Genomic DNA, 115,343 nt, shown 5'->3' with positions numbered 1-115,343 from the left:
GCTGCGCACCTCGGTGCCGGACGTGTACGCGGTCGGCGACTGCGCCTCCTTCCCTTCGGGAAGGTACGGCGAGCGACTTCTGGTCCACCACTGGGACAACGCGCTCCAGGGCCCCCGTACGGTCGCCGCGAACATCATCGGGGAGACCCCGGCGGTGTACGACCCGGTGCCCTACTTCTGGTCCGAGCAGTTCGGCCGCTTCGTCCAGTACGCCGGCCACCACGCGTCCGCCGACACCACCCTGTGGCGTGGCGATCCGACCACCCCGGCCTGGAGCGTCTGCTGGCTGCGCGAGAACCGTCTGGTGGCCCTTCTGGCCGTCGGCCGCCCCCGCGACCTGGCCCAGGGCCGCCGGATGATCGAGTCGGGCACCCCGATGAATCCCGAGCTGCTGGCGGACCCTTCCCTCCCGATGAAGGCCGCTATCGCCTAGTTCGACCCCCCGGGTCGGACCGGCCCGGCTTCCGACTGTCAGTCCGGGATGGCACGCTGTTTACGTGACCGAGATTGACGCAAAGATCGATGCTCTCGTCCCCGCCTGGCTCACGCTGCCCGACATCGCAGAGATGCTCGATGTCGAGGTGACACGCGTGCGGCAGCTGGTCAAGGACGGCCAAGTCATCGCCGTACGCCGTGGTGAGAACCGCGCGCTGCACGTCCCCGCCGCCTTCATCGACGGGGCCGAGCAGAAGGTCGTCAAGGGCCTCACGGGGACCCTGACGCTGCTGAGGGACGACGGCTTCTCCGACGAAGAGATGCTCGAGTGGCTCTTCACCCCCGACCCCAGCCTGCCCGGCACCCCCGCGCAGGCGCTCAGTGAGAATCGCGGCACGGAGGTGAAGCGCCGCGCCCAGGCGCTCGCCGTCTGACCCGCACGACCGACCGGTGTACGGGCCGCGGCGACGCGCGGGCCTGCTTGAAAAGGCCCTGTCCGCGGCCCGTACGCGACACCACCACGCAACGACAACGGGGGACACACGCATGCCCGACACCGCCGCAGCCGCCGCCCGCGCGGAACTCGCCGACGCCCGGGTCTACCTCTGCACGGACGCCCGCAGACGCCAGGGCGACCTCGCGGAGTTCCTGGACGCGGTGCTGGCCGGCGGGGTCGACATCGTGCAGCTGCGCGACAAGGGCATGGAGGCCGCCGAGGAGCTGGAGCACCTCCAGGTGTTCGCCGACGCCTGCGCCCGGCACGGCAGACTCCTCGCGGTCAACGACCGCGCGGACGTCGCCCACGCCGCCGGCGCCGACGTACTGCACCTGGGACAGGGCGACCTCCCGGTCCCCGCGGCCCGCGCGATCCTCGGCGAGGACGTGCTGATCGGGCGCTCCACGCACGCCGAGTCCGAGGCCGCCGCGGCCGCCGTCCAGGAGGGCGTCGACTACTTCTGCACCGGCCCGTGCTGGCCCACCCCCACCAAGCCCGGCCGCCACGCCCCCGGCCTCGACCTGGTCCGGTACACGGCGGCCCTGGGCACCGACCGCCCCTGGTTCGCGATAGGCGGCATCGACCTCGGCAACCTCGACGAGGTGCTCGAAGCGGGCGCCCGCCGCGTCGTCGTCGTACGGGCCATCACGGACGCCGACGACCCGGGCGTGGCGGCGGCGGAGTTCGCCAAGCGGCTGCGGCAGCACTGACGGTCGTCCGTCCGACGGCTGTCCAGGAGTCGCGCTGTTGTCCGATGGGTGGACAAGAGGGCGACAAACCGGGCAAATTCCCGGTTCCGGTTGGGTGACCGCCGCCCCCTGACTAACCTGCGGGTATGGCCTTCGGAACCGCATCCACCAGGACGGATCACGCACGCACCGTGCGGGACATGCTCGCGACCGGCAAAGGGACGTACTCCTTCGAGTTCTCCGCGCCGAAGACCCCCAAGGGCGAGCGGAACCTGTGGAGCGCGTTGCGGAGGGTCGAGGCGGTCGCCCCCGACTTCGTCTCCGTGACCTACGGCGCCGGCGGCTCGACCCGCGCGGGCACCGTCAAGGAGACCGAGCAGATCGTCGCCGACACGACGCTCACCCCGGTCGCCCACCTCACCGCGGTCAACCACTCCGTCGCCGAACTGCGCAACATCATCGGCCAGTACGCCGACGCCGGGATCCGTAACATCCTCGCCGTGCGCGGCGACCCGCCCGGCGACCCCATGGCCGACTGGGTGGCGCACCCGCAGGGACTGACGTACGCGGCCGAACTGGTCCGGCTCATCAAGGAGTCGGGCGATTTCTGCGTCGGCGTCGCCGCCTTCCCGGAGATGCACCCGCGCTCCCCGGACTGGGACACGGACGTCTCGCACTTCGTCGACAAGTGCCGGGCCGGCGCCGACTACGCGATCACGCAAATGTTCTTCGAACCCGAGTCGTACCTGCGGTTGCGCGACCGCGTCGAGGCCGCGGGCTGCGCGACCCCGGTCATCCCCGAGGTCATGCCGGTGACCAGCGTGCGGATGCTGGAGCGGTTGCCGCAGCTCAGCAACGCCGACATCCCGGACGTCCTGAAAGAGCGAATCCTCACAGCCAAAGACGATCCGGCCGCTGTACGCTCGATCGGAATCGACTTCGCCACAGAGTTCTGCGCCCGGCTGCTGGCCGAGGGAGTGCCAGGTCTGCACTTCATCACGCTCAACAACTCCACGGCGACGCTGGAAATCTACGAGAACCTGGGCCTGCACCACCCACCGCGGGCCTAGACCGGCCGCCCGGACATACGACACACTGCGTAGCGGCCACTGGGAGAGGGGCGTACATGGGCTGGACGGTCCTCTACATCGCGTTCGGCATCGTCGCACTGTGGTTGCTCGGTGAGGTGTTGCTGCAGTACAAGGCGAGGCTGCGCTGGCGGTTGCTCGCTTTCGTCGGCTTCCTGGGCGTCGTGCTCGGGGTGCTGATTCCTTCCGTCATCGTGATCGGCCTTGGCGCGGTGGCCTTCGCCGTCGGCCAGACCTACGTCACCCTGTCGTTCCGCCGCGGCTTCGAAGCCGGCTGGGCGGTCTCCGGTCGGCCCGGCGCGGGCGGCAAGAAGCGCGGCCGCGGCGAGCCCGACGAGGAGGACCCGAACCTCGCGGTCCCTGGCTTCGAAGGCGCCGAGGGCGGCTTCCAGGAGTACGGCCGCGACAGGGCCGCCTACGGCCAGGACGACGACTACGACCGCGACGACGTGTTCACCCCGAACCGCCCCGTCGACCCCACGGCCGCCGAGACCACCTCGGTCTACGAGCCGCAGCCCCTGCCGGACGACACCGGCTCCTACGGCGTCTACAGCGCCACCGCGTACGCGAACGCCACCGACCCCAACTACGCGGGTACGGACCAGGCTTACGCGGCGGCGGCCGCCGGTCAGACCCAGGACCAGGCCTACGCGGCTGCCGACCAGCAGCAGTACGGCTACGACAACTACTCGGGCTACGACCAGCAGCAGTACGGCTACGACACGACCGGGCAGCAGCAGTACGCCGCCTACTCCGACCCGTACATCGGCACCCAGACCTACGGCGGTGCCTCGTACGACACCGGCTACGACGGCCAGCAGCAGTACTCGCAACAGGGCTACACCCAGGACCAGTACGGCAACAACGGCTACGTCGGCGAGACCCCGGCCGGCGGTGTGTGGGTCCCGCAGCAGCGCAACGACGAGACCTACGGCGGCGAAATGCCGCAGGAGCAGCAGCAGTACCCGTACGACGGCAACGGCCAGAACGGACAACAGCAGCAGCCGCAGCCGGGCACCGGCTACGACGAGCAGTACCGTTTCTGAAGCCTGCTGAGAACCCTGAAGCCTACTGAGACCCTCTGAACTCCGGCCCCTCGACGATCAGTCCGGCGACCAGCGCCCCCGACATACCGGCGTGCGGGAGTCCGCCGCCGGGGTGCGACCACCCGCCGACCCGGTAGAGGCCGGGCAGGCGCGTGGTGTTCGCCGGGTGCAGGAAACGGCCCCGCCCGGCGGCGAGCGAAGGCGCGGGCACGGCTCCGAAGCGGGCGCCGGTCTCGCTCTCCGTGTCCCCGGGTGTGCGCACCTCGTGCCACAACAGGCGCTCCCGCAGCCCCGGTACGGCATGTCCGGCGGCGTCGAGCAGGAAATCCGTGTAGCGCCGGACCGTGCCCTCGTCCTCCCAGCCGGCCTCGCTCGACAGCACGGCGGACACGACCACGGACTCGTGCTCGCCGTCCGGCGTGAGCGCGGGGTCCTCGGGGCGCAGCACCGTCACCGTGGGACAGCGCGGTTCGTCGCCGCCGGGGGAGGCCAGGAAGTCCAACTCGGCCTCGCGGTCCGGGGCGTGCACGACCGTACGGTGAACGGCTCCGGCCTCGCGCGGGCCACGCAGGGCCAGCAGCAGTGTGAACCGCACCGGCAGGGGCGAGTCCGGGTCGGCCCGCACATCACCGTCCCCGTCCAGCGGACGCTCCGTCAGGTCCCGCAGCCGCGCCGGGTCCACGTCCGCGACGACATGGTCCGCGTCGACCACATTCCCGTCGGCCAGCTCAACTCCCGCAGCCCGCCCGTCCTTCTCCAGGACCCGGGTGACCTCGGCCCCGAACACGAACTCGACCCTCCGGGCCAGACACCGCTCGTACACCGCGCGCGCCAACTCCCGTATGCCGCCCCGTACATACCAGGTGCCGAAGGCGTGCTCCATGTACGGCAGCACCGCGGCGCTCGCCGGAGCGGTCCGGGGGTGGAGGCCGTAGGCGAGCGCGTGGCTCTCCAGGAGGGCCGTCAGGCGCTCGTCGCGCAGTTCCCAGGCGCCGATCTCGTCGAGTGTGCTCGCCCTGCGCGTGCGCAGCAGCTTCTTGTGCGGGACCGCCGGATACGGCTCCTGCTCGGCCAGCACCGACCAGTCGGTCCACAACGGCTCCTCCAGGAGGGGCCTGCGGGTGCGGTCCCAGGCCTCGCGGGCCCGGATCAGGAAGTCACCCCAGCGCTGCCCCGCGCCGCCGCCCAGGGCCTCGTCCAGGGCCGTGACGACACCCGCGCGAGAGGCGTTCGGCAACGACACCTCCGTGCCGTCCGCGAAGACGTGCCGGGACGACGGGTCGACCTGGACCAGCTCGACCAGGTCCTCCAGGGGCTCCTTGCCGGTCTTGATGAACAGATCGCGGTAGACCGCCGGAACGGGCAGCAGGCCGGGGCCGGTGTCGAAGGAGAAGCCGTCCCGCTCGAAGCGGCGCACCGCACCGCCGTACGTCTCCGTACGCTCGTACACCACCACCCGGTGGCCCGCGACGGCCAGCCGGGCGGCGGCCGCCATCGCGCCCATGCCGGCGCCGATCACCGCAATCCGTCCCATGCCCGCGACTTTATCGGCCGCCACTGACAGTCCGGTCACGGGCCGTCACCAAGGTGGCCGGTCCGGCGGCCCTCCCACCTGCGCGGCCAGCCGTTTCTCCTCCCGGAGCTGGGCCCGGCGGCGCAGGAACCGCCGGATCCGCGAGATCAGGAAGATCAGGACCGTGAGTCCGGCCACCAGCAGCACGGCTGCGATGATCGCCGCGGCCTGGGGATGGAACATCGCGAACGAGACGATCCCGCCGACCCCGAGATCCTCGGCGAAGCTCATGATCACGTTGCTGAACGGCTCCGGCGAGGTGTTGATCGCCATCCGCGTCCCGGCCTTGACGGTATGGCTGGCCAGCGCCGTCGAACCGCCGACCAGCCCCGCCACCACGTCGTTCAGCGAACCGTTGTGCCCGGCGAGCACCGCCCCGACCCAGGCCCCGGCGGCCGGCCGGATCAGCGTGTGCACCGAGTCCCACACGGAGTCGACGTAGGGGATCTTGTCGGCGACCGCCTCGCACAGGAACAGCACGCCCGCTGTGACGAGGACCTCAGGGCGTTGCAGCGACTCGGGGACCGCGTCGGTCACCCCGGTCGCGCCGAAGATCCCGAGCAGCAGCACCACCGCGTAGGCGTTGATGCCGCTGGCCCAGCCGCTGGTGAAGACCAGGGGGAGTACGGACACGGAGGCGATAGTAACCACTCGGCAACATGGCGTCCTGGGCATGAGTGCGTACGGCTGAGTATCCGTACCTAGGGAGTGAGATGAGTACGCGCGCGGATGGGCCGCGACCTGCGCGAACGAGAGAGTGGAGACACGGAAAGGGGCGCGGCTCCGGTACCGCCGACACGGGGCGGCGGAACGGGGCCCGCGCCCTTGGCCGCTCCTTCCGCCGGATTCTCGGCGGAAGCGAGGCACGGGGGAACCCAGGGGGACTGACCGACGGGGGTTCCAACAGGGGGAACGTACGGGGGAAGCACGAGGAAGCGCCGGTTCGAGGCGGCCCGCGGGGGACGCGGCCACAACGGACCGGCGCTTCTGTGCGTGCGCTCAGTGCCCCCCGCTCACCCGTCCCTGGAGCAGCCGGGACAGCGCCGAGTGGACGTCGTCCAGGGAGCGCTCCGGCTGGAACGACTGCCAGTCCAGGGCGGCCACCAGGACCATCCCGACCAGCGCCGCCGCCGTGAGCCGGACATCGATCTCGGGGCTGAACTCGCCGCCCGCCACGCCCGCGTGCAGCACGTCCTCGATGGCGGCGTTCACCTGCTGCCGTACCACCATGAGCGTGGACTGCCAGGCGCGGTTGGTGCGGTACAGCTCGGCCACGTACAGCTGGGTGAAGGACGGATAGCGGGCGATGAAACCGAGGCCCGCGCGGATCATCGCGTCCAGGGCGTCCACCTTGCTGCCGCCGTCCCGCTCGGTCTGCTCGGCGGCCTCCCTGAGGGAGGCGGTGAGGAGACCCACGCCGTGCCGCAGCAACTCCTCGAAGAGGACGGACTTGCTCGCGAAGTTGTAGTAGACGGTGCCTTTCGCGACCCCGGCACGCTCGGCGATCTCGTCCACCGTGGTGGCCGAGAAGCCCTGTTCGGCGATGAGAGTGACGGCTGCCTCGTAGAGCTTCTGCCGGGTGGCCTCGCGGCGCGTGCTGCCGCCCGACGGGGTGCTGCTGCTTTCCATGGCCCTGATTGTCACAGGCCCGGTCCCCGTCGCGGGCACGGGTGTCGAGGTCCCCAGGGAGGTCACAGGCTCAGCTCCGGGTGCAGCCGGTCCAGGGTCCACACCTGGCGGCGGCGCGCGGACAGCGCGGTCAGCGCGAGGGCGCCCGCGGTGAAGGCGACGAGCACCACGCACGCGTGCCACACGGGTTCCAGTCCGCCGCCCGTGATGAGCCTCCGCAGCGCCTCGACGATGTAGCTCATCGGCAGGAAGGGGTGGATCGCGTTGAAGAAGCCTGGGCTGGTCTGCACGGGGTAGGTGCCGCCCGCCGACGTCAACTGGAGCATCAGCAGGGCGAGTACGAGGATCCGGCCCGCCGCCCCGAAGCGTGCGTTCAGCCACTGGACGAGGGCCGCGAAGCACGCCGTCACCAGGAACAGGAACCCGATCGTGCCGGCCGCGTGTGTCATCTCCAGGCCGATAGCCCAGTGCAGTACGGCCATCAGGGCCACCGTCTGGAGCACCCCGACCGCGACCACCGGCAGCCAGCCCGCGAGCGCGATCCGCCAGGCCGAGGCACCGGCGGCGAGCGCGCGCCGGTTCATGGGCGCGATCAGCATGTAGGCCACCATCGCGCCCACCCACAGGGACAGCGGGATGAAGTACGGGGCGAATCCGGTGCCGTAGTTGGGCGCCTTGTGCAGGTCCTGGGAAGCCAGTTGGACCGGGTCGGCCATGACTCCGGTGCGCTGGTCGCGGTCCTGCTTGTCGTAGTCCGGGATCTGCGCCGCGCCGTCGTGCAGACCGCCGGCGAGCTTCCCGGAGCCGTCGACGAGCTTGTACAGGCCGCCGTTCAGGTCCACGGCGCCCGTCTTGAGCTTGCCGACGCCGGTGTCCAGGTCGGCGGCGCCGGTACTGGCCGTGCCGAGCCCGGTGTGCAGGGTTTTGGCGCCCGCGGCGACCTTCCCGGCACCGGCGTTCAGCTTGTTGATCCTGGCCACCGCGTCGTCGAGGTCCTCGGAGAGGCGCGGGGCGCGGTCGGCGAGCGCCTGGGCCTGCGTCTGGAGCGTGCCGAGGTTCGCGTCGAGCTTCTTCAGGTCGCCGTTCTGATCAGCGACCAGGCTGTTCACGTCGTCGGCGACCTTCGCGACGTCCGCGGCGGCCTGAGCTGCCTTCTTCAGGTCGGGACATGCATCATCCTTCAGGACGACGCTTTCGCAGCGCGCCTTGTAGACCTCGTCCAGGGTGTCCGAGGCCGCGTGCGCGCCCTTGGCGGCGACCGGAGCCGTCTTCACCAGGGTGCCCAGGTTGGCGCGGATCGTCCTGGCCGAGTCGGCGACCAACTGAGCCGTGTCCCCGATGGTCTTCTCGTTGTCCTTCAGGAAGGGCCCCACCTTGTCGGCGACCCCGTTGACCTTGTCGGCGAGGGTCTGCGTCCCCGCCGCGACCTGTTTCGAGCCGTCCGCCAGGTCGCCCGCGCCCGTGTCGAGCTTCTTCAGGCCCGTGGACAGCTTGCCGCTGCCCTTCTTGGCGTCCTTCAGGCCGTCGGCGAGGTCCTTGGAACCCTCCTCGGCCGTGCCGATGCCACTCTTGAGCTTGTCGGCGCCGTTCGCGGCCTTCACGGTCTCGCCGTGGATGTCGGAGAACGAGACGAAGATCCGGTCCAGGAAGGTCCGCGAGGCCTTGGTGGACGCGGCCGTCCGCACCTCGCTGAACACCGTCCGGGAGATCTGCCCGACGATGTAGTTGTTCGCGTCGTTCGTGCGCACCTGGAGCGCGCCCGTCTCCGGGGAGTCGCCCGCACTGGAGGCGATCCGCGCGCTGAAGTCGGCCGGCATGGTCAGCGACAGGTAGTACGTCCCGTCCTCGACGCCCTTGTCGGCCTCGGCCGCACTCACCTCGTGCCAGTCGAACGTCCTGCTCTCGCGCAGCCCCTCGGTGATGCTGTCGCCCGCGGTGAGCTTCTTCCCGTCGGCGGTCGCCCCCTTGTCGTCGTTGACGAGCGCCACCGGGATGCGGTCCAGGCGGCCGTACGGGTCCCAGAAGGACCACAGGTACAGGGCGCCGTACAGCAGCGGCAGCAGCAGGAGGGCGACGAGCGCGGCGCGCGGCAGCTTCCCCCTGCCGAAGCGCTTCAGCTCAAGCGCGGCCAGTCGTGGCGCGTGCATCGGCCTTCTCCGTCCCCTCGGTGGACACTGCCACGACTGTCGTTCCGGAATCTGCGAGGGACCTCAACAGGTCCCAGATCTCGGCCCGTTCGGCATCCGAGAGCTTGAGATCGACGTCGTCCACGCCGAGCAGTGCCGGCCGCCCGACGAGCGCCAGCGCGATGGACAGCCGCAACTCCTGCGGCCGTTCCAGATCCCGTACGGCGGTCCGGGACCCCTTGGGGAGCGCCTCGCGGTCGAGACCGGCGGCGGTCAGCGCCCGCTCGATCCGCAGCCCCGCCTCGACCGCACGCTCTGACCGAGGCCGCAGCAACCCGCGTACGGAATCCCCGAACCGCCGTTGCAGCAGCGCCCGTTCGCGCAGATGCTCGCCGACGGTCAGCGCGGGATCGAGGTCGGTGACCCCGGCGACATTGGCCACCGCACTGACCCGGCGTACGGCCGCCGACTGCTTCGGCAACGTGAACTCGCCCACGGAGGCGGTCCCTTCGGACGCCTTCATCCGCCCGGCGAGCGCGAGCAGCAGGCTCGTCCGCCCGGACCCGGACGGCCCTTCGACGGCGATCAGCGCGCCGGGCCCGGCGTCCAGGGAGATCCCCCGGTACGCCCACCCGCGCGGCCCTTTCAGCCCGAAGTCCTCGGCCGTGACACCGACCCCACCCACGGTTCCTCATCCCCTGCTGCCGGAATTTCTTTGAACTGACTGGTCAGTGCAAAAACTAACGCGAACCTTCGATCGAAGCAAAAGCGCAGGTCAGAACGGATTGTCAGTGCCATACCTCACGATGGGCACATACGGCACTACCTGACTGGGCGTGCCGTCACACGACGACAGGAGGTTCGTCATGGCCCACCCGTCCGCAGCCGCCGCCCGTCGGCGCCGCGCCGCCGGCCCTGCCCCCTCACTGACCGGCCCGGCGAGCGATGTGCACCCCGTGCTCCGCCGGGCCACGGCCCCGCCCGCCGCCCTCGACCTCCTCGCCCAGGCCCGCGCAGGACTGGACGAGGCAGCCGTCCTCGAAACGTCGAACGAGCGTTATGCGACGGCCCACCTGGCCGCCCTGCGCACCGCCGCCGCGGTACTCGCCGCGCGGGTCCAGCCGGAGCCCACCAACCGGCGCCGGGGCCGTATCCGCAGCGCCTGGGAGGTGCTCCCCGAGATCGCGCCCGAACTCACCGAGTGGAGCGCCCTGTTCGCCTCCGGCGCCCGGCGCCGCGCGCGGGCCGAGGCGGGCATCCAGGGCGCGGCGACCCGCCGGGACGCCGACGACCTCATACGCGACGTGGCGATGTTCCTGCGCCTGGTCGAGCGGATGCTAGTCCTCCAGCCGGTCCTGCCCCAACCACGCCAGGACCCGGAACGACCGGGGGACCGAGCGGGATGAGCGGCGCCTGGGCGAAGCGCCCCCAAGGGGCGCGGGGAACGGCGCGACCAGCCCCCACCGGCCCGCAGGTCCATTACTGCTCTACCCGAGGAGAGCTCAGGCGGAGTGTCGCCCCGCGAGACACATGACCAGCTACGGCACCGGAGGCAATAGGGTGGAGGGCGCCTGAAGCCTTCCCTCCACCCCTTCCGGTGCGGAGGAGGCAGCCCGTTCGCTCCGCCGTGCACAGGCGGTGCCGCGCCGAGGAGTCAACTGCCGTGTCGGACCCGAGCCGCCCCCGCGCCTCCCTCCGTACCGCCGTGGTCTGGGACGTCCTTCAGGACGCCCTCGACCGCCGGGTCAAGGCCACGGGGCGGGACGCGCTGGACGTCCTGGACACCGGAGGCGGCAGCGGCAACTTCGCGGTGCCCGTCGCCCGCCTCGGTCACCGCGTCACCGTCGTCGACCCCAGCCCGAACGCGCTGTTCGCGCTGGAGCGCCGCGCCGCCGAGGCCGGTGTCGCCGACCGCGTGCAGGGCGTCCAGGGCGACGCCCACGGCCTCTTCGACGTGGTCGAGCGCGGCGGCTACGACGCGGTGCTGTGCCACGGCGTCCTGGAGTACGTGGACGACCCCGCCGAGGGCGTCCGCACCGTGGTGGCCGCGCTGCGCCCAGAGGGCGTCCTGAGCCTGCTCGCCGCCGGGCTCGGCGGTGCCGTCCTCGCGCGCGCCCTGGCCGGTCACTTCAAGGAGGCCAAGCAGGCCCTCGACGACCCGAACGGCCGCTGGGGCGAGGGCGACCCCGTACCGCACCGTTTCACCGCCGAGCAGCTCGCCGCGTTCGTCGAGGGCGCGGGCCTCGACGTCGGCGCCGTGCACGGTGTGCGGGTCTTCGCCGATCTGGTGCCCGGTGTGCTCGTGGACACCGAGCCCGGCGCCCTGGACGCGCTGCTCAAGCTGGAGGCCGCGGTGGCCGAGCTGTCGGCGTTCCACTCCGTGGCCACGCAGCTTCATGTGCTCGGCGAGACGCGGGGGGCCGGCGAGGCGTGAGTGGCCTCCCGTGCCGGACCCCTGATCAGGGGCTCGGCCGCACATGGAGTACGCCACAGGCCCCCCGATCGCGGGCCCGGCGCCGTATGATCGAGGGAGACCGCCCGGCATGACGGGACGGCTGCTGGGGAATGGAAGCTTCAGCGAGCCGGAACGGCCATGGCGGATTCCGGTTGGTCAATTGGCGTAGAGGGGCGGGTTTCACGGGGGCGATTCCCTGCCTATCCTGAAGGGACCCCCCGGGTCGCCCCGGCGACTGCACGATGAGGAGGACTCCGTGCCGCTCTCGGAGCACGAGCAGCGAATGCTCGAGCAGATGGAGCGAGCGCTGTACGCCGAAGATCCCAAGTTCGCGACAGCGCTTGAGGGAAGCGGGCTGCGCACGTACACCCGGCGACGGGTCTACCAGGCGGTGGCCGGCTTCCTCGTAGGTATTGCGCTCCTCATGGCAGGAATGGTCGCACAGCAGATTTGGGTCAGCGTGGTGGGATTCCTCGTCATGCTGGGCTGTGCGGTACTCGCCGTGACCGGCTGGCGCAAGGCTCCCAAGCCTGGCGAACAGCCCGCCGCAGGCGCTCCGCACGCCCGCAGTCAGGGACGGCAGCGCCGCTCGGTGATGGATCGGATCGAGCAGCGCTGGCAGCGCCGCCGCGACGAGCAACAGGGCCAGTAGCCGCACCCGGCCCCTCAGACGCGAGGCGCTCCTCAGGACACGAGCGAGGGGGTGACCACCGAACCGGTGGTCACCCCCTCCCGTATGCCCTGCTGCTTTCCCGCCGTGTCCCTCAGCCCTGCTGGCCGGACGGCTTGCGCAGGGTGGTCGGCCACAGTGCCGCGGCCCGCGTCGGCACGGACGCCCACCAGGCCGACAGCGCCCACACCACCCGGACGGTCGAGCGCGGGAGGACCAGTGCGCGCAGCCGCGCGCCACGGCCGGCCGTGTCCTGGAACCCGACGATCACCCGCCGGACGTCCTTCGCGAGCCCTGCCGTCAGCTGCGGCCGGGGCGCGTAGAGAACCTGCTCCACGGCGTCCGCCACCCGGTGCACCGAAGCGGCCGCGTCCGGGTCGAGCTGCCCGAGTCGCACGATCCGGGCGCTCGCCTTGCGCGGGGTCAGCGACTCGTCCGGCGAGATCCCGAAGTCCCAGGCCGTATCGGTCAGTTCCTCCCACACCGCCAGCGTGTGGACCGCGGCCTCCGCCTCCGTACGGCCGTGTGCTCCCAGCCGTACGGATCGCATCCGGGTCCGCCACAGCATCGGCGCGAACGGGAGCGACAGCAGCAGGAGTCCGCCCAGCGACAGCGCCGCCAGCTCCAGAATCTGCCAGAAGGTCGGGCCACCGCCGCCCGCCGCGATCGCCGGGGCCACGCTCGCGCAGGCGTCCAGCTTCCGCAGCTGCGCGGTGCAGCTCTCGCTCGCCGAGGGGGCCGCGGAGGGCGCGGTGCTCGTCGAGGTCGAGGGGCGGGCCGGGTCCGGGATGTCGCTGCCGGGAGTCGTCGACTGGGTGTACGACGGGACCGAGCCGCGGTTGGGGGTCGGCTCGAAGCGGGTCCAGCCGATGCCCTCGAAGTACAGCTCGGGCCAGGCGTGGGCGTCCTTCAGGCCCACCGACACCGTGCCGTTCGCCTCCGGGGTGCCGGGCGCGAAGCCCACCGCGACCCGGGCCGGAATGCCCAGGGTGCGGGCCATCGCCGCCATCGCGAAGGAGAAGTGGACGCAGAAGCCCTGCTTCTCCTTCAGGAACTTGGCGATCGCGTTGCGGCCGGTGCCGACGTCCACCTGGGTGTCGTACTGGAAGCCGCCGGTCACCGCGAAGTAGTCCTGGAGCTTGACCGCCTGCTCGTAGTGACTGGTCGAGCCCGCGGTGACCTTGCGGGCGGTGTCGGCCACCACCGCGGGCAGTGAACTCGGCACCTTCGTGTACTGGCTCGTCAGGGCCTTGGACGGCTCCGGTGCCGTGGCCAACTGCTCCGCGGTCGGCTGCACATCGAGGCTCTTGACCTCGTACGTCACCCCGCGGGTGTTCTGCCCGTGATCGCCCACGACGGTCATGCCGACGGGCTCGTAGCGCCAACTGCCGTCGATGCTCACGCCGCTGGGCGGGTACGGCATCGGCAGCCAGTCCTGGGCGTACCAGTCGGCGGCCGAGATCCGGGTCTTGATCTCCGAACGCTTGATGTCGGCGCCGAGGCCGGTCGGGGTGGGGAACGTGCTCGGCACACCTTCGATGTGCCGCTGGGACGGCTTCCAGGTGGTGCCGTCGAAGTCGTCCAGGGACACGATCCGCAGATACATGTCCGAGATGTCGTTCGTGTTGGTGTTCAGGGACAGGACCTGGCGGTTCTCGTCCACGTTCAGGCTGTCGCGCAGCGAGACCAGCGGGTTCACCGCGGAGATCGTGCCGCCGCTCCCGGTGCCCGAGCCCACGCCGGTCCCGGCGGCGTCCAACAGGCCGCCCGAGATCGTCGGCAGCGGCAGCAGGGCGACGGCCATGGCGACCGCGCCGATCCGCCGCCCGGTGCGGACCGGGGCCAGCGGGCCCGAGGACTCCGATCCCGGTGTGGTGCGTGGCGCCCCGCCGAAGACCCGGCCCCACTGGGCGAGCCGGTCCCGGCCCTCGGACAGCAGCAGCATCAGATAGCCCGCCGCCGCGAGCAGGAACCACAGCCAGTCGGCACTGCTGTCGGAGAGTCCGGCGGCCACCGAGTACAGCGCGAGCAGCGGCAGACCGGCCGGGGCCGCGCTGCGGAAGGTGACCGCGAGCGTGTCCACCGCGAGGCCGATGATCAGGACACCGCCGATGATCATCAGCCGGATGCCGTCGTGCAGCGGTGCCGGGATCGCGTACCGGGAGACGTCGTCGGAGCCCTGTTGCAGCAGGTCGGCGAAGTGCTGGAAGGCCTGGGGGCCGGGGACGATCCCGCCGAGGGCCTGCTCGCGGGCGAAGACCAGGGTCAGCATCAGCAGCGTGACCAGGGCCTGCGCGGCGACGGTCAGCGGCCGGGCCAGCGGGACCCGCCGGGTCGCCGCGCCCACCCCGGTCTGGATCGCCAGCAGGAAGGCGGCCTGGAAGATCCAGATCGCCGGGGAGACCAGAGGGATCAGGGCGCAGGAGGCCATCAGGGTGGCGGCCCAGGCCCAGATCGCCAGTCGTGCCCGCCCGCTCATGCCCAGCCCTCCCCGAGACCCGTCGCGGTGATGCCGTTCCGCTCCCGGTCTGCCTGCTGCCACAGCTCGGTCAGGGACGCGCCGCGCGGTACGCCCACGGCGGTCCAGCCCGCGTCGCGCAGCATCCGCAGCCGCTCGTCCGGCTGGTCGCCGGGACCGGACACGTCGGTCGACTCACGCACCCAGCCGTCGTTGTCCAACACGAAGGCGAGGGCGCCCCCGCTGCGCTGCCGCATCCGGGCGACGACCGCCGCCTGTTCCTCGTCGAGGTCGCCGAAGAAGGCCACCAGCAGCCCTTCGTTTCCGCCGCGCAGGACGTCGTAGGCCCGGGACAGGCCCGAGCCGTCCGAGTGGTCGATCACCGCGAGGGTGTCCATCATCAGCCCGGCCGCGTCCGCCGACTCCTGGCTCGCGCCCGCGAACCCGTCGGCGTCCTGGCCCGGCACCGAGTTGCCGGTGTCGCTCAACAGCCGTACGGAGAAGCCCCGTTCCAGCATGTGCACCAGGACGGAGGCGGCGCCGGAGACGGCCCATTCGAAGGCCGAGTCGGGGCCCTGGCCCGCGTAGGCGATGCCCCGGGTGTCGAGGAGCACCGTGCAGCGGGCGCGCTGGGGCTGCTCCTCGCGGCGCACCATCAACTCGCCGTAGCGCGCTGTGGAGCGCCAGTGCACGCGGCGCAGATCGTCGCCGTAACGGTATCCGCGCGGGATCACGTCGTCCTCGCCCGCCAGGGCCAGCGAGCGGTTGCGGCCGTCGCCGTAACCCTTGGCCTCGCCGCTGAGGCGGACCGGAGGGAGGGCCTCCACGCGCGGGATGACCGTCAGGGTGTCGAAGGTCGAGAAGGAGCGGGTCAGTTCGCACATCCCGAAGGGGTCCGTCAGGCGCAGTTGCAGCGGGCCCAGGGGGTAGCGGCCGCGCAGGTCGGAGCGGACCCGGTAGGACACCTCGCGCCGGCCGCCCGCCTCGACCCGGTCCAGGACGAACCGGGGACGCGGGCCGAGCACGTACGGCACCCGGTCCTGGAGCATCAGCAGGCCCGTGGGCAGCCGCGAGACGTTGTCCATCCGGAGATGGACGCGGGCCTCGCTGCCGGCGGGCACGCGCGCGGGGGAGAGCCGGCGGCTGCCGGCGACCCGGTAGCGGGTGCGGTAGAGCACGGTCGCGCAGACCAGGGGCAGGACCGCCAGCAGCAGCCCGACCCGGAGCAGATCGCTCTGCCCCAGGACGTACGCGCAGACGGCGGCGGCGATGCCGGCGGCCAGGAAGGAACGCCCGCGGGTGGTCAGTCCGGCCAGGGCCGTACGCACCCCGCCCTTCTCGTCCCGCTCGGGCTCCGGGCCACCCGGCCCCCCGAAGGCCATCACAGCCTCCGGGGCGGCTGTTCGCCGTAGGACGGTGTGCCGCGGCCCATGCCGAAGCCGCTCTGCTGCGGGGGCGCCGCGGGCACGGGGGTGCTCTGCAGGATCTCCTGGACGACCTGCTCCGCCGTGCGACGGTTCAGCTGGGCCTGGGCGGTGGGCAGCAGGCGGTGCGCCAGGACGGCGACCGCGAGCGCCTGGATGTCGTCCGGCAGCGCGTACTCACGGCCGCTCAGGGCGGCGGAGGCCTTCGCCGCGCGCAGCAGGTGCAGCGTCGCGCGCGGGGAGGCGCCGAGTCTGAGGTCGGGGTGGTTGCGGGTGGCGGAGACCAGGTCCACCGCGTACCTGCGCACCGGGTCGGCGACATGGACGCCGCGGACCGCCTCGACCAGCTTGACGATGTCGTGCGCGTGGGCCACGGGCTGGAGGTCGTCCAGGGGGCTCGCCCCGCCGTGGATGTCCAGCATCTGCAACTCGGCCTCCGGGCTGGGATAGCCGATGGAGACCCGGGCCATGAAGCGGTCGCGCTGGGCCTCGGGCAGCGGATAGGTGCCCTCCATCTCGACCGGGTTCTGCGTCGCGACCACCATGAAGGGGCTGGGCAGTTCGTAGGTCTGGCCGTCGATGGTGACCTGCCGCTCCTCCATGGACTCCAGGAGTGCGGACTGGGTCTTCGGCGAGGCGCGGTTGATCTCGTCGCCGATCACGATCTGCGCGAAGATCGCGCCCGGTTTGAACTCGAAGTCCCGCTGCTGCTGGTCCCAGATGGACACACCTGTGATGTCCGAGGGCAGCAGGTCGGGCGTGAACTGGATTCGCCGCACCGAACAGTCGATCGACCGTGCCAGCGCCTTGGCCAGCATTGTCTTGCCCACACCCGGAACGTCCTCGATCAGAAGATGTCCCTCGGCGAGCAGCACGGTCAGCGAAAGCCGTACGACCTCGGGCTTGCCCTCGATCACTCCTTCCACCGAACTGCGGACTCGCTCCACAGTGGCGGTCAGATCTGTAAGGCTCGCTCGATCGTCATAGGTCGTCACCCGGCCCTCCTCGGCCCGTTCTTTCCATGGGCCGGCGCATGCGCTGCGGACCGGCCCACCCCGAAACACGGACGGCACGCGGGAAAAGTTCCGCGTGACGCCACACCCGCATTCTTGTTGCCGTTACCGGTTCGTGTCACTCGCCTGTGGACAACTGCCTTCGCTTTGTCGGGTCTTACGACCTTTTGGGCGGTCCGAGGCGTGAGTTTTTCGGGGCGGGCCGGTGCGTCAGGCGGGGTCGATCTCGCGCAGCAGACCCGACTTCACGTCGAAGACGAAGCCGCGCACATCATCAGTGTGCAGCAGGAAGGGCGAGGTGCGCACACGCTGCATGGACTGCCGTACGTCCTGCTCGACGTCCCGGAAGGCCTCCACCGCCCAGGCGGGGCGCTGGCCGACCTCCATCTCCAGGTCGTGCCGGAACTCCTCGGTGAGGGACTCCAGGCCGCAGCCGGTGTGATGGATGAGAACGACGCTGCGGGTGCCGAGCGCCCGCTGGCTGATGGTGAGGGAACGGATGACGTCGTCGGTGACCACACCGCCCGCGTTGCGGATGGTGTGGCAGTCGCCGAGCTCCAGACCGAGCGCGGCGTGCAGGTCGAGACGGGCGTCCATGCAGGCCACCACGGCCACCTGCAGAACGGGACGGGCGTCCATCCCGGGATCGGTGAAGGCGGCGGCGTACTGCGCGTTGGCCTCGACGAGGCGGTCCGTCACGGTCCCGCCGTCGGCTATGGCGCCTTCGGAGTCTGTGGGTACGGATGCGGAGGTCGTCATACCTATGACGGTACTGGTCACCGGCGGTGCGGTCTTGGTGCGGGATGGGAAAAAGAGCGTCATTGCGTCCTCTTGTGAGGTAACCCACACGGGTGGCGGGGGTGCACCCGTGTGGGTGATTCTTCCCGTTTTGAGGCTTCGCACGCACCCGGCCCCGCGACGCGCAGGCCGGTTGATTGACCGTGAGACAGCGTGGACTAAAGTTGCGCGAAGCGGGAGACGAGGCTCTCCCTGCTGGACTTTTCCCGGAGACCCCGGCGACTTTCCGGATTCTCCCCACGTGCGCGGCGCGTACGTACGGCTCGGCCTCCTCCCGCTCCCGGTCGGCTGACGCTTCCGGCGCCGGCAGGCCTCCCCTTCTCTGGGGGTCCCCAGCGAAGCGGGGAGGGCGGGGACCCGGCGGTGCGTACGGCCCGCGCCGGACCTGAGAGGGCCCCTTGAGCAACAGTCGACACGTCCCGGTGATGCTCCAGCGGTGCCTGGACCTGTTGGCACCCGCCCTGGAGCGGCCGGGAGCGGTGGTCGTCGACTGCACCCTCGGCCTCGGCGGCCACAGCGAGGCACTGCTCACCCGGTTCCCCGAGGCCCGCCTCGTCGCCCTCGACCGCGACAAGGAGGCCCTGCGCCTCTCCGGCGAGCGCCTCGCCCCCTTCGGCGACCGCGCCACCCTCGTACACGCCGTCTACGACGAACTGCCCGACGTACTCGACCGGCTCGGCATCCCGCGCGTGGAGGGCGTCCTCTTCGACCTCGGCGTCTCCTCGATGCAACTCGACGAGGCCGACCGCGGCTTCGCCTACGCCCAGGACGCCCCCCTCGACATGCGCATGGACCAGACGACCGGCATCAGCGCGGCCGAGGTCCTCAACACCTACGCGCCCGGTGAACTCGTCCGCATCCTGCGGGCGTACGGCGAGGAGAAGCAGGCCAAGCGGATCGTGTCCGCGGTCGTCCGCGAGCGCGACAAGGAGCCGTTCAGCAACAGCGCGCGGCTCGTCGAGCTGATCCGTGACTCGCTGCCCCAGGCCGCCAAGCGCACCGGCGGCAACCCGGCCAAGCGCACCTTCCAGGCGCTGCGCATCGAGGTCAACGGCGAACTGTCCGTCCTGGAGGCCGCGATTCCGGCCGCGGTGAAGTCCCTCGCCGTGGGCGGCCGGATCGCCGTCCTGTCGTACCACTCGCTCGAAGACCGCCTGGTCAAGCAGGTGTTCGCGGCCGGCGCCGCCAACACCGCGCCTCCGGGGCTGCCCGTGGTGCCCGAGCAGTACCAGCCCCGGCTCAAGCTCCTGACGCGCGGTGCCGAACTTCCCACCGAGGAAGAGGTCGCCGAGAACCGGCGAGCGGCACCCGCGCGGCTGCGGGGGGCCGAGCGCATCAGGGAGGACATCGGGTGAGTGCGTATCGCGTGTCGGTGTGGCGTCTGGAGTGCGAGTGAGTAGGAAACCCGAACTGAGGGGCAGGGCTGCCCGACTCGCGCGGCTCTTCCCGACCGGGCCCGCGCAGACAGGCGGGATCCAGGCGGCCCGTACCCCGTTCGTCCTCCTTGTCGTGCTTCTTCTCGGCGGCGGCCTCATCGGACTGCTCGTGCTGAACTCCGCGCTCAGCGAAGGGCAGTTCAAGCTGGACGACCTCCAGAAGCAGACGAAGAGCCTCACCGACGAGGAACAGGCCCTCCAGAGGGACGTCGACGCCTACTCCGCCCCCGACGCCCTCCAGCGCCGCGCACACGAGTTGGGCATGGTGCCCGGCGGGGACCCCGCCTTCCTCGACCCGAACGGCACCGTGAAGGGTGTCCCCGAGCAGGCCACCGCCGCGAAGACCGTGAGTACACCGGTGGTGCTCGCCCCCGAGGCGCTCATCAGCAGACCGAGTCCGAGCCCGACCCCCGCGCCCGGCGCGGCGGCACCTGTGGCCACCCCTACCCCGGCCCGGTCCGTACAGCCCGTGCAGTCCTCGCCCGTTCAGTCCTCCACCCCGACAACACCCGGCAGGTGACGGAAGTGTCCGACAGGGAACCGCCGCGCCGCCGAGTGCCAGGACCGGCCAGGCCCGAACGGCCCGATGCCCGGCGCCGTCCCGGGCCCGGCGCCCGCCCGGCCCGCCGCCCGGCACCGGCCCCTCCAGCGGCCCGCCCGACGGGCCCGCGCTCCCTCCGGCTCGGCAGCCCCCGCCCCCGGCTGCGCATGATCAGCCTGGCGCTGACCCTCGTACTGATCGCGTTCGTCGTACGACTGCTCCAGGTGCAGGCCGTCGACGCGAGCGCGTACGCCGCCAAGGCCGCGCAGAACCGGTACGTCGACTACGTCCTGGCCGCCGAGCGCGGCGAGATCACCGACCGCTCCGGGGTCGCCCTCGCGACCAGCGTGGACGCGTACACGATCACGGCGGACCCGACGCTGTTCACCCGCAAGCAGCTGAAGATCGACGACGGGCCCGAACAGGCGGCCGCCCTCCTCGCCCCGATCCTCGGTGTGGACCAGGCCGGGCTGGTCAAGAAGCTCAGGCCGGCGAACAAGAACCTGCGCTACGTCGTCCTCGCCAACCGGCAGACCCCGCAGGTCTGGAAGCAGATCAAGGACCTGAAGAGCGCGCTGAACACCAAGGCCTCGACCGACCCGACCACGGTCAATGTCCTGGCCGGTGTCCTCGCCGTCCCCACCACCAAGCGCGTGTACCCGAACGGTGATCTCGCCGCCGGGATACTGGGCTGGGTCAACGCCGACGGCAAGGGCGGCGGCGGGGTCGAGCAGCAACTGAATAAGGATCTGACCGGCAAGGACGGCAAGGTCCGCTACGCGCAGTCCGGCGGTGTCCAGGTGCCCACCGCGGGTTCCACCGAGACGCCGGCGGTGCCCGGTGCCGACGTCGAGCTGACGATCGACCGCGACATCCAGTGGGCCGCGCAGAACGCCATCACCGAGCAGGTCAAGAAGTCCAAGGCGGACCGCGGGTACGTGATAGTGCAGGACACCCGCACCGGCGAGATCCTCGCCATGGCCAACGCGCCCGGCTTCGACCCGAACGACCTCGCCCAGGCCAACGCGGCGTCGCTCGGCAACGCGGCCGTCCAGGACGCGTACGAGCCCGGTTCCACCGCCAAGGTCATGACGATGGCCGCCGTACTGCAGGAGAACGTGGCCACCCCGCTGACGCATGTCGTTGTGCCGAACCGGCTGCACCGCGGCGACCGGCTCTTCCAGGACGACGTGGACCACGCGACCTGGAACCTCACGCTCAACGGCGTCCTCGCCAAGTCCAGCAACATCGGCACCATCGAGGCGGCCGGCCAGCTCGGCAAGACGCAGCCGCAAGCCAACCAGGTCCTGTACTCGTATCTGCGCAAGTTCGGCATCGGCAGCTACAGCGGGCTCAACTTCCCCGGCGAGACCAAGGGCATCCTCGCGCCCGCCGCCAAGTGGTCGACCTCGCAGCAGTACACGATTCCTTTCGGCCAGGGCATGTCCCTCAACGCGCTCCAGGCGGCGTCCGTGTACTCGACGGTCGCCAACGGCGGAGTCCGCGTCGAACCCACTCTGGTGCGCGGCACGAAGGGACCCGACGGCCGCTTCACACCTGCGGCGACGCCCAAGAAGACCAGGGTCATCAGTGCGAAAACGGCGAAGACCCTCGCCCAGATGCTGGAGTCCGTGGTGGACGACGAGCAGGGCACGGGCGGTAAGGCCGCCATTCCGGGGTACCGGGTGGCGGGCAAGACCGGCACCGCCAACCGCGTCGATCCGGCCACCGGCAAGTACAAGGGCTACACCTCGTCGTTCGCCGGGTTCGCGCCCGCCGACAACCCCCGCATCACCGTCTACTGCGCGATCCAGAACGCCACCAGCGGAAGCTACTTCGGCGGTCAGATCTGCGGACCGATCTACAAGCAGGTGATGGAGTTCGCCCTCAAGACCCTCCAGGTCCCGCCCACCGGGGCGAAGGCCGCGAATCTGCCCGTGACCTTCACGCCCTGATCAGCGCAACAGCCAGGAACCGATCCGTGACCATGATCACCTCCCAGTCCGGGAACCAGGGCCAGCAGGACAGCAGGCCCCGCCCCTCACTTCGCCCCGGGGCGGGTGCGCCCGGTACGCTCACCGCCGTGCCATCCGCCGACCACTCCCAAACCCCCCAGAAGGGCGCATCCGTGACCTACCCGGGGCCGCCCAGGCCGGCGCAGCTCTCCGCCACACCCCTCGCGGAACTCGCCGACCAGCTGGGCGCCGCCGTGACTTTGACGGCAGCGCCGGTGTCGACCGCCGAGATCACGGGCATTACCCATGACTCGCGCGCCGTCCGCCCCGGCGACCTGTACGCAGCGCTGCCCGGTGCCCGTGTGCACGGCGCCGACTTCGTCACCCAGGCGGCAGGCCTCGGCGCCGTCGCCGTACTGACGGACCCGGCCGGCGCCGACCGCGCGGCCGCAACCGGCCTGCCGGTACTGGTCGTAGCCGATCCGCGCAGGCAGATGGGCGAGGTGGCGGCGACCATCTACGGCCACCCCGGCCGCGATCTGCTCCAGATCGGCATCACCGGCACCTCCGGGAAGACGACGACCGCGTACCTCGTGGAGGGCGGCCTGAAGACGGTCCGGTCCACCGGACTCATCGGCACGGTCGAGATGCGCATCGGCGACGAGCGCATCAAGTCGGAGCGCACGACACCCGAAGCCACCGATCTCCAGGCCCTGTTCGCGGTCATGCTGGAGCGCGGGGTCGACGCGGTCGCCATGGAGGTCTCCAGCCACGCGCTGGTCCTCGGTCGGGTCGACGCCTGCATCTTCGACATCGCGGTCTTCACCAACCTCAGCCCGGAACACATGGAGTTCCACTCCGGGATGGAGGACTACTTCCAGGCCAAGGCCCAGCTGTTCACGCCGCTGCGCAGCCGGCAGGGAGTGGTCAACCTCGACGACGCGTACGGCCGCAGGCTTGCCGCCGAGGCCACGGTCCCCGTGATCACCTACTCCGCCGAGGGTCACCCGGACGCCGACTGGCGCGCCGAGGACGTCGAAGTCGGCCCGATGGACTCGACGTTCACCGCCGTCGGCCCCAAGGGCGAGCTGATCACCGCCCGTTCGCCGCTCGCCGGCTCTTTCAACGTGGCCAACACCCTCGCCGCGATCGCCGCCCTGGCCACCGCGGGCCTCGACCCGCAACTCGCCGCCGACGGCATCGCCGCGGTGCCGGGCGTGCCGGGGCGCCTGGAGCGCGTGGACGCCGGGCAGCCGTATCTCGCGGTCGTCGACTACGCCCACAAGACGGACGCCGTCGAATCGGTCCTGCGCGCGCTGCGCAAGGTCACCGAGGGCAAGCTGCACGTCGTGCTCGGCTGCGGCGGCGACCGGGACAAGACCAAGCGCGAGCCGATGGGCGCCGCAGTCGCCCGGCTCGCCGACACCGCCGTACTGACCTCCGACAACCCCCGCTCCGAGGACCCCCTCGCGATCCTCGCGGCCATGCTCCAGGGGGCCGCGTCCGTGCCCGCGCACGAGCGCGGCGAGGTCCAGGTCTTCGAGGACCGGGCCGCCGCCGTCGCCGCGGCCGTCGCCCGCGCACAGCCGGGGGACACCGTGCTGGTCGCGGGCAAGGGCCACGAGCAGGGCCAGGACATCGCCGGAGTGGTCCGTCCCTTCGACGACCGCCAGGTGCTTCGCGAAGCTATCCAGAAGACCCAGGGATGAACTTGTGATCGCCCTCTCCCTCGCCGAGATCGCAGAAGTCGTCGGCGGGCAGACGCACGACATACCGGATCCGTCCGTCCAGGTCACCGGTCCGGTGGTCCGCGACTCCCGGGAAGTGGAACCCGGCAGCCTCTTCGTCGCCTTCGTCGGCGAGCACGTCGACGGCCACGACTTCGCGAACGCGGTCGTCGAGGCGGGCGCGGTGGCCCTCCTGGCGTCCCGCCCGGTCGGCGTGCCCGCGATCGTCGTGGACGACGTCCAGAGCGCCCTGGGCGCCCTCGCCCGTCATGTCGTACGACGGCTCGGCGCGACCCTCGTGGCCCTCACCGGCTCGGCGGGCAAGACCAGCACCAAGGACCTCATCGCCCAGGTGCTCGCGCGCAAGGCGCCCACAGTGTTCACGCCGGGATCGTTCAACAATGAGATCGGGCTGCCGCTGACCGCGCTGAGCGCCACCGACGAGACGAGGTTCCTCGTCCTGGAGATGGGCGCCCGCGGCATCGGCCACATCCGCTACCTCACGGATCTGACGCCCCCGCAGATCGGCCTCGTCCTGAACGTCGGCACCGCCCACATCGGCGAGTTCGGCGGCCGGGAGCAGATCGCGCAGGCAAAGGGTGAACTCGTAGAAGCGCTCCCTTCAGTTGAAGACGGCGGCGTCGCGGTCCTCAACGCGGACGATCCGCTCGTACGGGCCATGGCGTCCCGTACGAAGGCGAAGGTGATCCTTTTCGGAGAGTCCGGCGAAGCGGACGTACGGGCCGAGAACGTGCGACTCACGGACAGCGGACAGCCCTCCTTCAGGCTCCGCACACCCTCCGGTGCAAGCGACGTGACCATGCGCCTGTACGGTGAGCACCACGTGTCGAACGCGCTCGCCGCGGCCGCCGTCGCCCATGAGCTGGGCATGTCCGCAGACGAGATCGCCACCGCGCTCTCCGAGGCGGGCTCCCTCTCCCGCTGGCGGATGGAGGTCACCGAGCGACCGGACGGCGTGACCATCGTCAACGACGCCTACAACGCGAACCCCGAGTCCATGCGAGCCGCTTTGCGCGCGCTCGCGGCCATGGGCAAGGGGCGGCGGACCTGGGCGGTGCTCGGCAAGATGGCCGAGCTCGGGGACGAGGCGCTCGCCGAGCACGACGCGGTCGGACGGCTCGCTGTCCGGCTCAATGTCGGCAAGCTCGTCGCGGTCGGGGGCAGGGAAGCGTCCTGGCTGCAACTGGGCGCATATAACGAGGGTTCGTGGGGTGAGGAGTCGGTGCACGTGTCCGACGCACAGGCGGCGGTCGACCTGTTGCGCAGCGAGTTGCGCCCGGGAGACGTCGTTCTCGTGAAGGCGTCCCGGTCGGTCGGGCTCGAGAGCGTGGCGCAGGCGCTCATCGGGACCGGTGCCGAGGGTGAGGTTGCCGCCCGATGATGAAGCAGATCCTGTTCTCAGGAGTCATCGGCCTGTTCCTGACCCTGGTGGGCACCCCGCTGCTGATCAAGCTGCTGGCCCGCAAGGGCTACGGCCAGTACATCCGCGACGACGGCCCGCGCACACACGGCAGCAAGCGCGGTACGCCGACGATGGGCGGTATCGCCTTCATCTTCGCGACGGTCGCCGCGTACTTCCTGTCCAAGGTCATCACCGGTTACACGCCGACCTATTCGGGTCTGCTGGTGCTCGGTCTGATGGTGGGCATGGGCCTGGTCGGCTTCCTCGACGACTACATCAAGATCGTCAAGCGGCGTTCGCTGGGCCTGCGGGCCAAGGCGAAGATGGCCGGCCAGCTGATCGTCGGCATCAGCTTCGCGGTGCTCGCCCTGCAGTTCCAGGACGCCCGCGGGAACACCCCGGCCTCGACGAAGCTGTCGTTCATCACGGACTTCGGCTGGAAGATCGGCCCGATCCTGTTCGTGATCTGGGCGCTGTTCATGATCCTCGCGATGTCGAACGGCGTGAACCTGACGGACGGTCTGGACGGCCTCGCCACCGGCGCCTCGGTGCTGGTCTTCGGCGCCTACACCTTCATCGGTGTCTGGCAGTTCCAGGAGTCCTGCGCCAACGCGCAGACCCTGACCAACCCGAACGCCTGCTACGAGGTGCGCGATCCGCTCGACCTCGCGGTCATCGCCTCCGCGCTGATGGGTGCCTGCCTGGGCTTCCTGTGGTGGAACACCTCGCCGGCCAAGATCTTCATGGGTGACACGGGCTCACTCGCCCTCGGCGGTGTCCTCACCGGTCTGGCGATCCTCTCCCGCACGGAGCTGCTCGTCGCCATCATGGGTGGCCTCTTCGTCCTCATCACCATGTCGGTGGTCATCCAGGTCGGCTCCTTCAAGCTCACCGGCAAGCGGGTCTTCCGAATGGCCCCGCTCCAGCACCACTTCGAACTCAAGGGCTGGTCCGAAGTGCTCGTGGTGGTCCGCTTCTGGATCATCCAGGGCATCTGCGTGATCGTCGGCCTGGGCCTCTTCTACGCGGGATGGGCAGCGGAAAAGTGACCGATGGGCAGGGGCTCTCCTGGGAGGGCAAGCACGTCACCGTCGCCGGGCTCGGTGTCTCCGGGATCCCGGCGGCCAAGGTCCTGCACGGTCTCGGCGCGCTCGTCACGGTCGTCAACGACGGCGACGACGAGCGCTCCCGGGCCCAGGCCGCCGACCTGGAGGCGCTCGGCATCACCGTGCGCCTCGGCGACGGGGCGACCCTGCCCGACGGCACCGAACTGATCGTCACCACCCCTGGCTGGAAGCCCGACAAGCCGCTGTTCACGGCGGCCCGGGCGGCCGGTGTCGAGATCTGGGGCGACGTCGAACTCGCCTGGCGCCTGCGCGGCCCCGAAGCGGCCCCCTGGCTGGCCGTCACCGGCACCAACGGCAAGACCACCACCGTCCAGATGCTCGCCTCCATCCTCAAGGCGGGCGGCCTGCGCACGGCGGCGGTCGGCAACATCGGCGTCTCGGTCCTGGACGCCGTACTCGGGGACGAGCAATACGACGTCCTCGCCGTCGAACTGTCGAGCTATCAGCTGCACTGGGCGCCCTCACTGCGCGCGCACTCCGCCGCCGTTCTCAACCTGGCGCCCGATCACCTCGACTGGCACGGCTCGATGGAGGCGTACGCCGCCGACAAGGGCCGTATCTACGAAGGCAATCGGGTCGCCTGCGTCTACAACGTCGCCGACAAGGCCACCGAGGACCTGGTCCGCGAGGCCGACGTCGAGGAGGGGTGCCGGGCGATCGGGTTCACGCTGGGCAGCCCCGGGCCGTCCCAACTCGGCGTCGTGGACGGCATCCTGGTCGACCGGGCCTTCGTCGAGGACCGCCAGCGCAACGCGCAGGAACTCGCCGAGGTCTCGGACGTCAACCCGCCCGCCCCGCACAACATCGCCAACGCCCTTGCCGCCGCTGCCCTCGCGCGCGCCTTCGGGGTGCCCGCCAAGGCCGTACGGGACGGGCTGCGGGCCTTCACGCCCGACGCGCACCGCATCGCGCACGTGGCCGATGTGGACGGTGTCGCGTACATCGACGACTCCAAGGCCACCAACACCCATGCGGCGGAAGCCTCGTTGGCGGCCTACGAGTCGATCGTGTGGATCGCGGGCGGGCTCGCCAAGGGCGCCACCTTCGACGAACTCGTCGCCAAGTCGGCAAAGCGACTTCGGGGCGTGGTGCTGATCGGTGCCGATCGGGCGCTGATCGCCGAAGCCCTCGCGCGACACGCGCCGGAAGTACCCGTCGTCGACCTCGACCGGACCGACACTGGGGCGATGCTCGCGGCTGTCCAGGAGGCACAGCGGCTCGCCGCCGCCGGCGACACGGTGCTGCTCGCCCCGGCCTGCGCCTCCATGGACATGTTCGCCAACTACAACAAGCGCGGTGACGCGTTCGCCCAGGCGGTTCGCGAACTCGGCGCCTGACCGATGTGAGCGGAGGCGCTGATGCCCAGTAGCCGTACCGGCCGGCCGCCCGTGCAGCAGCGGCCCCCCAGACGTCCCACAGCCGCCAGGACCGTCCGCGACAACCCCGTACGACGGCTGTACGCCAACGCGCGCCGGGCCTGGGACCGTCCGCTGACCGCCTATTACCTGATCGCCGGCGGCAGCGTGCTGATCACCGTGCTGGGTCTGGTGATGGTCTACTCGGCCTCCCAGATCACCGCACTCCAACTCTCGCTGCCCGGCTCGTACTTCTTCCGCAAACAGTTCCTCGCGGCCTGTATCGGCGGGGTGCTGGCGCTCGCCGCCTCGCGGATGCCGGTCAAGTTGCACCGGGCGCTGGCCTATCCGATCCTCGCGGGCGCCGTCTTCATGATGGCGCTGGTGCAGTTGCCGGGGATAGGGATGTCGGTCAACGGCAACCGGAACTGGATCTCCCTCGGCGGTTCCTTCCAGATCCAGCCCAGCGAGTTCGGCAAGCTGGCCCTCGTCCTGTGGGGCGCCGACCTGCTCGCCCGCAAGCAGGACAAGGCGATGCTGTCCCAGTGGAAGCACATGCTGGTGCCGCTGGTGCCGGTCGCGTTCATGCTGCTCGGGCTGATCATGCTCGGCGGCGACATGGGTACGGCGATCATCCTCACCGCGATCCTGTTCGGCCTGCTGTGGCTGGCCGGTGCGCCGACCCGGCTCTTCGCCGGCGTGCTGTCGATCGCGGGCGTCATCGGTGTGATCCTCATCAAGACCAGCCCCAACCGGATGGCCCGGCTCGCCTGCATCGGCGCCACCGAGCCCAAGACCGGGGTCGCCGACTGCTGGCAGGCCGTGCACGGGATCTACGCGCTCGCATCCGGTGGGATCTTCGGCTCCGGGCTCGGTGCGAGTGTGGAGAAATGGGGTCAACTCCCCGAAGCCCACACCGACTTCATCTTCGCCGTCACCGGTGAGGAACTGGGCCTGGCGGGCACGCTGTCGGTACTCGCCCTCTTCGCGGCTCTAGGCTATGCGGGTATCCGCGTGGCCGGACGCACGGAGGACCCCTTCGTGAGGTATGCCGCGGGAGGCGTGACCACCTGGATCATCGCTCAGGCAGTGATCAACATCGGTGCGGTGCTCGGCCTGCTGCCGATCGCCGGCGTCCCGCTCCCGCTGTTCTCCTACGGGGGTTCCGCCCTGTTGCCGACCATGTTCGCCATCGGGTTGCTGATCGCCTTCGCGCGCGACGACCCCGCTGCGCGGGCGGCGCTTGCGATGCGGCAACCCCGCTTTGGTAGAAAGCGTGGGGGCAGGGGACCCGGTTCCGGCCGGAGTCCCCGGAGATGGAACACGATGCGACGGCGTGCCTCGGCGGCGCGTTCGTCCGGAGAGCGGTGAATTTCGGTGCATGTCGTACTCGCCGGTGGGGGGACCGCCGGCCACATCGAGCCCGCGCTCGCCCTCGCGGACGCCCTGCGCAGGCAGGACCCCACCGTGGGGATCACGGCCCTGGGCACGGAACGCGGCCTTGAGACCCGCCTCGTACCCGAGCGGGGCTACGAACTCGCGCTGATCCCCGCCGTACCGCTGCCGCGCAGGCCCACCCCGGAACTGATCACCGTGCCGGGCCGGTTGCGCGGCACCATCAAGGCCGCCGAGCAGATCCTGGAGCGCACCAAGGCGGACTGTGTCGTCGGCTTCGGCGGCTATGTGGCACTGCCCGGCTATCTCGCGGCCAAGCGCCTCGGGGTGCCGATCGTGATCCACGAGGCCAACGCCCGCCCCGGCCTTGCCAACAAGATCGGCTCGCGGTACGCGGCCCGGGTCGCCGTCTCCACCCCGGACAGCAAGCTGCGCGACGCCCGCTACATCGGCATCCCGCTGCGCCGCTCGATCGCCACCCTGGACCGCGCGGCCGTACGGCCCCAGGCCCGGGCCGCGTTCGGCCTCGACCCGAACCTGCCGACGCTGCTGGTCTCCGGCGGCTCGCAGGGCGCCCGCCACCTCAACGAGGTGATCGAGCGGGTCGCGCCCTACCTCCAACAGGCCGGAATCCAGATCCTGCACGCGGTCGGCCCGAAGAACGAACTGCCGCAGGTGCACCAGATGCCGGGGATGCCCCCCTACATCCCGGTACCGTACGTGGACCGGATGGACCTCGCGTACGCCGCGGCCGACATGATGCTCTGCCGCGCGGGCGCGATGACCGTCGCCGAACTCTCCGCCGTCGGACTCCCGGCCGCCTACGTCCCGCTGCCCATCGGCAACGGCGAACAGCGGCTGAACGCCCAGCCGGTGGTCAAGGCCGGCGGCGGACTCCTGGTCGACGACGCGGAACTGACGCCCGAGTGGATCCAGGGCAACGTCCTGCCCGTGCTCGCCGACCCGCACCGGCTGTACGAGATGTCGCGCGCGGCAAGCGAGTTCGGCCGCCGGGACGCCGACGACCTGCTCGTCGGCATGGTGTACGAGGCGATCGCCTCGCGGCACCGCTAGCCATATGTGAGAGAGGCAGGGGATCGTGGCCGGACCGACGACCGCCGAACGCGGTGAACGCCAACAGGAGTCGTCCGGCCCGCCCCTTGTCCGGCGATTGGGGCCCCGGCGCCTTCGTCTGATTGTCGTACTCGCCCTCGCCGCAGCCCTGTTGGGCACCGCCGCGGTCTGGCTGCTCTACGGCTCACAGTGGCTGCGGGTGGAGAAGGTGTCGGTCTCCGGGACGAAGGTCCTGACGCCCGAGCAGGTGCGCGAAGCCGCCGGTGTACCGGTCGGCGGACCGCTGATTTCCGTCGACACCGATGCGATCGAGGCCCGACTCCGCAGGAAATTGCCCCGAATTGACACCGTTGACGTAGTCCGTTCCTGGCCTCATGGAATCGGGCTGAAAGTGACCGAACGCATCCCGGTTCTGGTGGTGAAAAAGGGCGGAAACTTCGTCGAAGTGGACGACGAGGGCGTGCGATTCGCGACCGTTTCCACGCCGCCGAAGTCCGTCCCCACCCTCGAATTGACGCTCTCCCAAACGGGTTCGTCCGCGGCCGGCCTGCGCCGCTTCGACGAGGACCGGCTCGTGCGCGAGGCGGTGAAGGTCGCGGGTGACATTCCGGCCGCGGTCGCGCGGGACACCCAGGTCGTCAAGGTCCGTTCCTACGACGACATCTCGCTGGAGTTGAGCGGCGGCCGGACGGTGTCTTGGGGAAGTGGCGACAAGGGCGCGGCGAAGGCGCGTACGCTCACCGCTCTCATGAAAGCAGCTTCCGGCGCCCGGTACTTCGATGTAAGTGTTCCCACCGCCCCTGCGTCAGCCGGGAGTTGACGCACATTCGCGCAGGCCAGCACCCTGGTTGGGCAGCGCTACGGCTGATCACATAGGGTGAAAAGAAAAACGGGAGGTTCGGCGTGTTCGTTGAACGTGCGCCACTTGTCGACTTAGTGTCCTGTTCAGAAGACTTCAAGGAACGGACACACTGGTAACCCTAAACTTCAACGTTAGGGTTCGGGTCGGCGCTACGGACCGTCCCATTCGGCATCCGTCGTCGGATCGTGGAACACCGCGATCGGCGACACGTAACTCGAGGCGAGAGGCCTTCGACGTGGCAGCACCGCAGAACTACCTCGCAGTCATCAAGGTCATCGGTGTCGGCGGCGGTGGTGTCAATGCCATCAACCGGATGATCGAGGTCGGCCTCAAGGGCGTCGAGTTCATCGCCATCAACACCGACGCGCAGGCGCTGTTGATGAGCGACGCCGACGTCAAACTCGACGTCGGCCGCGAACTCACCCGCGGACTCGGCGCCGGCGCCAATCCGGCCGTCGGCCGCAAGGCCGCCGAGGATCACCGTGAGGAGATCGAGGAGGTCCTCAAGGGGGCCGACATGGTCTTCGTGACGGCCGGCGAGGGCGGCGGCACCGGCACCGGCGGCGCGCCCGTCGTGGCCAACATCGCGCGCTCCCTGGGAGCCCTCACGATCGGCGTGGTCACCCGCCCGTTCACCTTCGAGGGGCGGCGCCGGGCCAACCAGGCGGAGGACGGCATCGCCGAACTCCGCGAAGAGGTCGACACCCTCATCGTCATCCCGAACGACCGGCTGCTGTCCATCTCGGACCGCCAGGTCTCGGTCCTCGACGCCTTCAAGTCGGCGGACCAGGTCCTGCTCTCCGGTGTCCAGGGCATCACCGACCTCATCACCACGCCCGGGCTGATCAACCTCGACTTCGCCGACGTCAAGTCCGTGATGTCCGAGGCCGGTTCGGCCCTCATGGGCATCGGCTCGGCCCGCGGCGACGACCGCGCGGTGGCGGCGGCGGAGATGGCGATCTCCTCGCCCCTCCTCGAAGCCTCCATCGACGGCGCCCGCGGCGTCCTGCTCTCCATCTCCGGCGGCTCCGACCTCGGCCTGTTCGAGATCAACGAAGCGGCCCAACTGGTCAGCGAGGCGGCCCACCCCGAGGCCAACATCATCTTCGGCGCGGTCATCGACGACGCCCTCGGCGACGAGGTCCGGGTCACCGTGATCGCGGCCGGCTTCGACGGCGGCCAGCCGCCGACCCGCCGCGAGTCCACCATGGGCTCGACCTCGGCCCGCCGCGACGAGCCGACTCCGGTACGGCAGGAGAGCCGTCCGTCCTTCGGCTCGCTGGGCAGCGTCAAGCCGAAGGAGGAGCCGGAGCCCGCGCCGGAGCCCGTCGCCGACCTCCCGGTCTCGCCGCCGGTCCCGCCGTCGCGGACCTACTCGGACAGCGCCGCCGAGGAGCTGGACGTACCGGACTTCCTGAAGTGATAGGACAGCTCGACACCGTGAGCGGCGCGCACTTCGCCTTCACCGACAGGTGGGGCGGGGTGAGCGCCGTTCCGTACGAGGAGCTCAACCTCGGCGGAGCGGTCGGCGACGACGCCGACGCGGTCCGTACCAATCGCGAACTGGCCGCCAAGTCACTGGACTTGGACCCGGCCCTGGTGGTCTGGATGAACCAGGTGCACGGCGCGGACGTGGCGGTCGTCGACGGGCCCTGGGGCTCCTCGGACATCCCCTCCGTCGACGCGCTCGTCACCGCGCGGCGCGGCCTCGCCCTCGCCGTGCTGACCGCCGACTGCACGCCGGTCCTGCTCGCCGACCCGGTCGCCGGGATCGCGGGCGCGGCCCACGCCGGGCGCCCGGGCATGGTGGCGGGGGTCGTCCCCGCCGTCGTACGGGCCATGACGGAACTCGGCGCCGATCCCGCGCGGATCGTCGCCCGCACCGGACCCGCCGTCTGCGGCCGGTGCTACGAAGTGCCCGCGGACATGCGCGCCGACGTCGCCGCCGTGGAACCCGCGGCGTACGCCGAGACGAGTTGGGGCACTCCCGCGGTCGACGTGACCGCCGGAGCGCACGCGCAGCTCGACCGGCTCGGAGTGCGCGACCGGGAGCAGTCGCCGGTGTGCACCCGTGAATCGGGCGACCACTTCTCGTACCGCCGTGACCGCACGACCGGGCGGCTGGCGAGCTATGTCTGGCTGGACTGATCGGGCATGACGGACCGTGAGCAAGAAATCGCCGTGAATCTGGCGCGAGTCGAGGAACGCATCGCGGCCGCCTGTGCGGCGGCCGGGCGGAAGCGCGAAGAGGTGACCCTGATCGTGGTCACCAAGACCTATCCGGCGAGCGACGTAAGAACGTTGGCCGAACTCGGTGTGCGTCATGTCGCCGAGAACCGGGACCAGGACGCCGCCCCGAAGGCGGCGGAATGCGCTGATCTGCCGCTGAGTTGGCACTTCGTCGGTCAGTTGCAGACCAACAAGGTGCGATCCGTGGTCGGTTACGCCGATGTCGTGCAGTCCGTCGACCGTTCCCGGCTCGTCACCGCGCTGTCGAAGGAGGCCGAGCGGTCCGGGCGCGAACTGGGCTGTCTCATCCAGGTCGCGCTCGACGCGGGAGTGAGCGGGCGGGGCGAGCGAGGCGGCGTAGGACCGGGCGGGATCGGGGAGTTGGCCGATCTCGTCGCCGGGTCCCCGGGGCTGCGGCTCGACGGTCTGATGACCGTCGCTCCGCTCACCGGGGAGTACGCGGGACGCCAACTGGAGGCGTTCGGGCGGTTGATGGATTTGTCGACTGACCTGCGCCGAGCCCATCCTGCTGCGAACATGGTGTCGGCAGGGATGAGTGCGGACCTCGAACAGGCCGTGGCAGCCGGAGCGACACATGTGCGCGTCGGTACCTCGGTACTCGGCGTGCGCCCCAGGCTCGGGTAACGTCGCCAGGAAGTCGGACCACAGCAGAAAATATGGTCAATGCCGCCGAAGGCGGGCGTAACGACCTCGTGGATCGCGGGCACTTGGCAGTCGTCAGCCGATCCACCACAGAGCGGAGGACTCAGAGCATGGCCGGCGCGATGCGCAAGATGGCGGTCTACCTCGGCCTCGTGGAGGACGATGGGTACGACGGCCGGGGTTTCGACCCCGATGACGACTTCGAACCCGAACTGGACCCGGAGCCCGAGCGGGACCGTCGACGGCACGAGCCGTCGCACCAGTCACACAGCCCGCATCAGTCTCAAAGGGACGAACCGGTACGAGTGGTGCAGCCTCCGGCCCCTCGCGAACCGGTGTCCCATTCCGCTTCACTGGGTGCGGAATCAGGGCGTCCGGCGCGTATCGCGCCCGTGGCATCCATCACACAAGAACGCCAGTCCCTGGAGAAGAACGCACCGGTGATCATGCCCAAGGTCGTGTCGGAACGAGAGCCTTACCGGATCACCACACTTCACCCCCGGACCTACAACGAGGCCCGTACCATCGGGGAACACTTCCGTGAAGGCACCCCGGTGATCATGAATCTGACTGAGATGGATGACACAGACGCGAAGCGACTTGTCGACTTTGCGGCCGGTTTGGTGTTTGGTCTTCACGGCAGCATCGAGCGGGTGACGCAGAAGGTGTTCCTGTTGTCGCCTGCTAACGTCGATGTCACGGCGGAGGACAAGGCCCGCATCGCAGAGGGCGGGTTCTTCAATCAGAGCTGAGACAGACAGCCGCTAGGAAGCACGGAACAGGGGAGAGGGAAAGACAGACCATGAGCGTGTTCGCGCAGGTGATCTACATCGCGCTGATGGTGTTCCTCATCGTGCTCATCTTCCGGTTGGTCATGGACTACGTCTTCCAGTTCGCCCGCTCATGGCAACCCGGCAAGGCGATGGTGGTCGTTCTGGAGGCCGCCTACACTGTCACCGATCCACCGTTGAAGCTTCTACGGCGGTTCATTCCGCCGTTGCGTCTCGGGGGCGTGGCGCTCGACCTGTCCTTCTTCGTCCTGATGATCATCGTCTACATCTTGATCTCTATCGTGGGCAATCTCGCGAGGTGACAGTGGACGATACGGTCTTGCCGACTGCCGATGACTACGTTGAGGTGAAGAGATGCCGTTGACCCCCGAGGACGTGCGGAACAAGCAGTTCACGACCGTCCGCCTCCGAGAAGGCTATGACGAGGACGAGGTCGATGCCTTCCTCGACGAGGTCGAAGCCGAACTGACCCGCCTGCTGCGGGAGAACGAGGACCTGCGCGCCAAGCTGGCCGCAGCCACGCGTGCCGCCGCGCAGAACCAGCAGAACATGCGCAAGCCCCCCGAACAGGACCAGCAGCAGGGCGGCATGCAGCAGCAGGGGATGCCCCCGCAGGGCATGCCCCAGCAAGGCATGCGCGGTCCGGGCGGCCCGGTGCCCGCCGGCATATCGGGCCCGCCGCAGCAGCAGATGGGTGGCCCCATGGGCGGCCCGCCCCAGCTGCCGAGCGGTGCCCCGCAGCTGCCGCCCGGCCCCGGCGGCCAGGGTGGTCCGCAGGGCCAGGGTCCGATGGGGCCGGGCCCCATGGGCCAGGGTCCGATGCAGGGCCAGATGGGCCAGGGCCCGATGCAGGGTCAGATGCAGCAGATGGGCCAGGGCCCGATGCAGGGTCAGATGGGCGGCCAGCCCCCCATGCAGCAGCAGATGGGCATGGGCGGACCGATGGGCGGCGGCATGCCGCAGCAGGGCCCCGGTGGCGACAGCGCCGCCCGTGTCCTCTCGCTGGCCCAGCAGACCGCCGACCAGGCGATCGCCGAGGCCCGTTCCGAGGCCAACAAGATCGTCGGCGAGGCGCGTTCGCGTGCCGAGGGTCTCGAGCGTGACGCCCGTGCCAAGGCCGACGCCCTGGAGCGGGACGCGCAGGAGAAGCACCGCGTCGCGATGGGCTCCCTGGAGTCCGCCCGCGCCACGCTGGAGCGCAAGGTCGAGGATCTGCGCGGCTTCGAGCGCGAGTACCGCACGCGTCTGAAGTCCTACCTGGAGTCCCAGCTGCGTCAGTTGGAGACCCAGGCCGACGACTCGCTGGCCCCGCCGCGTGCTCCGGCCGCCGCGTCGCTTCCGCCGTCCCCGGCGCCCTCGATGGCCCCGGCCGGCGCGAGCGCCCCGTCGTACGGCGGCCCGCAGGGCATGGGTGGCATGGGAGGCCCGGCTCCGGCCGGTCCGTCCTACGGCGGTCAGCAGCAGATGTCCCCGGCGATGACCCAGCCGATGGCTCCGGTACGGCCGCAGGGCCCGTCGCCGATGGGCCAGGCCCCCTCGCCGATGCGCGGCTTCCTGATCGACGAGGACGACAACTGACAGCCTCTGGTACGCCTTAGGCGTCGGCAGCGTTCAAAAGGGCGGGGCCCCGGATTTCGATCCGGGGCCCCGCCCTTTTGGCGTGCCGGGTGACTGACGGACATGAGAAAGGCCCGGCCTCCCCGCACAGGGAGGCCGGGCCCTTTCTCGCGCCGGTGGTGGTTACACCTTGTGCAGGCGGAACACCAGGGACAGGCCCTCGTCCGTGAACGGGGCGCCGTAGCTGTCGTCCGCCTCGCCCTGGGCGAAGTCCGTGGCGAGGACCTCGTCGGCGATCAGGGCTGCGTGCTCGGACAGGGCCGAGATGACCTCCGGGTCGGTCGACGTCCAGCGCAGGGCGATCCGGTCGGCCACGTCCAGGCCGCTGTTCTTGCGGGACTCCTGGATCAGCCGGATCGCGTCACGGGCCAGGCCCGCCTGTCGCAGCTCCTCCGTGATCTCCAGGTCGAGGGCGACCGTCGCACCCGAGTCGGAGGCCACGGACCAGCCCTCGCGCGGGGTCTCTGTGATGATCACCTCATCCGGAGCCAGCGTGATGGTCTCGCCGTCCACCTCCACGGACGCCGTGCCTTCGCGCAGGGCGAGGGACAGGGCCGCCGCGTCCGCGTTCGCCACGGCCTTCGCGACATCCTGGACGCGCTTGCCGAACCGCTTGCCCAGGGCGCGGAAGTTGGCCTTCGCCGTGGTGTCGACCAGCGAGCCGCCGACCTCGCTCAGCGAGGCGAGCCCCTCGACGTTCAGCTCCTCCGTGATCTGCGCGTGCAGCTCGCGGTCCAGGGCGGCGAAGCCCGTCGCCGCGATCAGCGCGCGGGACAGCGGCTGGCGCGTCTTGACGCCCGACTCCGCGCGCGTGGCCCGGCCCAGCTCCACCAGGCGCCGGACGAGGACCATCTGCTTGGACAGCTCGGGGTCGATGACGGACAGGTCCGCCTCCGGCCATGACGACAGGTGGACCGACTCGGGGGCGCCCGGGGTCACCGGGACGACGAGGTCCTGCCAGACCCGCTCGGTGATGAACGGGGTCAGCGGGGCCATCAGTTGGGTCACCGTCTCGACGACCTCGTGCAGGGTGCGCAGCGCGGCCTTGTCGCCCTGCCAGAAGCGGCGACGGGAGCGGCGGACGTACCAGTTGGACAGGTCGTCGACGAACGCCGACAGGAGCTTGCCGGCGCGCTGGGTGTCGTAGGACTCCAGAGCCTGTGTCACCTGGTCGGTGAGCGCGTGGAGTTCGGACAGCAGCCAGCGGTCCAGGACCGGCCGGTCGGCCGGGGCCGGGTCCGCCGCGCTCGGCGCCCAGTCGGACGTGCGCGCGTACAGCGCCTGGAAGGCGACCGTGTTCCAGTACGTCAGGAGGGTCTTGCGGACGACCTCCTGGATCGTGCCGTGGCCCACGCGTCGTGCCGCCCACGGGGAACCGCCGGCCGCCATGAACCACCGCACCGCGTCCGCGCCGTGACGGTCCATCAGCGGGATCGGGTCCAGGGTGTTGCCCAGGTGCTTGGACATCTTGCGGCCGTCCTCGGCGAGGATGTGGCCGAGACAGACCACGTTCTCGTACGACGACTTGTCGAAGACCAGGGTGCCGACGGCCATCAGCGTGTAGAACCAGCCGCGGGTCTGGTCGATGGCCTCGCTGATGAACTGTGCCGGGTAGCGGGACTCGAAGAGTTCCTTGTTCTTGTGCGGGTAGCCCCACTGCGCGAACGGCATCGAACCCGAGTCGTACCAGGCGTCGATGACCTCGGGCACGCGCGTGGCGCTCTCGCCGCACTGGGGGCAGGCGAAGGTGACCGCGTCGATGAACGGGCGGTGCGGGTCCAGGCCCGACTGGTCGGTGCCGGTCAGCTCGGTCAGCTCCGCGCGGGAGCCGACTACCGTGAGGTGGTTGTCCTCGCAGCGCCAGATCGGCAGCGGGGTGCCCCAGTAGCGGCTGCGGGACAGCGCCCAGTCGATGTTGTTGTTCAGCCAGTCGCCGTACCGGCCGTGCTTGACGGTGTCCGGGAACCAGTTGGTGTTCTCGTTCTCCTGGAGGAGGCGGTCCTTGACCGCCGTGGTGCGGATGTACCAGGAGGGCTGCGCGTAATACAGGAGCGCGGTGTGGCAGCGCCAGCAGTGCGGGTAACTGTGCTCGTACGGCACGTGCTTGAAGAGCAGCCCGCGGTCCTTGAGGTCCTCGGTGAGCTTTTCGTCGGCCTTCTTGAAGAAGACACCGCCTACCAGCGGGACGTCCTCGGCGAAGGTGCCGTTCGGACGGACCGGGTTCACGACCGGCAGGCCGTACGCGCGGCAGACCTTGAGGTCCTCCTCGCCGAAAGCGGGGGACTGGTGGACCAGACCCGTGCCGTCCTCGGTCGTCACGTACTCCGCGTTCACCACGTAGTGGGCGGGCTCCGGGAACTCCACGAGCTCGAACGGACGTTGATACGTCCAGCGCTCCATCTCGGTGCCGGTGAAGGTCTCACCGGTGGTCTCCCAGCCCTCGCCGAGCGCCTTGGTGAACAGCGGCTCGGCGACGACGAGTTGCTCCTCGCCGTTCGTCGCGACGACGTAGGTGACCTCGGGGTGGGCGGCGACGGCCGTGTTGGACACCAGTGTCCAGGGGGTCGTCGTCCACACCAGGAGTGCGGCGCGGCCGGCCAGCGGACCGGAGGTGAGCGGGAAACGGACGTACACGGAGGGGTCGACGACGGTCTCGTAGCCCTGCGCCAGCTCGTGGTCCGAGAGGCCCGTCTGGTCGCGCGGGCACCAGGGCGCGACGCGGTAGTCCTGGACCAGGAGACCCTTGTTGAAGATCTCCTTGAGCGACCACCAGACCGACTCGATGTACTCGGGGTCCATCGTGCGGTACGGGTCCTCGAGGTCCGTCCAGTACCCCATGCGGGTCGTGAGCGCCTCGAAGGCGTCGGTGTGCCGGGTCACGGACTCGCGGCACTTGGCGTTGAACTCGGCGATGCCGTACGCCTCGATGTCCTGCTTGTCGGTGAAGCCCAGTTCCTTCTCGACCGCCAGCTCCACCGGGAGGCCGTGGCAGTCCCAGCCGGCCTTGCGGCCCACGTGGTAGCCGCGCATGGTCCGGAAGCGGGGGAAGACGTCCTTGAAGACGCGCGCCTCGATGTGGTGGGCGCCCGGCATGCCGTTGGCCGTGGGCGGGCCCTCGTAGAACACCCACTCGGGGCGTCCCTCGGACTGGTCCAGGGTCTTGGCGAAGATCTTCTGCTCGCGCCAGAAGTCGAGCACGGCGTGCTCGAGCGCGGGCAGGTCGACCTGGGCGGGCACCTGGCGGTACGTCGGCGTTGTCATCAGCGAGCTTCCTCCGGCGGACTTTCTGCCTTCCGTCCGGAGGGACGAGAGCTACGACTTTCCGTACGCCGTGTGCGGCGCGCTCCCGCGGTACCACCCTCCTTGGCTCCCCGGTGCATCCAGCGCACCAGTGAGCCCCCTCATTGGGGTCGCGATACCGGGTCTACTCGCCGCGTCCGATCGGCTGCGGCTTTCTTCCGGCGGCTCCGGGGTGATCTTCACGTCGCGCTCGCCCCCGGGCTTCCACCGTCCCCGGGTCGCTCTGGGCTGCTTACGCCGCTACTCGTCCCCATCCATGCTTCTCGCTCCGCCCAGTGTACGGGGCCGCACGGACAGCGGCCGACCGGTTTTGCGGAGGCCTCGGCCGGATGCTTGTCGGCCTGCCGCACGACTCGAATGGCGCTGAACGTGTGTTCGGATTCCCGGTGTGGATTCGGGACGCCGGGCTCGGCGGATTACCCGGCGGGGAGCTGGGCACAACGCATGAAGGCTCGCCGCGCGAGGCCAGGGGGGTGGACGAATCGGGCGGCGTGCCCCGTTGCCGCGGGACTCAAGTCGATTTATCGTCCCAGCACGATTCGCGTGCGTGATCACAAAATGTGAAGGGGCCGCGGCCATGGTGGCGAAGAAGACCGCCGTACAGCAGTCGGCGTCCAAGTCCACGAGTGCCGGTGCCTCCGGCGGTGGGACCAAGGACGTGGGGGGGAAGAAGAGCGCGGTCAAGAAGACCGCGGCGAGGAAGACCGCCGTGAAGAAGGCGACCGAGGAGGGGCCCGAGAGACCGGTGGCCGCCAAGAAGGCGGTGGCCGGGAAGAGCGCCGCGAAGGCGGCGCCGCCGACAGGGAAAACGACGGCTACGAAGGCCACGGCTACGAAGACGGTGGCTACGAAAGCCGCGCCGACCAAGAAAGCGGCAGTGAAGAAAGCGGCCGTGAAGAAAAACGCCGTCCCTAAGAGCACGACGGCGAAGAGCAGCCCCACGAAGACGACGACCACGAAGACGACGAAGAGCACGACCGGTACGAAGAAGAGCGCGGCCAAGAAGGCGAAGGCGGGCGCGGCGCAGGCCGCGGAGCAGACGGGAGCCACGACGGTGGTTGCGAAGAAGACTTCTGGTACGGCCACGGCGGCGAAGAGGGCGGTTCCCAAGGCACGGGTCGCGGCTGTGCCCGGCGAGCTCGCGGTGCGCCCTGGTGAGGACCCCTGGACGCCGGAGGAGGTCGAGGAGGCCCGTACCGAGCTGCTGTCCGAGGCGGAACGGCTGCGCGAGGAGATCACCTCCACCGAGCAGGCCCTCGCCGGTCTGATGCGGGACTCCGGGGACGGTGCCGGCGACGACCAGGCCGACACCGGCACCAAGAACATCACGCGCGAGAGCGAGATGGCGCTGGCCGCCAACGCGCGCGAGATGCTGATCCAGACCGAGCGCGCCCTGGGGAAGCTGGACGCGGGCACGTACGGCCTGTGCGAGAACTGCGGCAACCCGATCGGCAAGGCCCGTATGCAGGCCTTCCCGCGGGCCACCCTGTGCGTCGAGTGCAAGCAGAAGCAGGAGCGCCGGTACTGAACGCGAGTACTGAACGCCGGTACTGAGGGTGCCGAGAGGTGTGCCGTACCCTCTTCCTCAGTCAGGCACCTAGGTTCGAGGGACTCACGTGGCAGAGGCGGAGCGCATCATCGGTACGCCGGATACCCCAGAGGCGGCGGGGGCCGAGCCGGAGCAGGGCGAGGGCGCGCGCCCCAGGGGCAGGCGCCGGATCGCCGTGCTGTTCGTGGTGGCCGCCTTCGCGTACACCCTCGACCTGGTCAGCAAGCTGCTCGTGGTGGCCAAGCTGGAGCACCACGCGCCGATCGAGGTCTTCGGGGACTGGCTGGAGTTCCACGCGATCCGCAACCCCGGCGCGGCCTTCGGGTTCGGCGCGGCCTTCACGGTCATCTTCACGATGATCGCGGCCGCCGTGATCGTGGTCATCGCGCGACTGGCGCGCAAGCTCTACAGCCTGCCGTGGGCCATCGCGCTCGGGCTGCTGCTGGGCGGCGCCCTCGGCAACCTCACCGACCGGATCTTCCGCTCGCCCGGCATCTTCCAGGGCGAGGTCGTCGACTTCATCGCGCCCAAGGGCTTCGCCGTCTTCAACCTCGCCGACTCGGCGATCGTGTGCGGCGGCATCCTGATCGTGCTGCTCTCCTTCCGCGGCCTCGACCCGGACGGCACCGTCCACAAGGACTGAGCAACGGTTCACGGGGGCTGGGCCCGCAGGCTCAGGTAAGGCGGTGTCGGACCCGTCCGGCATACTCGACCGAGTGAGCACAGTTCCCGAGATCCGAAACCTGCCCGTGCCCGACGGCCTGGAGGGTGAGCGCGTCGACGCCGCCATCTCCCGCATGTTCGGCTTCTCCCGTACGAAGGCCGCCGAGCTGGCCGCGGCGGGGAAGGTCACGGTCGACGGCTCGGTGGTCGGGAAGTCCGAGCGCGTGCACGGCGGGGCCTGGCTGGAAGTTGAGATGCCGCAGGCGCCCGCGCCCGTGCAGATCGTCGCCGAGCCGGTCGAGGGCATGGAGATCGTCTACGACGACGATGACGTCATCGTGATCGTCAAGCCGGTCGGCGTCGCCGCCCACCCCAGTCCCGGCTGGACCGGGACGACCGTCATCGGCGGGCTGGCCGCCGCCGGGTACCGCATCTCGACGTCCGGTGCCGCCGAGCGCCAGGGCATCGTGCACCGCCTCGACGTCGGCACCTCCGGCCTGATGGTGGTCGCCAAGTCGGAGCGCGCGTACACCTCGCTCAAGCGCCAGTTCAAGGAGCGCACGGTCGACAAGCGTTACCACACGCTGGTCCAGGGCCACCCCGACCCGACCAGCGGCACCATCGACGCCCCCATCGGCCGCCACCCGAACCACGACTACAAGTGGGCGGTCACCGCCGAGGGCAAGCCGTCGGTCACGCACTACGACCTCATCGAGGCGTTCCGCGCGGCCTCCCTGCTCGACGTGAAGCTGGAGACCGGCCGTACCCACCAGATCCGCGTGCACATGGCCGCCCACCGCCACCCGTGCGTCGGCGACCTGACCTACGGCGCCGACCCGACGCTCTCCAAGCGGCTGCGCCTGACCCGTCAGTGGCTGCATGCCGTCCGGCTCGGCTTCGAGCACCCCGCCGACGGCCAGTGGGTCGAGTTCGAGAGCACGTACCCGGACGACCTCCGGCAGGCCCTGGACCTGGTGCGTGAGGAGACGTACGCATGAGCCCGACGTCGTACGTCGTGCGGGTCGCCGATGACCCGGCCGACCGTGAGGCCTGCTTCGCGGTGCGCAAGGAGGTCTTCGTCGCCGAGCAGGGCGTGGCCCAGGAGATCGAGTACGACGACTACGACGCCGTAGCGACGCATGTGCTCGCCGTGCGCGAGGACGGGACGCCGCTGGGCACCGGGCGGTTGCTGTACGGCGAGGCGGCTGCCGCGAAGACCGATGGTGACCTGACCGTGGGGTCCCTGGGGCGGCTGGCTGTCACCAAGGAGGCGCGTGGGCTCGGGGTCGGGGTCGCGTTGGTGCGGGCGATCGAGGACGCGGCACGCGCGCGGGGGCTGGCCGCCGTAGACCTGCATGCGCAGACGCACGCGCTCGGGTTCTACGAACGGCTCGGCTATGAGGCGTACGGCCCGGAGTTCGCGGACGCCGGCATTCCGCACCGGGCGATGCGGCGCGCCCTGTAACCGACGGGCGTCGAAAAAGCTGGTGGGGCGGGTGGCGTGGCAGGCTGGGGCGTCCGCTGTGTGAACGTCGAGATCCCGCCGGAGCCCTGACCGTGGATCAATTGGCCCTGCTTTTCGTCCTGTTGCTCGGGGCCGTGGTGAGTGTCCCGCTCGGGGACCGGCTCGGTCTGCCGTCGCCGGTGTTGATGACGCTCCTGGGGATGGCCCTCGCGGTCGCCGACTTCGTGCCGAACGTGAACGTCCCGCCCGACCTGATCCTGCCCCTGCTGCTGCCACCGCTGCTGTACGCGGCCGTACGGCGCACCTCCTGGCGGCAGTTCACGGCCAACATCCGGCCCATCTTCCTGCTGGCCGTGGCGCTGGTCTTCGTCACCACTCTGGCCGTGGCCGCCGTCGCGAGCGCGATCGTGCCGGGGCTGCCGATCGCCGCCGCTGTGGCACTCGGCGCGCTCGTGGCGCCGCCCGACCCGGTCGCCGCGACCGCCGTCGCTGGTCAACTCGGGCTGCCGCGGCGGCTGGTGTCGATCCTGGAAGGCGAGGGCCTCTTCAACGACGTGACGGCCATCGTGCTGTACCACGTGGCGATCGCCGCGGCCGTCAGCGGTTCCTTCGACTTCTGGCGCGCCGGGCTCGACTTCGTGCTGTCCGCCGTCGTCGCCGTAGCCGTGGGACTGGCTCTGGGGTGGGCCGCGAACAAGCTGATGTCGGCTCTCGACGACGCCACCCTGCAGATCGGCCTGACGCTCCTGGTGCCGTATGCCTCGTACGTCCTGGCCGACGAACTGCACGGTTCCGGTGTGCTCGCCGTGCTCACCACCGCGCTGTTCCTCGCCGAGTACGCGCTCGGCGCCGACGACGTCCTGACCCGGCTCGCCGGGGCGACGGTGTGGGACGTGGTGGACACCCTGGTCACCGGAGTGGCCTTCGGACTCATCGGGCTCGAACTGCACAACGCGATCCGTACGGCGTCCGGGCGGTGGGGCGAGATGCTCGGCTGGGCTGCCGCGATCGTGGGCGTCGTCGTGGTCGTACGGCTGGCGTGGCTGCTGCCGGCGACCTGGCTGACGAAACGGCTGCACGCCAAGCGGGACTACGACGAGGAGATCCCGACGTCCTGGCGGGAGACCCTGATCATGTGGTGGGCGGGGATGCGCGGGGTGGCCTCCGTCGCCCTGGCGCTGGCGATTCCGCTGACCATGGACGACGGGTCGGCGTTCCCGGACCGGGACGAGATCGTGTTCATCGCGTTCGGGGTGATCATGGCGACGCTGGTGATCCAGGGGCTCACCTTGCCGTGGCTGGTGAAGCGGCTCGGGGTGCGGGCCGACACCGACAGCGAGAAGGCGTTCGAGAAGGAGCTGGCGGTGCGGGCGGCGAAGGCCGCGAAGCGGCGGCTGCGGGAGATCGAGGATGTCGAGGAGTTGCCGGAGGAGGTGTCCGAGCAGTTGCTGCGGCGGGCGTTCGACATCGGGGTGCGGATCTCTCCCGAGGTGGGGGACGGGGAGCGGCGGGAGGCGTACGAGAAGAGGGTGAAGCGGGTGAAGCGGATGCGGCGGATCCAGGGGGAGATGATGAGCGCGGCTCGGCATGAGGTGCTGGCTGCGCGGAGCGAACCCGGGGCGGATCCGGAGATCGTGGACCGGGTGCTGCGGCATCTGGACGTCCGTAGCTTGAGGTGAGATCTCCCACCCACGCACCGCCCGTTTACTGTCGGCTGGAGGGTGGGCGTTTGCCGTGGGGGCCGAGCGCCGTCGGCGGCCGCGGGTCGAATTCCCTCGTGTTCGCCCTCGCCTTCTTTGTAGGCTCGGCTCATGGCTCGTAACGTCGTAATCAGCGGTGGTGGTACGGGAATTGGGCTCGCTGCGGCGCACGCCTTCGCGGCCGGCGGGGACCGGGTGTTGCTGCTCGGGCGACGCCGTGAGGTGCTGGAGAAGGCCGGGGTGCCCGGGGCGTTGACGTACGCCGGGGATCTGAGTGAGCCCGAAGTGGTGCGGGGCGTGGGGCGGTTCGTCGCCGAGGAGTTCGGCACCGTGGATGTGCTGGTGCACAGCGCGGGTGGCAACGGGACGTTGGAGCCGGCGAGCGGCAGCGGCGATGCGCTGGACGCCGTGGCGCACAACTGGACCGTCAACTTCCGGATCAACACGCTGAGCGCCGCGCTTCTCACCGAGGCCCTGAAGTCGCGGCTCGCGGAGCCGGGCGGGCGGGTGCTGTTCGTCAGTTCCGTCGCCGCGTACCGGGGGTCGGGGAGCGGGGCGTACGGCGCGGCCAAGGCCGCGTTGCATCCGTACGCCCATGATCTGGCCCGGGATCTCGGGCCGCGCGGCATCACCGTGAACGTGGTCGCGCCCGGGTACATCGAGGACACGGAGTTCTTCGGGCCGGAGATCGCGGAGGCTCGGCGTGAGCGGATGATCCGGGACACGTTGACGGGGCGGGCGGGTACGCCCGGGGATGTTGCCGGGACCCTGCATTGGCTCGCCTCGCCGGCAGCTGGGCATGTCACCTCGCAGGTGATTCAGGTCAATGGCGGGGCTGAGCGGGGGCGTTGAGGGGCGCGGAGTTGCCGGAAGGGCCGGAGTCGGTGGCGTCGTGGTACGAGGCAGGGGGTGGTGGGGCAGGTTGTCGGTCGGCTGCGGCGCCGTCTCGGCTGGTCGCGCAGTTCCCCGCGCCCCTGAAAGACGGGGGTGTTGCCGGCGGAGCCAACTCGAGCGTTAAAGCCGGCTGCCCCCAACTCCCCAGGGGCGCGGGGAACTGCGCGACCAGCCCCCACCGGGCCCGAGGCGACCACGCACCGATCCCCGATCCGTCACCCGCGCCCCGCCCCCGGCGGCTCATGAGCCGGGCGGGCCGCACCCCCGTTCGGGGACGTGTCCTCGCCCGGCATCGGTGCCGCGTCCGCCGTGTTGACGCGGGGGAGGGCGTACGGGTGCTCCACGTACAGCCAGCGGATCATCTGTTCGCGGACCGTGACCCGTACCGTCCAGATGTCGTCGGCGTCCTTCGCCGTCACCAGGGCCCGGACCTCCATGGTGTTCGGGGTGGTGTCGGTGACGACGAGGCCGTAGCTGCGGCCGTCCCAGGCCGGGCACGCGCGCAGGATCTCGCGGAGCTGCTCGCGCATCGCGTCCACGGGGGCCGAGTGGTCGACCTGGAAGTAGACGATGCCGGTCATCTGAGGGGTGCCGCGCGACCAGTTCTCGAACGGCTTGGACGTGAAGTACGACACCGGCATGGTGATCCGGCGCTCGTCCCAGGTCCGTACCGTGAGGAAGGTCAGGGTGATCTCCTCGATCGTGCCCCACTCGCCGTCCACGACGACCGTGTCGCCGATGCGGACCATGTCGCCGAAGGCGATCTGCAGTCCCGCGAAGAGGTTGGCGAGAGTGGACTGCGCCGCCACACCGGCGACGATGCCGAGGACGCCCGCCGAGGCCAGCAGGGAGGCGCCGGCCGCGCGCATCGCGGGGAACGTGAGCAGCATCGCCGCGACCGCGACCACGCCGACGATCGCGGCGACCACACGCGTGATCAGCGTCACCTGGGTCCGGACCCGGCGGACCCGGGCCGCGTCGCGGGAGGCGCGGGCGTAGCGCGTGTACGACGACTCCACGATCGCGGCGGCGACCCGGATCATCAGCCACGCGGTGGCGCCGATCAGCACCAGGGTGAGGGTCTGGCCGATGCCGATCCGGTGTTCCTCAAGGAGTTGCGCCTGGTCGTAGGAGCCTCTGAGGAAGGCCGCGCAGAGCAGTAGTTGGTAGGGGACACGGCCTCGGCGCAGCAGGCCCCACAGTGTGGTGTCGTCGTGCCGGGCGTCCGCCTTGCGCAGCAGCAGGTCGGTGACCCAGCCGATGAGCAGCGTGAGGACGACGGAGCCGCCGATGACGATCAGCGGGCGCAGTACGTTCTCCATGTGTCCGACCGTACTGGCACGATGGCTTCATGAACATCATGCTCTTCCACTCGACGTACGGTCTCCGGCCGGCGGTGCGCGACGCCGCCGAGCGGCTGCGCGCGGCGGGCCACGAGGTGTGGACGCCGGACCTCTTCGAGGGGCATACGTTCGAGACGGTCGAGGAAGGCATGGCCTTCAACGACGGGATCGGCAAGGACGAGCTGCTGAAGCGGGCCGTGCTGGCCGCCGCCCCCTATTCGGAACGCGGACTCGTCTACGCCGGGTTCTCGCTCGGCGCCTCCGTCGCCCAGACGCTCGCCCTCGGCGACGAGAAGGCCCTCGGGCTGCTCCTCCTGCACGGCACCTCGGACATCGCGGCCAACGCCTCCGTCGACGACCTGCCGGTCCAGCTGCATGTCGCCGAGCCGGACCAGTTCGAGACGGACGACTGGCTCAGCTCCTGGTATCTCCAGATGGGCAAGGCGGGTGCGGATGTGGAGATCTACCGGTACGCCGGAGCCGGCCATCTGTACACCGACCCCGGCCTCCCGGACTACGACGAGGAGGCCGCCGAGGCCACCTGGCGGGTGGCGCTCGGCTTCCTGGAGACCCTCTAGAGACCTACGGACCTACACCGGGTCGTACGTCCGTTCCACTTTCTGGGTGCCGCTGCGCGTGCGGTACGACCGCTCCCAGGACGCGGTCGCGGTGGGCGAGGTGCGGTCGGACAGGACGTAGTAGTCCATCTGCGCCCGGTCGGCGGTGATGTCCAGGACGCCGTAGCCGTGGCGGTCCGTGTCGACCCAGTGGACGTGCCGGTTGGCGAGCTGGATGAGCGGGGCGGCGAGCGCGGAGACCGTGCCCTCGGGCACCTTGACTATGTCGTCGAGGTTGTCGGAGGTCACCGAGGTGATCACGAACTCCGTTGCCGCGGACGGAGAGAGCGGGTACGTTCCGGCGTCTACCGGCACGTCGTTGGCCCAGGACATGTGGATGTCGCCGGTGAGGAAGACCGTGTTGCCGATCGCGTTCGACCGCAGATGGGCGAGGAGTTCACGGCGGTCGTCGGTGTAGCCGTCCCACTGGTCGGTGTTGACGCCGATGCCGTCCTGCGGCAGGTCCAGCAGCTTGGCGAGCGGCTTGAGGAGGTCGGCGGTGAGTGAGCCGATGACGAACGGCGCGATCATCACCGAGTTGCCGACAAGGCGCCACTTGGTGTCCGAGGCCTTCAACCCGGCCTTCAGCCAGTCGAGTTGGGCGCGTCCCGTGATCGTACGGTCCGGGTCGTCGACCGCACCGCTGCCCGAACTCGCCTGCTGCGAGCGGAAGGAGCGCAGGTCGAGGAGGGAGAGGTCCGCCAGTTTGCCGAAGCGGAGGCGGCGGTAGGTGGTGCCTTCGATCGCGGGACGGACTGGCATCCACTCGAAGTACGCCTGTTTCGCGGCTGCTTGGCGTGCCGTCCAGGTGCCTTCGGCGCCCTCGGTGTGGTTGACCGCGCCGCCCGACCAGGCGTTGTCCGCGAACTCGTGGTCGTCCCAGATCGCGACGACCGGCGCCTTGGAGTGCAGGGCCTGGAGGTCCGGGTCGGTCTTGTACTTGCCGTGCCGGGTGCGGTAGTCGGCGAGCGTGATGATCTCGTTCAGGGGCGCGTGCGGTCGTACGACCGTGCCGCGCGTCCCGTACTCGCCGGACTTGTACTCGTAGATGTAGTCCCCGAGATGCAGCCAGGCGTCGAGGTCGTTCCGGGCCGCGAGATGGCGGTACGAGGAGAAGTAGCCCGCCTCCCAGTTGGCGCAGGTGACGACGCCGAAGCGCAGGCCGGACACGTTCGCGTCCGCCGCCGGCGCGGTGCGGGTGCGCGCCGCCGGGGAGTTGGTGCCGCCGGCCGAGAAGCGGAAGTAGTAGGCGGTGGCCGGGGCCAGGCCGCGGATGTCGGCCTTGACGGTGTGGTCGGAGTCGGCGGTCGCGGTGAGGGAGCCCTTGGCGACGATGTTGGTGAACGCCTTGTCGGTGGCTACGGTCCAGCTCACCTCGGTGTCCGGGCCGAGCCCGGAACCCGGGACCGCCTCGGCGGTGGGCGTCACCCGGGTCCACAGCAGGATGCCGTCCGGCAGTGGGTCCCCGGAGGCGACGCCGTGCAGGAAGGCGGGGGTGTCGGTGGCTGCCCCGGCGGGCAGCGCGGCGATCAGCGGGCCGGCCAGGACGGCGGTGGCGGCCGCGGCCTTGACGACCGTACGGCGGCGCGGGGAGGGCGAGTTGGCGCCCTCGGGTGCTCTGTATCGACTGGTCACGAGCGATCAGGTTACTGATCGGTATTAACGGGAGCGGGCGAACTCGTAAAAGTTCGCCCGCTCTTCCACCAGCCGTTGGTTCAGCCCTTCAGGGCCGCGTCCACCACCCTGGTGAAGTCGGCCACCGTCATGGGCGGGTTGCCCGAGGTGTCGGCCGTGAGCATCTTGCCGTTCATGACGAAGCTCGGGGTGCCGGTCACGCCGTCCTTGTTGTTGTCGAAGGTCTTCGACATGGCCATCGCCCAGGCGTCGTAGGTGCCCTTCTTGACGGCGGTCTGGAACTTCGTGTTGTTCTTCAGCGCGGAGACGGTGTTGGCGACCTTGATGAGGTAGCTGTCGTCCTTGAACTTGTCGGTCGTCTCGTCGGGGTGGTACTTCGTCGAGTAGAGCGCGGTCTTGTACTCGAGGAACGCGGTGGGGCTGACGTTCAGCGCGGCGCCCAGGGCGCTCAGGGCGTTCTTCGAGCCCTCGCCGTTGTCCTTGTTGTCGATGAACGTGCCACCGATGTACTGGATCTTGAACTTGCCGTCGTCGATGTCCTTCACGACGGTCGAGCCGACGGTCTGCTCGAACTGGGCGCAGACGGGGCAGCGCGGGTCCTCGTACTCCTTGAGGGTCTTCTTCGCGCTGGCCTTGCCGATGACGACCGTCGTGCCCTTGGTGCCCGAGGTGTTGGCCGGGGCCGTGACCTTGGCGTCCTTCAGGCCCTCCCAGTAGCTGGGCTTGTTGTTCTGCACGACGGCGTAACCTATGCCGCCGGCTATCGCCAGGACGCCGACGACCGAACCGGCCACGATGATCTGCCGCTTGACCTTGGCGCGCTTGGCCTCGCGCTCGCGCTCGGCGCGCAGCCGCTCACGGGCCGCCGTCTTCGCCGCCGCGCTGTTCCGCTTGCTCATGTTGGTGATCTCCATATGGGACGCGTACACGTCGTACGCGGAATACGTGTGGGGGACTGATGTGTGCTCAGGTACCTGTGGGGCGTTCAGACCGCGAGGAGGACCGAGCACGGCGGTCCACGCCGTCCCAGGGAGTGCACCAGCAGCCGCTCACGGACGGTGGCCGTGCGGCGCGTGGTGCGCGGCAGCCGGCGTACGGCCGAGGTGCGTCGGCCGGTCACGGCGGCGACGGCGAGGAGCAGGGGCCGGAAGCCCACCGCCGTGGCCGCGCGCAGCAGTTCGGTCAGCGCGCGCTCGCCGCGGCGCAGATAGGCGGCGGCCAGCAGCCCGACGCCGATGTGCGCGCCGAGCAGCAGCCAGGCGGCGGTGGCGTCGGTGTGCGCGAGCAGCGCCGCCGCCTGATGGGGATCGTTGGTCATCCGGGCCAGCGGGCTGCCCACGCTGCCGCCGCTGCACAGCACGTCCAGGCCGACCGCGCGCAGCGGTCCGGCGACCGGGCCGCCCGCCCGGCCGTAGCAGGCGTGCTGGCCGGTGGTGAACACCGTGTCGGCGGCCAGTTCCAGCGGGATCAGCAGCGCGGCGATCCGGCCGAAGCCGCGTTCGCGGCCCGCCAGCGCGTACGCGAGGACGAACACGGTGGCCGCGATGACGGCCACCGTGCCGAACGGAAGGGGGACCCGGGACAGCAGCACGTGCGACGCGGTGCTGAGCGTCACGACCAGTGCCGTGAACAGTGCCGCGCGTACGGCCCTGAGCTGGATCCCGGATATGTCCATAGCGGAGGTGAGTCTGTCATGTGCTCCGGTAAGGGACCCCTAAAGGGTTCCTGTGAGCGTACGGATGGTTACAGACCCGGAATCCGGCCGTTGCGGAACAGGTCGACGAAGATCTGGTGGTCGGCACGCGCGCGTGCGCCGTAGTCGTGCGCGAAGTCGACGAGCACGCCCGCGAAGCCGTCCTCGTCGGCCGCGATCGCCGCGTCGATGGCCCGCTCGGTGGAGAACGGCACCAGGGACTCCCCGGACTGGTCGTCGGCCGCCGCGTGCATGGTGGCCGTGGCCCGCCCGAGGTCGGCGACCACGGCGGCGATCTCCTCCGTGTCGTCGATGTCGCTCCAGTCCAGGTCCACCGCGTACGGCGACACCTCGGCGACCAGCTGCCCCGAACCGTCCAGCTCGGTCCAGCCCAGCCACGGGTCCGCGTGCGCCTGGAGGGCCCTCTGCGAGATCACCGTGCGGTGACCCTCGTGCTGGAAGTAGTCCCGGATCGCCGGATCCGTGATGTGCCGGGAGACGGCCGGCGTCTGGGCCTGCTTGATGTAGATCACCACATCGTTCTCCAGGGCGTCGCTGTTGCCCTCGAGAAGGATGTTGTACGACGGCAGCCCGGCCGAGCCGATGCCGATCCCGCGGCGGCCGACGACGTCCTTCACGCGGTACGAGTCGGGGCGGTCCAGGGAGGACTCCGGGAGCGTCTCCAGGTAGCCGTCGAAGGCCGCGAGGACCTTGTACCGGGTGGCCGCGTCCAGCTCGATGGAGCCGCCGCCCGAAGCGAACCGGCGCTCGTAGTCGCGGATCTCCGTCATCGAGTCCAGCAGCTCGAAGCGGGTCAGCGAGCGGGCGGTGCGCAGCGCGCCCAGCAGCGGCCCGTCGGCGGTGTCCAGGGTGAACGGGGGCACCTCGTCGCTCTTCGCGCCCGTCGCCAGCGCGTGCACCCGCTCGCGGTACGCGCCCGCGTAGATCTTCACCAGCTCGGTGATCTGCTCGTCACTGAGCGCCTTCGCGTACCCGAGGAGCGCGACGGAGCCGGCGAAGCGCTTCAGGTCCCACGTGAACGGGCCGACGTACGCCTCGTCGAAGTCGTTGACGTTGAAGACCAGGCGGCCGTTCGAGTCCATGTACGTGCCGAAGTTCTCGGCGTGCAGGTCGCCGTGGATCCACACGCGCGAGGTGCGGTCGTCCAGGTACGGGCCGCCCCGCTTCTCCGCGTCGAGGTCGTGGTAGAAGAGCGCCGCCGTGCCCCGGTAGAAGGCGAAGGCGGAGGCCGCCATCTTCCGGAACTTCACGCGGAACGCGGCCGGGTCGGCGGCCAGGAGCTCGCCGAAGGCGGTGTCGAAGACGGCAAGGATCTCCTCGCCGCGGTGCTCGTCGTTGAGCTGCGGAACCGACATCGCTCTGTGCCTCCTGGTACGGGTGGTGCATGACATGTGACGGGGTCTGTCGTCACCTTCCAACGCTCGAAGGTACGTGGGAGTGCCCGCCCTGTGTCAGTGGTGAGGCATAGGATTCGGTCTCGTCCCCCCAGACCGTCCGCTGCTCTTCGTCGATCGTTTCCCCTGCCATCCCTGGAGGCCACGCCGTGTCAAAGCCGCCGTTCACGCACCTGCACGTCCACACCCAGTACTCGCTTCTGGACGGTGCCGCGCGGCTCAAGGACATGTTCAACGCGTGCAACGAGATGGGCATGACCCATATCGCGATGTCCGACCACGGCAACCTCCACGGTACCTACGACTTCTTCCATACGGCGACGAAGGCCGGGGTCACGCCGATCATCGGCATCGAGGCGTACGTCGCCCCCGAGTCGCGGCGCAACAAGCGCAAGATCCAGTGGGGCCAGCCGCACCAGAAGCGCGACGACGTGTCCGGTTCCGGCGGTTACACCCACAAGACGATCTGGGCGGCGAACAAGACGGGCCTGCACAACCTCTTCAAGCTGTCCTCGGACGCGTACGCCGAGGGCTGGCTGCAGAAGTGGCCGCGCATGGACAAGGAGACCATCTCCCAGTGGTCCGAGGGGCTCATCGCCTCCACCGGCTGCCCCTCGGGCGAGCTGCAGACCCGGCTGCGCCTGGGCCAGGAGGAAGAGGCCCTGAAGGCGGCGGCCGAGTACCAGGACATCTTCGGCAAGGACCGCTACTTCCTGGAGCTGATGGACCACGGCATCGAGATCGAGCGCCGAGTCCGTGACGGCCTTCTCGACATCGGCCGCAAGCTCGGCATCCCGCCCCTGGTGACGAACGACTCGCACTACACGTACGCGCACGAGGCGACCGCCCACGACGCCCTGCTGTGCATCCAGACCGGCAAGAACCTCTCCGACCCGGACCGCTTCCGGTTCGACGGCACCGGCTACTACCTGAAGTCCACCGACGAGATGTACGCCGTGGACTCCTCGGACGCCTGGCAGGAGGGCTGCCGCAACACCCTCCTGGTCGCCGAACAGATCGACACCACCGGCATGTTCGAGGCGAAGAACCTCATGCCGAAGTTCGACATCCCCGAGGGGTACACCGAGGTCACCTGGTTCAAGGAGGAGGTGCGCCTCGGCATGGAGCGCCGCTTCCCGGGCGGCGTCCCCGACGACCGGCAGAAGCAGGTCGAGTACGAGCTGGACGTCATCATCCAGATGGGCTTCCCGGGCTACTTCCTTGTCGTCGCCGACTTCATCATGTGGGCGAAGAACAACGGCATCGCGGTGGGCCCGGGCCGTGGTTCCGCGGCCGGTTCGATCGTCGCGTACGCCATGGGCATCACCGACCTCGACCCGATCCCGCACGGCCTGATCTTCGAGCGGTTCCTCAACCCCGAGCGCGTCTCCATGCCCGACGTCGACATCGACTTCGACGAGCGTCGGCGCGTCGAGGTGATCAGGTACGTGACGGAGAAGTACGGCGCCGACAAGGTCGCCATGATCGGCACCTACGGCAAGATCAAGGCCAAGAACGCCATCAAGGACTCCGCGCGCGTGCTGGGCTATCCGTACGCGATGGGCGACCGCCTCACCAAGGCGATGCCCGCCGACGTCCTCGGCAAGGGCATCGACCTCTCCGGCATCACCGACCCCAAGCACCCGCGCTACGGCGAGGCGGGCGAGATCCGCGGGATGTACGAGAACGAGCCGGACGTCAAGAAGGTCATCGACACCGCCAAGGGCGTCGAGGGCCTGGTCCGGCAGATGGGCGTGCACGCCGCCGGCGTCATCATGTCCAGCGAGCCCATCGTCGACCACGCCCCGATCTGGGTGCGGCACACGGACGGCGTGACCATCACACAGTGGGACTACCCGCAGTGCGAGTCGCTCGGCCTGATCAAGATGGACTTCCTGGGGCTGCGCAACCTCACGATCATGGACGACGCCGTGAAGATGGTGAAGTCCAACAAGGGCATCGACCTGGAGATGCTCGCCCTCCCGCTGGACGACCCCAAGACGTACGAACTGCTGTGCCGCGGCGACACGTTGGGCGTGTTCCAGTTCGACGGCGGCCCGATGCGTTCGCTGCTGCGCCAGATGCAGCCCGACAACTTCGAGGACATCTCCGCCGTCTCGGCCCTGTACCGCCCCGGCCCGATGGGCATGAACTCGCACATCAACTACGCCGAGCGCAAGAACAAGCGCCAGGAGATCACCCCGATCCACAAGGAGCTGGAGGAGCCCCTCGAAGAGGTCCTCGCGGTCACCTACGGCCTGATCGTCTACCAGGAGCAGGTGCAGAAGGCCGCGCAGATCGTCGCCGGATACTCGCTCGGCGAGGCCGACATCCTGCGCCGCGTGATGGGCAAGAAGAAGCCCGAGGAACTGGCGAAGAACTTCACCATCTACCAGGCGGGCGCCCGGAAGAACGGCTACAGCGACGAGGCGATCCAGGGCCTGTGGGACGTCCTGGTCCCCTTCGCCGGCTACGCGTTCAACAAGGCGCACTCCGCCGCGTACGGCCTGGTCTCGTACTGGACCGCCTACCTCAAGGCCAACTACCCGGCCGAGTACATGGCGGCGCTGCTCACCTCGGTCAAGGACGACAAGGACAAGTCCGCGATCTACCTGAACGAGTGCCGGCGCATGAAGATCAAGGTGCTCCCGCCGAACGTCAACGAGTCGGTGCACAACTTCGCCGCCCAGGGCGACGACGTGATCCTCTTCGGCCTGGAGGCCGTGCGCAACGTCGGCACGAACGTGGTCGACTCGATCATCAGGTCCCGCAAGGCGAAGGGGAAGTACGGCTCCTTCCCCGACTACCTGGACAAGGTCGAGGCCGCGGCCTGCAACAAGCGCACCACCGAATCCCTCATCAAGGCAGGGGCGTTCGACACCCTGGGGCACACCCGCAAGGGCCTCACCGCGCACTTCGAGCCGATGATCGACAACGTGGTGGCGGTCAAGCGCAAGGAGGCCGAGGGGCAGTTCGACCTCTTCGGGGGCATGGGCGAGGAGGACACCAGCGAGCCGGGCTTCGGACTCGACGTGGAGTTCACCACCGACGAGTGGGAGAAGACCTATCTCCTCGCCCAGGAGCGGGAGATGCTCGGCCTGTATGTCTCCGACCACCCGCTCTTCGGCCTGGAGCACGTGCTGTCCGACAAGGCCGACGCGGGCATCGCCCAGCTCACCGGAGGTGAGCACGCGGACGGCGCGGTCGTCACCATCGGCGGCATCATCTCGGGCCTCCAGCGCAAGATGACCAAGCAGGGCAACGCCTGGGCGATCGCCACCGTCGAGGACCTCGCGGGCTCCATCGAGTGCATGTTCTTCCCGGCGACCTACCAGCTCATCTCGACCCAACTCGTCGAGGACACCATCGTGTTCGTCAAGGGTCGCCTGGACAAGAGGGAAGACGTGCCCCGCCTTGTCGCGATGGAGATGCAGGTCCCGGACGTGTCGAACGCGGGCACCAACGCGCCCGTGATCCTCACCATCCCGGCGACCAGGGTCACCCCGCCGATGGTGAGCAGGCTCGGTGAGATCCTCAGTCACCACCGGGGCGACAGCGAGGTCCGCATCAAGCTCCAGGGCCCGACCAAGACCACGATCCTGCGCCTGGACAAGCACCGGGTGAAGCCCGACCCGGCCCTGTTCGGCGACTTGAAGGTGCTGCTCGGCCCGGCCTGCCTGGCCGGCTGAGCGACAGGCGACAGGCAACAGACGTGACCGAGGGGCGCATCCGTCGACGGATGCGCCCCTCGGTGTTCAACACGCCTTAGAGCGGGCCTCAGTTGTGGCCGAAGCGCTTCTCCCGGCCCTTGCGGGCCATGTCGCTCGGAGTCGCCTGGGATATGCGCTGTTCGGCCTGGTCCTGCATCGAGGACGACTTGGCCTGCTCCTCGGCGCGCTCGGACTGCGGCTGCTTACGGTCACGGTGCTTGTTCTTGGCCATGGTGATCTGCCTCCTGAGGGGGATCTAGGGGCCAGGGCCGCGACCAGATTCACATAGGCTGACGAAGAACGCATTTCGGATAATTACCGTGTGTGACATGGTTGATGCGAGAGAGAAGCCCCGAAACGCCACGCCGAAGATCGAGTTCGGGCCGTTAACCCCTGTGCGGTCGGGCAGACTCGAAGCAAGCCCGAAGTGAACCGACCGGGAAGAGGGTGAGTCGCGTGGACCGCTGCATCGTCCTGGTGGACGCCGGGTATCTGCTGGGGGCGGCGGCCAGTCTCCTCGCCGGAGAGCCCTCGCGTTCCCGGATCACCGTCGATCACGCCGCCCTCATCCAGGGACTGCGCGAGCGCGCCGAGTCCGACACGGAGCGGCCCCTGCTCCGCATCTACTGGTTCGACGGCGCCCCCGACCGCGTCCCGCAGCCCGAGCACCGCAGGCTGCGCGTGATGCCCCGCGTGACCGTCCGCCTCGGCGCCCTGACCCGCAGCGACGGCCGCTGGGCGCAGAAGGGCGTCGACGCCGCCATGCACGCCGAGCTGACCGAGCTGGCCCGCAACCGCGCCTGCTCCGACGTCGTGCTCGTCACCGGCGACGGGGACCTGCTGCCCGGCATGATGGCCGCCAAGGAGCACGGCGTCGCCGTACACCTGTGGGCCGTACAGGCCGCGGACGGGGACTACAACCAGTCCGAGGACCTGGTCGCCGAGGCCGATGAGCGGCGGGTGCTCGACCGGACGTGGATCACCAAGGCCGTACGGGCGAAGGACCTCGGCGGGGTGTGTGCGCCGCCGCCCGTGCCGCGGCCGGAGATCGCCGCGATCCTGTCCGCGCCGCTGCCGGAGTCCGCGCCGACGGCGGCGCCCGAGCGGGGCGCCGAGGAGAGCGAGCACGCGGCGGCCGAGGCCGGCTCGGAGAACGGCACACAGGAGCGGGTGCCCGCGGTCAGGGGCGTGCCCACCCCGAAGGACCTGGCGAGCCTGAAGGCCCCGGGTGCCGCCCAGCCCGCGCCGCATCCCGCGAGCGCGACCCTGCGCTGGTCCTCCGACAAGGGCTGGGTCGACCGGCCGGGCGGCGCCACCGAGTCGCCCGAGGTCGCCTCGATGCCGACGCTGGCGCAACTGACCACCGCCGAGCAGCGCTGGGCCGACCGCGAGGAGGACATCACCACGGTCGGCGGCGACCCCTTCGAGGTGGGGCAGGTCTTCGCCCGCCGGTGGATGGGCCGGCTCGGCGACCAGGGCAGCCACCTGCAGAAGCTGTCCGGGATGTATCCGCGCGTCCCGCACCGCATCGACGGCGAACTGCTGCGCTACGCCGCCCGCTTCGGACTCCTCGCCCACAAGGACGACCAGATCGACGAGCACGACCGGTACGCGATCCGGGCCGGGTTCTGGCGCGAGATCGACGTCCGGACGGCGGCCGAGCACGCCCCTGCCGGAGAGTGACGCTCTTTACCGGCGTATTTGTCGTTATGGACCAACCCGAGGGCGGGCGGGGCTCCGCGACCCCGTACCCTCGTCCCTTGTGAGTACGCGCGCGGGACAGGCACTTCGACACGGTGGGGATGTCGTGTGTGCGGTGCGCGGACTCGGCAAGACCTATCCGGCGGTGCGCGGACGGCGCGGTGCGCCGGGCACCCCCGAGGTACGGGCCACCGACGACGTGACCCTCGACATCCGCCAGGGCGAGATCTTCGGGCTGCTCGGGCCGAACGGCGCCGGCAAGTCCACCCTCGTACGCCAGCTGACCGGGCTGATGCGGCCCGACGCCGGCAGCGTCGAGATCCTCGGCCACGACATCGTGCGCCACCCGGAGCGGGCCGCGCGGATCCTCGCCTACCTCGGCCAGGAGTCCTCCGCGCTCGACGAACTCACCGTGTCGCTCGCCGCCGAGACCACCGCCCGGCTGCGCGGCCTGGACCTGCGCGACGCACGGGCCGAACGGGACGCCGTACTGGACGAGCTGGGTCTTACGGCCCTCGCCGGCCGGCCGCTCAAGAAGCTGTCCGGCGGGCAGCGGCGGCTGGCGTGTGTCGCCGCCGCGCTGGTCGGGGAGCGGCCGCTGCTGGTGCTCGACGAGCCGACCACCGGGATGGACCCGGTCGCGCGTAGGGCCGTGTGGTCCGCCGTCGACCGGCGCCGGGCCGAGCGCGGGACCACCGTCCTGCTCGTCACCCACAACGTCATCGAGGCCGAGACCGTCCTCGACCGGGTCGCCGTCCTCGACCAGGGCAAGGTCATCGCCTGCGACACCCCCGCCGGGCTCAAGGAACAGGTCGCCGGAGAAGTACGGGTCGAGCTGGTGTGGCGGGAGAAGCCGCCGCTGGACGTCCCCGAGGTCGCCGCGCTGCGCGACCGGGCTGTGGAGTCCGGGCGCCGCTGGACACTGCGGCTGGCCCCCGAGGAGGCCCGGGTGGCCGTCGCCACGGTGACCGGCGGGGCCGCGTTCGCCGCCCTGGACGACTTCACCCTGGCCACGCCCAGCCTGGAGGACGTGTATCTGGCACTGGGCGGGAACGCGCGGAGCGCGCAGGGGCTGGTGAAAGCATGAGTACACGGGCCGCCGTATCCGTATGGGACAGAGCGATCGCCGTTGTGTCCGTATGGGACAGGGCGACTGCCGACGTCGAGAGGAGCAGCGCGACGTGACTGTCGTATCCGCCGATGTTCTGCCGAGTGGTCCCCTGGCCGTGCCGGAGGCCGCCGGGACGGGCGCTGCCGAGCTGGGGCCGAAGGCGCGGCTGTGGCCCTCCATGGCCGCCGTGTACCGGGCACAGCTGTCCCGGGCGCGGGTCGCGCGGATTCCGCTGCTGTTCGTGGCGACCTTCCAGTCGGTCGGCATCCTGATCATGATGCGCGGGGTCGTCGACGGCGGGAGCCACGACGCCCAGTTCGTCGTCGCCGGTTCGTCCGTGCTCGTCGTCGCCTACGTCGGGCTGAACCTGCTCGCGCAGTACTTCGGGCAGCTGCGCGGCAGCGGCGGGCTCGACCACTACGCCACCCTGCCGGTGCCGCCCGCGGCCGTGGTGCTGGGCGCCGCGGGCGCGTACGCCTCCTTCACCGTGCCGGGGACCGTGCTGACCGCCCTCTTCGGGTGTGTGCTGTTCGGGCTGCCGATGGGGAACATCTGGATCCTGGCGGCGGTGGTCCCGCTCGCCGGGGCCGCGCTCGCCGGGCTGGGCGCGGCTCTCGGGCTGCTTGCGCCTCGCCCTGAACTCGCCACGCTGCTCGGGCAGTTGGGCATGTCCGGGGCTTTGTTGTTGGGTGTGCTGCCGGCTGATCGGATGCCGGACGCGGTGCGGTTCCTGCGGGACCTGGTGCCCTCGACGTACGGCGTGGAGGCCTTCGCGCAGACGTTCGGGGCGCATCCGGACTGGGCGCTCGTCCTCGGTGACCTCGCCGTATGCGCCGGAGTCGGCGTCGTTTCGCTGACCGTCGCCGCCTGGGCCTACCGTCGGGCTGCCGTCCGGTGACGCGCCGCACAGCCGGGCCTGGCACGATGTCAACGTGACCGCACCGCTGACTCCGCCTCCGCCGCCGCGTGACCAGTCCCCGCACGATCCGTGGCAGCCCCCGGGTGACCCGGGCACCTCGGGTGCCGGTTATCCCCCGTACGCCCCGCAGGACGCGTCGTACGGGGCGGACGGCCCCGGATGGAAGACCGAAGCGATCGAGGCCGTCGTCGTCACGGTCGGCCTCGCGCTCACCGGGGTGCTGCTCGGACTGCTGTGGTGGTGGCTGGCGCCGCATGTGCCGCTGGTCGGGGACGTGGTCGACAAGAGCTGGGTCGTCTACCTCAAGGACTCCGAGGGTGAGCAGGCCGTGGGGGTGGACGGAACGTTCACTCTGCTCGCGGTGGCTTTCGGGGTGCTCAGCGCGGTCGCCGTGTTCCTGTTGCGGCGGCGTGGGGGAGTGCCGCTCGTCGTCGCGGTGACCGTGGGTGGGCTGCTCGCCTCGTTGCTCGCCTGGCGGCTGGGGATGTGGCTCGGGCCCACGAAGGATGTGCTCGCGCACGCGAAGTCCGTGGGTAAGGGGGTTACGTTCTCGGCGCCGCTGAAGTTGGGGGCGAAGGGGGCGTTGATGGTGTGGTCCGTTGCCGCGCTGGTTGTGCATCTTGGGCTGACGGCGCTGTTCGGGCCTCGGGATCCGGAGCCGGTGTATGTGCCGCAGGGGCCGGTTCCTCAGGACGGGTACGGGGCGCCGCTGTCGTAGGGGCTCCGGTGTGTGGGGGTGTGTGGTGGGTGCGGCGAGGAGATTTTTTCGCCCCCGCCGCCCCTACCCGTCCCATCCCCAGGGGCTGCCGCCCCTTCGGCCCCGCCCGGGGGCTGCGCCCCCAGACCCCCTTCGGCCTGAACGGCCTCGTCCTCAAACGCCGGACGGGCTGAGTGATACGGGCCGGCGTCGAGAAGTGACGTCCCCTCCGGGGGGCGGGGGGCGGGATGGATGGCCTCGTTCTCGGACGCCGGACGGGCTGAGTGGTGCCGACCGGCGTCGAGAAGTGGCGCCCCCTCGGGTGGGTGGGGGTTCGGGACGGCCTGGCTCGTCCTCGGACGCCGGACGGGCCGAGTGATGCGGGCCGGCGCCGAGAAGTGACTGAACTACGTCTACGCCGGCCGGTGTCCATGGTTCGAGCGGCGTTTCTTGATGCGCCACTTTCGTTTCCTGGTTTTCTTCGACATGCCCCTTGTGCTTAACCGAGGACGGAGGCGCCGTCGAGGGGTCACGCACGTCCGATGGGGGCCAGTACCGCTTCCGTGAGGGTCGTCAGATCCTTGGGGGAGAGTTCCACCTCCAGGCCTCGGCGGCCCGCCGAGACGCAGATCGTGGGGTGGGCGGAGGCCGAGTCGTCGAGGACCGTGCGGAGCTTCTTGCGTTGGCCGAGGGGGGAGATGCCGCCGCGGACGTAGCCCGTGGTGCGTTCGGCGAGGGTCGGGTCGGCCATCGTGGCGCGTTTGCCGCCCAGCGCTGAGGCCAGGGCCTTCAGGTCGAGTTGGCCTGCTACCGGGACCACCGCCACTGTCAACGCGCCGTCCACGTCCGCCACCAGGGTTTTGAAGACGCGGTCCGGTGAGACGCCCATCGCTTCGGCCGCCTCCTCGCCGTAGGACGGGTGGGAGGGATCGTGGTCGTAGGAATGGATCTCGTACGGCACTCCCGCGGCCGTCAGGGCCACGGTCGCGGGGGTGCCGCCCGACTGGGGGTGCTTCTGCTGTTGCTTCGGCTTCTTCGCCATCAAAAGAACTCCGGCCTCAGTTCAGGCTTGTCGGGCCTCGGGTCAGCTCCGACGCGGGCAGGGACGGCAGGTTACGGATGATGGCCGTCTCGGAGCGAAGGAGTTTCAGTTCGTCGCGGAGGCGGGAAGCCGTGTCGGGGGCTTGGAGAAGGCGTTGTTTTGTTGCCGTGTCCAGCATCATTGCCGCGGCGACCAGGTAGGAGACGACCGCCGGTTCGTCGGGGAGTTCGGCCTCGCCGGTCGACAGGGTGCGCTCCCGGGCACCGGCGAGGCGCTTCTGGTACTGGCGGAACGCGCGTAGCACGCCCTCCGCGAGCGCGCCGGCCTCGTCGCCCTTCTCCTCGGGCAGTTCCTCCAGCTCGGCCGTCAGGAACGGGCCCGAGGCGTCCACGGAGAGCAGCCGCATCCGGGTCGTGCCCGTCGCCAGCACCTCGAAGGTGCCGTCGGCGCGCTCCCGGATGGTCGCCGCGTCGGCGACGCAGCCCACGGAGTGGAAGGCCTTGAGCGGGTCGGGGCCGAAGCCGGCCGTAGGCCCGCGTTCGGGCACGGCCGTCTGGTCGGGCATGCCCGGGGCGGTCGACGCCACCTCGTGGCCGTCGCGGATGGCCACGACGGCGAATCGGCGCGATTCCTCCTCAGGGGTCTTGAGCAGATCGCGCATCATGGCGCGATAGCGCTCCTCGAAAATGTTCAGAGGAAGCACGAGCCCCGGGAACAGAACCGAGTTCAGGGGGAAGAGGGGCAGCCGGACGGTGGTCACGGCGCAAAAGCCTAATGGTCGCCGGAGCGGGCACGTCCGCCGTGCTCACTCCGTGGATACCCGGGTGCGTCCTCGAAGGCCCACGGTTGTCGTGGAATCGCCGCGAGACCGGGTGGAATCGGGCCGCCCAGCGGCAGCTCCGAGGCCACCGCGAGCCGTACTCCGTCGCGCACTTCCAGGAACTGGCCCAGGGGATCGTCCGAGAGCCGGTCCCAGGGGAAGGACGTGGCGTACGGGCCGATCAGACGGAGTTGGTCGAGCGCGTCCGTCCAGCGTTCGAGGCGGACGAGGACGTAGGTCAGGAGGTTGCGGACCTCGGCGGGCCAGGGGTCGGCCGCCGCGTACGTGGCCGACAGGGCGATCGCGAGGTCGGCCGCCGCGTCCAGCCGGGCGCGGGGCACCGTGGGGCCGCAGCCGTCGGTCAGACAGGCGAAGGCTGCCCGCACGGGCAGTGCCTGGACGAGCGAGCCGGGCAGGGCGTCCTGCGCGGCCGGTTCGGCGAAGTCGAAGCCCTCGCGGTGCGAGCAGCGGGCGGTGTGGGGCGTGTTCCCCCACTGGGCGCAGCAGGGCGCCGACAGGTACTGGAGGGCCGCCACATGGCAGCCGTAGTGGTGCGGGGAGCGGCGGACCGCCTCGCCCCACAGCCGCTCGAACTCGGCGTGCCCGGCGTTCGTCCCCCGCGCGTGATCGAGGGCGATGCGCCAGGGCACCGGGTCGCGCGGCTCGGCCTGCGCCGCCACCGCGATCAGCGGGCCCAGGTCGCGCAGCAGCTCGGCGCGGGCCGGCGACTCCCAGCAACGGTCCACCGCCAGCTGGACCTCGACCAGCAGCGCGTCCGGGTCCTCCGGGGCGGCGGCGCACCAGTTGTCCAGCCACTCGGGGCGGCTGCGGGCGAACGCGGCGAGCCGGAGCGCGTAGCGGTCGCGGTCCTCCCACGCGGCGCCGGCGCGGGTCGTGGCCAGCAGCTCGGCCGCGGGCCCGTACTCGCCGCGCCCCGCCGCGACCAGCGCGGGACCGAGCCGGTCGTCGGGCGCGTCGAGGAGAACCTCGTCGTCGGCCGGCAGCCCGGCGGCGAGCCGCGAGGTGTTCCTTGCCATCCGGGCGGTGCGGATGAACGCGCGCAGCAGAGCCATGGTGTCGACCATTGAAAGACCGTCGATCCGGAGTGCGCCAGACCGATTGAGCACCCGGCTGAAAGTTGTACGCGCCTCGGTCAAGGGCGGGTAAAAGGTGACTATTGCTCATCTGTTCGAGTGCTGTGCACCTGGTCTCCCTCAGCCGCGTCTGAGCAGCCTCGTGGCCCCCGCCGCCACCGTCGTCGCCAGGATCCAGCCCAGCATGATCAGCGCCACGGACAGCCACTGCCAGCCGCCGTGCAGCTGCCACTGACCCGCCTGCCCCAGGTCGATCACCGGCAGCAGCAGATCCAGGGCGAACAGGGCGGGGCTCCACGGCGGATGCCCGTTGCTGTTCACCGGCGCGTGGTCGGCGTGCGCGAAGGCCAGCGAACTCGCCGCCCACAGCACCGCCATCCATACGGCGGCCCGGCCCGGCCGGTACCCGTAGGCGACCGTCCAGTCCTGCACGAACCCCCACACCTTGGCCGCGACCGGCAGACTCTCCCGGCGCCGGCGCTGCTTGGCGAGCAGCACCTCCCGCGCGTCCACGTCCTCACCGGCGTTGCGCAGCACGGTCGCGAGCCGCTCGTACGGCTCCGGGTTGTACTCGGGGGTCGCGGCGGCCACCCAGCCGAGGCGCGCGTCCAGCGGGAACGGGCCCTGCGGTACGAGGTTCTCGTACCCGAAGCCGCCCATGTGGAGGTTGCCGGGACCCGGCCAACTGTCCGCCCGGTCGATCAGGTTGACGACCCGCGCCCCCGACAGCACCACCTTGCCGCGCTGCGGTCTCTCCCCGAGGAAGCGCAGCTCGGGTGTCTGCACCCGCAGCAGCGACAGTTCCTGCTCGTCGGTGAAGGTGAACCGGGCCCGCTCCAGGTCCACCGCGTCCCCGAACCGTCCGTCGTCCAGGCGAACCCCGCCCTGGCACTCGAAGCGCTGGATGCGGGTCCCGCGCGCGGGTGTCGTGCCGCTGCGCCAGGGGCCGCCGACGCCCGCCGGGGTGAGGTACAGGGTGCGGCCGACGGTCAGCTGCGGGGCGTTCAGGGCGAGCCGGGTGTACGGGTTCGCCAGCCGGGCGCCGCGCAGGCTCAGCGAGACGCCTACCTTGGCGCTGCGCAGGCTCAACTCCCCGTGCGATTCGAGGAGTTCGGCCTGGAGATCCTGCCCGACGGTCATCCCGTCCGCGGCGATGGAACGGCCCGTGCGGTCCCGGTAGACGATCGCCTGGTTGAGCAGCAGATCGGTGCCGATGTGCGCGTCGGTGAGCCGCAGGCCGTTGTGGAAGCGGCAGCGCGGCAGATGCAGATCACCCTCCGTGTGCACCCGCGCCGCCTCCAGCCGCGGCACCGAGCAGTTCACCAGCCGTACGGTCTGGAAGCGGGCCTCCGGCAGCAGGATCTCGTGCTCGAACCGGCAGTTCTTCAGCTCGACGTACGGCGCTACGGTGCCGCCCGCGAGGTCCAGGGTGCCGGTGATGCGCAGCCCCGTGAGCTTCAGGGAGGCCACCCGGCCCGACAGCGGGGGCGGGCCGTCCAGGAGGAGCCGGCAGACGATGCGGGCCCGCACGGTCCGCGCGTCGCCCCATGGATACCCGCCGTGCGGATCGTCGACGACGGTGTCGCCGCTGCTCAGGTCGTACACACTGCCGTTGCGGAAGGCCTGCCACATGCCCAGCTCGGCGGCGGTCGCGTCGTCCGGCACATCCCCGGGGAGGCCGGCACCCTCGGTCACTGCTCTTTCATCCCTCTCAACTACTCACGGGTATCGCACAGCTGTTCATGCCCGCTGAGTGACCCCCGGAACACTAGACGTGAAGGGGATCTTCCGGGTTCCGGCCACGTTCTGTATCAGCCATTGATATGCGCGAGCAGCGCCCGATGACCGTCTGCGAGAATTGCTCCTGTGATCTCCCGAATCGATCTGCGCGGCGACGCCCTCCCCGATGGGCCCGCCCTGCGCGACCTGCTGCCCCGAGCCGACTTCGACGTCTCGGCCGCCCTCGAGAAGGTGCGTCCGATCTGCGAGGCCGTGCATCATCGGGGCGACGCGGCGCTGATCGACTTCGCCGAGAAGTTCGACGGCGTACGGCTGACTTCGGTACGGGTCCCGGCGCAGGCGATCGCTGACGCGCTGGAGCAGCTCCCCCCGGACGTGCGCGCGGCCCTGGAGGAGTCCATCCGGCGCGCCCGGCTCGTCCACCGCGAGCAGCGCCGTACGACCCACACCACGCAGGTCGTGCCGGGCGGTTCCGTCACCGAGAAGTGGGTGCCCGTCGACCGGGTGGGGCTCTACGCGCCCGGCGGTCGGTCGGTCTACCCGTCCTCCGTGATCATGAACGTCGTCCCGGCCCAGGAGGCCGGCGTCCCGTCGATCGCGCTCGCCTCGCCCGCGCAGGCCGAGTTCGACGGCCTGCCGCACCCGACGATCCTCGCCGCGTGCGCGCTGCTCGGCGTCGACGAGGTGTACGCCGCCGGTGGCGCGACCGCCGTCGCGATGTTCGCCTACGGCACGGAGTCCTGCGCCCCCGCCGACATGGTCACCGGGCCCGGCAACATCTGGGTCGCCGCCGCCAAGCGCTACTTCACCGGGAAGATCGGCATCGACACCGAGGCCGGCCCGACCGAGATCGCGGTCCTCGCGGACGACAGCGCCGACCCGGTGCACGTCGCCGCCGACCTGATCAGCCAGGCCGAGCACGACCCGCTCGCCGCGGCCGTCCTGGTCACGGACTCCGTGACGCTCGCGGACGCCGTCGAGAAGGAACTGGAACCCCAGGTCGCGGCCACCAAGCACATCGAGGACCGGATCGTCCCGGCCCTGAACGGCAGGCAGTCCGCGATCGTCCTCGTCGACGGCATCGACGAGGGCCTGCGGGTCGTGGACGCGTACGGCGCCGAGCACCTGGAGATCCAGACGGTCGACGCGGCCACCGTGGCCGACCGGGTGCGCAACGCGGGCGCGATCTTCGTCGGACCCTGGGCGCCCGTCTCCCTCGGCGACTACGCGGCCGGCTCCAACCACGTGCTACCGACCGGCGGTTGCGCCTGCCACTCCTCCGGCCTTTCCGTGCAGTCGTTCCTCCGGGGCATCCACATCGTCGACTACACCCGCGACGCCCTCGCCGACGTGGCGCATCACGTGGTGACGCTGGCGGAGGCGGAGGACCTGCCCGCGCACGGCGCGGCGGTCAAGGCAAGGTTCGGTTGGAAGGTGCCCGGCAAGTGAGCTTCGGAATCGACGATCTTCCCGTACGGGACGAGCTGCGCGGCAAGTCCCCATACGGCGCGCCCCAGTTGGACGTCCCCGTACGGCTGAACACCAACGAGAACCCCTACCCGCTGCCCGAGGCCCTGGTCGAGCGCATCGCCGAGCGCGTCCGCGAGGCCGCCCGCGACCTCAACCGCTACCCGGACCGGGACGCGGTCGAGCTGCGCACCGAGCTGGCCAACTACCTGACGAAGACCGGCAATTACCGGGTCGGCGTCGAGAACGTGTGGGCGGCCAACGGCTCGAACGAGGTCATCCAGCAACTGCTCCAGACCTTCGGCGGTCCCGGCCGTACGGCGATCGGCTTCGAGCCGTCGTACTCGATGCACGCGCTCATCGCGCGCGGCACGGGGACCGGTTGGATCTCCGGGCCGCGCAACGAGGACTTCACCATCGATCTCGCCGCCGCCGAGCGGTGGATCGCCGAGAACAAGCCCGACGTCGTGTTCATCACGACCCCCAACAACCCCACGGGCAACGCGGTTCCGCCCGAGACGGTCCTCGCGCTGTACGAGGCGGCCCAGGCCGCCAAGCCGTCGATGGTGATCGTCGACGAGGCGTACATCGAGTTCAGCCACGGCGACTCGCTGCTGCCGCTGCTCGAAGATCGGCCGAATCTCGTCGTCTCCCGGACCATGTCGAAGGCGTTCGGCGCCGCGGGCCTCCGCCTCGGCTACCTCGCCGCGCACCCGGCGGTCGTGGACGCCGTCCAACTCGTACGGCTGCCTTACCACTTGTCGGCCGTCACCCAGGCGACCGCGCTGGCCGCCCTGGAGCACACCGACACACTGCTCGGGTACGTGGAGCAGCTGAAGTCCGAACGGGACCGGCTGGTGGGCGAGTTGCGGGCGATCGGCTACGAAGTCGTCGAGTCCGACGCGAACTTCGTGCAGTTCGGACGGTTCGCGGATTCCCACACCGCCTGGCAGGCGATCCTCGACCGGGGCGTCCTGATCCGCGACAACGGCATCCCGGGATGGCTGCGGGTGTCCGCCGGGACCCCCGAAGAGAACGACGCGTTCCTCGACGCGGTCCGTGAACTGAAGAAGGAGCAGAGCGCATGAACCGCGTAGGACGTGTGGAGCGGACGACCAAGGAGACGTCGGTCCTCGTCGAGATCGATCTCGACGGCCATGGCAAGGTCGACGTGTCGACAGGGGTCGGCTTCTACGACCACATGCTGGACCAGCTCGGCCGGCACGGTCTGTTCGACCTCACCGTGAAGACCGAGGGTGACCTGCACATCGACTCGCACCACACCATCGAGGACACCGCCCTCGCGCTCGGCGCCGCCTTCAAGCAGGCGCTCGGCGACAAGGTGGGGATTTATCGATTCGGGAACTGCACTGTTCCGCTCGACGAGTCCCTCGCCCAGGTGACCGTCGACCTGTCCGGCCGCCCGTACCTCGTGCACACCGAGCCCGAGAACATGGCGCCGATGATCGGCGAGTACGACACCACGATGACCCGGCACATCCTGGAGTCCTTCGTCGCCCAGGCCCAGATCGCGCTGCACGTGCACGTGCCGTACGGGCGCAACGCGCACCACATCGTGGAGTGCCAGTTCAAGGCCCTCGCCCGCGCCCTGCGGTACGCCTCCGAGCGCGACCCGCGTGCGGCCGGCATCCTCCCCTCCACGAAGGGCGCGCTGTGACCGGCCTCTCCAGCCTCCTGATCGTCGTCGGACTCTTCCTCCTCGGCGGGGTCTACTCCTTCGTCAAGCAGAAGATGCCGGCGAGCCTGATCGTGCTGGTCTCCATCGGCGCGGCGATGTGTCTGGTCGCGGGGGTCATGCGATTGGCGGTGTGGAATTGAGTGCGTCCACGAACGCGTCGAAGAAGGTGGTCGTCTTCGACTACGGCTTCGGGAACGTCCGTTCCGCCGAGCGTGCCCTCGCGCGCACCGGCGCCCAGGTCGAGATAACGCGTGACTACGACAAGGCCATGAACGCGGACGGGCTGCTGGTGCCGGGCGTCGGCGCCTTCGCCGCCTGCATGCAGGGCCTGAAGGAAGCGCGCGGCGACTGGATCGTCGGCCGGCGGCTGGCCGGCGGGCGCCCGGTGATGGGCATCTGCGTGGGCATGCAGATCCTGTTCGCGCGGGGCATCGAGCACGGCGTCGAGACCGAGGGCCTGGACGAGTGGCCCGGCTCGGTCGAGCCGTTGCAGGCCGAGATCGTGCCCCACATGGGCTGGAACACCGTGGACACCCCGGCGGGCTCCCAGCTCTTCGCGGGACTCGACGCGGACGCGCGCTTCTACTTCGTGCACTCCTACGCCGTCCACGACTGGTCCCTCGAAGTCGTGAACCCGGCGATGCGCGCCCCCCTGGTGACCTGGTCGACGCACGGCAAGCCCTTCGTGGCAGCCGTGGAGAACGGCGCCCTGTGGGCCACACAGTTCCACCCCGAGAAGTCCGGCGACGCCGGAGCGCAGTTGTTGAACAATTGGATCGGAACCCTCTGATGCCTTCGAAGCTCGAACTCCTCCCCGCCGTGGACGTCCGCGACGGCCAGGCCGTCCGCCTGGTGCACGGCGAGTCCGGGACCGAGACCTCCTACGGCTCCCCCCTGGAGGCCGCCCTCGCCTGGCAGAGCTCCGGCGCCGAGTGGCTGCACCTCGTCGACCTGGACGCCGCGTTCGGCACCGGCGACAACCGCAAGCTCATCGCCGAGGTCGCCGGCGCCATGGACATCAAGGTCGAGCTGTCCGGCGGCATCCGCGACGACGACACCCTCGCCGCCGCCCTCGCCACCGGCTGCACCCGGGTGAATCTCGGCACCGCCGCGCTGGAGACCCCGGAGTGGGTCGCCAAGGTCATCGCCGAGCACGGCGACAAGATCGCGGTCGGCCTCGACGTACGCGGCACGACCCTGCGCGGACGCGGCTGGACCCGTGACGGCGGCGACCTCTACGAGACGCTGGACCGCCTCAACTCCGAGGGCTGCGCCCGGTACGTGGTCACCGACATCGCCAAGGACGGCACCCTCCAGGGCCCCAACCTGGAGCTGCTGCGCAACGTCTGCGCGGCGACCGACCGCCCGGTCGTGGCCTCCGGCGGGGTCTCCTCCCTGGACGACCTGCGGGCCATCTCCGAGCTGGTAGCCCTCGGTGTCGAGGGCTCCATCGTCGGGAAGGCCCTGTACGCGAAGGCGTTCACTCTGGAAGAGGCCTTGGAGGCGGTGGCCCGGTGACCGAGCTACGACGCGTGTCGACCGGCGCGCCCTGGGAGGACGCCTTCGGCTACTCCCGCGCGGTGGAGCTGCCCAACGGCCTGGTGCTGGTCTCCGGGTGCACGTCGATAGTGGACGGCGAGATCGCCGGGGGCGGTCCCTACGAGCAGACGGTCAACGCGTTCAACGTCGCGTTCTCCGCGCTGGACCAACTGGGCCTCGGCCCCGCCGATGTGGTGCGCACCCGTATGTACATCACCCACGCCCGGGACGTCGACGACGTGGGCCGCGCACACAAGGAGCTGTTCGACGCGATCCGGCCCGCCGCATCCATGATCATCGTGTCCGGCTTCGTCGACCCGAGCCTGGTCGTCGAGGTCGAGGTGGAGGCGTACCGGACGGAAGCGCGTGGCGAGGAGGGCTCGTCATGACCCTCGCCGTACGCGTGATCCCTTGCCTGGACGTGGACAACGGCCGGGTCGTCAAGGGCGTCAACTTCCAGAACCTGCGCGACGCGGGCGACCCCGTCGAGATGGCCAAGGTCTACGACGCCGAGGGCGCCGACGAGTTGACCTTCCTGGACATCACCGCGTCCTCCGGCAACCGCGAGACGACGTACGACGTGGTCCGCCGCACCGCCGAGCAGGTCTTCATCCCGCTCACCGTCGGCGGCGGCGTCCGCACGGCCGAGGACGTGAACAAGCTGCTGCGCGCGGGCGCGGACAAGGTCGGCGTCAACACGGCGGCGATCGCGCGCCCCGAGCTGATCCGGGAGATCGCGGAGCGGTTCGGGCGACAGGTGCTGGTGCTGTCGGTGGACGCGCGTCGTACGGAGTCCGGTTCCTTCGAGGTCACCACCCACGGCGGCCGCAAGGGCACCGGCATCGACGCCGTCGAATGGGCGCACCGGGCCGCCGAGTTGGGGGCGGGGGAGATCCTGCTCAACTCGATGGACGCGGACGGCACGAAGGACGGCTACGACCTGGAGATGATCGCGGCGGTCCGCAAACACGTGACCGTACCGGTCATCGCCTCCGGCGGCGCGGGCAAGCTCGCGGACTTCCCGCCGGCCGTGGCCGCCGGTGCGGACGCGGTGCTGGCCGCCTCCGTCTTCCACTTCGGCGATCTGCGGATCGGTGAGGTCAAGCAGGCGCTGAGGGAAGCGGGGCACCCGGTTCGGTGATCCCCTGAGAGGTGTTGTAAGCCCCGGCTGCCTGGTGGTCGGGGCTTACTTGCGGGGAGATGCGAAAGGGAAGTTGCGCAAAATATGTTGCGCAACTTTCCTTTCGTATCTAGCGTGGGGTGCGTGACCTCGAAAGAGACCCGTGCCATCACCGATCTGGGGACGCTCAAGGCGTTCGCGCACCCGCTGCGCCTCAAGCTGTACCGGGCGTTGTACGTGGCCCGCACCGCCACCGCCTCGCAACTCGCCGACCAGGTCGACGAGGCTGTCTCGCTGGTCAGCTACCACCTGCGCAAGCTCGCCGAGCACGGGCTGATCGAGGAGGCCGAGCAGCAGAGCGGTGACGGCCGGGAGCGCTGGTGGCAGCCCGCCGCGGAGGGTCTGACCGTGCGGCACGAGGACATGAAGGACGCCCCGGAGAAGCTCGCCGCCCAGGGCGTGCTCACGCGGACCCTGCTGGAGCAACGCGTCGACCTCTACCGGCGCCACCTCGACGAGTCCGAGTCCTGGAGCGACGAGTGGCGCTCGGCCGGTTTCGAGAGCGAGTACCTCCCACGACTCACGGCGCCCGAACTCGCCGAACTGCAGCACGAGTTGGACACCCTGATCAAGAAGTACCAGGTCAGGGGGCGGGCCGCCGAGCAGGCGGGCGACACCCAGGGCCGGGAGAACGTCGCGATCCACCTGTACGGCTTCCCGTTCCGCGTCTGAGCCCCGGAGAGGACGAACTCCCGTGACCACCGCGCTCATAACTCCCCGCACAGCCACCGCCGGACCCGCTCACCGCGACCCCAACGTCCTGCGCTGGCTCGCGGCCTACGCGTCCTCGATGGTGGGCGACAGCGTGTACTACATCGCCCTGTCCTGGGCGGCCGTACAGCACGGCTCACCCGCGCAGGCCGGTGCCGTGATGGCGGTGAGTGCCGTGCCGAGTGCCCTGTTGATGCTGGGCGGGGGAGTGATCGCCGACCGGTTCGGGCCGCGCAGGGTCGTCATCGGGAGTGACGCGGTGCGCTGCGTGGCGGTGCTGGCGGTGGCCGCGCTGCTGTTCCTGACGAGCCCGGGGCTGTGGCCGCTGGCGTTGCTCGCGGTGGTGTTCGGCACCGTGGACGCCGTGTTCATGCCGGCCGTGGGCGCCCTCCCCGCGCGCGTGACGACCCGCGACCAACTCGCGCGCGTGCAGGGCATGCGGGGGCTCGCGATCCGCTTCGCCAACGTCGTCGGCGGTCCGCTCGGCGGCCTCGGTGTCGCGGTCGGCGGCGCGGCGGCGGCGTTCGGACTCGCCGGGCTGCTGATCGCGGTGTCGGTGCCGTTGCTGATCTCCGTACGGATGCGGGAACTGCCCGCCGACGACAAGGCCGACGCCCGTCCGACAACCCCGCTCGGCGACCTTCGGGCCGGCCTGCGCTACATCCGGGGCCACCGCGTCCTCGCCCCCCTGATGCTGGCCATCGCGCTCGGCGACCTCGGCTTCGTCGGCCCGCTCAACGTGGGACTGACGCTGCTCGCCCACGAACGCGGCTGGGGCGCCTCCGGCATGGGATGGGTGCTCTCCGGCTTCGGCGTCGGCGCCGGGGCGGCGGCCCTGCTGCTGACCGTCCGGGGCCGACTGCCGTACGCCGGGCAGGTCGCTGGCTACGCGATCATCGCCGGTTCCGTCGCCATAGGCGCCCTCGCCCAGGTCCCGAGCGTCCTCGCGGCCGTCGGCGTCGCCCTGCTCATCGGGCTGCTCGCCGGTCTCAGCGGCGCCATGTGCGGAGCTCTGCTGCAGACCCAGTCCGACCCCGCCTACCTGGGCCGCGTCACCGCCGTCTCCAGCCTGGTCAGCCTCGGCTTCGCCCCGCTCAGCATGCCGCTGTCGGCCGCGGCGATCGGGGCGTGGGGCACGGGCCCGGTGTTCGTGGCCAGCGCGGTGGTCTGCGGTCTCGGCGGGGTGATCGCGCTGTGCGTCCGCGACCTGCGGCGCGCCGAACTCCCCAACTGACCCGGCCTGTTCACCACTGCGGGCTCAGATCCCCAGTTGCTTGGCCTCCTGGAGCTTGGCGATCGCGTTCTCGTCGCCGTCCAGTTCCACCTTGGCCACGCTCTGGCGGCCGTGGGCGAACATCAGCAGCTCCGAGGGCTCGCCGGTGACCGTCACTACCGGTGCGCCCTTGTGGGCGACCGCCGTCTGGCCGTCGGGGCGGCGCAGCACCAGGCCGGTCGGCGCGGTGCGGCCCATCAGGCGGGCCATGCGCTCCAGGCGGGACCACAGGGCGTCCTGGAACACCGGGTCCAGCTCGCGGGGGGTCCACTCCGGCTGCGCACGCCGTACGTCCTCCGTGTGGACGTAGAACTCGACCGTGTTGGACGCCTCGTCGAGCTGCTTGAGCTGGAACGGGGAGAAGCGCGGCGGGCCCGTACGGATCAGCTGGATCAGCTCCTCGTACGGCTTCGCCGCGAACTCCGTCATCACCCGCTCCAGGCGCGGCGCGAGCTGCTTGATCATGATGCCGCCGGCGGCGTCGGCGCGGCGCTCCCGCACCACCACGTGCGCGGCGAGGTCACGGGTCTGCCAGCCCTCGCAGAGGGTCGGGGCGTCGGGCCCCGTCGTCTCCAGGAGGTCGGCGAGAAGAAGTCGTTCACGCTTGGCGAAGGTCGACATACCGTCAGCCTACGACCGCCCGTCCCCTCCGCACAGTGGACGCCTGGCCAGTCCGCACAGTGGACGTCTGCCGGGACTGTCAGTGGGGCGCGGCACAATGGCCCCATGACCAGCACGCCCCAGCCCAGCAGCCTCGATCCCGAGATCGCCGCCCGCCTCAAGCGAAGCGCCGACGGGCTCGTCCCCGCCATCGCCCAGCAGTACGACACCGGTGAGGTGCTGATGCTCGGCTGGATGGACGACGAGGCGCTGCATCGGACGCTGACGACCGGCCGCTGCACCTACTGGTCCCGCAGCCGTCGGGAGTACTGGGTGAAGGGCGACACCTCCGGCCACTTCCAGCACGTCAAGTCGGTCGCCCTGGACTGCGACGCGGACACGGTCCTCGTGAAGGTCGACCAGGTCGGCGCCGCCTGCCACACCGGCGCCTGCACCTGCTTCGACGCCGACGTGCTTCTCAAAGAGGACTTCAACGAAGACCTCAAAGAAGGCCTTCTTAAAGAAGGTGCTGATTCCAGCACCGCCGCCTCGGATCAGTAGGGTCAGCCGCCATGGACCTCGAGACGTTCCGCAAGCTGGCCACCGACCGTCGCGTCATTCCGGTCACCCGCAAGCTCCTCGCCGACGGCGACACCCCGGTCGCGCTCTACCGCAAGCTCGCCGCGGAGCGCCCCGGCACCTTCCTCCTGGAGTCCGCGGAGAACGGCCGCTCCTGGTCCCGGTATTCGTTCGTGGGCGTGCGAAGCGCTGCCACCCTCACAGCCCGTGAGGGCCAGGCCCACTGGCTCGGCACCCCGCCCGTCGGCGTCCCGGTCGACGGCGACCCGCTCGCCGCCCTGCGGGCCACCATCGAGACCCTGCACACCCCCCACCAGGAGGGCCTGCCGCCCTTCACCGGCGGCATGGTCGGCTATCTCGGCTACGACATCGTCCGCCGCCTGGAGAAGATCGGCCCGGGGGAGCGGGACGACCTCAAGCTCCCCGAGCTGACCATGCTCCTCACCAGCGACCTCGCCGTGATGGACCACTGGGAGGGCTCGGTCCTGCTGATCGCCAACGCGATCAACCACAACGACCTCGACACCGGTGTCGACGAGGCGTACGCGGACGCGGTGGCCCGCCTCGACGCCATGGAGGCGGACCTCTCCCGCGCGGTGGCCCAGCCGCCCGCCCAGCTCCCGCCCTCCGAGCTTCCGGAGTACACCGCGCTGTGGGGCGGCCCCGACTTCAAGGAGGCCGTCGAGGACATCAAGGAGCGCATCCGCGCGGGCGAGGCCTTCCAGGTCGTCCCCTCCCAGCGCTTCGAAACACCGTGCACGGCAAGCGCGTTGGACGTGTACCGGGTGCTCCGGGCGACCAACCCGTCCCCGTACATGTACCTGTTCCGCTTCGACGGGTTCGACGTCGTCGGCTCGTCCCCCGAGGCTCTCGTCAAGGTCGAGGACGGCCGCGCGATGGTCCACCCCATCGCCGGCACCCGGCACCGCGGGGCCACCCCGCAGGAGGACCAGGCTCTCGCCGACGAACTCCTCGCCGACCCGAAGGAACGCGCCGAGCACCTCATGCTGGTCGACCTCGGGCGTAACGATTTGGGACGTGTCTGCGAGCCCGGCTCGGTCGAGGTCGTCGACTTCATGTCCGTCGAGCGGTACTCGCACGTGATGCACATCGTCTCGACGGTCACCGGCCGCGTGGCCCCGGGCCGTACCGCCTTCGACGTCCTGACGGCCTGCTTCCCCGCCGGCACCCTCTCCGGCGCGCCCAAGCCCCGCGCGATGCAGATCATCGACGAACTCGAGCCGTCCAGGCGGGGGTTGTACGGCGGCTGCGTCGGCTACCTCGACTTCGCGGGCGACTCCGACACCGCCATCGCCATCCGTACGGCCCTCCTCCGCGACGGCACCGCCTACGTCCAGGCGGGCGCCGGCATCGTCGCCGACTCGGACCCCGAGATGGAGGACCAGGAGTGCCGCAACAAGGCCGCGGCGGTGCTCCGCGCGGTGCACACGGCGAACCGGCTCGGGCAATAGGACGAGGGTCATATGAACCCCGGGTGACGGTTCGCCCGGGGTTGGAGCGATAGTGGACTACGTGACTGCTGCTGTTCCACACCCCCGTTCCGAAGGCGAAGGCCCCGCGCGCGCCGGCCGCCGCAGCCTCGCCGTGGCCCTGCTGAGCGGTGCGCTCGGCGCGGCCGTGGCGCTGCTGGCCACCCGTCAGCGCTGGTCGATGGGGACCGCGACGGTGGCCGGCGACGCGTTCCCGCTGAGCGTCAAGGGCAGCGACGTCACGGGCGTGCCCGCGGCGCTCGCCATAGTGGGCCTCGCCGCGCTCGTCGCCGTCTTCGCCGTCCGCAGGACGGGCCGCTTCGCGGTCTCCGCCCTCCTCGCGCTCTCCGGCGCGGGCATCGTCGCCGCGGCCCTCCTCGGTGCCACCGACAGCTCTGCCCTCGACGACAAGGCCGCGCAGGCCTCCGGCGACACCTCGTCCGTCGTGCACGCCTTCGACCACACCGCCTGGCCCTACGTCGCCGCGGTCGGCGGCGGCCTGATCCTGCTGGCCGGCCTGCTCGCCCTGCTCTACGGCCGCCGCTGGCCCGCCATGTCCGGGCGCTACGAACGCAACGGCACGCCTCGCCCCCGGCGGGCCCCTGTGGTCGACCCCGACCGGCCCGAGGACATCTGGAAGGCGTTGGACCGGGGCGAGGACCCCACGGGGGCGTAAGCGCACCGCTGGGAGAGCAGGCGATGCGCCGGGCCGTCGGTTGGGTGCGGCATCGTCGTGGCTGGGCGCGCCCACGCGGCGGAGCCGCAGATTGACACAGCCCCGCGCCCCTTTGGGGCGCTCCCGAACCGCAGCGGACACGGGGCCACCCCGAAGCACCGCATCCGCGCGCGTGCGGAACAATGAACCGCGAGCGTCTGCTCACACACGCACACAGCAACGAGGAGCACGTCATGGCGGGCAACAGCCACGGTCACACTTTGGCCGCCTGGACCGGTACAACCATCGTCTTCATCGGGTTCTTGGTCGCGGGCGCCTTCATGGTGATGGCGCAGCCGATCGGCTTCTGGGCCGGTATGGCGATCGCGGTCGCCGGCGGCGTCGTCGGCTGGGTCATGAGCGCGATGGGAATGGGCATGCCCAAGGACCGTCCCCAGGACCTGACCGAGCTGCTCGGCAAGACGGCGCACGCCGACAGCTGAACCGCGGCTGTCGGCCACCACTTCGTGGAGGGGCGGCCCTGGTGCACCGGCACCGGGGGCCGCCCCTCACGCGCGCGTGCCGCACGAAAGGCCCAGGGGGCACAATGCGAGACGTGAACGCCGACAGCCAGAGCATGCCGAAGACGCACGCCCCCGGTACCGCCTCCGTGCTGAACCGCGTCGCCGTGCCCGCCGGAGTCCTCGCGGCCGTCGCCGGAGCCTTCGCCTACGTCGGCACGGTCGACCCGAACCAGCCCGGCCACTACCCCGTCTGCCCCCTGTACCGCCTCACCGGCCTGTACTGCCCCGGCTGCGGCGGCCTGCGCAGCGCGCACGAGTTCATCCACGGCGACTTCCTCGCCGCACTCCAGGACAACGCGATCGCCGTAGTGGGCTATCTGGCCTTCACGGTCGTATGGACCGTCTGGGTGGTCCGTGCGGCGCGCGGCCGGCCGGCCCGGATCGAACTCGGACGGGTCCAGCTGTGGAGTCTGGGCGCGTTGGTGCTGGTCTTCACGGTTGTCCGGAACCTGCCGTTCGGTGGCTGGCTACATCCTTGATCAATCGACGGATGTCCAGGTAGTGGGACCGGCGTCAACCGGATGCGAGGGCTACGCCTTCCTCCGGATACCATCGAGGCTAGATGTGACCATGGCTTTTCCACCGTCCGGAAGGGGGCCGCTCGCGTGAGTGTGCTCGACGAGATCATCGACGGAGTCCGTGCCGACCTGGCGGAACGGCAGGCGCGCGTCAGCCTCGACGAGCTCAAGGAGCGCGCGGCGAAGGCTCCCGCGGCGAAGGACGGGGTCGCCGCACTACGCGGCGACGGCGTCAAGGTCATCTGCGAGGTCAAGCGCTCCAGCCCCTCCAAGGGCGCGCTGGCCGCGATCGCCGACCCGGCGGGCCTCGCCGCGGACTACGAGGCGGGCGGCGCGGCCGTCATCTCCGTCCTCACCGAACAGCGCCGCTTCGGCGGCTCCCTGGCCGACCTGGAGGCCGTCCGCGCCCGCGTGGACATCCCGGTCCTCCGCAAGGACTTCATCGTCACGTCGTACCAGCTCTGGGAGGCCCGTGCCTACGGCGCCGACCTCGCCCTGCTGATCGTCGCGGCCCTGGACCAGCCCGCTCTGGAGTCCCTCATCGAGCGCGCCGAGTCGATCGGTCTCACGCCGATCGTCGAGGTCCACGACGAGGACGAGGTCGACCGCGCGGTCGACGCCGGCGCCAAGATCATCGGCGTCAACGCCCGCAACCTCAAGACCCTCGAGGTCGACCGCGGCACCTTCGAGCGCGTCGCCCCCGAGATCCCCGCCCACATCGTCAAGATCGCCGAGTCCGGCGTCCGCGGCCCCCACGACCTCATCGCCTACGCCAACGCCGGCGCCGACGCGGTCCTGGTGGGCGAGTCCCTGGTCACCGGCCGCGACCCCAAGTCGGCGGTGTCGGACCTGGTGGCAGCGGGCGAACACCCGGCACTGCGACACGGCCGCAGCTGATCACCCGCTAAGCTGACACCGATGACCCTCACCCTGACCCCCATGGACCGGCACGCCCGCCTCGCGCGCGGCTGCCGTCCGAGGGGTTGCCGTGCGCCCGCGAGGCGAGTTCACGGCCGTCGGGTGCGTTACGTCATCGGAGACGAACCTGGGCAAGTAAATGGGCGTCGATGGCAGCGCGCCCCATAGGGGCGCGGGGAACTGCGCGACCAGCCACATCCGGCCGGCACTCAACAGATAATCCCTGCCCCCACGGCGATTAGGCATTTCCCAAACTCACCGTGAGGTTTCCGCATGCCCAGCGAGTTCTTCATCCCAGACCCCGACGGTCAAATCCCCACCGCCGAGGGCTACTTCGGCGCATTCGGCGGCAAGTTCATCCCGGAGGCCCTCGTCGCCGCCGTGGACGAGGTAGCCGTCGAGTACGACAAGGCCAAGCACGACCCGGAGTTCGCCCGCGAGTTGGACGACCTCCTCGTCAACTACACCGGCAGGCCAAGCGCGTTCACAGAGATCCCCCGTTTCGCCGCGGAAGCGGGCAACGCTCGGATCTTCCTCAAGCGCGAGGACCTGAACCACACCGGCTCCCACAAGATCAACAACGTCCTCGGCCAGGCCCTGCTCACCAAGCGCATGGGCAAGACCAGGGTCATCGCCGAGACCGGCGCCGGCCAGCACGGCGTGGCGACGGCCACCGCCTGCGCGCTCTTCGGCCTCGAATGCACCATCTACATGGGCGAGATCGACACCCAGCGCCAGGCGCTGAACGTGGCCCGGATGCGCATGCTCGGCGCCGAGGTCATCGCCGTGAAGTCCGGCAGCCGCACGCTCAAGGACGCGATCAACGAGGCGTTCCGCGACTGGGTGGCCAACGTCGACCGCACGCACTACCTCTTCGGTACGGTCGCCGGCCCGCACCCCTTCCCCGCCATGGTCCGCGACTTCCACCGCGTGATCGGCGTCGAGGCCCGCCGCCAGATCCTGGAGCGCGCCGGCCGCCTCCCCGACGCGGCCATCGCCTGCGTCGGCGGCGGCTCGAACGCCATCGGCCTGTTCCACGCCTTCATCCCGGACGCCGACGTACGCCTCATCGGCTGCGAACCGGCAGGCCACGGAGTCGAGACGGGCGAGCACGCGGCGACCCTCACCGCGGGCGAGCCCGGCATCCTGCACGGTTCGCGGTCCTACGTCCTCCAGGACGAGGAGGGCCAGATCACCGAGCCGTACTCGATCTCGGCCGGACTGGACTACCCCGGCATCGGCCCCGAGCACTCCTACCTCAAGGACAGCGGTCGCGGCGAGTACCGCGCGATCACCGACGACGCGGCGATGCAGGCCCTGCGCCTGCTGTCGCGCACCGAGGGCATCATCCCGGCCATCGAGAGCGCCCACGCGCTCGCCGGTGCGCTGGAGGTCGGCAGGGAGCTGGGCAAGGACGGGCTGATCGTCGTCAACCTGTCCGGGCGCGGCGACAAGGACATGGACACGGCCGCGCGTTACTTCGGCCTGTACGACAACGGGACCGACGCCACCGTCGCGGCCAACGCGGCCGACACCGCCGAGATCGAGGGGGACGCCAAGTGAGCGGGAACATTCAGCTGCTGTCCGACACCCTCGCCGCCGCCAAGGCCGAGGGACGCGCCGCGCTCATCGCCTACCTCCCGGCCGGGTTCCCGACCGTCGACGGCGGCATCGAGGCCATCAAGGCCGCGTTCGACGGCGGCGCCGACATCGTCGAGGTGGGCCTGCCGCACAGCGACCCCGTGCTCGACGGTCCCGTCATCCAGACCGCCGACGACATCGCCCTGCGCGGCGGCGTCAAGATCGCGGACGTCATGCGCACGGTCCGCGAGACCCACGCGGCGACCGGCAAGCCCGTACTCGTCATGACGTACTGGAACCCGATCGACCGCTACGGCGTCGAGCGCTTCACCGCCGAGCTGGCCGAGGCGGGCGGCGCCGGGTGCATCCTGCCCGACCTGCCCGTGCAGGAGGCGGGGCTGTGGAGGGAGCACGCCGAGAAGCACGGGCTCGCCACGGTCTTCGTGGTCGCGCCCAGCAGCAAGGACGCCCGCCTCGCCGAGATCACCAAGGTCGGCACCGGCTTCGTCTACGCCGCCTCGCTCATGGGCGTCACCGGCACCCGTGAGTCGGTGGGCGCGCAGGCGCAGGACCTCGTCGAGCGCACCCGGGCCACCACCGACACACCCGTGTGCGTCGGCCTCGGTGTCTCCGACGCCCGGCAGGCAGCCGAGGTGGCCCGCTTCGCGGACGGCGTGATCGTCGGCTCGGCCTTCGTCAAGCGGATGCTGGACGCGCCGGACGACGCGGCCGGCGTCGAGGCGGTCCGCGTACTCGCGGCCGACCTCGCGAAGGGCGTGCGCGGACAGGCGTAGCGCAACGGCGTAAAGGAACAACCGTCCCTCGTATGGGTGGACCTGGGACCGGGGAGGCGCGCTGCGCCTCCCCGGTTCGTTCTGCGGGGTGTGAGCGAGAAGAACCGTGACGGAAAGCGCACCGCCCGCGAGCGGCTGGCGGTCGAGCGTGAGAAGCAGAAGTCCGCGGAGAGGCGGCGGCGCACGCTGATCGTGGCCGCAAGCGTCGTCTGCGTGCTGGGACTGGCGTCGGTGATCGGCGTCCTCGCCGCGAACCACGGCAAGGACGACAGCGGCAGCAGCAAGGCGGGCCCGGTCGTGGCGCCCTCCGGGGCGACCGGCAAGGACAGCCTGGCGATCCAGGTCGGCAAGGACAGCGCCAAGCCGACGCTCACGGTGTGGGAGGACTTCCGCTGCCCGGCCTGCCAGGCCTTCGAGACGGCGTACCGCCCGACGCTCCACGAGCTGACGGACTCCGGGCAGCTGAAGGTGCAGTACCACCTGGTCACGCTCATCGACGGCAACCTCGGCGGCAGCGGCTCCAAGCGCGCGGCGAACGCGGCGGCCTGCGCCCAGGACGCCGGGAAGTTCCGCGACTTCCACGACGTGCTGTACGAGAACCAGCCCAAGGAGACGAACGACGCCTACTCCAGCAACGCCAAGCTGATCGAGCTGGCGGGCAAGGTGAGCGGCCTCGACACGCCCGCCTTCCAGAAGTGCGTCAACAGCGGTACGCACGACAGCTGGGTCCTGAAGTCCGCCGCGGCCTTCCAGGCCGGTGGATTCACCGGCACCCCGACCGTGCTCTTCGACGGCAAGAACATCTACGCGGACCAGACGATGACCCCGGCGAAGCTGAAGCAGCTGGTCCAGGCGGCGAACAAGGGGTAAGTGGCGGGCCGGTTTTCACACCGGCCCGTTATGGAGCCGTAGCCGGGCCGCTTGCCGCGGTCGCGGTCCGGCACGGTAGCGTCGACCCTGCCATGGAAACCATTGCCTACATTCCCAGCCCGTCGCACGGGGTCATCCACCTCGGCCCCATTCCGCTGCGCGGCTACGCGTTCTGCATCATCATCGGCGTCTTCGTCGCCGTCTGGCTCGGCAACAAACGCTGGGTCGCCCGCGGCGGCAAGGTCGGGACGGTGGCCGACATCGCTGTCTGGGCCGTGCCGTTCGGCCTCGTCGGTGGTCGCCTGTACCACGTGATCACGGACTACGAGCTGTACTTCAGCGAGGGCCGTGACTGGGTCGACGCCTTCAAGGTGTGGCAGGGCGGCCTCGGCATCTGGGGCGCGATCGCCCTCGGTGCGGTGGGCGCGTGGATCGGCTGCCGCCGCCGTGGCATCCCGCTGCCGGCCTGGGCCGACGCCCTCGCCCCCGGCATCGCCTTCGCCCAGGCCATCGGCCGCTGGGGCAACTGGTTCAACCAGGAGCTGTACGGCCGCGAGACGCACCTCCCCTGGGCACTGCACATCACGTCCTCGACGGACGGCCGCGTACCGGGCTACTACCAGCCGACGTTCCTGTACGAGTCCCTGTGGTGCGTCGGCGTCGGCTTCCTCGTCATCTGGGCCGACCGCCGCTTCAAGCTGGGCCACGGCCGCGCGTTCGCGCTGTACGTCGCCGCGTACTGCGTGGGCCGCGGCTGGATCGAGTACATGCGCGTCGACGACGCCCACCACATCCTCGGCCTGCGGTTGAACGACTGGACCGCGATGATCGTCTTCATCCTCGCGGTGACGTACTTCGTGATCTCGGCGAAGAAGCGCCCCGGCCGCGAAGAGGTCGTCGAACCGGAGACGGACGCGGATGCCCCCGCCGGTGAGACCGACGGTGACAGCGAGCCGGTGGAGAAGGAAGAGCCGGAGTCCGACGCCCCGGAGGCGAAGGAAGACGCCGACGCCACGGAAGAAGCAGAAGAAGTAGACCTCAAGAAAGACGAGGCCGAGTCGGCGAAGAAGAGCTGACGGCCGGTTCTACGACGATGAGGGCGCCCCGTGTGACACGGGGCGCCCTCATCGTGTTCAGGTGCGGCGCGCCAGCGCGAGCGTTCTCTGCGCCGCCGCCACCACCGCCGCGTCGATGAACTGGCCGTTCGGGAGAGCCTGAGCGCCCTCCTCCTGTGTCGCCGCCTTGACGACGGTCTCGGCCTGCTCGATCTCCTGCCCGGTCGGCAGGAAGGCGCTCTCGATGACCGGGAGTTGACGGGGATGGATCGCCGCGCGCCCGAGGAACCCGAGAGCGCGGCCGTGCGCACAGGAGGCCGCCAGTCCCTCCAGGTCGCGGATGTCCGGGTGGACGGACTGGGGCGGCGGAGCCAGATCCGCCGCACGGGCGGCGACGATCACCCGGGAGCGGGACCAGTCGAGGCCCGCGTCGTCGCGTACGCCAAGGTCGGCCCGCAGGTCCGCCTCGCCGAGCGCGATGCCGTGCAGGGAGGGGTGGGCGACGGCGATCGCGAAGGCCCGCTCGATGCCGAGTGCTGTCTCCAGGAGGGCGTACAGGGGAAGGGAGTTGTGCCTTTCCGCTACGGCTACGACCTCCTCGGCGGATGTCACCTTCGGGAGCCGTAGGCCGGAGACGCCTGGGAGGGGCGCGAGGGTGCGGAGATCGTCGGCCGCCCAGGGGGTGTCCAGGGCGTTCACGCGGACGTGGACGTTGAGTTGGGGCTCCGCGAGAAGCTCCGCCGTGGCCGCGCGGGCGTAGGCCTTGCGGTCCGGGGCGACCGCGTCCTCCAGGTCCACGACGACCACGTCGGCGCCGGCGGCGAGGGCCTTGGCGACGATCGGGGGGCGGTCGCCGGGGACGTAGAGCCAGGTCAGGGGGAAGGGGGTCACAGGGCGCCCTCCCGGCGGAGTGTCGTCAACTCGGTTTCTGTCAGGCCGAGTTCGGTCAGGACCGTGTCCGTGTCGGCGCCGTGGGGGCGGCCGGGCCAGTGGATGGCGCCGGGGGTGGCGGAGAGGCGGAAGAGGACGTTCTGCATGCGGAGGGGGCCGAGTTCGGGGTCGTCGACGGTGGTGATCGTGTCGAGGGCCTGGTACTGCGGGTCCGTCATGACGTCCCGTACGTCCTGGATGGGGGCGACCGCCGCCTCCGCCTTCTCGAAGGCGGCCAGGACCTCCGTGCGGGTGCGCTGCGCGATCCAGTCGCCGACCGCCGCGTCGAGGATGTCGGCGTGCCGGGCCCGGTCCGCGCCCGTCGCGAACCAGGGTTCCTCGATCAGTTCCGGGCGGCCGACCAGACGCATCACGCGCTCGGCGATCGACTGGGCCGAGGTGGAGACGGCGACCCAACTCCCGTCCGCCGTGCGGTAGGTGTTGCGCGGGGCGTTGTTCTGGGAGCGGTTGCCGGTGCGCGGCTGGACGTGGCCGAGCTGGTCGTACCAGAGGGGTTGCGGGCCGAGGGCGGTGAGGATGGGTTCGATGATCGCCATGTCCACCACCTGGCCTTCGCCCGTGCGGTCGCGGGCCGCCAGTGCCGTCATCACCGCGTACGCCGTCGCCAGGCCCGCGATCGAGTCGGCGAGGCCGAACGGCGGGAGGGTCGGGGGCGCGTCCGGTTCGCCGGTGATCGCGGCGAAGCCGCTCATCGCCTCGGCGAGGGTGCCGAAGCCGGGGCGATGGGCGTAGGGCCCGAACTGGCCGAAGGCGGTGACCCGGGCGAGCACCAACTTCGGGTTGGCGGCGGAGAGTTCGTTCCAGCCGAGGTCCCATTTCTCCAGGGTGCCGGGGCGGAAGTTCTCGATGATCACGTCGGCGGTGGCGGCGAGACGGAGAAGCGTGGCGCGCCCGCCCGGTTTCGACAGGTCGAGGGTGATCGTGCGCTTGTTGCGGCCGAGCAGCTTCCACCACAGGCCGACACCGTTCTTCGACGGGCCGTGGCCCCGGGACGGGTCGGGCTTGGTCGGGTGCTCGACCTTGATGACCTCGGCGCCGAAGTCGCCGAGCATGGTGGCGGCCAGGGGTCCGGCGAAGAGCGTCGCGAGGTCGAGAACGCGCAGGCCGGAGAGGGGAGTTGTGGTCGTCTCGGTCATGAGGCGTACTGCTTGTCGATCTCCGCGCGGAACGGCATCGACGCCGTCGCCCCGGGCCGCTGCACGGACAGGGCCGCAGCCGCTGCCGCCCATCCCAGCGCGTCCCGCATCGGGCGGCCCTCGGCGAGCGCCACCGCCAGCGCTCCGACGAAGGTGTCGCCCGCGCCCGTCGAGTCCACGGCGGTCACTTGGGGCGCGGGGACGAGGAACGGCTCGGCGCCCCGGGCCGCGTACAGGCTGCCCGCCGCGCCCAGGGTGACGATCACCTCGGGCACCTGGTCGAGCAGGGCCGCCGCTGCCTCGCGCGGGTCGGTGCGGCCGGTGAGGGCGGTGGCCTCGTGTTCGTTGGGGACCAACAGGTCTACGGCGGCGAGGAGTTCGGGGGGCAGTGGCTGGGCGGGTGCGGGGGTGAGGATCGTACGGACGCCGTGGCGGCGGGCCGCCTCCGCGCCCGCGATCACCGCAGCGAGGGGGATCTCCAGCTGGAGGAGCAGGGCGTCGGCCGTGGCGATCGTGGCCTCGTCGCCTGGGGCGAGGTGGTCGACGGTGCCGTTCGCGGCGGGGATCACCACGATCGCGTTGCCGCCCTCGTCGTCCACGACGATGTGCGCGGTGCCCGACGGGCCCTCGACGGTGCGCAGATGGTCGGTGTCGACGCCCGAGTGCTCGAACGTGGACCGGAGTTGGGCGCCATAGGTGTCGTTGCCGACCGCGCTGATGATGGTGACGTCGGCGCCCGCGTGGGCCGCGGCGATCGCCTGGTTGGCGCCCTTGCCGCCGGGGATCGTACGGAACTCCCGTCCCGTCACGGTCTCTCCGCGCTGCGGGGCCTTCTCGACGTAGGCGACGAGGTCCATGTTCGTGCTGCCGAGCACGGCGATGAGGGTCATGGGCGGGCGGTCTCCTGATGGGTGAGCCGGGCGAGGGCGTGGAAGCCGATGCCGTTGAAGTCGCCTACGGAGGTGGCGAGTCGGTTCTTGAGGGGGGTCGTCCAGCGGTCGGGGAGGGCGGTGTCCGAGAGGAGGGCGGCGATGCTCCCGACCGTTGCGCCGTTGGAGTCGGTGTCCCAACCGCCGGACACCGCACGGCAGATGGAGCCGGTGAAGTCGCCGTCCGCGTGGGTGAGGGCGGCGGCGATCAGGGCGGTGTTGGGGATCGCGTGGACCCAGTGGTGGGCGGGGGAGTAGGTGGCGTGGAGTTCGTCCACGACGGTGTCGAAGTCCCGGTGTTTTCTGGCCAGTTGGAGGGCGTGCCGGATCGCCTTGGCGAGACGGGAGCGGGGCGGGACGACCGACAGTCCGGTGCGCAGGCAGGTGTGGATGTCGTGGGTGCCGGTGGTCGCGGTGGCGATGACGGCCGCCGTGAACATGGCCGCGTAGACGCCGTTCGCGGTGTGGGTGAGGGTGGCGTCGCGGTGCGCCTGTTGGGCTGCGGCTGCCGGGTTTCCGGGGTTGGTCCAGCCGTGCACGTCGGCGCGGATCAGGGCGCCGATCCATTCGCGGAACGGGTTGCGGTGACGGGCTGTTCGCGGGGGTTCGAGGCCGGAGAGCAGGTTGCGGTAGGCGATGCGTTCGGCGGTGAAGGTGCGGCCCGCGGGGAGTTCGTCGAGCCAGAGCTTCGCCACGTCCGCGGTGGTGAAGTCCCTGCCGTGGCGTTGTAGCAACAGGAGGTTCAGCAAGGGGTAGTTGAGGTCGTCGTCCTCGGGCATGCCGTCGATGTTCTCGGCGAGGGAGGTGGGGGCGGAGCGGCGGTTCCAGGGGTGGGCGGCGAGGAGTTCGGCGGGGACGCCACGGGCGGTGAAGTAGGTGTTCAGGGGCCAGTTGCCGGTGGCCCGGGCGAGTTGGCGGATGCGGTCGAGGGGGAGTTTCTCGACCGGTTTGCCGAGGAGGCAGCCGACGGCCCGGCCCAGCCAGGCGGCCTGGAAGCGGGCGGGACGGGGCGGGGAAGTGGCTGGGGAAGTGGCTTGTGCGGTGGGCCAGTTGGGGCACAGGGCGCGGATCTTCGGCAGATCCGTCGGCTCCTGGTCCGCCAATGTGCTGGGCAGGTCGGCCAGTTCGTCCAGCAGGTCCTCGGCGAGCAACCGGAGGTAGCGGGTGGGGGGTTGAGGTGATGCGCCTGCCCGTGCCGGTGCCTCGGCACCGCCCGCCGCCCGCCAGCGCGCCGCGATCGCCGACGGCTCGCGTCCGTCCTGGGCGGCCTGGCGCAGTTCGTGGCCGAGCAGGTCCTCCGGCTGGACCCAGGTCAGTCGGAGCACCGCAGCCCTCCGATCTCGGTGAACGCCGCCTCGTGGGCACGGCGTCGGCGGACGTCCTGTGCGAAGACCTCCTGAGCAACTTGAACGAGCGTGGTCGCCGGTTCCCAGAGGTCCAGGCGGCTGGCCTCGGCCACCGTCTTCGACCAGTCCTGCGGGACCGGGGAACCCAGGGCGCCGGCCACCGCGCCCGCCATCGTCGCGATTGAGTCGCAGTCCCGGCCGTAGTTCACCGAACCCAGCACCGCGTGGCGGTAGTCGCCGCCGGAGACCACCAACATGCCGAGTGCGACGGGGAGTTCCTCGATCGCCTTGGTGCGGGAAGGGCGGCGGGCGTCGAGGGAGGGGGCGCGGTAGTCGGGGCCCACCGTGTCGTACGGTGCGACCGCCTCCCGCAGGGGAACCAGCGCCGACTCGAAGTCCGAGTAGCGGGAGGCGACTTCGCAGGCCTTCTCGATGGCGGTGCGGGTGCCGTCCTTCGCCAGGGCGAGGCAGGCGGCCACGACCGAGTCCGGGGTGGCGCCCGGTACGCAGGCTGCCGACACCGCCGCCGCGAAGACGCCGGCCGCCTCACGGCCGTACGACGACTGGTGGGCGCCCGCGATGTCCAGGGCCTCGGCGTAAGCGCCCGCCGGATGGGCCGCGTTGACCAGGCCGACCGGGGCCATGTACATCGCGGCACCGCAGTTGACGATGTTGCCCACGCCGGCCTCGCGGGGGTCGATGTGGCCGTAGTGGAGCCGGGTCGCCAGCCATTTCTCGGCGAGGAAGATGCGCTGGAGGGGGATGGCCTCGGCCTCCAACTCCGGGATCCAGCGCGGGTTTTGCATCAGGTCGGGGACGAGGTGGTCGGCGACGGAGTATGCGTCTAGGTGGTCGCGAACCTGGGCGTAGACCCGTACGAGAGCGTGGGTCATCAAGGTGTCGTCGGTGACGTGGCCGTCGCCCTTGTGGTACGGGGCGATGGGGCGGGCGGTGCGCCAGGCTTCGCCGTTCCAGGGGCCGACGATGCCGTGGACGCGGCCGGCGTGGCGTTCGAGGATCTGGTCGGGGGAGTAGCCCTCGACGGGGCCGCCGAGGGCGTCGCCCACCGCGGCGCCGACGAGGGCTCCGGTGATTCTCTCCTCAAGGCTGCTTTCTTGGTTTTTGGCTTGTTTGGGTTCTTTGGCTTCTTTCGGTGGCATGCACCGAATCATCCTCCTGGTGGGGGCGGTTGTGTGGCTTCCAGGAGTTCGGCGAGTTCTACGAGATCGGTGCCGGTGAGGCGGGGGAGTGCGCAGCCGGAGAGGGTGCGGCAGGCGTCCCGCCACGCGGCGGGGATGGCTCCTCCGCCGCTGAGGGCGCCGGTGAGGGCGCCTGCCAGGGCCGGTGCGGAGTCGGCGACGCGGGAGAGGCAGGCGGCGGCCGGGACCGCTTCGGCGATACGGCCTCGTGCGGCGGTGGCGAGGGCCAGGGCGACGGGGACGGTTTCGGCGGCGGCGATGCCGTAGCTGTAGACGTGGTCGACGATCTGGTGTTCCAGGAGGGGGATCAGGGCGAAGGCGTTGTCGCTGTCCTGGGCCAACTTCAGTGCGTGGCGGGCGTTGCGGCCGATCTCTGTGGCTTCGGGGAGTTCGGCGAGGGCGGCTGCCACGCAATCGTCTACGTTCGCGCCGACCAGGGCGAGTGCGAGGGCTGCCGCCATGGCTCTGGCGCCGTGGACTCCGTCGCCGTCCTGGGTGTAGTGGGCGTCGAACTCGGCGAGGGCGGCGGCGCGTTGGGGGTCGCCGGGGTGCGCCACCGCCAGTACGCAGGCTCTTACGCAGGCCGCGTCGTCGAAGTAGTGGGGGTTGTCGTGGCCGGTGGCGGGTGGGCGGAGGCCGGCGGCGAGGTTGCCGAGGCCTGCGCGGACGGAGATGCGGGCGCGGAGGGGGAGTACGGCGGATTCGACCTCCGGGGCGCGGTCCGCTGCGGCGGCGACCTCGCTGGCGATGGCGTTCCAGGTGAGGTCGATCGCGGCGCGGGTTCTGCGTTCTCTGCTGAGGTCGCCGAGGACTGTGTCGTCGCCGGCTCTCAGTACGGCTTCTGCGGCGAACGCTGCCCATTCGGCGTCGTCGGAGGGGCCGAGGCGTAGGGGCTCGGGGGGTTGGTTCAGGGCGATGGGGACGGGGAGTGTCGTGGTCGCGTTCTGTTCGGCGAAGGTGTCGAGTTCGCGGGTGAGGCGGCGGGTCCACTCCGGCATCCTGGCGGCGCGGTGCCTTGCGGCGGGCCAACCGGCGGCGTCCCCTGCGGCGAGCCCGAGGAGCAGCCCCTCAACGCGACGCGCCTCGGCTCCGCCATCGGCCTTTGTTTTCCCACCCGCACCGCCCGTGCGGGTTTCGTTGTCGGGTGCGGGTGGCCCCTGTGGGGCGGATTCGCCGTCGGCGGCTGCGAGGTTGAAGGGGGTGGGAGGCAGCGGGTGGAGTCGGGAGGTGGGTGCGGGTGGCCCTTGTGGGGTGGGTTCGCCATCGGCGGGTGTGGGGTCGATTGGGGTGGGGTGTGGCGGGTTGAGTGGGGAAGTGGGTGCGGGTGGCCCCTGCGGGGTGGGTTCGCCGTCGGCGGCGGTGGGGTTGAGTGGGGTGGGGGGCAGCGGGTGGAGCCGAGAGTCGGGTGCGGGTGGCCCCTGTGGGGCGAATTCGCCGTCGGCGGCGGTGGAGTCGTGCGGCGTGGGGTGCGGTGGGCGGAGTCCTGAGCTGGATGCCCGTGGCCCCTGCACGGCCGACTCGCCCTCGGCCCTCGCTGTGACGCCGAGCCGCGTCTCGTGACCCGCGTGGGCTTCCTCGTCGCGGTGATTCACGGCTGCACCTCGTCCTCGTCCGCCGCCAGCACGTACTCCCGCTGATCCGGCCGCGAGGCACCGGCACCCCACTTGCCGCCCTCCCCCGGAATCAGCAACTCCGCGATGTCCAGGACGTGGTGGCCCGCCATCGCCGGTAGGCAGCTGCCGCGTGCCGGGCCGATTGCCGATGCCCAGTCGGAGGGGATCGACGACGCGCCCCGGGTCGCGCCGGCCAGGGCGCCCGCCACCGCCGCCGTCGTGTCCGCGTCCCGCCCCATGTTGACCGCCGTGAGGACCGACTCCACGAAGTCGCCGTCCGCCGCCGCGTACGCGCCGAAGGCGAGGGCGACGGCTTCGGGGGCCAGGTCGGTCCAGGGATAGCCGCCGATGACCACCGCGGAGCGGACCGCTCGTTCGCCTCGGTGGGCGACCGCCACGGCTCGGCGGAGGGAGCGGGCCGTCCAGGAGTCGTCGGGGACCACGGCCAGGGCTGATGCCACTACCGCGATCGTCGGCGCTCCCGCCATCGCCGCCGCCACGCCCGCCGCGACCGCCTGGCCGCCGTAGATGCCCTCGCCGTCGTGGCTCACCGAACCGTCGATCGCCACCAGACGGGCCGCTTCCGCCGGGCGGCCCGCCGCGAAGACGCCGAAGGGGGCCGCGCGCATGGCCAGGCCGTCGCTCCAGGCGTGGCGGTGTTGCGCCGAAATCGGGGCTGCCAGTCCCCTTCTGAGGTTTTCCAGCGTGCCGCGTTCACTGAAACCCGCGCCCCGGAACGGGCCCTCGTCGCGGTCCGCGATCCACTCGTGCCAGGCCGCCTCCACGTGGGTCGGCGTGAGCGCCGAGCCGTGGCGGGCCAGGAGCAGGCCGGAGAAGATCGCGTACTCCGTGTCGTCCGTGCCCGCGGGGTTCTCCGCCACGTATCCGGTGATGCGGCCCCAACGGGCGCGGATCTCCGAGGGCTTCATGTTTTCCGCCGGTGCGCCCAGGGCGTCCCCTACTGCCAGGCCGAGCAGCGCGCCGCGTGCTCGTTCGCGGAGTTCGGTGGCGTTCTTGGGCGCCGGGACCGGGGGAATGCAGGCGATCGATGCCATACGCGGCCTCTCCTACGGGGTTCCCTCAGGGCGCCTCAGGGCGCGGAACCCTTTGCGGATGTCTCCCACGGGAGGCCTTCGGCAGAGCCTGACGGAGTGCAGCATCACCCGGTCGACATCTGATCATGATCCATCACGGATGAGCGTTCGAGGGTAAAGCCGCAGGTTAGCCCAGCCTTTCCTTGCTGGTGGGTGCGAAATGAAAAGCGTATGTTCAGTGTTGTCAAAGAGTAGAACCTGTCCAAAGTTAGCCTTACCTTAGGCGCTTGTCAGCCTCCTGGGGGATCACCGCATGGCCATCATCGAGACCGAGGCGACGCTCCACGAGGCGCACCGCGACAACCACACCCACCGTGATGTGAACGGCGGTTGGCTGCGCCCCGCGGTGTTCGGTGCGATGGACGGTCTCGTCTCCAACCTCGCCCTGATGACCGGTGTCGTGGGCGGTGCCGTGAGTCATCAGACCGTCGTCATCACCGGGCTGGCCGGTCTCGCCGCCGGTGCCTTCTCCATGGCGGCCGGCGAGTACACCTCCGTCGCCTCCCAGCGCGAGCTGGTCGAGGCCGAGCTGGACGTCGAACGGCGGGAGCTGCGCAAGCACCCCGAGGACGAGGAAGAAGAACTCGCCTCGCTCTACGCCGCCCGCGGTGTCGACGCCGAACTCGCCCGTGAAGTCGCCCGGCAGCTTTCGCGCGATCCCGAGCAGGCTCTGGAGATACATGCCCGGGAGGAGCTGGGCATCGATCCCGGTGATCTGCCCTCGCCGCTCGTCGCCGCCGTGTCGTCCTTCGGGTCGTTCGCGCTGGGTGCGCTGCTTCCCGTACTGCCGTTCCTGCTCGGGGTGACCGCGCTGTGGCCGACGCTGCTGCTCGCCGTTGTCGGGCTGTTCGGCTGCGGTGCCGTGGTGGCCCGCGTGACCGCGCGGACCTGGTGGTTCAGCGGGCTGCGGCAGCTCGCGCTGGGGGGTGCGGCGGCCGGTGTGACGTACGCCCTGGGCGCCTTGTTCGGAACGGTCGTAGGATAGCTCGACGCGCACTTATGCGTTGAGCCGCATAAGTAGCCGTTACTCGCTGGTTTCGAACGCTTAACCACTGGGCATGAGCCGTAAGCGCTGTGGGCAATGACGCTCGCGGCGCACCCGCGGGATGGGCGACGACGCTCCCTCTGCCCTGGACCGACGGACATCGATCTGTCCGCTTTGGTCCCCTTAACCTTCACCGCTGGTGCGGTGCTCCGCCGCGACCCAGCGGCGTCCGCATGTTGGAACGGAGTATCCGGTTCCCGAGAACCGTTCCATCATGTAACCTGCACGAAATTTTGCGCTAACTCGCAGAGGGCCAACGTCGTCCCTATGCCCATGCATATGCCACGACGACGACGGGAGAGCCGATGCGTACGCCGCGCCAGCCGTCCCAGCAGCCCACGAATGGCCAGAAGTGGTCCTTCATGGATGCTCGCCCTGCCGCGCAGGGTATGTACGACCCCCGCAACGAGCACGACGCCTGTGGCGTCGGCTTCGTGGCCACCCTCACCGGCGAGGCGAGCCACGCGCTGGTCGACCAGGCGCTCACGGTGCTGCGCAACCTGGAGCACCGCGGTGCGACCGGTGCCGAGCCCGACTCGGGCGACGGCGCGGGCATCCTGTCCCAGGTCCCGGACGCCTTCTTCCGTGAGGTGGCCGGATTCGATCTGCCCGCCGCCGGTGGATACGCGGCCGGCATCGCCTTCCTGCCCCCGGACGGCGCGGACGCGACCGTCTCACAGATCGAGACGATCGCCGCCGAAGAGGGCCTCACGGTTCTGGGCTGGCGCGAGGTTCCGACCGCCCCCGAACTCCTCGGCGCCACGGCCCGCTCCACCATGCCGCTGTTCCGTCAGGTCTTCGTGAGCGACGGCGAGACCCAGGGCATCGACCTCGACCGCAAGGCCTTCGCGCTGCGCAAGCGCGCCGAGCGCGAGGCCGGCGTCTACTTCCCGTCGCTGTCCGCGCGGACCATCGTCTACAAGGGCATGCTCACCACCGGTCAGCTGGAGCCCTTCTTCCCGGACCTGTCCGACCGCCGCTTCGCCTCCGCGATCGCGCTCGTGCACTCCCGGTTCTCCACGAACACCTTCCCGTCGTGGCCGCTCGCCCACCCGTACCGCTTCGTCGCGCACAACGGCGAGATCAACACGGTCAAGGGCAACCGCAACTGGATGGCCGCCCGCGAGTCGCAGATCGCCTCCGACCTGTTCGGCGACCAGGACAAGATCGACCGGATCTTCCCGATCTGCACGCCCGAGGCCTCCGACTCCGCGTCCTTCGACGAGGTGCTGGAACTGCTCCACCTCGGTGGCCGGTCGCTGCCGCACTCCGTGCTGATGATGATCCCGGAGGCGTGGGAGAACCACGACTCCATGGACCCGGCCCGCCGCGCCTTCTACCAGTTCCACGCCACGATGATGGAACCCTGGGACGGCCCGGCCTGCGTCACCTTCACCGACGGCACCCAGGTCGGCGCGGTCCTCGACCGCAACGGCCTGCGCCCCGGCCGGTACTGGGTCACCGACGAGGGCCTCGTCGTCCTCGGCTCCGAGGTCGGCGTCCTCGACATCGACCCCGCGAAGGTCGTCCGCAAGGGCCGCCTGCAGCCCGGTCGCATGTTCCTCGTGGACACCGCCGAGCACCGCATCATCGAGGACGACGAGATCAAGGCCGGCCTCGCCGCCGAGAAGCCGTACGCCGACTGGCTCGAAGCCGGTGAGATCGAGCTGTCCGACCTGCCCGAGCGTGAGCACATCGTGCACACGCACGCCTCGGTCACCCGCCGCCAGCAGACCTTCGGCTACACCGAGGAAGAGCTGCGCGTCATCCTCGCGCCGATGGCCAAGGCCGGTGCCGAGCCGATCGGTTCGATGGGCACCGACTCGCCGATCGCCGCGCTCTCCGCGCGCCCCCGGCTGCTCTTCGACTACTTCACCCAGCTGTTCGCGCAGGTCACCAACCCGCCGCTGGACGCGATCAGGGAAGAGCTCGTGACCTCCCTGCGCTCGTCCCTCGGCCCCGCGAGCAACCTGCTGGAGCCGACGGCCGCGTCCTGTCGTAGCGTCACCCTGCCCTTCCCGGTGATCGACAACGACGAGCTGGCCAAGCTCATCCACATCAACGCCGACGGCGACATGCCCGGCATGAAGGCCGCGACCCTCTCCGGCCTGTACCGGGTCTCCGGCGGCGGCGACGCCCTCGCCGCGCGCCTCGCGGAGATCTGCACCGAGGCCGACGCGGCCATCGAGAACGGCGCCCGGCTGATCGTCCTCTCGGACCGGCACTCCGACGCCGAGCACGCGCCGATCCCGTCGCTGCTGCTCACCGCCGCCGTCCACCACCACCTCATCCGCACCAAGCAGCGCACCCAGGTGGGCCTGCTGGTCGAGGCCGGTGACGTCCGCGAGGTCCACCACGTCGCCCTGCTCATCGGCTTCGGCGCCGCGGCCGTGAACCCGTACCTGGCGATGGAGTCCGTCGAGGACCTCGTCCGCGCGGGCACGTTCCTCACCGACATCGAGGCCGAGCAGGCCATCCGCAACCTGATCTACGCGCTCGGCAAGGGCGTCCTCAAGGTCATGTCCAAGATGGGCATCTCGACGGTCGCCTCCTACCGGGGCGCCCAGGTCTTCGAAGCGGTCGGCCTCGACGAGCAGTTCGTCAACAGCTACTTCAGCGGTACGGCCACCAAGATCGGCGGCGTCGGCATCGACGTCATCGCCAAGGAGGTCGCCGCCCGGCACGCGAAGGCGTACCCCGCGAGCGGCATCGCGCCCGCGCACCGCGCCCTCGACATAGGCGGCGAGTACCAGTGGCGCCGCGAGGGCGAGCCGCACCTGTTCGACCCGGAGACGGTCTTCCGCCTCCAGCACTCGACGCGCACCAACCGCTACGACATCTTCAAGAAGTACACGGACCGCGTGAACGAGCAGTCCGAGCGGCTGATGACGCTGCGCGGGCTCTTCGGCTTCAAGGCGGACCGCCCGTCGATCTCCATCGACGAGGTCGAGCCCGTCTCCGAGATCGTCAAGCGTTTCTCCACCGGCGCCATGTCGTACGGCTCCATCTCCCTGGAGGCGCACGAGACCCTCGCCATCGCCATGAACCAGCTGGGCGCCAAGTCCAACACCGGTGAGGGCGGCGAGGACGCGGACCGGCTCTACGACCCGGCCCGGCGCAGCGCCATCAAGCAGGTCGCCTCCGGCCGCTTCGGCGTCACCTCCGAGTACCTGGTCAACGCGGACGACATCCAGATCAAGATGGCCCAGGGCGCCAAGCCCGGCGAGGGCGGCCAGCTGCCCGGCCACAAGGTCTACCCCTGGGTCGCGAAGACGCGTCACTCGACCCCCGGCGTCGGGCTCATCTCGCCGCCGCCGCACCACGACATCTACTCCATCGAGGACCTCGCCCAGCTGATCCACGACCTGAAGAACGCGAACCCGCAGGCGCGGATCCACGTGAAGCTGGTCTCGGAGGTCGGCGTCGGCACGGTCGCCGCGGGTGTGTCGAAGGCGCACGCGGACGTCGTGCTCATCTCCGGCCACGACGGCGGTACGGGCGCGTCCCCGCTCACGTCCCTCAAGCACGCAGGTGGACCTTGGGAGTTGGGCCTCGCCGAGACCCAGCAGACGCTCCTTTTGAATGGCCTGCGCGACCGGATCGTCGTGCAGACCGACGGCCAGCTGAAGACCGGCCGTGACGTTGTCATCGCCGCGCTGCTCGGCGCAGAGGAGTTCGGTTTCGCGACCGCGCCGCTCGTCGTCTCCGGCTGCGTCATGATGCGCGTCTGCCACCTCGACACCTGCCCGGTCGGCATCGCCACGCAGAACCCGGTGCTGCGCGACCGGTTCGCCGGCAAGGCCGAATACGTCGTGAACTTCTTCCAGTTCATCGCCGAAGAGGTCCGCGAGATCCTCGCCGAGCTGGGCTTCCGCACCATCGAGGAAGCCGTCGGCAAGGCCGGAACGCTCGACGTCGAGCGGGCCGTGGACCACTGGAAGGCGCAGGGCCTCGACCTCGCCCCCCTCTTCTACGTCCCCGAACTCCCGGACGGCGCAGCCCTCCACCAGGTCATCCAGCAGGACCACGGCCTGGAGAAGGCGCTCGACAACGAGCTGATCAAGCTCGCCGCCGACGCCCTCGCCGCGTCCAGCGCCACCGACGCCCAGCCGGTGCGCGCCCAGGTCGCGATCCGCAACATCAACCGCACGGTCGGCACCATGCTCGGCCACGAGGTGACGAAGAAGTTCGGCGGGGCGGGTCTGCCCGACGACACCATCGACATCACCTTCACCGGTTCCGCGGGCCAGTCCTTCGGCGCCTTCCTCCCGCGCGGTGTCACGCTGCGCCTGGAGGGTGACGCCAACGACTATGTCGGCAAGGGCCTTTCGGGCGGCCGGGTGATCGTCCGACCCGACCGGGGCGCCGACCACCTCGCCGAGTTCTCCACCATCGCGGGCAACACCATCGCCTACGGCGCGACCGGCGGCGAGCTGTTCCTGCGCGGCCGTACGGGCGAGCGGTTCTGTGTCCGCAACTCCGGTGCCACGGTGGTCTCCGAGGGTGTGGGCGACCACGGCTGCGAGTACATGACCGGTGGCCGGGCGGTCGTGCTCGGCGAGACCGGCCGCAACTTCGCGGCGGGCATGTCCGGCGGCATCGCCTACGTCATCGACCTGAACCCCGACAACGTCAACGTCGGAAACGCGGGCGCCGTCGAGGAGTTGGACGAGGACGACAAGCAGTGGCTGCACGACGTGGTGCGCCGCCACGCCGAGGAGACCGCTTCCACGGTCGCCGAGAAGCTGCTCGCCGAGTGGGCCGTCTCCGTGGACCGCTTCAGCAAGATCATCCCCAGTGCGTACAAGGCAGTGCTCGCCGCCAAGGACGCCGCCGAGCGAGCGGGTCTCTCCGAGACCGAGATCACCGAGAAGATGATGGAGGCGGCGATCAATGGCTGACCCGAAGGGCTTTCTGAACCACGGGCGCGAGGTCGCCAAGTCCCGTCCCGTGGACGTCCGTCTGAAGGACTGGAACGAGGTCTACGTCCCCGGTTCGCTGCTGCCGATCATCGGCAAGCAGGCGAGCCGGTGCATGGACTGCGGTATCCCGTTCTGCCACAACGGCTGTCCGCTGGGGAACCTGATCCCCGAGTGGAACGACTACGCCTACCGCGAGGACTGGACCGCCGCGTCGGAGCGTCTGCACGCGACGAACAACTTCCCTGAATTCACTGGGCGGTTGTGCCCCGCGCCGTGCGAGGCTGCCTGTGTGCTGGGCATCAACCAGCCGCCTGTCACCATCAAGAACGTCGAGGTCTCCATCATCGACAAGGCGTGGGAGACGGGCGATGTCGCCCCGCAGGCTCCCGAGCGCCTCTCCGGCAAGACCGTCGCGGTCATCGGCTCGGGCCCGGCGGGCCTGGCCGCCGCCCAGCAGCTCACGCGGGCGGGTCACACGGTCGCGGTGTACGAGCGCGCGGACCGCATCGGCGGCCTCCTGCGTTATGGCATCCCCGAGTTCAAGATGGAGAAGCGGCACATCAACCGCCGTATCGAGCAGATGCGCGCGGAGGGCACCCGTTTCCGCACCGGCATCGAGATCGGCGTCGACCTCAAGGCCACCGACCTGCGCAAGCGCTACGACGCGGTCGTCATCGCCGCCGGTGCCACCACTGCCCGTGATCTCCCCGTCCCCGGGCGGGAGTTGAAGGGCGTGTACCAGGCGATGGAGTACCTGCCCCTCTCCAACAAGGTCCAGGAGGGTGACTACGTCACCGCCCCGATCTCGGCCGAGGGCAAGCACGTCGTCGTGATCGGCGGCGGCGACACCGGCGCGGACTGTGTCGGTACGGCGAACCGTCAAGGGGCCGCCTCCGTCACGCAGTTGGAGATCATGCCTCGCCCGGGCGACGAGCGGAACGCGGTCGCGCAGCCCTGGCCGACCTTCCCGATGCTCTACAAGGTGACGTCCGCGCACGAGGAGGGCGGTGAGCGGGTCTACTCCGTCAACACCACCCACTTCGAGGGCGACGAGGACGGCAACGTCCAGTGGCTGCACCTCGTCGAGGTCGCGTTCGTCGACGGCAAGCTGACCCAGAAGCCGGGCACGGAGCGCAAGATCCCGGCCCAACTGGTCACGCTGGCCATGGGGTTCACGGGAACGGACCGCGAGAACGGCTTGGTCGACCAGTTCGCCCTGGACCTGGACGAGCGCGGCAACATCGCCCGCGACGCCGACTTCCAGACCAACGTCCCCGGCGTCTTCGTCGCCGGTGACGCGGGCCGCGGCCAGTCCCTCATCGTCTGGGCGATCGCAGAGGGCCGCTCGGCGGCGCGTGGCGTCGACCGCTTCCTGACGGGCGCCAGCGAGTTGCCGGCGCCGATCCGTCCGACGGACCGGGCGTTGATGGTCTGAGAGTTCACGGGCCTGACGGCTCGTCAAAGACGTCCCGCACAAAGGCGTGCGGTACACGAGACGGCGCCTGCCTAGTCCCCGACCGGACCGGCAGGCGCCGCCGCATGTTCACGGCACTTTGTACGTCTCCCCGTACACCTTCCACACCAACGGCGTCCGCAGACTGAGGTTCCCCTCCTCCAGGAACTTCCGCTGGGCCGTGTCGATGCGGGAGGTGTCGATCCCGGGGTGCTTGGCCCGCATCGTGGCGCGGCGGACGTCGAGGAAGGCGCTCAAGTAGGCCTTCTCGTCGCCGCCTTGGGCAGGGGGCGCGACTCGCTGCATCGCGCGCTCCCGGATGCCGTAGAAGCCGTCCGTGCCCGGGCCGTGGAAGACCATCGCGTCGTAGTAGATGAACTGGCCGAGCGGGCCCAGGCCGTCGCGCCGGGCGGTGCTGACCGCCGGGTCGAGGTAGATGCGGTCGCGTTCCGCGTCCTGTGCCGCCTGGAAGGCGGGGACCTTCGCCTCGGCGCGCCAGGCGGCCTTGAAGCCGGGGTCCAGGCCCTGGTGGGAGTCCGTGCCGTCGACCTTGCGCAGGGCGGGGAGGTAGCGGGCGAGGCCGTTGTCGGGGTGGGCGGCGGTGTAGCTCTCGACGAGGACGAGCAGGTCGTGGGTGCCGGTGCAGAAGCCGATGATGCCCGCGGTGTAGCCCTGGCCGTCGCCGATGTCCTGGATGTAGCCGTACGCGCTGCGCCAGTTGAGCGTCGAGTTCTCGGCGCTGGCCACCAGTTCCTGCGCGAGGTTCTTCATGGCCGGCGCGGCCAGGCCCACGGCTGCTCTCCGCTGCGTCGCGGCCGACGGGGGTCCGGGCCGCGGGTCGTCGTGGGCGGTGGGTGTGGAGCCGTAGGCCGTCGCGGCGAGGACGACGGGTACGGCGGCGAGGATCAGGACGCCGACGCGTTTCATGGGGCCCAGCCTAGGGGCGGTTACGTCCCTTATTCCGGGGGTTGGGGGGACATTGGGACTGCCGGACCTGCGTGGCGTAATCTCGATGCTTTCGCCGTGATCCGAAGGGAGCCCCTGTGGCCGCGATCTCGCTCAGCAAGGTCGAGGAGACCGCGCCCGCACTGGTCAGCCTCTACAAAAGTGCCGGGGTCTCCCTCCGCAAGCACGGGCTGGACGGGCAGCGGGCGGCCGTCTATCTCGTGGTCGACTACTCGGGCTCCATGAAGCCGTACTACAAGGACGGCAGCGTGCAGGCGCTGGCGGACCGGGTGTTGGGGCTGTCGGCGCACCTGGACGACGACGGGACGGTGCCGGTGGTCTTCTTCTCGACGGACATCGACACCGTCACGGACATCACCCTTGACAGCCATCAGGGGCGGATCGAGCGGATCGTGTCCGGGCTCGGGCACATGGGGCAGACCAGCTACCACGTGGCTATGGACGCCGTCATCGACCACTACCTCGACAGCGGCGCGAAGGATCCGGCCTTCGTCGTCTTCCAGACCGACGGCGGCCCGAGCAACAAGGCCGCCGCGGAACGGTACTTGTGCAAGGCGGCGAGGCTTCCGCTGTTCTGGCAGTTCATCGGATTCGGCAACGCGCGGAGCAAGCACTTCGAATTCCTGCGCAGGCTGGACGAGTTGGCTGTGCCGCAGAAGAGGGTGATCGACAACGCCGGTTTCTTCCCAGCCGGTTCGAACCCCCGGAAGATGTCGGACGACGATCTGTACGACCGGATGATGGGCGAGTTCCCGCAGTGGCTTGCGGCGGCTCGGAAGCAGGGGATCGTCCGATGACCCGGTTCCTGCCCGCCTCGGCGCGAACTGCCGTGCCCTGGAAGAACGGTGGCGGGGTGACCCGCGAGATCGCCGCCTGGCCCGAGGACGCGGACATGGACGACTTCGCGTGGCGGGTGAGTCTTGCCGAGGTCGGGGCGGACGGGCCGTTCTCAGCCTTTCCCGACGTCGACCGGACCCTGACCCTCGTCGAGGGCGCCGGCATGGACCTCACCGTCGGCGGCGCACGGCAGCTCGTCAACACCCGTTACATTCCACGGGACTTCAGGGGTGACGTACCGACCGACTGCCGGCTGCTGGACGGCCCCGTCGTCAACCTCAACGTCATGTGGCGCAGGGGCGCGGGCGCTACGGCCCCCACGGTGGCCGTCGTCCGCGGGCGGCTGCGGGTGTGCGCGGGCGCCCTGGTGGTGGCGCTCGACGGGACCGCCGAGGTGGCCGGGCTGACTCTGGAGCCTTACGACGCCGTGCGGTTGGGCGGCGAGGAGGCGATGCTGCACGCGCGAGGCCGTACCGCCGTGATCGGGCTGTCATTGCCCGCTGACGCACCGTTGGCTTAGCCGGGGCCCCGTGACACCCTGTGGGGTGATCCGACGGGGAGGGCGGCGAACGTATGGACGGCGCACGATCGGTGAACGGAGCGGGCGGCGGGCGGCCGAGTGAACCCGGCAAGGGGGAGAAGCTCGCCGACTGGGCGGACGGACGGCTCGGGCTGTACGCGCTGGCCAAGGCCAATATGCGCAAGGTCTTCCCGGACCACTGGTCCTTCATGCTGGGCGAGATCTGCCTCTACAGCTTCATCATCCTGATCCTCACCGGCGTCTATCTCACCCTGTTCTTCGAACCGAGCGGTGTCGAGGTCATCTACCACGGCTCGTACACGCCGTTGAACGGCATCCCGATGACCCGCGCGTTCGAGTCCACGCTCGACATCAGCTTCGACGTGCGCGGCGGGCTGCTGATCCGGCAGATCCACCACTGGGCGGCCGTTGTCTTCATCGCCGGGATGCTCGTCCACATGATGCGGGTGTTCTTCACCGGCGCCTACCGCAAGCCGCGCGAGCTCAACTGGGTGTTCGGCTGGACCCTGTTGTTCCTCGGCATCATCACCGGACTCACCGGCTACTCGCTCCCCGACGACCTGCTGTCCGGCACCGGCATCCGCTTCGCGGACGGCGCGATCCTCTCCGTGCCGATCGTCGGGACGTACATGTCGATGTTCCTGTTCGGCGGGGAGTTCCCGGGCCACGACATCATCTCGCGGCTCTTCCCCGTCCATGTCCTGCTGCTTCCGGGGATCATGCTGGGCCTGGTGGTCGCGCATCTGATCCTGGTCTTCTACCACAAGCACACGCAGTACCCCGGGCCCGGACGGGACCAGAAGAGCGTGGTCGGCATGCCCTTCCTGCCCGTCTACATGGCCAAGGCGGGCGGCTTCTTCTTCCTCGTCTTCGGGGTGCTCGCCATCATGGGCGGGATCGCCAGCATCAACCCCGTGTGGGCCTTCGGACCGTACCGGCCCGACCTGGTGACGACCGGCGCACAGCCCGACTGGTATCTCGGCTTCTCCGAGGGACTGATCCGCGTGATGCCGGGATGGGAGATCAACGCCTGGGGCCACACACTGGAGTTGGGCGTCTTCATCCCCTTCACGCTCTTCCCGCTGATCCTCGCCGCCATCGGCGCCTACCCCTTCATCGAGGCGTGGATCACCGGCGACAAACGCGAACACCACATCCTGGACCGGCCGCGCAACATGCCCGTGCGCACGGGACTTGGGGTGGCCTGGCTGAGTCTGTACGGCGTCCTGCTCATCGGCGGTGGCAACGACGTCGTGGCCACCCATCTCAACCTGTCGATCAACGCGATCACTTGGTTCGTGCGGATCTCGTTCTTCGTGATGCCGATCGTCGCCTTCCTCGTCACCAAACGCGTCTGCATGGGGCTCCAACGGCGGGATCGGGACACCGTGCTGCACGGCCGCGAGTCGGGCCTCATCAAGATGCTGCCGCACGGCGAGTACGTCGAGGTCCACGAACCCCTCACCCAGGACCAGTTGTTCCGCCTCACCCAGCACGAGCAGGAACCGCCCTACGAGATCGGACCGCTCGTCGACACGAACGGCGTGGAACGGCAGGTCAAGGGCGGACAGCGGGTGCGGGCCCGGCTCGCCAAGGCGATGTTCGGACCCGAGACGCGGATCGCGAAGCCGACGGCGGAGGAGTACCGGGAACTCACGAGCGGCGATCACCACCACTGAGCCCGTTGAGATCGTTGAGGCCGTCGAGTCCCTTGAGCACGGCGGCCCGGCACTCACCCGGGTCGCCCCAACTCGCCCGCAGGGCCCGGGCCTTGGTCAGCCACAGCGACAGGTCGTACTCCGCCGTGTAACCCATCGCGCCGTGCAACTGAAGCGCCGTACGCGCCGTCCCGTACGCCGCCTCGCACGCCGTGACCTTCGCGGCGGCCACGTCCGCCTCCGTCATGGTGAGCGCGGCGCCGAAGAGCAGCGGGCGCGCGAACTCCAACGCGATCTTCGCATCGGCCAGTTGATGCTTCACAGCCTGGAACGAGCCTATGGGGACACCGAATTGGGTCCGCTGCTTCACGTAGGCGACGGTCCGGTCGAGGAGTGCGAGGCCGACACCGAGGGCTTGGGCGGCGGTGGCGAGGCGGGCCCAGGTGAGGGCGTGGGCCACGGGCGGGTCCGGGGTGAGGAGTTCGCCGCCCGGGAGGAGGTGGGTGAGGCGGCGCGCAGGGTCCAGTGACGTGCGCACCGGCCCGTGCCCGGGGGCCAGCCGCAGACCGTCGGCGTCCCAGGTCAGGCGGGTCGTCGCCACATCACCGTCCAGTGCGTACGACCCCGCCGGCGCCGCCGTGGCCATCGCCTCGCCCGATGCCAGCGCGGGCAACAGCCGTTTGGCGGGCCCGGGTTCGGTCAGCAGCGCCGCCGCCACGACCGTCTCCACCAGCGGCCCCGGTACCGCGTGCCGCCCCAACTTCACGAACGCCACCGCGAGTTCGACCGGGTGCGCACCCAGCCCCTCGTACGCCTCCGGCACCGCCAGCGCGAACACCCCCGCCCCCGCGACACGGCGCCACAGCGCGCGCCCGCTCGCATGGTCGCCGCGACTCCAGGACCGTACGACCGACGGGGTGTCCGCGGCCGTCAGCATCGCGTTCAACGAGTCGGCGAACGCCCGCTGTTCGGGGTCGAGCAGGAAGCGCATCAGCGGCGGCCCTTCGGCAGGCCGAGCAGGCGCTCGGCGATGATGTCGCGTTGGATCTCGTTCGTACCGGCATAGATGGGGCCCGCTAGGGAGAAGACGTAACCCTCGGCCCAGTCGGTGTCCGTCAACTCGCCCTCCTCGCCGAGTAGTTCGAGGGCCGTCTCGTGCAGGGCGATGTCGTACTCGGACCAGAAGACCTTGTTGAGGCTGGACTCCGGGCCGATGGACTCGCCGTCGAGGAAACGGGAGGCGTTGGCGTAGGTGAAGAGCTGGTAGGCGCGGGCGCCGATCACGGCGTCCGCCACCCGGTCGCGCAGTGCGTCCGAACTGCCCTGCGTCCGCCAGAGGTTGAGGAGGCGGTCGGCGGACGCGAGGAAACGGCCGGGGGAGCGGAGGGTGAGCCCGCGTTCGTTGCCCGCTGTCGACATGGCGACCCGCCAGCCCTGCCCCGGCTCCCCGATCACGTCCTCGTCGGGCACGAACACCTCGTCCAGGAACAGCTCCGCGAAGGCCGGCTTGCCGTCGAGGCGGCCGATCGGGCGGACCGTGACGCCGGGCGCGCGCAGGTCGAACATCAGGTAGGTCAGGCCCTGATGGGGCTTCGGGGTGTCCAACTCGCTGCGGAACAGGCCGAACGCACGGTCCGCGAAGGCCGCCCGCGACGACCAAGTCTTCTGGCCGCTCAACAGCCAGCCCCCACCCGTGCGCACCGCCCGCGAGGTCAGCGACGCCAGGTCCGAACCCGCCTCCGGCTCCGACCACGCCTGCGCCCACACCACCTCACCGGTCGCCATCGACGGCAGCACACGCGCGCGTTGCTCCCGTGTGCCGTGGTCGAAGAGGGTCGGGGCGAGCAGGTTGATGCCGTTCTGACCGACCCGGCCCGGTGCGCCCGCCGCGTAGTACTCCTCCTCGAAGACCAGCCACCGCACGATGTCCACGCCCCGGCCGCCGTACTCCTGTGGCCAGGACACCACCGACCAGCGGTCCGCGGCGAGTTGGGCCTCCCAGGCGCGGTGCGCGGCGAAGCCCTCCTCGGTCTCCAGGGAGGGGAGGGGCGCGGCCGGCACGTGTGCGTGCAGCCAGGCGCGGGCCTCGGCGCGGAACGCCTCCTCGGCGGGAGTGAAGTCCAGGTCCATCGACCGCCCATCCTTCCCTAACAAGTGTTTGGTAGGTTAGCGTGGCCGTATGACAGGCGTCGAGAGTCCGGCATACGTCCCCGGGCACGGGCTGCTGAAGGGGCGCACCGCCGTCGTCACCGCCGCCGCCGGCGCGGGCATCGGTGGGGCCACCGCGCGCCGCTTCCTCCAAGAGGGCGCCCGCGTGCTGATCAGCGACGCGCACGCACGGCGACTCAAGGAGTACGAGGCCGAGCTGGCCGGGGAGTTCGGCGCGGGCGCGATCACCGCGCTGCCTTGCGATGTCACCGACGAGGCGCAGGTGCAGGCCCTGTTCGACGCGGCCGTCGCGGCGCACGGGCGGCTCGACGTCGTCGTCAACAACGCGGGCCTGGGCGGCACTTCGGACCTCGTCGACATGACCGACGAGCAGTGGTCGAAGGTGCTGGACGTGACCCTGAACGGCACCTTCCGCTGCACCCGGGCCGCGCTGCGCGCGATGCGCGGGACCGGCGGCGGCGTGATCGTCAACAACGCCTCCGTCGTCGGCTGGCGCGCCCAGGCCGGACAGGCGCACTACGCGGCGGCCAAGGCGGGCGTGATGGCACTGACCCGGTGTGCGGCGATCGAGGCCGCCGAGTACGGAGTGCGGGTGAACGCGGTCTCGCCGAGCCTCGCCATGCACCCGCACCTGGTGAAGGTGACGACCCCCGAACTCCTGGCGGAACTCACCGCACGCGAGGCCTTCGGGCGGTACGCGGAGCCCTGGGAGGTGGCCAACGTGATCGTGTTCCTGGCCTCGGACTACTCCTCGTACATGACGGGCGAGACCGTCTCCGTGAGCAGTCAGCATGCGTAGCGGGACCGGGGGTCGGGCCTGTGGCAGGACAATGGTCCCGTGCCGACCAAGAAGAAACCCCCGGTGACCGCCGCGCCGGCCCGCCGTCGTGAACTCCTCGACACGGCGGCCGAGGTCTTCGCCGAGCAGGGCTACAACGCCACCACCGTACGGAAGATCGCGGACCACGCGGGCATGCTCGCGGGCAGCCTCTACTACCACTTCGACTCCAAGGAATCGATGCTGGAGGAGATCCTGCGGACCTTCCTCGACGAACTCTGGGGCGGCTACGACACCGTCCTGGAGGCCGAGTTGAGTCCGCGCGAGACGCTCGAGGCCCTGGTCACCGAGTCGTTCCGGGAGATCGACCGGCACCGCGCCGCCGTCGCGATCTACCAGAAGGAGAGCAAGCACCTGGTCGCGCAGGAGCGGTTCGCGTTCCTCGCCGAGTCGCAGCGCAAGTTCGAGAAGGCGTGGCTGTCCACGCTGGAGCGCGGGGTCGCCGCCCAGGTCTTCCGGGCCGACCTCGACGTCCGGCTCACCTACCGGTTCGTGCGGGACACGGTGTGGGTCGCCGCGTCCTGGTACCGGCCGGGCGGACAGCACAGCGCGGAGGAGATCGCCCGGCAGTACCTGTCGATGGTCCTTGACGGGATCGCCGTACGCGCATAACTCATGGGTTTGTATGGGGAGTTGACATGGCCGAGGCCTACATCGTCGAAGCGGTCCGTACGCCCGTCGGGCGGCGCGGGGGAGGGCTGAGCGGGGTGCATCCGGCCGACCTCGGGGCGCATGTGCTGAAGGCGTTGATCGCGCGCTCGGGGATCGATCCCGCCGCCGTGGAGGACGTCGTCTTCGGGTGCCTGGACGCGGTCGGTCCGCAGGCCGGGGACATCGCGCGGACCGCCTGGCTGGCGGCCGGACTCCCCGAGGAAGTGCCGGGCGTGACCGTGGACCGGCAGTGCGGGTCCTCGCAACAGGCCGTGCACTTCGCGGCGCAGGGCGTGCTGTCCGGCACCCAGGACCTGGTCGTCGCCGGTGGCGTCCAGAACATGTCGCTGATCCCCATCGCCTTCGCCTCCCGCCAGGCCGCCGAACCGCTCGGCCTCACGGACGGCCCCTTCGCGGGTAGCGAGGGCTGGCGGGCGCGCTACGGGACACAGCCCGTCAACCAGTTCGCCGGCGCCGAGATGATCGCCGCGAAGTGGGGGATCACCAGGCAGGACCAGGAGGAGTTCGCCCTCCGCTCGCACCGGCGGGCCCTGCGCGCGATCGACGAGGGCCGCTTCGAGCGGGAGACGGTGGCCTACGGCGCGGTCGGCGTCGACGAGGGCCCGCGCCGGGACACCTCACTGGAGAAGATGGCCGGCCTGAAACCGGTCGTCGACGGCGGCACCATCACCGCCGCCTGCTCCTCCCAGGTCTCCGACGGCGCGGCGGCGATGCTGCTGGCCTCGGAACGGGCGGTGCGGGAACACGGGTTGACGCCCCGCGCCCGCGTCCATCACCTCTCCGTCCGCGGCGAGGACCCGATCCGCATGCTCTCGGCCCCCATCCCGGCCACCGCCCACGCCCTGAAGAAGACCGGCCTGTCCATCGACGCCATCGACCTCGTCGAGATCAACGAGGCCTTCGCCCCCGTCGTCCTCGCCTGGCTGAAGGAGACGGGCGCCGACCCCGAGAAGGTCAACGTCAACGGCGGCGCCATCGCGCTGGGCCACCCCCTCGGCGCGACCGGCGTCAAGCTCATGACGACCCTCCTGCACGAACTGGAGCGCACCGGCGGCCGGTTCGGCCTCCAGACCATGTGCGAGGGCGGCGGCCAGGCCAACGTGACGATCATCGAACGGCTCTGATCACCCAGGGCAGTTCAAGGGCGGGTCAGGAGTCCGACCGAACCAGCGCCCACAGCACCTCGTCGGCCTCCTTCATCACCCGTGCCACCAACTCCGCGCACGACGGCAGGTCGTCGATCACGCCGGCGACCTGCCCGGAGGCCATCACCCCGAGATCCGTCCGCCCGTCCACCATCGACGCCTTGAGCAGCATCGGCGTGTTCGCGGCGAGCAGGACCTGGCTCCAGGTCAGCTCCTTGCCGTGCTTCATGGCGAGGCCGTCGCGGATCATCCGCCGCCAGGTCAGCCCGGACAGGCGGCGGAAACCCGCGGCCCGGCGTATCGCCTGGAACAGGGTCCTCGTACGGCCGGAGTGCTCCAGGGTCTCGACCAGTTCCGTACGGAGCATGCGGTGCGGCAGGCCGTCGACCGCCCGCGTGACCGTGACGTCCTTGACCGTCGCCGCCAGATAGGCCGCCTTCACCGCGTCCGGGACCGTCGAGTCCGAGGTGAGGAGGAAACGGGTGCCCATGGCGACCCCCGCCGCGCCGTAGGCCAGCGCCGCGACCAGCCCCCGCCCGTCGAAGAAGCCGCCCGCCGCCACGACCGGTATGTCCACCGCGTCCACGACCTGGGGCAACAACACCGTCGTCGCTACCTCCCCGGTGTGGCCGCCGCCCTCCCCGCCCTGCACGATCACCGCGTCCGCGCCCCACGCGGCGACCTTCTCCGCGTGCCGCCGAGCCCCGATCGACGGGATCACGACCACGCCCGCCTCCTTCAGCTCGGCGATCAGCTCGGCGGACGGCGCGAGCGCGAAGGACGCGACCCGTACGCCCTCCTCGATCATGATCCGCACCCGGTCGCCGGCGTCCGCCGCGTCCGCGCGCAGATTCACCCCGAACGGCGCGTGCGTACGGGACTTGACCTCGCGGACAGCGTCCCGGAGCCGGTCGGTGGTCATGGTCGCGGAGGCCAGGATGCCCAGCGCGCCCGCGTTCGCCGTGGCCGACACCAGACGGGGGCCCGCCACCCAGCCCATTCCCGTCTGCACGATCGGATGCCGCACCCCGACCAGCCTGGTCAGCGCGGTCTCCATCAGACAGCCACCTCCCTGCGACGGGTGTCGGCCGGGTCGATGACCTCGCGGATCAACCGCAGCTCCTCCGGGGTGGGTTCGCGCGTCGGCGGAACCTCGTCCGGCACGGTCAGCTCGAAGCCGGTCGCCTCCCTGACCTGTTCCACCGTGACCCCCGGATGCAGCGAGGCCAGTCGCATCGAGCGGTCGGGGGTCGCGAAGTCGAAGACACCGAGGTCCGAGACGACCCGGGGGACACGGTGGAAGAGGGCCGTCCCCGGGTGCTCGGCGACCCGGTCGTACCCCACCCCGCACACCATGTCGACCTTCTCCACGAACACCCGCCGGGAGTGCCGCGGTATCCAGTAACTCGTCGGATTGTTCAGGGTGTTGATCGGCGCCCCGCGCACCCCGAGCAACTGCCGCTTCGGCCGCGCCCAGTCACCGATGCACGAGATGTTCTGGTTGCCGTACCGGTCGATCTGGCTCGCGCCCATCATCACGTGCCGCCGCCCGCCGGACACCAGGGCGAGATGTTGCCGGTACGGCAACCAGCCCTCCGGTGTCCCGTCCGGACGGACGATCATCGCCTCGCCGTCGGTCAGCAACAGGTCGGGCGCGAAGGTGAGCCGGGCCAGCCGCGCGCCGACGGACGGGATCAGGCCCATCGGGCTGGCCAGGATCTCACCGGCATCACGCCAGGCCTCGGCACAGGCGATCACGCAGTACTCGGAGCGCAGTACATCCGAGCGGGTTACGTCCGTGGGCGGTACGTCCATCACCCTTGCTCCTCCTGCCAGTTGCGCACCGCCGACCGGTAGGCCGCTTCGTCACCGGCGAGGAAGCGCTCCGAGAACTCCGCCCAGGGTGTCGCCGCGTACAGCCGCTGGAAGTCCTCGTCCCTGCCGTAGTCGGGAGCGCACGACGTGAAGTGGGCGCCGCCGGGAGCCTCGACGACCCCGGTCACGCTCAGCCGCTTGACGAGCAGGGACTGCACAGGCGCCTCCTTCGTCAACTCGGCCGTGTCCACGATCCGTTCGCAGGAGACATAGGCCGCGTCCGCCGCCTCGCAGAACAGGTCGTCGAAGTACGGGTCCGGGCCCAGATACTGCCCGTTGCCCAGCCGGTCGGCCCGGTTGACGTGCACCAGAGCCGCGTCCAGCCGCAGCGCGGGCATCGCCACGAACGTCTCCCCGTCGTCGTACGGCGAACTGACCGTCCGCAGACCGGGGTTGACCCGCATCACGTCCGAACCGATCCCCGCGCGCACCGGCAGGAACGGCAGCCGGTTCGCCGCGGCGCGCAGACCCCACATGAACATGCCCTCGTCCACCTCCGTCAGCTCGAACGCCCCACGTTCGCGAGCCGCCCGGTAGTGCGGTTCGAGCGGGACGGAATCGAGGGTGACGAAGGGTGCCACCAGCTTGCGGACCCGGCCGGCGGCCGCCAGCATCCCGACGTCCGGGCCGCCGTACGAGACCAGGGTGAGATCGGTGATGTCGCTCCGCAGCAGCGCCCTGACCAGGGACAACGGCTTGCGTCGGGAACCCCAGCCGCCGATGCCGAGGGTCATGCCGCTCGCCAGCCGGGAGACGACCTCATCGGCGGTCATCGTCTTGTCGGTCACCTACGCCCCCTCTCCTGCCGTGGTTCCGACTCTCCTGCGGTGTTTCCGAACGTGTCCCGGACCCGGTCGGCCACCCCGCTGACGCTCGCCTCGAAGGTGAAGCCCTGCTCGAAGCGGTAACTGCGGCGGACGTCGACGGGGTCGATGCCGTTGATCGCGGACTTGGCGAGCCGGATCAGCTCACCGTCCTTGGCGGCTATCTCCGCCGCCAACTCCAGGGCGGCGGGCAGCAGTTCCGCGCGCGGTACGACCCGCCACACCGAGCCGTGCGCGTGCAGCTCGGCCGCCGTCGCCGTACGCGAGGTGTAGTACAGGGCGCGCATCAGGTGCTGGGGGACCAGCCGGGCCAGATGCGTGGCGGCGCCCAGTGCGCCCCGGTCCAGCTCGGGCAGCCCGAAGGTGGCGTCCTCGCTCGCCACGATCACGTCCGCGTTCCCCACCAGTCCGATGCCCCCGCCCAGACAGAATCCCTGCACGGCCGCGACCACCGGCACCTCGCATTCGTACACCGCCGCGAACGCCTCGAAACAGCCCCTGTTCACCCCGACCAGGGCAGACTGCCCGCGCGCCTGTATCTCCTTGATGTCCACACCCGCGTTGAAACCCCGCCCCTCGGCCGCCAGCACGACACAGCGCACCTCGGGGTCGTGCCCGGCCGCGCGCACGGCGTCGGCCAGCGCGAACCAGCCGTCCACCGGCAGCGCGTTCACCGGCGGGTAGTCGACCGTGACGACGGCTACGCCATTTTTTTCGGGCCCCTTTTTCGGGGAGGAGGTGGAGACACCCATGGACGCATCAGCTACCTTTCCACCAAACATTTGTTAGGTGTGAGGCTTCGAAGCTAGCAGCCGGAGAATCCGAGCGGGAGGGCCTGTGGATAACCGCATTGTGGGTAACTCGCACGACCGGCCGCTGAACGGTCGGACCGTCCTCGTCACCGGCGGCACCCGAGGCATCGGCGCCGGTATCGCGCGCGCCTTCGTCGAGGCCGGTGCCGATGTGCTGACCTGCGCGCGCAGACCGCCCGAAGAGCCGGTCGAGGGAACCGAGTTCAGCCCCCTCGACCTGCGCGACCCGGACGCCGTAAGGGAGTTCTTCGCGGCCCTGCCCCGGCTCGACGTGCTGGTCAACAACGCGGGCGGCGCACCGTACCGCCCGCTGATCGACGCGGAAGCCGAACGCCACGCGCGGATCATCGAGTTGAACCTCCTCGCACCCCTCACCGCCTCCCTCGCCGCGTACGAGCACCTCAAGCGGGCCAAGGGCTCGGTCGTGATGATCGGCAGCGTCAGCGGCAGCCGCCCGTCGCCCGGTTCGGCGGCGTACGGGGCGGCCAAGGCGGGACTTGAGAACCTGGCCCGTTCGATGGCGGTGGAATGGGCGCCGGACATCCGCGTCAACACCCTCGTCGTCGGCATGGTCCGCACGGAGCTGTCCCACCTCCACTACGGCGGCGAGGACGCCATCGCGGCCGTCTCCCGAACGGTCCCGCTCGGCCGGCTCGCCGACCCCTCCGACGTGGGCGCGGCAGCGGTCTTCCTGGCCTCCCCTTCCGCCGCCTACATCAGCGGAGCGAGCCTCCTGGTTCACGGAGGCGGGGAGCGGCCCGCGTTCCTGGATGCGGCAACTGCCAACAAGGAGAGGTCAGTTGAAGGGTGACGGAGATGACTGAAGGGTGACGGAGATGAGAGGAGACGTGCAATGACACGTGAGACGAGCGGTATCTGCGATGGCCGGGTCGTCGTCGTCACCGGCGCGGGCCGGGGTCTCGGTCGCGCCCACGCCCTGGCCTTCGCCGCCGAGGGCGCCCGGGTCGTCGTCAACGACCTCGGCGTCGGCCTCGACGGCACCCCGGACCCCGACAGCCCCGCCGCGCAGGTCGTCGCCGAGATCCGCGCGGCGGGCGGCGAGGCGGTCGCCCACGGCGGCGACATCGCCACCGGCGCGGGTGCCGCGTCCCTCGTCTCGACCGCCCTGGAGACCTACGGCCGCCTCGACACCCTTGTCAACAACGCGGGTTACCTGCGCGACCGCATGCTGGTCAACCTCGACGAGGACGACTGGGACGCGGTGATGCGCGTCCACCTCAAGGGTCACTTCCTGCCCCTGAAGCACGCGGCGGCGCACTGGCGCGCCGAATCCAAAGCAGGCCGCACCCCGGTCGCCCGGATCATCAACACCAGCAGCGGAGCAGGCCTGTTGGGCTCCGTCGGCCAGGGCAACTACAGCGCCGCCAAGGCCGGCATCGTCGCCCTCACCCTGGTCGCGTCCGCCGAACTCGCCCGCTACGGCGTCCAGGTCAACGCGATCGCCCCGGCGGCACGGACCCGCATGACAGAACACACCTTCGCGGAGACCATGGCCGCGCCCGACGCCGGGTTCGACACGATGGCCCCGGAGAACGTCTCGCCGTTGGTGGTGTGGCTGGGGTCTGCTGCGAGTGCCGGGGTTACGGGGCGGGTTTTCGAGGCGGAGGGTGGGCGGATCACGGTGATGGAGGGGTGGCGGGCGGGGCCGAGTGCGGACAAGGGGGCGCGGTGGGGTGCGGGGGAGGCGGGGGAGGCTGTGCTGAAGCTGTTGGCGGAGGCGGGGGTGCCGGGGGCGGTGTACGGGGCGTAGGCGGGAGGGCTGTACGTCCGCTTCTCGGCGGGACCGAGCCTGCCTTGGGAGGGCTCGACTTCTGGGCCCACCGAGTCTGCCTTTGGAGGGCCCAACTTCTGGGCCCACCGAGTCTGCTTCGGAGGGGCTCACTTCCCGGCCCACCGAGTCTGCTTTTGAGGGTCCACTTTTCGGCGGACCGAGACGGGTGGTGGGTGGGCATAGGTCGGGGGGCTGGGGGCGGAGCCCCCAGGGACGCCCGCATCGACACCGGTCACCTGAAAACACACCTCGAGGCACACCTCAAGACACACCTACGTGTCGCACTCCAACACCGTCCGGCACAAAGAACACCGCGCCCGTACACGCCCCCGCACCGGCACCCTGATCCGCTGATGACAGGTGGGGCAAGGGAACGACACCCGCAAGCTGCCACCCCCGTCCCCGCTGAAGGCATACGGCACCCCGGACTGAGAACCGGGCCCGGGAGCATGCCGCCGGTCATGCGCGTAGCGCCTCCGCCCAGCCCACCCCGCCGCAGTCAACGGAGGCTGCTGCTCGTCACGCCGGGCCTGCGCCATCCCCTTCACGTACGCCGTGTAGGCCTGCGGACTGGTGAACCACACGGAGGGATCCTCGCCGAAGACCAGGGCCCGCTTGGCGAGGACGTACCCGAACTCCTCCGGCGTGAGATACCCGAGCTTCTGCGAGGACGCCGAGTCCTCCCGGTACGCGTCGAGCAGCAACCACCCCGCCCCCAGATACGTCGCCGCCGTGTCCGTGAGGATCTCGTTCTCGCGGGTGCCGGGGAAGGACAGGTCGAGGCGGTGCAGATAGACGTGCATCACCTCGTGCGCGAGAGCCGCGCCGATGTCCCGGCGATGGGTGCGGAACCGGTCGTTCAACTCCACGAAGTACTCGGGCCCGGCGGCCAGTTCGACGTTCGCCGCATGCGTCATCTCACGGAAACTGACGATCAGCCGGGCGTCCGGGAGCCGATAGTGCCGGACCATCTCGCGGGCCACCCGCTGCGCCCCCAGATGCAGGTCGTCCGTGTCGGCGAAGGCCACGTCGACGGGGGCCACGCTGGTCGCGAACGTCTGGACGGTGTCGTAGGACAACCGCTTGTAGAGCGCGGTGATGGCGTCCCGCACCGTGTCCAGGTGTGGGTAGCCGTGCTCGACCGGTCCGTCGTCCGCCACGTCCGTAACCCCCAAAGACGCCCTGAACCCGCATCCACTCTATGCCGATGCGCCCGGATGCATGCCCCCTATATTTCCCTGACAGATCGCGGCCGAGAAGGCTATGCTCCCCGCGATGACGACGACGATGGCTCACTCCGTTCACAGATCGGGGGTCCCGTCCGCGCAAGGTGAGTGCTGATGCTCCCTCACCCCGCGAACGGGAATTCCCGGCTTTCCTTCTGGCCGCGCGTGCGCGAGTTCGCCGTGCCGCCCTCCATGATCGAGACCGCTACGGCCCGCCGCCGCGTCGGCGACTGGGCGGGCGCCTGCGCCGCCGCAGGGGTCGACATCGATCTCGACCTACGGTCCGTCGCGCGCGCCCATGGCCGGGAACCGGCCGCCCGGCTGCGCGCCGATCTCCGCCGACTCGCCCCTGACCTGCTGCGTTGGCATCTGCCGAGGATCGCCCCCGACGGACTGCTGCGCCCGGGACTGACCCTCACCCTGGCCCGCTACGGGGACGATGCCCCGCGCCCGCTCCACCTGGTGGTCCGGACGCCACCGGCCTGGGCGGACGGCGGCCAGCGGATCAGCCTCGCGCTGTGGGACGGCACCCACCGCGAGGCCGTGGCCCGCAGGCATCCGCATCCCCGGCCGAGCCGACGGTTCCGCCTCGACCTGCACCGACACCTGTGGGACGCGGGGAGGAGCGGTGAGCTGCGGACCAGGTCCGGGGCCGACCGGCCACCCCGCGACGCACCTTCACCGACCCCGGCTCCGCTGGACACGGTGCCCGAGGCGTGGAACTGCGCCGTCGACCGGTGGGCGGACGAGGCGGCGATCCTGCTCCGCGCCGAGGGACGCACGGCCGGTCCCGTCACCGTACGGTTCGGTTCCCGGCACCGGTTCACGCTCGCGCGGGATCCGGTCGAGGACACCCTGCGTATCGCACCGGCATCGACGGACGGCAGCACCGCCGCCCTGCCGGTCCTGCCCGACGCGGCGACCTGGGTCCTGCCCGACCTGGAACTGCTCCGCACCGGCGCGATCGAGGCCGACCGGCTGCATCCGCTGGTCGCCGCCGCACTGGTACCGGACCGGCCCCGGCCGGACAGTCCCGCGCGGAATCCGGACCGGGCGGCAGGACAACCGCACCTCGTCGACTGCCGGGGCGCCCTGCACCGGATCGGTCTGGTGGACGGCGTACTGGCACCCCTGGACCACGATCCGGCCGAGATCCGTCGCGAGGAACTGCTGGTCGCGCTGACCGGCACCCCACTGCCCTGCCTCCAGGCCATCGACGACGCCCACCGCCGCCCGGACTGCCTCACCGGCGTCCGTGAACGCCTCGTCCACGGAGACACCGCCGGCGCGCTGGCCGTCGTAGAGGGACTGCTCGGTCCCGACGCGGTGCTGCGCGGCGGCGCACTGCGGGACGAACTCGAGGCGGCGGCGCAACGACGGCTCACATACGGCCTGTTCAGGGCGGGCCTGGCCGGCCCAGGCCCTCGATCCGGTCACTTCTTCCCAGGACTTCCGCGCCCCCAAAAAGTCCGCCCCCGCCGCACCATCGGCCGCTGACCGCACGGGGACTTGGCCCCTGCCCGCACCATCGACCGCTGACCGCAAGGGACTTCGCTCCTGCCCGCACGATCGGCCGCTGACCGC

Annotated in this window: 105 protein-coding genes (1 of these 105 cut by a window edge); 69 read left to right on the top strand and 36 right to left on the bottom strand. The window is 70.4% G+C overall.

Annotated features, from left to right (window positions below; genetic code table 11):
* The 5 genes from OO70_RS24535 to OO70_RS24515 form a co-directional block, all read left to right on the top strand.
* Positions 1–433: the 3' portion of an NAD(P)/FAD-dependent oxidoreductase gene (locus OO70_RS24535; protein ID WP_043675442.1), read on the top strand. The gene continues 797 nt to the left of window position 1, outside the view; 433 of the gene's 1,230 nt are visible here — the last part of the coding sequence; its start codon lies beyond the left edge, outside the window; its stop codon occupies positions 431–433.
* 64 nt (positions 434–497) lie between these two features.
* Positions 498–869 (top strand): Rv2175c family DNA-binding protein, encoded by a 372-nt coding sequence (locus tag OO70_RS24530; RefSeq protein ID WP_043675439.1) that lies wholly within the window; start codon positions 498–500, stop codon positions 867–869.
* A 112-nt stretch (positions 870–981) separates the two neighbouring features.
* A complete protein-coding gene (gene thiE, locus OO70_RS24525; protein ID WP_043675437.1) occupies positions 982–1,641 on the top strand; it encodes a thiamine phosphate synthase in 660 nt (219 codons plus the stop codon).
* A gap of 125 nt (positions 1,642–1,766) precedes the next feature.
* Entirely contained in the window at positions 1,767–2,690 is a 924-nt protein-coding gene (metF, locus tag OO70_RS24520; RefSeq protein ID WP_043675434.1) for a methylenetetrahydrofolate reductase [NAD(P)H], read from the top strand.
* A gap of 56 nt (positions 2,691–2,746) precedes the next feature.
* A complete protein-coding gene (locus OO70_RS24515; protein WP_043675431.1) occupies positions 2,747–3,754 on the top strand; it encodes an SCO2102 family sporulation regulator in 1,008 nt (335 codons plus the stop codon).
* A 22-nt stretch (positions 3,755–3,776) separates the two neighbouring features.
* Here the strand turns inward: OO70_RS24515 and OO70_RS24510 are convergent, their stop codons facing one another.
* The 5 genes from OO70_RS24510 to OO70_RS24490 form a co-directional block, all read right to left on the bottom strand.
* A complete protein-coding gene (locus OO70_RS24510) occupies positions 3,777–5,288 on the bottom strand; it encodes a phytoene desaturase family protein (RefSeq protein WP_199827394.1) in 1,512 nt (503 codons plus the stop codon).
* 45 nt (positions 5,289–5,333) lie between these two features.
* Positions 5,334–5,960, bottom strand: a complete 627-nt coding sequence (locus OO70_RS24505; RefSeq protein WP_043675425.1) for a DUF4126 domain-containing protein — start codon at positions 5,958–5,960, stop codon at positions 5,334–5,336.
* A gap of 366 nt (positions 5,961–6,326) precedes the next feature.
* Entirely contained in the window at positions 6,327–6,956 is a 630-nt protein-coding gene (locus OO70_RS24500) for a TetR/AcrR family transcriptional regulator (RefSeq protein WP_043675422.1), read from the bottom strand.
* 62 nt (positions 6,957–7,018) lie between these two features.
* Positions 7,019–9,103: a YhgE/Pip domain-containing protein gene (locus OO70_RS24495; RefSeq protein WP_043675419.1), complete on the bottom strand. Its 2,085-nt coding sequence runs from the start codon at positions 9,101–9,103 to the stop codon at positions 7,019–7,021.
* Entirely contained in the window at positions 9,075–9,767 is a 693-nt protein-coding gene (locus OO70_RS24490; protein ID WP_043675415.1) for an ABC transporter ATP-binding protein, read from the bottom strand. Before OO70_RS24490 ends, OO70_RS24495 begins: the two co-directional genes overlap by 29 nt.
* A gap of 181 nt (positions 9,768–9,948) precedes the next feature.
* Here OO70_RS24490 and OO70_RS24485 point away from each other — a divergent pair, with 181 nt between their 5' ends.
* From OO70_RS24485 to OO70_RS24475, 3 genes are all read left to right on the top strand, one after another.
* The gene (locus OO70_RS24485) at positions 9,949–10,488 is read left to right on the top strand and encodes an SAV_6107 family HEPN domain-containing protein (RefSeq protein ID WP_043675413.1); all 540 of its coding nucleotides are present in this window, start codon (positions 9,949–9,951) and stop codon (positions 10,486–10,488) included.
* Between the two features lie 257 nt (positions 10,489–10,745).
* A complete protein-coding gene (locus tag OO70_RS24480; protein WP_043675412.1) occupies positions 10,746–11,516 on the top strand; it encodes a methyltransferase in 771 nt (256 codons plus the stop codon).
* A 277-nt stretch (positions 11,517–11,793) separates the two neighbouring features.
* Positions 11,794–12,189, top strand: coding sequence for a DUF3040 domain-containing protein (locus tag OO70_RS24475; RefSeq protein WP_043675411.1), 396 nt, complete (start codon positions 11,794–11,796; stop codon positions 12,187–12,189).
* A gap of 112 nt (positions 12,190–12,301) precedes the next feature.
* On the opposite strand, the gene OO70_RS24470 is transcribed toward OO70_RS24475, so the two are convergent.
* The 4 genes from OO70_RS24470 to OO70_RS24455 form a co-directional block, all read right to left on the bottom strand.
* Positions 12,302–14,686, bottom strand: a complete 2,385-nt coding sequence (locus OO70_RS24470; protein ID WP_043675409.1) for a transglutaminase TgpA family protein — start codon at positions 14,684–14,686, stop codon at positions 12,302–12,304.
* Positions 14,683–16,047 (bottom strand): DUF58 domain-containing protein, encoded by a 1,365-nt coding sequence (locus OO70_RS24465; RefSeq protein ID WP_043675406.1) that lies wholly within the window; start codon positions 16,045–16,047, stop codon positions 14,683–14,685. Before OO70_RS24465 ends, OO70_RS24470 begins: the two co-directional genes overlap by 4 nt.
* Entirely contained in the window at positions 16,047–17,084 is a 1,038-nt protein-coding gene (locus tag OO70_RS24460) for an AAA family ATPase (RefSeq protein WP_043675402.1), read from the bottom strand. The genes OO70_RS24465 and OO70_RS24460 overlap by 1 nt, the downstream gene beginning before the upstream one ends.
* 228 nt (positions 17,085–17,312) lie before the next feature.
* A complete protein-coding gene (locus OO70_RS24455) occupies positions 17,313–17,861 on the bottom strand; it encodes a beta-class carbonic anhydrase (RefSeq protein WP_043675617.1) in 549 nt (182 codons plus the stop codon).
* Between the two features lie 437 nt (positions 17,862–18,298).
* Between OO70_RS24455 and rsmH the strand changes: the two genes are divergently transcribed.
* The 16 genes from rsmH (at position 18,299) to OO70_RS24375 (ending at position 36,056) form a co-directional block, all read left to right on the top strand.
* Positions 18,299–19,255 carry a 16S rRNA (cytosine(1402)-N(4))-methyltransferase RsmH gene (gene rsmH / locus OO70_RS24450; RefSeq protein WP_078651538.1) on the top strand — a complete coding sequence of 319 codons (957 nt, stop codon included), beginning with the start codon at positions 18,299–18,301 and terminating at the stop codon, positions 19,253–19,255.
* Between the two features lie 37 nt (positions 19,256–19,292).
* Positions 19,293–19,856, top strand: a complete 564-nt coding sequence (locus OO70_RS24445; RefSeq protein ID WP_043675395.1) for an FtsB/FtsL family cell division protein — start codon at positions 19,293–19,295, stop codon at positions 19,854–19,856.
* 5 nt (positions 19,857–19,861) lie between these two features.
* Positions 19,862–21,832 carry a peptidoglycan D,D-transpeptidase FtsI family protein gene (locus OO70_RS24440; RefSeq protein WP_324604871.1) on the top strand — a complete coding sequence of 657 codons (1,971 nt, stop codon included), beginning with the start codon at positions 19,862–19,864 and terminating at the stop codon, positions 21,830–21,832.
* Positions 21,833–22,005: 173 nt separating this feature from the next.
* The gene (locus OO70_RS24435) at positions 22,006–23,541 is read left to right on the top strand and encodes a UDP-N-acetylmuramoyl-L-alanyl-D-glutamate--2,6-diaminopimelate ligase (RefSeq protein WP_043675614.1); all 1,536 of its coding nucleotides are present in this window, start codon (positions 22,006–22,008) and stop codon (positions 23,539–23,541) included.
* Positions 23,542–23,545: 4 nt separating this feature from the next.
* Entirely contained in the window at positions 23,546–24,961 is a 1,416-nt protein-coding gene (locus tag OO70_RS24430; RefSeq protein ID WP_043675391.1) for a UDP-N-acetylmuramoyl-tripeptide--D-alanyl-D-alanine ligase, read from the top strand.
* Positions 24,958–26,031: a phospho-N-acetylmuramoyl-pentapeptide-transferase gene (gene mraY, locus OO70_RS24425; protein ID WP_078651537.1), complete on the top strand. Its 1,074-nt coding sequence runs from the start codon at positions 24,958–24,960 to the stop codon at positions 26,029–26,031. Before OO70_RS24430 ends, mraY begins: the two co-directional genes overlap by 4 nt.
* A complete protein-coding gene (murD, locus tag OO70_RS24420) occupies positions 26,013–27,446 on the top strand; it encodes a UDP-N-acetylmuramoyl-L-alanine--D-glutamate ligase (RefSeq protein WP_051741552.1) in 1,434 nt (477 codons plus the stop codon). The genes mraY and murD overlap by 19 nt, the downstream gene beginning before the upstream one ends.
* Before the next feature lie 21 nt (positions 27,447–27,467).
* Positions 27,468–28,835 (top strand): putative lipid II flippase FtsW, encoded by a 1,368-nt coding sequence (gene ftsW / locus OO70_RS24415; protein ID WP_043675386.1) that lies wholly within the window; start codon positions 27,468–27,470, stop codon positions 28,833–28,835.
* Between the two features lie 6 nt (positions 28,836–28,841).
* Positions 28,842–29,933 carry an undecaprenyldiphospho-muramoylpentapeptide beta-N-acetylglucosaminyltransferase gene (gene murG, locus OO70_RS24410; protein WP_043675383.1) on the top strand — a complete coding sequence of 364 codons (1,092 nt, stop codon included), beginning with the start codon at positions 28,842–28,844 and terminating at the stop codon, positions 29,931–29,933.
* 25 nt (positions 29,934–29,958) lie between these two features.
* Positions 29,959–30,753 carry a cell division protein FtsQ/DivIB gene (locus OO70_RS24405; RefSeq protein WP_043675380.1) on the top strand — a complete coding sequence of 265 codons (795 nt, stop codon included), beginning with the start codon at positions 29,959–29,961 and terminating at the stop codon, positions 30,751–30,753.
* 277 nt (positions 30,754–31,030) lie between these two features.
* Complete coding sequence (ftsZ, locus tag OO70_RS24400; protein WP_043675378.1) at positions 31,031–32,218, top strand: cell division protein FtsZ; 1,188 nt, start codon at positions 31,031–31,033, stop codon at positions 32,216–32,218.
* Complete coding sequence (gene pgeF, locus OO70_RS24395; protein WP_043675376.1) at positions 32,215–32,943, top strand: peptidoglycan editing factor PgeF; 729 nt, start codon at positions 32,215–32,217, stop codon at positions 32,941–32,943. Before ftsZ ends, pgeF begins: the two co-directional genes overlap by 4 nt.
* A 6-nt stretch (positions 32,944–32,949) precedes the next feature.
* Positions 32,950–33,669, top strand: coding sequence for a YggS family pyridoxal phosphate-dependent enzyme (locus OO70_RS24390; protein ID WP_043675374.1), 720 nt, complete (start codon positions 32,950–32,952; stop codon positions 33,667–33,669).
* 128 nt (positions 33,670–33,797) lie between these two features.
* On the top strand, positions 33,798–34,439 hold the full coding sequence (locus OO70_RS24385; RefSeq protein ID WP_019062317.1) for a cell division protein SepF: 642 nt from the start codon (positions 33,798–33,800) through the stop codon (positions 34,437–34,439).
* 50 nt (positions 34,440–34,489) lie between these two features.
* Positions 34,490–34,780 carry a YggT family protein gene (locus OO70_RS24380; RefSeq protein WP_019062316.1) on the top strand — a complete coding sequence of 97 codons (291 nt, stop codon included), beginning with the start codon at positions 34,490–34,492 and terminating at the stop codon, positions 34,778–34,780.
* Between the two features lie 52 nt (positions 34,781–34,832).
* Positions 34,833–36,056: a DivIVA domain-containing protein gene (locus OO70_RS24375; RefSeq protein ID WP_043675372.1), complete on the top strand. Its 1,224-nt coding sequence runs from the start codon at positions 34,833–34,835 to the stop codon at positions 36,054–36,056.
* Between the two features lie 162 nt (positions 36,057–36,218).
* Here OO70_RS24375 and ileS read toward each other — a convergent pair whose 3' ends face one another.
* Positions 36,219–39,356: an isoleucine--tRNA ligase gene (gene ileS / locus OO70_RS24370; RefSeq protein ID WP_043675369.1), complete on the bottom strand. Its 3,138-nt coding sequence runs from the start codon at positions 39,354–39,356 to the stop codon at positions 36,219–36,221.
* Positions 39,357–39,972: 616 nt separating this feature from the next.
* Here ileS and OO70_RS24365 point away from each other — a divergent pair.
* The 6 genes from OO70_RS24365 to OO70_RS24340 all read left to right on the top strand — a co-directional run bounded on the left by OO70_RS24365 (position 39,973) and on the right by OO70_RS24340 (position 45,624).
* Positions 39,973–40,923: a TraR/DksA family transcriptional regulator gene (locus OO70_RS24365; RefSeq protein WP_051741550.1), complete on the top strand. Its 951-nt coding sequence runs from the start codon at positions 39,973–39,975 to the stop codon at positions 40,921–40,923.
* Positions 40,924–41,011: 88 nt separating this feature from the next.
* Positions 41,012–41,587, top strand: a complete 576-nt coding sequence (gene lspA, locus OO70_RS24360) for a signal peptidase II (RefSeq protein ID WP_043675366.1) — start codon at positions 41,012–41,014, stop codon at positions 41,585–41,587.
* A 73-nt stretch (positions 41,588–41,660) separates the two neighbouring features.
* The gene (locus tag OO70_RS24355; protein WP_043675606.1) at positions 41,661–42,605 is read left to right on the top strand and encodes an RluA family pseudouridine synthase; all 945 of its coding nucleotides are present in this window, start codon (positions 41,661–41,663) and stop codon (positions 42,603–42,605) included.
* Complete coding sequence (locus OO70_RS24350; RefSeq protein ID WP_043675363.1) at positions 42,602–43,072, top strand: GNAT family N-acetyltransferase; 471 nt, start codon at positions 42,602–42,604, stop codon at positions 43,070–43,072. The genes OO70_RS24355 and OO70_RS24350 overlap by 4 nt, the downstream gene beginning before the upstream one ends.
* A 92-nt stretch (positions 43,073–43,164) precedes the next feature.
* Positions 43,165–44,751: a Na+/H+ antiporter gene (locus tag OO70_RS24345; RefSeq protein WP_043675360.1), complete on the top strand. Its 1,587-nt coding sequence runs from the start codon at positions 43,165–43,167 to the stop codon at positions 44,749–44,751.
* Between the two features lie 132 nt (positions 44,752–44,883).
* The gene (locus tag OO70_RS24340; RefSeq protein ID WP_043675357.1) at positions 44,884–45,624 is read left to right on the top strand and encodes an SDR family NAD(P)-dependent oxidoreductase; all 741 of its coding nucleotides are present in this window, start codon (positions 44,884–44,886) and stop codon (positions 45,622–45,624) included.
* A gap of 257 nt (positions 45,625–45,881) precedes the next feature.
* On the opposite strand, the gene OO70_RS24335 is transcribed toward OO70_RS24340, so the two are convergent.
* The gene (locus OO70_RS24335) at positions 45,882–46,988 is read right to left on the bottom strand and encodes a mechanosensitive ion channel family protein (protein WP_043675354.1); all 1,107 of its coding nucleotides are present in this window, start codon (positions 46,986–46,988) and stop codon (positions 45,882–45,884) included.
* A 29-nt stretch (positions 46,989–47,017) separates the two neighbouring features.
* Here OO70_RS24335 and OO70_RS24330 point away from each other — a divergent pair, with 29 nt between their 5' ends.
* A complete protein-coding gene (locus OO70_RS24330; RefSeq protein ID WP_043675351.1) occupies positions 47,018–47,587 on the top strand; it encodes a dienelactone hydrolase family protein in 570 nt (189 codons plus the stop codon).
* Between the two features lie 12 nt (positions 47,588–47,599).
* On the opposite strand, the gene OO70_RS24325 is transcribed toward OO70_RS24330, so the two are convergent.
* The 4 genes from OO70_RS24325 to OO70_RS24310 all read right to left on the bottom strand — a co-directional run bounded on the left by OO70_RS24325 (position 47,600) and on the right by OO70_RS24310 (position 52,330).
* The gene (locus OO70_RS24325; protein WP_043675349.1) at positions 47,600–49,261 is read right to left on the bottom strand and encodes an alkaline phosphatase D family protein; all 1,662 of its coding nucleotides are present in this window, start codon (positions 49,259–49,261) and stop codon (positions 47,600–47,602) included.
* 80 nt (positions 49,262–49,341) lie between these two features.
* Positions 49,342–50,160, bottom strand: a complete 819-nt coding sequence (locus OO70_RS24320; RefSeq protein WP_043675604.1) for a DsbA family protein — start codon at positions 50,158–50,160, stop codon at positions 49,342–49,344.
* 86 nt (positions 50,161–50,246) lie between these two features.
* Positions 50,247–50,936 carry a hypothetical protein gene (locus OO70_RS24315; RefSeq protein WP_043675346.1) on the bottom strand — a complete coding sequence of 230 codons (690 nt, stop codon included), beginning with the start codon at positions 50,934–50,936 and terminating at the stop codon, positions 50,247–50,249.
* A gap of 68 nt (positions 50,937–51,004) precedes the next feature.
* Positions 51,005–52,330, bottom strand: coding sequence for a DUF2252 domain-containing protein (locus tag OO70_RS24310; RefSeq protein WP_043675343.1), 1,326 nt, complete (start codon positions 52,328–52,330; stop codon positions 51,005–51,007).
* A 188-nt stretch (positions 52,331–52,518) separates the two neighbouring features.
* Here OO70_RS24310 and dnaE point away from each other — a divergent pair, with 188 nt between their 5' ends.
* Complete coding sequence (dnaE, locus tag OO70_RS24305) at positions 52,519–56,058, top strand: DNA polymerase III subunit alpha (RefSeq protein WP_043675340.1); 3,540 nt, start codon at positions 52,519–52,521, stop codon at positions 56,056–56,058.
* Positions 56,059–56,146: 88 nt separating this feature from the next.
* Here dnaE and OO70_RS55425 read toward each other — a convergent pair whose 3' ends face one another.
* The gene (locus tag OO70_RS55425) at positions 56,147–56,311 is read right to left on the bottom strand and encodes a hypothetical protein (protein ID WP_199827393.1); all 165 of its coding nucleotides are present in this window, start codon (positions 56,309–56,311) and stop codon (positions 56,147–56,149) included.
* Between the two features lie 224 nt (positions 56,312–56,535).
* On the opposite strand from OO70_RS55425, the gene OO70_RS24300 reads away from it, so the two are divergent.
* The 4 genes from OO70_RS24300 (at position 56,536) to OO70_RS24285 (ending at position 60,528) form a co-directional block, all read left to right on the top strand.
* Complete coding sequence (locus OO70_RS24300; protein WP_043675337.1) at positions 56,536–57,762, top strand: NYN domain-containing protein; 1,227 nt, start codon at positions 56,536–56,538, stop codon at positions 57,760–57,762.
* A 124-nt stretch (positions 57,763–57,886) separates the two neighbouring features.
* Entirely contained in the window at positions 57,887–58,867 is a 981-nt protein-coding gene (locus tag OO70_RS24295) for an ABC transporter ATP-binding protein (RefSeq protein WP_043675334.1), read from the top strand.
* 94 nt (positions 58,868–58,961) lie between these two features.
* On the top strand, positions 58,962–59,789 hold the full coding sequence (locus OO70_RS24290) for an ABC transporter permease (RefSeq protein WP_043675331.1): 828 nt from the start codon (positions 58,962–58,964) through the stop codon (positions 59,787–59,789).
* Positions 59,790–59,823: 34 nt separating this feature from the next.
* The gene (locus OO70_RS24285) at positions 59,824–60,528 is read left to right on the top strand and encodes a DUF2567 domain-containing protein (protein WP_043675328.1); all 705 of its coding nucleotides are present in this window, start codon (positions 59,824–59,826) and stop codon (positions 60,526–60,528) included.
* Positions 60,529–61,036: 508 nt separating this feature from the next.
* Here the strand turns inward: OO70_RS24285 and ybaK are convergent.
* From ybaK to OO70_RS24265, 4 genes are all read right to left on the bottom strand, one after another.
* The gene (ybaK, locus tag OO70_RS24280; RefSeq protein WP_043675325.1) at positions 61,037–61,549 is read right to left on the bottom strand and encodes a Cys-tRNA(Pro) deacylase; all 513 of its coding nucleotides are present in this window, start codon (positions 61,547–61,549) and stop codon (positions 61,037–61,039) included.
* A gap of 16 nt (positions 61,550–61,565) precedes the next feature.
* On the bottom strand, positions 61,566–62,309 hold the full coding sequence (locus OO70_RS24275; protein WP_043675322.1) for an LON peptidase substrate-binding domain-containing protein: 744 nt from the start codon (positions 62,307–62,309) through the stop codon (positions 61,566–61,568).
* An 11-nt stretch (positions 62,310–62,320) separates the two neighbouring features.
* A complete protein-coding gene (locus tag OO70_RS24270; protein WP_051741548.1) occupies positions 62,321–63,454 on the bottom strand; it encodes a hypothetical protein in 1,134 nt (377 codons plus the stop codon).
* A 129-nt stretch (positions 63,455–63,583) separates the two neighbouring features.
* Positions 63,584–65,158, bottom strand: coding sequence for a hypothetical protein (locus OO70_RS24265; RefSeq protein WP_043675317.1), 1,575 nt, complete (start codon positions 65,156–65,158; stop codon positions 63,584–63,586).
* Positions 65,159–65,329: 171 nt separating this feature from the next.
* On the opposite strand from OO70_RS24265, the gene hisD reads away from it, so the two are divergent.
* The 10 genes from hisD (at position 65,330) to OO70_RS24215 (ending at position 73,033) form a co-directional block, all read left to right on the top strand.
* A complete protein-coding gene (hisD, locus tag OO70_RS24260; RefSeq protein WP_043675314.1) occupies positions 65,330–66,652 on the top strand; it encodes a histidinol dehydrogenase in 1,323 nt (440 codons plus the stop codon).
* On the top strand, positions 66,649–67,758 hold the full coding sequence (locus tag OO70_RS24255) for a histidinol-phosphate transaminase (RefSeq protein WP_043675311.1): 1,110 nt from the start codon (positions 66,649–66,651) through the stop codon (positions 67,756–67,758). Before hisD ends, OO70_RS24255 begins: the two co-directional genes overlap by 4 nt.
* Positions 67,755–68,348 (top strand): imidazoleglycerol-phosphate dehydratase HisB, encoded by a 594-nt coding sequence (hisB, locus tag OO70_RS24250; RefSeq protein WP_043675308.1) that lies wholly within the window; start codon positions 67,755–67,757, stop codon positions 68,346–68,348. Before OO70_RS24255 ends, hisB begins: the two co-directional genes overlap by 4 nt.
* Positions 68,345–68,509: a hypothetical protein gene (locus OO70_RS55420; protein ID WP_043675305.1), complete on the top strand. Its 165-nt coding sequence runs from the start codon at positions 68,345–68,347 to the stop codon at positions 68,507–68,509. The genes hisB and OO70_RS55420 overlap by 4 nt, the downstream gene beginning before the upstream one ends.
* Complete coding sequence (gene hisH / locus OO70_RS24240; RefSeq protein WP_043675302.1) at positions 68,500–69,159, top strand: imidazole glycerol phosphate synthase subunit HisH; 660 nt, start codon at positions 68,500–68,502, stop codon at positions 69,157–69,159. The genes OO70_RS55420 and hisH overlap by 10 nt, the downstream gene beginning before the upstream one ends.
* Positions 69,159–69,887 (top strand): bifunctional 1-(5-phosphoribosyl)-5-((5-phosphoribosylamino)methylideneamino)imidazole-4-carboxamide isomerase/phosphoribosylanthranilate isomerase PriA, encoded by a 729-nt coding sequence (gene priA, locus OO70_RS24235; RefSeq protein ID WP_043675299.1) that lies wholly within the window; start codon positions 69,159–69,161, stop codon positions 69,885–69,887. The genes hisH and priA overlap by 1 nt, the downstream gene beginning before the upstream one ends.
* Entirely contained in the window at positions 69,884–70,297 is a 414-nt protein-coding gene (locus OO70_RS24230; protein ID WP_043675296.1) for a RidA family protein, read from the top strand. Before priA ends, OO70_RS24230 begins: the two co-directional genes overlap by 4 nt.
* Positions 70,294–71,049 carry an imidazole glycerol phosphate synthase subunit HisF gene (gene hisF, locus OO70_RS24225; protein ID WP_043675294.1) on the top strand — a complete coding sequence of 252 codons (756 nt, stop codon included), beginning with the start codon at positions 70,294–70,296 and terminating at the stop codon, positions 71,047–71,049. Before OO70_RS24230 ends, hisF begins: the two co-directional genes overlap by 4 nt.
* 123 nt (positions 71,050–71,172) lie before the next feature.
* On the top strand, positions 71,173–71,760 hold the full coding sequence (locus OO70_RS24220; RefSeq protein WP_043675291.1) for an ArsR/SmtB family transcription factor: 588 nt from the start codon (positions 71,173–71,175) through the stop codon (positions 71,758–71,760).
* Positions 71,761–71,782: 22 nt separating this feature from the next.
* Positions 71,783–73,033, top strand: coding sequence for an MFS transporter (locus OO70_RS24215; protein ID WP_043675288.1), 1,251 nt, complete (start codon positions 71,783–71,785; stop codon positions 73,031–73,033).
* Positions 73,034–73,057: 24 nt separating this feature from the next.
* Here OO70_RS24215 and OO70_RS24210 read toward each other — a convergent pair whose 3' ends face one another.
* Positions 73,058–73,693 (bottom strand): TIGR03085 family metal-binding protein, encoded by a 636-nt coding sequence (locus OO70_RS24210; RefSeq protein ID WP_043675285.1) that lies wholly within the window; start codon positions 73,691–73,693, stop codon positions 73,058–73,060.
* Positions 73,694–73,798: 105 nt separating this feature from the next.
* Here OO70_RS24210 and hisI point away from each other — a divergent pair, with 105 nt between their 5' ends.
* From hisI to lgt, 11 genes are all read left to right on the top strand, one after another.
* Entirely contained in the window at positions 73,799–74,233 is a 435-nt protein-coding gene (gene hisI, locus OO70_RS24205) for a phosphoribosyl-AMP cyclohydrolase (RefSeq protein ID WP_043675282.1), read from the top strand.
* 11 nt (positions 74,234–74,244) lie between these two features.
* Positions 74,245–75,723, top strand: coding sequence for an anthranilate synthase component I (locus OO70_RS24200; protein ID WP_043675279.1), 1,479 nt, complete (start codon positions 74,245–74,247; stop codon positions 75,721–75,723).
* Between the two features lie 52 nt (positions 75,724–75,775).
* Positions 75,776–76,417, top strand: a complete 642-nt coding sequence (locus OO70_RS24195; RefSeq protein WP_043675276.1) for a TIGR02234 family membrane protein — start codon at positions 75,776–75,778, stop codon at positions 76,415–76,417.
* A gap of 233 nt (positions 76,418–76,650) precedes the next feature.
* Positions 76,651–76,899: an HGxxPAAW family protein gene (locus OO70_RS24190; protein WP_043675599.1), complete on the top strand. Its 249-nt coding sequence runs from the start codon at positions 76,651–76,653 to the stop codon at positions 76,897–76,899.
* A gap of 104 nt (positions 76,900–77,003) precedes the next feature.
* Complete coding sequence (locus tag OO70_RS24185; RefSeq protein WP_043675273.1) at positions 77,004–77,459, top strand: DUF2752 domain-containing protein; 456 nt, start codon at positions 77,004–77,006, stop codon at positions 77,457–77,459.
* Positions 77,460–77,585: 126 nt separating this feature from the next.
* Positions 77,586–78,395 (top strand): indole-3-glycerol phosphate synthase TrpC, encoded by an 810-nt coding sequence (gene trpC, locus OO70_RS24180; RefSeq protein ID WP_019062275.1) that lies wholly within the window; start codon positions 77,586–77,588, stop codon positions 78,393–78,395.
* A gap of 21 nt (positions 78,396–78,416) precedes the next feature.
* A complete protein-coding gene (gene trpM / locus OO70_RS57080; protein ID WP_106971753.1) occupies positions 78,417–78,584 on the top strand; it encodes a tryptophan biosynthesis modulator TrpM in 168 nt (55 codons plus the stop codon).
* A gap of 105 nt (positions 78,585–78,689) precedes the next feature.
* Complete coding sequence (gene trpB, locus OO70_RS24175; protein WP_043675268.1) at positions 78,690–79,979, top strand: tryptophan synthase subunit beta; 1,290 nt, start codon at positions 78,690–78,692, stop codon at positions 79,977–79,979.
* The gene (gene trpA, locus OO70_RS24170) at positions 79,976–80,791 is read left to right on the top strand and encodes a tryptophan synthase subunit alpha (RefSeq protein ID WP_043675265.1); all 816 of its coding nucleotides are present in this window, start codon (positions 79,976–79,978) and stop codon (positions 80,789–80,791) included. The genes trpB and trpA overlap by 4 nt, the downstream gene beginning before the upstream one ends.
* Positions 80,792–80,881: 90 nt before the next feature.
* Positions 80,882–81,661, top strand: a complete 780-nt coding sequence (locus OO70_RS24165; protein ID WP_043675263.1) for a DsbA family protein — start codon at positions 80,882–80,884, stop codon at positions 81,659–81,661.
* Positions 81,662–81,753: 92 nt separating this feature from the next.
* Positions 81,754–82,737: a prolipoprotein diacylglyceryl transferase gene (gene lgt, locus OO70_RS24160; protein ID WP_043675260.1), complete on the top strand. Its 984-nt coding sequence runs from the start codon at positions 81,754–81,756 to the stop codon at positions 82,735–82,737.
* Positions 82,738–82,794: 57 nt separating this feature from the next.
* On the opposite strand, the gene OO70_RS24155 is transcribed toward lgt, so the two are convergent.
* From OO70_RS24155 to OO70_RS24125, 7 genes are all read right to left on the bottom strand, one after another.
* Positions 82,795–83,607, bottom strand: coding sequence for an HpcH/HpaI aldolase/citrate lyase family protein (locus OO70_RS24155; RefSeq protein ID WP_043675257.1), 813 nt, complete (start codon positions 83,605–83,607; stop codon positions 82,795–82,797).
* On the bottom strand, positions 83,604–84,803 hold the full coding sequence (locus OO70_RS24150; RefSeq protein ID WP_043675254.1) for a CaiB/BaiF CoA transferase family protein: 1,200 nt from the start codon (positions 84,801–84,803) through the stop codon (positions 83,604–83,606). Before OO70_RS24150 ends, OO70_RS24155 begins: the two co-directional genes overlap by 4 nt.
* The gene (gene rbsK / locus OO70_RS24145) at positions 84,800–85,693 is read right to left on the bottom strand and encodes a ribokinase (protein ID WP_043675251.1); all 894 of its coding nucleotides are present in this window, start codon (positions 85,691–85,693) and stop codon (positions 84,800–84,802) included. Before rbsK ends, OO70_RS24150 begins: the two co-directional genes overlap by 4 nt.
* Positions 85,690–87,057, bottom strand: a complete 1,368-nt coding sequence (locus OO70_RS24140; protein WP_043675249.1) for an ADP-ribosylglycohydrolase family protein — start codon at positions 87,055–87,057, stop codon at positions 85,690–85,692. Before OO70_RS24140 ends, rbsK begins: the two co-directional genes overlap by 4 nt.
* Entirely contained in the window at positions 87,045–88,238 is a 1,194-nt protein-coding gene (locus tag OO70_RS24135; protein WP_051741546.1) for an ADP-ribosylglycohydrolase family protein, read from the bottom strand. The genes OO70_RS24140 and OO70_RS24135 overlap by 13 nt, the downstream gene beginning before the upstream one ends.
* 8 nt (positions 88,239–88,246) lie before the next feature.
* Positions 88,247–89,488: an ADP-ribosylglycohydrolase family protein gene (locus OO70_RS24130; protein WP_078651541.1), complete on the bottom strand. Its 1,242-nt coding sequence runs from the start codon at positions 89,486–89,488 to the stop codon at positions 88,247–88,249.
* Between the two features lie 377 nt (positions 89,489–89,865).
* Positions 89,866–90,945: an ADP-ribosylglycohydrolase family protein gene (locus OO70_RS24125; protein WP_043675243.1), complete on the bottom strand. Its 1,080-nt coding sequence runs from the start codon at positions 90,943–90,945 to the stop codon at positions 89,866–89,868.
* 292 nt (positions 90,946–91,237) lie between these two features.
* Here OO70_RS24125 and OO70_RS24120 point away from each other — a divergent pair, with 292 nt between their 5' ends.
* The 3 genes from OO70_RS24120 (at position 91,238) to OO70_RS24110 (ending at position 98,386) form a co-directional block, all read left to right on the top strand.
* A complete protein-coding gene (locus tag OO70_RS24120) occupies positions 91,238–91,969 on the top strand; it encodes a VIT1/CCC1 transporter family protein (protein ID WP_043675240.1) in 732 nt (243 codons plus the stop codon).
* A gap of 365 nt (positions 91,970–92,334) precedes the next feature.
* Positions 92,335–96,930 (top strand): glutamate synthase large subunit, encoded by a 4,596-nt coding sequence (gene gltB, locus OO70_RS24115; RefSeq protein ID WP_078651536.1) that lies wholly within the window; start codon positions 92,335–92,337, stop codon positions 96,928–96,930.
* The gene (locus tag OO70_RS24110) at positions 96,923–98,386 is read left to right on the top strand and encodes a glutamate synthase subunit beta (protein ID WP_043675233.1); all 1,464 of its coding nucleotides are present in this window, start codon (positions 96,923–96,925) and stop codon (positions 98,384–98,386) included. Before gltB ends, OO70_RS24110 begins: the two co-directional genes overlap by 8 nt.
* 108 nt (positions 98,387–98,494) lie before the next feature.
* Here OO70_RS24110 and OO70_RS24105 read toward each other — a convergent pair whose 3' ends face one another.
* Complete coding sequence (locus OO70_RS24105; protein WP_043675230.1) at positions 98,495–99,331, bottom strand: chitosanase; 837 nt, start codon at positions 99,329–99,331, stop codon at positions 98,495–98,497.
* Positions 99,332–99,447: 116 nt separating this feature from the next.
* Between OO70_RS24105 and OO70_RS24100 the strand changes: the two genes are divergently transcribed.
* From OO70_RS24100 to qcrB, 3 genes are read left to right on the top strand one after another with little or no spacing between them, the layout of a single operon-like run.
* Positions 99,448–100,167, top strand: a complete 720-nt coding sequence (locus OO70_RS24100; protein ID WP_043675228.1) for a vWA domain-containing protein — start codon at positions 99,448–99,450, stop codon at positions 100,165–100,167.
* Positions 100,164–100,727, top strand: coding sequence for a HutD/Ves family protein (locus OO70_RS24095; RefSeq protein WP_043675226.1), 564 nt, complete (start codon positions 100,164–100,166; stop codon positions 100,725–100,727). Before OO70_RS24100 ends, OO70_RS24095 begins: the two co-directional genes overlap by 4 nt.
* A 53-nt stretch (positions 100,728–100,780) precedes the next feature.
* On the top strand, positions 100,781–102,427 hold the full coding sequence (gene qcrB / locus OO70_RS24090; RefSeq protein WP_043675223.1) for a cytochrome bc1 complex cytochrome b subunit: 1,647 nt from the start codon (positions 100,781–100,783) through the stop codon (positions 102,425–102,427).
* Here qcrB and OO70_RS24085 read toward each other — a convergent pair.
* On the bottom strand, positions 102,402–103,397 hold the full coding sequence (locus tag OO70_RS24085; protein WP_051741544.1) for an acyl-CoA dehydrogenase family protein: 996 nt from the start codon (positions 103,395–103,397) through the stop codon (positions 102,402–102,404). The genes qcrB and OO70_RS24085 overlap by 26 nt on opposite strands.
* Positions 103,397–104,536, bottom strand: a complete 1,140-nt coding sequence (locus OO70_RS24080) for an acyl-CoA dehydrogenase family protein (protein ID WP_043675221.1) — start codon at positions 104,534–104,536, stop codon at positions 103,397–103,399. The genes OO70_RS24085 and OO70_RS24080 overlap by 1 nt, the downstream gene beginning before the upstream one ends.
* Positions 104,537–104,585: 49 nt before the next feature.
* On the opposite strand from OO70_RS24080, the gene OO70_RS24075 reads away from it, so the two are divergent.
* The 3 genes from OO70_RS24075 to OO70_RS24065 are packed head-to-tail and all read left to right on the top strand — an operon-like array spanning position 104,586 to position 107,209.
* Positions 104,586–105,374, top strand: coding sequence for an SDR family oxidoreductase (locus tag OO70_RS24075; RefSeq protein WP_043675218.1), 789 nt, complete (start codon positions 104,586–104,588; stop codon positions 105,372–105,374).
* A gap of 39 nt (positions 105,375–105,413) precedes the next feature.
* Positions 105,414–106,025, top strand: coding sequence for a TetR/AcrR family transcriptional regulator (locus tag OO70_RS24070; protein WP_043675215.1), 612 nt, complete (start codon positions 105,414–105,416; stop codon positions 106,023–106,025).
* Between the two features lie 26 nt (positions 106,026–106,051).
* Positions 106,052–107,209, top strand: coding sequence for an acetyl-CoA C-acetyltransferase (locus tag OO70_RS24065; protein WP_043675212.1), 1,158 nt, complete (start codon positions 106,052–106,054; stop codon positions 107,207–107,209).
* Between the two features lie 25 nt (positions 107,210–107,234).
* Here OO70_RS24065 and OO70_RS24060 read toward each other — a convergent pair whose 3' ends face one another.
* The 4 genes from OO70_RS24060 to OO70_RS24045 are packed head-to-tail and all read right to left on the bottom strand — an operon-like array spanning position 107,235 to position 110,681.
* A complete protein-coding gene (locus OO70_RS24060; RefSeq protein WP_043675210.1) occupies positions 107,235–108,287 on the bottom strand; it encodes an NAD(P)H-dependent flavin oxidoreductase in 1,053 nt (350 codons plus the stop codon).
* Positions 108,287–109,045: a CoA-transferase subunit beta gene (locus OO70_RS24055; protein ID WP_043675209.1), complete on the bottom strand. Its 759-nt coding sequence runs from the start codon at positions 109,043–109,045 to the stop codon at positions 108,287–108,289. The genes OO70_RS24060 and OO70_RS24055 overlap by 1 nt, the downstream gene beginning before the upstream one ends.
* The gene (locus OO70_RS24050) at positions 109,045–109,893 is read right to left on the bottom strand and encodes a CoA transferase subunit A (RefSeq protein WP_043675207.1); all 849 of its coding nucleotides are present in this window, start codon (positions 109,891–109,893) and stop codon (positions 109,045–109,047) included. The genes OO70_RS24055 and OO70_RS24050 overlap by 1 nt, the downstream gene beginning before the upstream one ends.
* Positions 109,890–110,681 (bottom strand): enoyl-CoA hydratase family protein, encoded by a 792-nt coding sequence (locus OO70_RS24045; protein WP_043675204.1) that lies wholly within the window; start codon positions 110,679–110,681, stop codon positions 109,890–109,892. The genes OO70_RS24050 and OO70_RS24045 overlap by 4 nt, the downstream gene beginning before the upstream one ends.
* Before the next feature lie 85 nt (positions 110,682–110,766).
* Between OO70_RS24045 and OO70_RS24040 the strand changes: the two genes are divergently transcribed.
* Entirely contained in the window at positions 110,767–111,552 is a 786-nt protein-coding gene (locus OO70_RS24040; RefSeq protein WP_234336917.1) for an SDR family oxidoreductase, read from the top strand.
* Between the two features lie 42 nt (positions 111,553–111,594).
* Positions 111,595–112,512, top strand: coding sequence for an SDR family oxidoreductase (locus OO70_RS24035; RefSeq protein ID WP_043675201.1), 918 nt, complete (start codon positions 111,595–111,597; stop codon positions 112,510–112,512).
* Between the two features lie 293 nt (positions 112,513–112,805).
* Here OO70_RS24035 and OO70_RS24030 read toward each other — a convergent pair whose 3' ends face one another.
* A complete protein-coding gene (locus tag OO70_RS24030; RefSeq protein WP_043675199.1) occupies positions 112,806–113,693 on the bottom strand; it encodes a hypothetical protein in 888 nt (295 codons plus the stop codon).
* 180 nt (positions 113,694–113,873) lie between these two features.
* Between OO70_RS24030 and OO70_RS24025 the strand changes: the two genes are divergently transcribed.
* Positions 113,874–115,256: a hypothetical protein gene (locus OO70_RS24025; protein ID WP_043675196.1), complete on the top strand. Its 1,383-nt coding sequence runs from the start codon at positions 113,874–113,876 to the stop codon at positions 115,254–115,256.
* The last annotated feature ends 87 nt before the right edge of the window (positions 115,257–115,343 follow it).

This window comes from Streptomyces xylophagus (genome assembly GCF_000716435.1).
Taxonomy (GTDB): domain Bacteria; phylum Actinomycetota; class Actinomycetes; order Streptomycetales; family Streptomycetaceae; genus Streptomyces; species Streptomyces xylophagus.
The sequence above is the reverse complement of the archived record's forward strand: the minus strand, read 5'-3'. Positions and strand labels throughout refer to the sequence as shown.

Bases quoted from the DNA above. Each gene is read 5' to 3' on its own strand.
- OO70_RS24340 (WP_043675357.1), top strand. From the start codon at position 44,884: ATGGCTCGTAACGTCGTAATCAGCGGTGGTGGTACGGGAATTGGGCTC.
- OO70_RS24110 (WP_043675233.1), top strand. From the start codon at position 96,923: ATGGCTGACCCGAAGGGCTTTCTGAACCACGGGCGCGAGGTCGCCAAG.
- OO70_RS24470 (WP_043675409.1), bottom strand. From the start codon at position 14,686: ATGAGCGGGCGGGCACGACTGGCGATCTGGGCCTGGGCCGCCACCCTG.
- OO70_RS24385 (WP_019062317.1), top strand. From the start codon at position 33,798: ATGGCCGGCGCGATGCGCAAGATGGCGGTCTACCTCGGCCTCGTGGAG.
- OO70_RS24375 (WP_043675372.1), top strand. From the start codon at position 34,833: ATGCCGTTGACCCCCGAGGACGTGCGGAACAAGCAGTTCACGACCGTC.
- OO70_RS24500 (WP_043675422.1), bottom strand. From the start codon at position 6,956: ATGGAAAGCAGCAGCACCCCGTCGGGCGGCAGCACGCGCCGCGAGGCC.
- OO70_RS24045 (WP_043675204.1), bottom strand. From the start codon at position 110,681: ATGGGTGTCTCCACCTCCTCCCCGAAAAAGGGGCCCGAAAAAAATGGC.
- OO70_RS24320 (WP_043675604.1), bottom strand. From the start codon at position 50,160: ATGAGCAAGCGGAACAGCGCGGCGGCGAAGACGGCGGCCCGTGAGCGG.
- OO70_RS24025 (WP_043675196.1), top strand. From the start codon at position 113,874: ATGCTCCCTCACCCCGCGAACGGGAATTCCCGGCTTTCCTTCTGGCCG.
- thiE (WP_043675437.1), top strand. From the start codon at position 982: ATGCCCGACACCGCCGCAGCCGCCGCCCGCGCGGAACTCGCCGACGCC.
- gltB (WP_078651536.1), top strand. From the start codon at position 92,335: ATGCGTACGCCGCGCCAGCCGTCCCAGCAGCCCACGAATGGCCAGAAG.
- OO70_RS24210 (WP_043675285.1), bottom strand. From the start codon at position 73,693: ATGTCGACCTTCGCCAAGCGTGAACGACTTCTTCTCGCCGACCTCCTG.
- OO70_RS24310 (WP_043675343.1), bottom strand. From the start codon at position 52,330: ATGTCGGTTCCGCAGCTCAACGACGAGCACCGCGGCGAGGAGATCCTT.
- OO70_RS55425 (WP_199827393.1), bottom strand. From the start codon at position 56,311: ATGGCCAAGAACAAGCACCGTGACCGTAAGCAGCCGCAGTCCGAGCGC.
- OO70_RS24095 (WP_043675226.1), top strand. From the start codon at position 100,164: ATGACCCGGTTCCTGCCCGCCTCGGCGCGAACTGCCGTGCCCTGGAAG.
- OO70_RS24350 (WP_043675363.1), top strand. From the start codon at position 42,602: ATGAGCCCGACGTCGTACGTCGTGCGGGTCGCCGATGACCCGGCCGAC.
- OO70_RS24055 (WP_043675209.1), bottom strand. From the start codon at position 109,045: ATGGACGTACCGCCCACGGACGTAACCCGCTCGGATGTACTGCGCTCC.
- lgt (WP_043675260.1), top strand. From the start codon at position 81,754: ATGGAAACCATTGCCTACATTCCCAGCCCGTCGCACGGGGTCATCCAC.
- mraY (WP_078651537.1), top strand. From the start codon at position 24,958: ATGATGAAGCAGATCCTGTTCTCAGGAGTCATCGGCCTGTTCCTGACC.
- ftsW (WP_043675386.1), top strand. From the start codon at position 27,468: ATGCCCAGTAGCCGTACCGGCCGGCCGCCCGTGCAGCAGCGGCCCCCC.
- OO70_RS24065 (WP_043675212.1), top strand. From the start codon at position 106,052: ATGGCCGAGGCCTACATCGTCGAAGCGGTCCGTACGCCCGTCGGGCGG.
- OO70_RS24510 (WP_199827394.1), bottom strand. From the start codon at position 5,288: ATGGGACGGATTGCGGTGATCGGCGCCGGCATGGGCGCGATGGCGGCC.
- OO70_RS24105 (WP_043675230.1), bottom strand. From the start codon at position 99,331: ATGAAACGCGTCGGCGTCCTGATCCTCGCCGCCGTACCCGTCGTCCTC.
- hisF (WP_043675294.1), top strand. From the start codon at position 70,294: ATGACCCTCGCCGTACGCGTGATCCCTTGCCTGGACGTGGACAACGGC.
- OO70_RS24200 (WP_043675279.1), top strand. From the start codon at position 74,245: ATGGACCTCGAGACGTTCCGCAAGCTGGCCACCGACCGTCGCGTCATT.
- metF (WP_043675434.1), top strand. From the start codon at position 1,767: ATGGCCTTCGGAACCGCATCCACCAGGACGGATCACGCACGCACCGTG.
- OO70_RS24390 (WP_043675374.1), top strand. From the start codon at position 32,950: ATGACGGACCGTGAGCAAGAAATCGCCGTGAATCTGGCGCGAGTCGAG.
- OO70_RS24085 (WP_051741544.1), bottom strand. From the start codon at position 103,397: ATGCGCTTCCTGCTCGACCCCGAACAGCGGGCGTTCGCCGACTCGTTG.
- OO70_RS24075 (WP_043675218.1), top strand. From the start codon at position 104,586: ATGACAGGCGTCGAGAGTCCGGCATACGTCCCCGGGCACGGGCTGCTG.
- OO70_RS24080 (WP_043675221.1), bottom strand. From the start codon at position 104,536: ATGGACCTGGACTTCACTCCCGCCGAGGAGGCGTTCCGCGCCGAGGCC.
- OO70_RS24035 (WP_043675201.1), top strand. From the start codon at position 111,595: ATGACACGTGAGACGAGCGGTATCTGCGATGGCCGGGTCGTCGTCGTC.
- OO70_RS24190 (WP_043675599.1), top strand. From the start codon at position 76,651: ATGGCGGGCAACAGCCACGGTCACACTTTGGCCGCCTGGACCGGTACA.
- OO70_RS24270 (WP_051741548.1), bottom strand. From the start codon at position 63,454: ATGGTCGACACCATGGCTCTGCTGCGCGCGTTCATCCGCACCGCCCGG.
- qcrB (WP_043675223.1), top strand. From the start codon at position 100,781: ATGGACGGCGCACGATCGGTGAACGGAGCGGGCGGCGGGCGGCCGAGT.
- OO70_RS24135 (WP_051741546.1), bottom strand. From the start codon at position 88,238: ATGCCACCGAAAGAAGCCAAAGAACCCAAACAAGCCAAAAACCAAGAA.
- hisI (WP_043675282.1), top strand. From the start codon at position 73,799: ATGACCAGCACGCCCCAGCCCAGCAGCCTCGATCCCGAGATCGCCGCC.
- ybaK (WP_043675325.1), bottom strand. From the start codon at position 61,549: ATGGCGAAGAAGCCGAAGCAACAGCAGAAGCACCCCCAGTCGGGCGGC.
- OO70_RS24465 (WP_043675406.1), bottom strand. From the start codon at position 16,047: ATGGCCTTCGGGGGGCCGGGTGGCCCGGAGCCCGAGCGGGACGAGAAG.
- OO70_RS24495 (WP_043675419.1), bottom strand. From the start codon at position 9,103: ATGCACGCGCCACGACTGGCCGCGCTTGAGCTGAAGCGCTTCGGCAGG.
- OO70_RS24515 (WP_043675431.1), top strand. From the start codon at position 2,747: ATGGGCTGGACGGTCCTCTACATCGCGTTCGGCATCGTCGCACTGTGG.
- OO70_RS24380 (WP_019062316.1), top strand. From the start codon at position 34,490: ATGAGCGTGTTCGCGCAGGTGATCTACATCGCGCTGATGGTGTTCCTC.
- OO70_RS24185 (WP_043675273.1), top strand. From the start codon at position 77,004: ATGCGAGACGTGAACGCCGACAGCCAGAGCATGCCGAAGACGCACGCC.
- OO70_RS24120 (WP_043675240.1), top strand. From the start codon at position 91,238: ATGGCCATCATCGAGACCGAGGCGACGCTCCACGAGGCGCACCGCGAC.
- OO70_RS24455 (WP_043675617.1), bottom strand. From the start codon at position 17,861: ATGACGACCTCCGCATCCGTACCCACAGACTCCGAAGGCGCCATAGCC.
- priA (WP_043675299.1), top strand. From the start codon at position 69,159: ATGCCTTCGAAGCTCGAACTCCTCCCCGCCGTGGACGTCCGCGACGGC.
- rbsK (WP_043675251.1), bottom strand. From the start codon at position 85,693: ATGACCCTCATCGCCGTGCTCGGCAGCACGAACATGGACCTCGTCGCC.
- OO70_RS24060 (WP_043675210.1), bottom strand. From the start codon at position 108,287: ATGGAGACCGCGCTGACCAGGCTGGTCGGGGTGCGGCATCCGATCGTG.
- OO70_RS24150 (WP_043675254.1), bottom strand. From the start codon at position 84,803: ATGACCGAGACGACCACAACTCCCCTCTCCGGCCTGCGCGTTCTCGAC.
- OO70_RS24485 (WP_043675413.1), top strand. From the start codon at position 9,949: ATGGCCCACCCGTCCGCAGCCGCCGCCCGTCGGCGCCGCGCCGCCGGC.
- OO70_RS24125 (WP_043675243.1), bottom strand. From the start codon at position 90,945: ATGGCATCGATCGCCTGCATTCCCCCGGTCCCGGCGCCCAAGAACGCC.
- OO70_RS24315 (WP_043675346.1), bottom strand. From the start codon at position 50,936: ATGGACATATCCGGGATCCAGCTCAGGGCCGTACGCGCGGCACTGTTC.
- trpM (WP_106971753.1), top strand. From the start codon at position 78,417: ATGACCCTCACCCTGACCCCCATGGACCGGCACGCCCGCCTCGCGCGC.
- murD (WP_051741552.1), top strand. From the start codon at position 26,013: ATGGGCAGCGGAAAAGTGACCGATGGGCAGGGGCTCTCCTGGGAGGGC.
- trpB (WP_043675268.1), top strand. From the start codon at position 78,690: ATGCCCAGCGAGTTCTTCATCCCAGACCCCGACGGTCAAATCCCCACC.
- OO70_RS24365 (WP_051741550.1), top strand. From the start codon at position 39,973: ATGGTGGCGAAGAAGACCGCCGTACAGCAGTCGGCGTCCAAGTCCACG.
- OO70_RS24330 (WP_043675351.1), top strand. From the start codon at position 47,018: ATGAACATCATGCTCTTCCACTCGACGTACGGTCTCCGGCCGGCGGTG.
- ileS (WP_043675369.1), bottom strand. From the start codon at position 39,356: ATGACAACGCCGACGTACCGCCAGGTGCCCGCCCAGGTCGACCTGCCC.
- OO70_RS24335 (WP_043675354.1), bottom strand. From the start codon at position 46,988: ATGGAGAACGTACTGCGCCCGCTGATCGTCATCGGCGGCTCCGTCGTC.
- hisB (WP_043675308.1), top strand. From the start codon at position 67,755: ATGAACCGCGTAGGACGTGTGGAGCGGACGACCAAGGAGACGTCGGTC.